Genomic DNA, 115,343 nt, shown 5'->3' with positions numbered 1-115,343 from the left:
AGCTACGGACATTGACATTTGGTTAAATGACATCGCACGCTGTAATCGTTCTGGATTAACAAGTGTGGCAATAGCAGATGAAAACGTTACACCCGAAAAGGCTGAGCAAATAGTATTAAAAACAGTAGCTATGTATATAGCATAAACGGACATTCCTACTGTTTCTGTATAAAGCAATAATCCTCCTACTGTCAAAATGGTGCCTGCCTGCGCTATTAATATCGTGCGTTTTTTTGAGAAATTATCTGCGACATAGCCTGCTAAGGGTGCCACAAGTGCGCGTGGTAATACGGAACAAATCATATTCGTCGCAAAGCTCATCGCCGACCCAGTCATCGCTAAAATATATAGGCTAAAACCGAATGCCATCACATTTGCACCCAACATGGCAATCATTTTACTCGCTGTGAACGTCCATAAATGATAGGTCGCCTTTTTTAACTTTTCCGCTTCATTCATCTAAACCCCTCCGTTTTTTTAACTAAATTAAAAAGTTTAATTAGGTTAAACAAAATATACCATAGTTCCCCCTTTTCACGCAAGCAAAAGTTTAATATAATTAAACAAAAGGAGGCGAGGCAGTGGACTCTTTAGGCACACGAATTCGCAAATTAAGGAAAGAACAAAAATTAACATTAGAGGCACTTGCCGGTGATCGTCTAACTAAAGGAATGTTAAGCCAAATAGAAAATGATAAGGCCAAGCCTTCCATGGAAAGCCTTGACTATATTGCTGAACGTTTAGGTGTAAAAGCTAGTGAATTACTGGAAGAAGTAACCCCATCCTCCATTCGCCAGCTATTAGAGCAGGTGGAAATTTTATTTGCAGAAGTAAAACGTGGTGATACAGACCATCATCAAGAAATTGTCGATTTGATTAAGCCGTCTGTGGAGGGCCTACCTCAAAGCTATGAAGCAGGTCGCTTATTATATATTTATGCAGATGCCCAATATGAAGCAGGATTATCGACATGGGAAGCCCCGCTTTTGCAGGCACGCACTATTTTTAAAGAAATTAATTTACTTAGCCATTGGTTTAAAACATTTGTCCTACAAATGGCTATTATAGCGGAAAAGCGTCAATATGAATTAGCCTTCTCCTATATGTTACAAGCAAAGGAAATCATTGAACAGGAAGACTATCAGCTTGATTCGCGTGACACCTTATTAATGGCCTATTACACAGCCACGCTACAGCTTGCTATCGGTAAACATGAGGAAGGAAAAAAGTTAATTAACGAGACGATTATCAATGCCCATAAAAATCAACTGTTCTATCAAATCGATGATATGTATCGAATTGGCGCTTATTGTGCCATGGTTGACCATGACTTTAAACAGGTTGAGTATATGCTGATGAAGCTTGATCAATACCGTGCTTTTGCTGGGCGGGATGAAGTTGATGCGTTAATTTTTGTCATACGAGCACATTATTACAATAATTACGTTCATCATTATGAGCAGGCACTTATAGAAGTAGAGCGTTTTAATCAACTTAAACATAAGGAATTTGACAAGCTAGATCCCAACTATATTTATTTTGAAAAAGGAAAATCTTTATATTTACTTGGTCGTTATGAGGAGGCAAAGGCCGCCTTTGATCACTATACAAAAATACCGATCTTTATTAGTCATCCCTATGATATCTTGAGCGTACATGAATGCTTTTCCTATAAAGCCCTTTGCTATGCACATTTTGGGGAGCTCACAACAGCCTATGAAATTGCGAAAATGGCCTACACAGATTCACTGGATTTAGTGGATTTACCCTATAAACGAAAAATTGAGGAAGTCTATCGAACAATTAAGGCACAAATTAATTCCATAACTTAATGCGTAAAGGGATTGCACGAGGCTGTGCAATCCCTTGTTTTTACTGCTGACGATCGTTCTTTATTTGTTTATGGATCTTACGTAAAGCCTTTTTCGATCCCCGTTCGATATCATGCTGAAGCTTACGTTCTTGATAGTCTACAAATAAAGTCTCTAGATCATATCCTTCAGGGTATAGCTCCGTTGCGGGTAAGTCTAGGGTAAGTCTCTTCACATTCACCTCTAGTATTTGTCCCTGATAGAATACGCTGACTTTATTGTACGGGTTCATTTCTTCGTACACCAGTCCCACATCATCATAGTCCAATAATTTAACACGATCCCCTTTTGCAAATGCATATGCCGCTGCCATGCTTTTTTTCTCTTCTTTAGGCTTTCTAATTTTACTGTCCTGAACGAGCGTCAGCTGATATTCCTTGTCATTTATATAATCCTTTGCTCTTTGTAAAACAGCTTCGCGGACATTCATTTTCTTGGAAATCCATAACGCATTGCTTTCTCCAGACGTGCCGATGAGTAATTGATACAAAGGCTCTAATGTTTCAGGATGGAAGCGCATTGCCGCATTCATAAAATCAGGATGCATCTCAGAAAATCGTTTAATTTCACCATAATGTGTAGTCGCAACAGTAATGCAGCCCATTTGATAAAATTCCTCTAATATCGCAATGGCCAGTGCGGCTCCTTCATTTGGCTCTGTTCCACTGCCAATTTCATCAAACAGCAATAGCGTATGATTATTAGCGGCTCTCATAATATCGGAAAGATTTTTCATATGCGATGAAAACGTACTTAGTGCATTTTCTATACTTTGATTGTCGCCAATATCAACAAAGATATGATCAAATACCGCCATTTCCGTTCCTTCGTCCGCTACAATATGGAAGCCCGACATCATAGCTAATGTTAAAAGGCCAATGGTTTTCAACACGACCGTTTTGCCACCAGCGTTTGGCCCTGTAATAATTAAGCTACGGTAGTCTTTCGCAATGGAAAATTGAAGGGGCACCGCATTTCCTGGTAATAATGGATGCTTGCCATTGATCAGTTGAATATAACCGTAATCATTTATACGCGGTTCCCTACCACCAATTTGTCTACTAAACTTCGCTTTCGCAAAGACCATATCATATTGGCTGATTAACTCCATGTTAATCGTGATAGCATGCAGATGTTCCATTAATAGCCCTGATAAAGTTGCTAAAATCTGATATTCCTCCACCGCTTCCTCAGCCTTTAAGGTAGCCAATTCTACATTTAATTTAGCCACCACACTCGGCTCCATAAAAACGGTTGCCCCTTTTGAGGATATTTCCACTACTGTTCCCTGTACATGATTTTTATAAGTTGCCTTAATCGGAATCGTATAGCGATCATCCTTTTGACTGATAAAGAATTCCTGAATATACGGTTTATTGGCACTGTTATTCAAAAATTTCGTTAAGCGCTCTTTCAATTTTTCCTCTGTCGTTTCCATATGATGACGAATACGCTTTAATTCACGACTAGCAGCCGAATCTACACGATTGGCTTTGATCGCAAAATTAATCTCCTCCTCCACGCTCTTCAATTCAGCCATAGAATGAGCGTAAGAAGAAAGAACGGGCGCAAAAAATTCCTTATCTAACATAAATTTTTTGATGTTGCGACAGCCTCGTAAAAAATCGGAGATACTCACTAGCTCACTGGGGTCAAGAATCATCCCCTTTTCAAGCTTCGTCATGATATGCTCAATATTCGATACCCCTAAAAACGGAACATGCCCCTCTGCATCCAAAATGGCACGAGCTTCTGTTGTTTCATTCAATCGATTTTTTACCACTGCTAAGTTTGAGCTTGGCATTAATTTATCTAAAAGTTGTTTTCCTAACCCGCTGACACAGTAGGATTTAACGATGTCCTTTAATTCATGATATTGTAATTTTTCAAGCGTAGTTTTATTCATTTGTTATGCTCCTCATTGTAATGTTTTATCATACATGAAGATACCTACCCAATATTAGATAGCAATGATGGTTTAAACAACATAAAAAAAGCTGTGAGGAATCCCCACAGCTCTATCTTTAAAAGGCGCATTTTCCCGGCATCACAAATAAAACTTCATCTAATTGAAGTTTCTATCCTGTATGCCACGCTTGATAAAGTATTGTAGGTATCTACATAGGTTATTGAAATAGGTCCATGACAAAATAAGGGGTGTCCATAACATATATCCCCGGCTGTCGTCATCGCCACTATTTCATTCAATTTTTACCTAGTTAGAACCTACCGCACTCACAAAAAAGCACCTCTCATTAATTGATCATTGTTATCTAATTATTGACATTTTACTATATGCCGGTTTGAAAGTAAAGGTGCCAATGCTTCAAAAGGTTTTCTCCTATTTTTGTCGAATCTATCAATAAGACTTTATTTGGAGGGAGTACTTAAATGCAACAAAGAATTATCCATTACCTATTCACCTTTCTTTTCTTCTTTATTTTAATAATTCCTACAGCCTCTGCCTCTGCCACTGTGATTGGTGAAAGAAATGCAATGGGCTTTCATTATGTAGTCTTACAGGAGAATGATCACTTTAAGTGGGATATTGCCCATAAAGACAGCCAAAAAGTCATTGTGGAGAGTCAAGACAATGCGGGGTTATTAGCACAATATAGAGAAGCCGTGAATGAGTTGCACTCTACACTCATTGTTAGCCTCATTATTCTCATCATCGTCTTAATTGCTGCCATTATTTGTTGGCTCTTCTTTAGAAAGCAAAAGCATGAGCTGAAAAATCCTGCGGCCATCGTATTCGTTCTACCATTCGCTCTAGCAATTTTGATGGTTTTCAAACAGTCACTCCATCTCAACCAGACAATTCAACAAGCTACCTATATTTTTCACCATATTAGTGGATGAATTTTATCGATCTATCGGAGACGATTAAACAAAATAGCAGGCAATCCAACAGCCCAATCCAATAAAAAAATAAAACATTTTTGTGTACCAATAGGGCATTCTATCAAATACTAGGGTAAATAAATCCCAAATGAAAGAGCCGCTAGAGCCCAATCCCTCATCTTTATGTACGCTCGCATTATGTCTCATCCCAAAGGCTATAAAAGCCAGCCCAAAAATGGCTAGTAAAATATGTTCCAACTTATTACACCTCTTTATTCATATCTCCATTAGAGTAGCATGCAAATCATACTAAACAAAGAGGTAAAAATTACATAAGAAAGACCTGTAGAAAAATCTACAAGTCTTTTACGAAACTGATTTATGATGGGCTTTTCTTGTCTCGATAATTTTGGAACCAGAGAATAAGAGTAATGCCGCCCAAATAATGCTGAATGCAAGGAGCTCAACTTGACTAAATGGCTCTTTGTATAACACGATACCTAAAATCAAGACAATGGTTGGCGACACATATTGGATAAACCCTAGTAAATATAAAGGAATATTTTGTGCCCCCTTCGCAAATAAAATAAGCGGGACAGCTGTTACTAAACCACTGAAGATCATTAAGATATCTGTTTTAACATCGACATGTAAAAACAAGGCTTGATGGGTAGTAAACAGATACACATAATAGCCTAATGCAAAGGGTAAAATCAATAACGTTTCAATGGCTAACCCTCTTGTAGCATCCAGTGTAATTTTCTTTTTCAGCACACCATAAATAGCGAAAGATAGCGCAATCAATAAAGCTACCCAAGGTACTGAGCCGTAATTGATTGTTAAAATAATCACCGCAATAAATGCAATTCCTGTCGCTACCCATTGTGCACGACTGAGCGATTCTTTAAAGAAAATTACCCCAAAAATAACAGACAAGAGCGGATTAATATAATAACCTAAGCTCGTTTCAATGAGATGATTATGTGTCACTGCCCAAATATACAAATACCAGTTCATTGAAATGACAAAGGACGCACCTGCAAGCTGCCAGAACTGCTTTTGATGTGACCATAAATATTTTAGATCTGCTACGAGATCCTGACGCATTCGAAATACGATAACTGCAAGTACCGTAAAGACAAAGGACCAAATGACACGGGATAATAAAATCTCCATACTTGGTACATGCTCAAGTAGTTTCCAATATAGAGGGAATGCTCCCCAAAAGGCATAGGCAAAAAAGGCAGCCAAAACCCCTTTTTTCTCATTTGACATGGACACTAACGCTCCTACTCTGATTGAAATCGATAAACGATTTCCTATAATCTTAAACTAGTTAAAGAATAGACTCATTATAGGACTTTGAGTGGCTGCTGTAAATGCCAAATTTCTAGTACCCTTTAAAAGCTGTTAACCTTTCTGTTCCGACTCTAGCTCAGAAATATACTTGCGTACAGTACTATAGCTAATCTCGGGATTGATTTGGCGCTTGATGCGAATATGGATTTCTTTAATCCCAACCCCTTGCTCACGCATATCTCGAATCATCGACTTCAAAGGCCCCGTCAGTGACTCTCTTGACATCGCTGTATATTTACTTAGTTCAATGAGAAGATCCGTATTTTGTTGGCGGAGCACCTTCATTTCCTCCACCACACAATTATATTCTGTTACCTTTTTCTGTAAAACCGTATTTTGCTGCTTGAACTTTTGCAGCTCTTCTGTTAGCTGTGCATTTTGCATTTTTAGCATTTTTCGTTCTCGTTCTAACCCATTTTGCTTGTTATCTAAATCTCTATTCATCGCATTATATAACTCTTCCGTATGCAGCAGCTCTAAATAGCGGCTTTGCGGCACAATCATTAAGCTATCTGTTGTGTATAGAGCAAGCGTTCCGTCTTTAAAAGGCTCATACGATAATGTAGAGGGCTTTATTTTATTCGCCATTTATTTTTCTCTCCTCCACGAAAAAATACATGATATCGAATTGCTTTGTTTCGCATCTTTCCGCTTCCTTTTTCATTTGATAATCATTCTCATTTAACTTTATCATAATCACTATTTTGCTTTTTGTCAAAGAACATTTCCATCTTAGCGAATATTATGGCAAACCCTTGAAAGAGCCTCTCTACCTGACTACACATTCCATATAAAAAGCCTCTTGCAACAATAGCTGCAAGAAGCTTGGGCCTTACATTTTTTTCAGTTTTTCATATTCCAATTGCAAACGTTCAATACGTTTACGACCTTCTTCACGGTTTCTTGCTGTTTCTGCTTGAATTTGCTTCGTTTCTTGAATACCAGCCATAATTGTTTGCCACGTTGTTTCAATCGTTTCGATTTTAATGCTTGGGCTACCAGCTTGACGTGCGATATTCACACTGTTCTTACTAATATTTTCAGCATTACGGACAAGCATTTCGTTCGTACGGCGGTCCAATTCCACCATAGAATCCGAAATCAGCTTTTGACGCTTCAATGTGACTGCGTGGATCAGCCCTTGCTTAAAGATCGGAATCGTTGTGACAAAGGCAGAATTAATCTTGGCAATCAAATGATTGTTCCCTTGCTGCATTAAGCGAATTTGTGGTGCTGATTGGAAGGATACTTGTTGTGCCATTTCCAAATCATAGCGACGTTGCTCTAATAATTCCACAGCGCGAAGCATTGTTTCATATTCCATGGCTGCCAGTTGATCACCTGTTTGTGCTTTTTGCTCAAGTGCAGGTAATGATGCGCGAACCTCTTCTGTTTTTACTTCAATCGCAGCAACAAATTTACTTAATGATTGGAAGTAATTTAAGTTCTGATCATACAGATTTTCAAGGTCAATGGTATTACGCTTCATTTCCCCTTCGTATTTTTGGATTTCACGGTAAATGACATCCACTTCTTTATTCATACTGTCATACTTAGATAAGAACCTTTCCAATTGCTCTTTTCCTTTGTTAAAGAGCTTGGAGATGAAACCGCCCTTTTTCTCTTCCGCAAAATCCTGTGGATCGAATTTATCCATAATTTTATTCAGGTTATTTAATAGCACACTGGATTCTTCCAGCTTACTAGCTTTCATCGTTGCGAGCATTTTATCTGAAAAGGTAGAAATGCCACTTGCTGTTTCTTTACCAAGCTCTAGCATGGCAATTTGATCTTTGACATCAATTTTTTGTGCAAGTGTATGAACCTCTGGATCTTGCTTTAGCATCAGCTGATTTTGAGCGATTTGTGATAGCTCCTGCTCAGATACAAGTACCGGCTTTTGCTCAGGCGCCTGCTGTAAAAGTGGATTTGGCTGTAATAAAGGATTTTCTGAAGCGAATGGGTCCTTGGATTTTAAAAGATCATTGTTGAATTCAGACATACGTTTTACCCCCTGCAATTTATCTCTACTAATTACTTACGATTACCATGTAAAAAAGTTTCATTTTCTATAGTATGAAAAAATATGAGTCTGCTATACGATAGCCATTTTGGTGAAGCTTATATTGCAAGTTGTATTGGCTAGGGTGAGTATTATCAACAAAAATGTCCATCTCAGTACGATGGTGGAGAATTTCTTCTATTTCATTATTCATGGGACACAACTGCTGAAGTTTTTGAAAGAACTGCGCTTTTTCCTCAGGTGTTGCTAAACGTTGATTTGGCGGGAGGGCAAGGAGCGCTTCCACCTCTGATTTAGCTAACATGGTCTCACCCCTTTGTTAAATTATAGCTTCTTTCTATGCAAAATTCGACTAATTCCGTAAATTCCTTTACATTGTTTGCTAACTGTGGCTTCTTGTGACCAAAAAAGCAGCTACATCATGATGTAGCTGCCCTAGTGTTATGTTGTTACCTTTAATACCGTTTTAATTTTTTGAATGACGCCGCCAGAGCTATATGTCAATACACTACGTTTATAGAACGATAAACTAAATAGGTATACGACAATAATCGTCGCGACTAAAATTCCTAATGAAAGTAACGGTACAATGCCACCGATATCTGTAGCGCCAATACGCATTGGCATGATCATACCAGAAGTTAGTGGGATATAAGAGAATATTTTAATGATAATTGTATCTGGATTACCCATACCTGTCAGCATAACATAGAAGCCAATCATTGTAATAATCATAGCAGGCATTAATACTTGACCCGCTTCCTCTACTTTCGAAACTAAAGAGCCAAATAATGCGCCAATGATGAGATACAAGATAACCGTTAACAGTAGGAATACGATGGCATAGATGACATAGCCAACAGACAATTCCTTGACAATACTAGCAGCCGCATCCCAAACCATTCCGCCTTTGATAAACTTCGCATAGATAAGGAACACTACTGCAATAATGCCCATCTGTGTTAAAGCGAGCAATAAAACCCCTGCAATTTTTGCTTTAAAATGTGTCGCTGGTTTGACACTTACTAAAAGCATTTCCATTGCTCGTGAGCCTTTTTCAGAGGCAATTTCAGTTGTAATCATCGATAGGAATGTAGAAATAAAGAAATAGATTAAAATCCCAACCGCATAGGAAACCACTAGCCCTGATTGCTTTTCTTCCTCACTTTTTCCACCTGCTGATTCCTCATTTAAGTTTTTCGTTGAAATCGTTGTTTGAGCCGCCATAATTTGTGCTGCTTGCTCAGACGATAACGATAGTTGCTGTACAGCATAATGCTGACCTGCATACTGTAATAAGGATGACAATGTAGATTGATCATTCAATTTTAATGGTGTGAACGTAGCAATTTCCGCATGTAACTGACCATTTTGATCGTTAATCGTCACAATAGCATCGAGCTTGCCGTCCTTCACTCTTTTTTCAAGGGCCGAAACATCTTTTTCATCCTGAATAAAGGCCATGTCTCCATTCGAGACAAAAATACCACTTAAATCGGCAGAGGTTTCATTGATAATCGCGATTTGCTGTGCTTCATCATCGCCTGTGAATAGCTCCTTAATTTCTGACCAGAAGACAGCCACAGACATGACAAGGACATATAAACATGTCATTAAAATAAAGGATTTTGATTTAATTTTAGCTTTGTATAATTGCTTCATTAGTAAACTAAACTTCGACAACATGGCCACCTACCTTATCTTTAAAGATTTCATCTAACGATAAATAATCTAAACTGAATTTTTCAATATACTTCCCATTGGACAGTTGCTCAAAAATACTTTGGGCAAAGCTTTCGTCTGCTAATGTAAGCACCGTTTGCTCCTTCTCTACGCGCACATCCTTAACACCCTCTAGTGCCAATAACTGTGTCGTCGACCAATCCGTACGAACAGCAAGCTTTGTTTTACCATATTGTTTCTTTAAATCTAGTAAGCTTCCAGAAAATAAAGAAATACCTCGTTTTAATAAGCACAAATGATCACAAAGCTCCTCGACATTGTCCATTTGGTGACTGGAGAACAAAATGGTCGTGCCCTGCTCTTTCAATAGTAGAATCGCATCCTTTAGTAAATCTTTATTGACTGGATCTAGCCCACTGAATGGTTCATCTAAAATTAAAAACGCTGGTTTATGGATGAAGCTTGCAATCAGCTGTACCTTTTGCTGATTCCCCTTTGACAGTGTTTCTGCCTTATCCTTGCGCTTTTCTTCTAATTCAAATCGTTGAATCCAAAAATCAATTTCCTTTTTCAGCTCTGCCCGTTTCATGCCACGTAGCTCGCCAAAAAAGTAAAGCTGCTCCTCCACCTTCATCGTCGGGAAAATACCACGCTCCTCAGGTAAATAACCAAGAACATCTCGGTTAATGGCATTGACTGGCTGGCCATCCCAAGTAATCGTCCCCGCCGTCGTCTCCTGTAAATCTAAAATCATTCGGAATGTCGTCGTTTTCCCTGCACCGTTTTGACCAATTAGACCAAAAATTTCACCCTTTTCAATGGTAAAATTCAAATCATCCACAGCTGTAAAATCCTTGTACTTCTTTGTAACATGCTGTAACTGTAACGTCATGTTGTCATCCTCCTTATCCTTCAAATATATGTAAGTCTTGTTTCAAGCCTTTTTTACGATTTTCATTTTTTACTATAGGAATGAATAGCAGTAAGGCTACGATCAAATTCATGCACCCTACACTCGTGTTTATAGGTCCTACAGCAGATTCTCGTAAACCTAGCGATAGATTATAAATACCCATGATTAAATTTAACAGTAACACTGTGATAAAAATGCGATTCATTGATTTAATATAGTTAATTTTCGAGGAAGCATCCGTAAATATCTCAAAAGGGCCCTCTGATTTTGGTTTTCGATAATAGGCCCATCCACCGAACTTGGACACACATTCGATATTCATAGCGTCTAGAAACTCAAAATAATCCTTCGATTTTCTATTAACAAATTCATTTCGATAAATATATTGTCCTGGTGTGCCTTGTTCAAAAACAAAGTAACCTACGACTGTTTTTTTCAGATTCCACCCCCGATCTGCCATGTCATTGACCCATCGTTCTTCCTTTTCGAAATCCATAAAAAAACGATACACTCTTTTTTTCATTTGCATCACCCCAACTATAAAGTTACGCTTCCTTTTTCATTATTTTCTGATTTCCCGGAAAATAATAGACGCTTCGTTAATCCGAAAATACATTTAATTCTCTCTTTAATCGATTACGTATACGCATAAGCTTATAGAATGGGAGGGCGAATAATACAACAACCACAAGATTCAGCGTATTTAACGCGAAACCAACCCAGTCTGTTGTTTGCTCCGAAAAATCACCAATTAAACCGATGAGACCAATGAACAAATTAAGAAGAATAAGAGAAAGCAGGATCATCATCTTTTTTGACAGGTTACCAATCTTCGTTTTTTTATCTGTATACAGCTCAAATGGACCTTCCTGTGCTGCCTTTCTAAAAAACACAAAATTGCCAGAACGATCTACTTGCTCAATGCCAGAGGATTTGAGAAATTCGAGATAATCCTCTTCATAATGCGTACCGAACCGCTCTAATTCATCATGGCGATAAATATAGCTATTTGGTTCTCCACGTTCAAACGTAAAGCGAATCCATGTGAATTTTTTCAAATGCCAGCCCTGACAAGCCATGTCATTGACCCACTTCTCTATTGCATAGGGATTAATCATCAATCGATATTTATGCATATTATTCAACTCCTCTCGTTATACGGATACCATTGTCAAAAAGTTCCCTTAATCTCAAAATTTCATATTCAACCATTGTTTTTCCAGTTTCGGTAATCATATATTCTTTCTTTCTGCCATCCTCATCGAGCGCCTCTATCCAGCCTCGTTCCAGCAATGTTTTAATTGCGCCATATATGGTACCTGCCCCTAAACGCACTCGCCCATTGCTCATTTCCTCCACCAATTGCATAATGCCATAGCCATGCCTCGCCTCATATAATGCTAATAAAATATAATAAACGCCTTCTGTTAATGGCGGATGCTCCTGTGTCATTCAAATCCTCCTCTATATCGCCTATCAATATATCGTCAGTCGATACATTTAAAATATATCAGCAGTCGATATAATTGTCAACGCTCATTTGTGATGTTGCAGTTCATCTTACACTATGCTAAGATGTAAGTAATTACTTGCATGGAAGGAAGTATATTTTTGACAACGAAAGGAACTGCACAACGAATTATCGAAGCTGCTCTACAATTGATTAGTGAAAAAGGCTATACAGCTGCAACTACCAAAACCATTGCAGAATTAGCAGGTGTCAATGAGGTCACTCTTTTCCGTCATTTTGGCAACAAACGTGGTTTATTAAAAGCCATCATTGAGCAATTTTCTTATTATCCTCTTCTACAGCAGGAGATCACTCAAAATGTAACGTGGGAATTAGAAAAGGATTTATTAAGTTTCTCATTGAAGCATTTTCATTTTTTAATGTCAATTAAAGATTTTGTCATGATTGGCTTTAAGGAATCCATTCAGTTTCCTGAAATTAGTGAGGAAATCGCCAATCTCCCACTCCTCATCAAAAAGGAGCTTATTCACTACTTTCAAGAGATGCATCAGCAAGGAAAAATAAGAGAAGTTGATTTTGAAGCAGCAGCGTTATCGCTAATTGCTTTGAACTTTGGTCATTTTATGTCACGTGCTCAACTTGGAACAATCGTGTCTGACCTACCAACTGAAGAACTTTTGCAAACTAGTGTTGCTATTTTTTCTAGGGGACTCGTTTCCTAGAAAAAATTTTTCTAATCAATGCAAGTAAGTACTTACTTAATTAGGAGGAATAAAATATGACAGGTTTACAAGCATTATTGCGAGTTCGTGAAACCTATATCGGCATTATTGCAACCATTGCCTTTCAATTAATCTTCTTTACGATTTGGATGACTGCCTATGATAGTGTCAATGAAAGAGCGGAACAGTTAAGCATTGGCCTTGTTGTGGAAGATACCGCGATGGGGCAACAGGTAGCACAGAACATCAAAGGCTCCATCCCCTTTTCAATGGAGGACTATTCATCAATGAAGGAAGCAGAGAGTGCATTAAACGAACGTCAAATTAATATGATTATGCAAATTCCCACTGATTTTACAAATCAAATACAAGCAGGGAAAGAGGCAGAAATTATTTATGCGATTAATCAAGCCAATGCAAGTGTAGCGAAAAATATGATGGAGGGCGTAGCAAAGCAATTAACAGATGAGATCAATCAAGCCCTTTATCCAATGCAACAAAATCAAGCAGTTGAGGCCTTTGCTCAACAATTTGCTCAGCTTCCCTTCGAGCAACAAATTACCACTTCTGTCAAAACGACTGTAATGAATGTCAAAGACCATGCCGTCGACGGAACCATTGTTAAAACCAATGATGTGAAAGGATTTGCCGCAAACTTTGTGCCACTTATGGTCATCATCTCCTCCTTCGTGGGCGCGATGGTCATGATTATGCAACACCAGCAAGCAGCACAGCTCGTTCAAGAAAGCCTATCAAAATGGCAATTATTCCTCGCACGACAGCTACTCAATGTGGGCGTAGCCTTTACATTGCCATTACTAACAATTGGGCTGATGCACCTTTTTGATATCGCTAGTCAAGAAAGCCTGCTGTCGATATATTTCTTTCAAGCTGTGATGTATCTCGCTTTCCTTAGCTTGGCCCAAGTATTTGTCATCGCCTTTGGGAATTTAGGGATGGTATTTAATATTTGTGCCCTTTCACTCCAATTAGTAACATCAGGCGTCCTTGTACCAAAAACCATGCTATCTGAAGGTTACAAGCAAGTCGCTGCCATGCTACCAGCCACTTATGGAGCAGATGGCTACTACACAATTATCTTTGGTGGTAGTACCGATAATCTCCTGCAAAACAGTAGCTCCTTATGCATCATCATCTTCGTGACACTAGCCATCGCTACGTTGATCGTCACATTCAAGCCTGCCCCCGTTCGATAATTTGATAGAAAAGAGAAGGTCTACAAGTTGATGTAGACCTTCTCTTTGGGTGGGTTATCCGCTACTTTTTCAGTTTTATCCTTCAATTTGCGCGTTCTATCCGCTACTTTTCCTGTTCTATCCTTCAATTCTGGCGTTCTAACCACTACTTCTCACTCTATCCTTCACTTCAAGCGTGCTATCCTCTACTTTTCCTGTTCTATCCTTCAAATCGAGCTTTCTATCCACTACTTCTTACTCTATCCTTCAAATTGTGCTTTCTAACTACTACTTCTTACTCTATCCTTCACTTCAAGCGGGCTATCCGCTACTTTTCCTGTTTTATCCTTCAAATCGAGCGTTCTAACCACTGCTTCTTACTCTATCCTTCACTTCAAGCGGGCTATCCGCTACTTTTCCTGTTCTATCCTTCACTTCAAACGTTCTATCCTCTACTTTCTCTGTTCTATCCTTCAATTCTGGCGTTCTAACCACTACTTCTTACTCTATCCTTCACTTCAAGCGGGCTATCCGCTACTTTTCCTGTTCTATCCTTCAATTTGAGCGTTCTAACCACTACTTCTTACTCTATCCTTCACTTCAAGCGTTCTATCCGCTACTTTTCCTATTCTATCCTTCAAATCGATCTTTCTATCCACCGCTTCTTACCCTATCCTTCACTTCAAGCGTGCTATCCACCACTTCTCACATTCTTCAAAATAGCTGCTAGCTGCTGATTTAACATGGTCACACTATCGCTGAAATCGCCACGATACCATTGGATGATGAGACCGATGATGGCGTTTGCTTGATAGGCGCTATAATAGTCAATCGAAATATGATCCTCCATTTGATGTATGCGATGTGTGGTAATATCTCGTTTTAGCAAGGAATAAATGCCATCAAAGAGCATGTAATAGTAGGTCAGCGGAACATTTTTAGAAAAGACAATACGGTAAAACATTTTAAAGCGTTCAATATGATGAAAAATACGGATTGTATTGGGATCTAATTGATTGGTGTCCAGGGTGGTCACGGCTCGATAGGGTTCTTCATAGGATTGATATAAATCCTCCATAATTTCCTGAAAGTATTCTTCAAAGAGCCCCTCTTTTTGCTCGTAGTGTAAATAGAATGTGCCCCGATTGACCTTTGCTTCTCTACAAATTTCTGCAATGGATATTTGCTCCAAAGGTTTTTGGCTAAGCAAGGTCAATAAGGCATCGTGGAGAGCTTGCTTCGTTTTAATAATTCGTAAATCCGTTGTACGCAATTTTTTCAGCTCCTTATTAAACAGTTTGTCCAAAGGTGTTGATTACTCAACACTTCCCGTTTTTTTGCATATTGAAATCGCTTTCAACTTTATTATATGATTTTAATGAACAGATGTTCAATAACTAATGAAATTACCATGAGGAGGTCTTTGAGATGAGATTAGAAGGTAAAGTAGCCATTGTGACAGGTGCAGCTTCAGGTATGGGGAAAGCTATTGCAGAAGGCTATGCAAAAGAAGGCGCTAAGGTTGTCGTTTCAGACTTAAATTTAGAGGGTGCTCAAGCGGTTGTGGATGGTATTCAAGCGGCTGGAGGGACAGCATTTGCCATTCAAACAAATGTCGCATCAACAGAAGACTTACAACGTTTATTTGATGAAACGAAAACGAATTATGGTCAATTAGATATTTTAGTCAACAACGCGGGTATTATGGATGGTATGGAGCCAGTTGGGGAAATTTCTGATGAACGATGGGAAAAAGTATTTGCAGTGAATACAACAGCCGTTATGCGTTCTATGCGTATGGCAACAGAAATTTTCCTTGCACAAGGACACGGTGTCTTTGTCAATAATATTTCTGCTGGTGGCTTATATGGGGCACGTGCAGGAGCGGCTTATACAGCTTCCAAACATGCAGTTGTTGGTTTAACAAAAAATACTGCGTTTATGTATGCGGATAAAAATATTCGCTGTAATGGTATTGCGCCAGGAGCAGTGATGACCAATATCGCCTCTTCTATGACAAATATGAGTCAAACGGGTGCTGCACGCCAAGCACTTGGTCTATCCATTAATCCGCGTGCTGGTCAGCCAGAAGAAATCGCTCAATTAGCTATTTTCCTAGGCTCAGACGAAGCAAGCTTTGTGAATGGACAAGTGATTGCCGTGGATGGTGGCTGGACAGCTTACTAATCCATTAAAAAACACGCACAGAGACATTTTCTGTGCGTGTTTATTCATTAGATAACTTTTCGAGAAGGCATCAGGCTTCCAATTACCGCACCAATTAGTGCAGGTAATATCCATCCTAAGCCGACATCATAAAAAGGCAGCATTGTGGAATAGTACTTCTCTACAGCGTCTAAAACACCTAACTTCGCGCCTGGCACACTTTCAACCAAGGCTTTATAGCCATCAATTAGGCTAATGAAAAATGTAAAAATCATCGCAATGGCATACACTGTTTGCTTATTCCTAAAGAAGGCTGAACTTAGAGCAAGCAAAATTAAGACGATTGCTAATGGATATAAGAACATTAAAACAGGGATCGCAAATTGGATGATATTGTTTAAGCCAAAGTTTGCAATCATAAAGGATACTGCACACAATAGGAACACAAACCATTTATAGCTGATTTTTGGAAATACTTCGTGGAAAAATTCACTACAAGACGTAATTAAACCGATACTTGTCTTTAAACAAGCCAGTACGATGATGACCGCTAATAAAATAGCTCCAAATGAGCCGAAATAATGATCGGCCACTGCGGCAAAGATTAAACCACCATTATCAAAAGTCCCGACAGCATTAATACTAGAAGCGCCCATATACGTAATGAGACCATAAATCAGCGTCATTAAAGCCATCGCAAAAATACCTGATGTCCATGTAGCCTTGGCAATTTCTCTGCGATCTGTAATCCCTGCACTTTTAATGGCATGAATGACAACAATCCCGAAGGCCAGTGATGCTAGGGCGTCCATCGTATTATAGCCCTCTTTAAAACCTGTCATAAAGGCTGCATCCCTATAATCACCGATAGGCTGCTGGAAATCGCCCATTGGCTTCGTGATGCTTGTAATAATTAAAATAAATAATACAACTAAAAATGCAGGCGTTAAATATTTGCCGATATAATCCATTATTTTCGCTGGATTTAAAGAGAAATAGTAGACAATCGCGAAAAATACAAAGCTAAATACAGCTAGTAGTAGCGTTGCATGCTGTGCTTGAATATATGGCTCAAAGCCTACTACAAAAGGTACAGTTGCTGTCCGTGGGATAGCAAAGAATGGACCGATTGTTAAGTACAATGCCAATGAAAAGATGATGCCAAATAGAGGATGAACACGATTGGCTAGATCTCGTAAACCATTACTACCTGATAAGCCAATCGCCAAAATTCCGAGGAATGGTAAGCCGATAGCAGTCACTAAAAATCCGATTAATCCAAACCAAAAATTAGTCCCAGCAAATTGACCCATTTGAATAGGAAAAATGAGGTTCCCCGCTCCAAAATACAGTCCAAATAACATTGTTCCAATGACTGCGTAAGTTGAAAAAGGTATTTTTTGTTGCATAATTGATGTGCTCCTTAGAAGTTTTAAACTATAGCAAATTATTTTAATCGAATGATTTTTCACTACAATTTCATCATGTTATCAAGCATTTATTATAATTACAATAGTTTTTTCGTTTATCCAGAGAGATTCAACAAAAAAAGAGCTGCCTGCTGACAGCCCCCTCCTTAGTTTGCAACTGACCATTCAATATGATCTAAAAATTTGTAAACATCTTCATACACTTTATCGCGTTCTTTATCTAATGTAATAATGTGACCAGAATTTTCATACCAAATGATTTCTTTGTCATCTGTTTCTACCGTATTTAAAATAAAAGGTGCGCTTTCTTGGTAGAGGTCATCATCTAATGAACCTTGTAACACAAGTGTTGGTGCTTTGATTGTTGATAATTCTTCGCGTGTTTCCGTTGTTAAACGTGTTACGCCATCCAATGAATCTTTTGGTGAAATACGTAATTCATGTAATTCTGAAATAATTTGATCTTTTGATTTATTTTCAAAGTGTTTATATAAACGAGCATAGTGGTACAGACGTGTGAATAAGCCTTTTGAATTATCACGTGTAATCGGTGCACACATCGCTACACATGCTTTTACTGGGAATGTCTCTGCCACTTTTAATGAAAAGACGCCTCCAAGTGAAATCCCAACTACAGCGATTTCTTCATAGCCTTTCTCTTGTAGGAAGTTATATCCTTCTACTACATCGTTCCACCAGTCTTCTGGTTTTGTTTCTAATAATGCTTCTGGTTCTACACCATGCCCACTATAGATAGGTGCATGCACAGTATAACCGCGTTGAGATAAAAATTCTCCTAGCTTTTTCACATCTTTTGTGCTACCTGTGAATCCATGCAGTAATAGTACGGCTTTATTGCCTCCCTCGATTGTTAGAGGTTGTGGCTTTGTTAACTTCATTTTATGATATCCCCTTCACGGAAATTGATAATTGTGTATTTTATGTGTCTATCTTATCACCCTTTATTCATAATGTACAATTTATAGTTTTTATCAAATCAATGTGTATTGTGCATGAATGATGTCAACTTAACGGCTGTACTATCACACTTTCAGCTACTTAACTTTTCCATTCTGCTAAATAATTGCAACGTCCTTTTAAAATTTTTTTGCTCCCTATACTTCCCGTCTGTTTCCCGTTATAATGCAGATAACTTAAAAATAACGAGAAAAGAGGTGAAAAAATGGAGTGGCAACAATTAGAATATTTTGTAACCGTTGCAAAGTTAGAGCATATGACACGGGCTGCCGAAGCATTAGCGATTTCACAGCCAGCACTTAGTCGTTCAATTTCAAAGCTGGAGGAAGAATTAGGTGTACCGCTTTTCGACAGACAAGGGCGCTCGATTATGCTAAACCGATATGGAGAACTGTTTTTATATCGTGTACAGCGAATGCGTAAAGAATATGAAAAGGCTGTTTTAGAATTACAGGAGCTGAATAATCCAGAGCTTGGAGAAGTATCACTCGGTTTTTTACATACACTTGGAACGAGTATTGTACCGGACTTGATTCGCGCTTTCCGTCAGAAACACCCCCATATCCGTTTTCATTTCACACAAAACTACTCCCATTCACAGCTAAAACAATTGCTGGCGGGTGAGTTAGACCTGTGCCTACTAGCTGCGATTGATACAGAGCCGCCAGTTTGCTGGAAGGAATTATGGCGAGATGAGCTCTTTATAATGGTCCCGATTGACCATCCGCTTGCCGATCGTAAAAGCATCAAAATGAAAGAATTGGAGCATGAAAGTTTTGTCTTAATGAAAAAGGGCTATGCACTACGCCGCTCTGCTGATCGCTTATTAAATGCTGCGGGCATAAAGCCTAAAATTTCTTATGAAGGTGACGAAGTATCGACCATCGCTGGATTTGTTGGTGCGGGGCTTGGCGTTTCCTTGCTACCAGATGATGAGGATTTAAACCCGAAAAAAATCGTTAAAATCCATGTTGAGGATATGGTATGTGAACGCATTATCGGCATGGCCTGGATAGAAAATCGTTATTTACCACCATCTGCACGTCAGTTTAAACAATTTGTTTTCGATTTTTATGACAATAAATAGCAAGAGCGAGTAACAACATCATCTAGATGTCCATGTTACTCGCTTTATTTTCTAAAAGGCACTGTTTCACCATACTAGGGAGGTAATAATTTGAATTTATTACTTAATACATTAGGTTTCTTTGTATTTTTATTTACCTTGATCGTATTGTTCATTTTTGTTATCAAATTAATGATTTTCTTTTTTAAACAGAAAAACTTCCCTAAAAAAACACTAACAGTACTATTGACAGGTTTAGTCCTGTTTTTGGGAATATTTATGTATATCCAATATTTTTTTACGTTTAGTACTTTAGATAAAAAAAATACGCAAAAGGTGCCCGAATCAGTGTCATCTCCTACAGGAAAATATACAGCGCACGCTTATTATGAACCATATGGTGGTGCAGGTCCAAGTGGTGGTGTTCATGTATGGGTAGAAATTTCAAATAATAAAGCTCACACAAACAAAATCGTCTATTATGCAGAGGCAAAAAGTCAATTCTCGATGAAATGGCTAGACGAAGAAAAATTATCCATTGTTAATAAAGAGCCTAATTATACCAATTCAAATAGAAGTATAGTATTAAGTATTGATAAAGAGATTTATCATGAAAATGGCTTGGCTTGTCAAAGTTTGTTGATGAAAGCTGAATATGAAAAGTGCTATCAACATGAAAACGATTAAATTAATAGCCGTACACCCCAACTTGAACCAACAGCTTCATGCATTTGGAACAATAAAAAATCAGGCTTTGTGCGCCTGATTTTTTATTGTTCATTCATTTAAATGTATTAAAGTAATTTAACCTGATAGGAAAAAATATCCGATGTATCGCCTTTCATTGCAAATACGCCTTGTTCAACGAGCGTTAGCAAGCGATACTCTACAAAGTCATTTCCTACATAATGGACAAATGTTTCAAATGTCTGTGCCAAAATATGCGTGGGCATTAGCCACTCTTCATTGTGCTGTATATGCAAATTTTTTGCACTGGCGATAATGTAGGCATCCATTGCATCTTCCTCTACATGATGCAATCGTTCATTTTTCCACAGGCGTAGTGTACCTGGCTGTTCTATGATGTGTGCCCATTCCTTAGCGAGTTGCTGACATTCTTGCACAGAGAATCGTTTGGCACTAGGGCGGAGCTTCATTAGCATTTCTGAGGAAAGTTCTCCTGTATGGCGAATGTCCATATTGGGTTGAATACTCTTCATTGCCTCTGTTGCATCAATGCCATACACCATACTGCATTTATGAATTAACTCACTCATTACATAGCGCAGTCCAATTTGTTCATGGGTGTTGTGACTATACCAAATCCATACATCCACATCGCAGGGTAAATTGGCGATTTTCTTCTTCCAGTTTTCATACATATCATCGTACAATTGCTGGTCATCTTCATCCAAAATATGCGTGGCTAACCAAGTTTTACGTTCGTCAAAGTTTTGAAGAGGTCCAATCGAGAGATCGTCATGGACACTTAGAACTGATTCATTTCGCTGCAAACGATGTTGACGAATTGCAAGTTTCATAGAACCCTGTGTTGCTAAGCTAAAGGTAATATGTAAAATAGCCATGTCCATTCCTCCCTACTGTTTGCTGATAGCAATTTGTATTCCAATAAATGTAAATAAGATACCTTGAACCGTATTCAATCGCTTAGCAATCGCAGGTTTCCCGATAATGACTTGTCTAACTTTCCCTGCAAATATACTAAACAATGAAAATAATACAAGTGCTTGTATTAAAAATACAATACCCAAAATAAGCATTTGAAACGCCACATGTCCTTGCGATGGATTGACAAACTGTGGTAACAGCGCTAGGAAAAATAACGATACTTTAGGATTTAAAATATTCATTAATATTCCTTTTTTATATAATTTAATATAAGCTTGCGTATTTTGCTGTTGCAACGTAAACGGGTCTCCCTTAGCACGAAAAGATTGCCAAGCTAAATATAATAAATACGCTGCTCCTGCAAATTTAACGATTGAAAAAATAATAGTCGATTGATAAATAATCGCAGAAATACCGAGTACTGCTGCACTAATATGAACAAGTAGGCCCGTGCATAATCCAAGTGATGTCGCAATACCCGCTTTTTTATCCTGTGTAATACTTTGGGCAAGCACAAATAAATTATCGGGCCCTGGCATAATGGTTAAAATAATCGCAGCCCCTAAAAACGCAAATAACGTTGAGATTTCCAAAACTTTCCCTTCCTTCAACTTCTTTTAAAAAACTATTTACATTATACTACATGACGTTGTTCACACTAGATGTAAGTTTATGACTTTATCCAAAACTTTTTTTGAATTTTCGTTTCACAAATTATGCTCGTTCAAGCGATACTTTTCTCCCCTAATCCATTATAATAGTAGAAACTCATGATAAAATAGATAACTTCCATAAGAGGTGATTGATAATGGCAGTAAGTGATATTGTTTCGCAATATGAGGATGAGCATGGACAGGTGTACTATAAAATGAAATCCCATGACATTGAGGTGAAGGCCACCCAGAACGCTGGTTTAGCTCCTGTCATCACGTATTGGATGGCAGACAAAGAGATTACGGATTCCATTCGAAATTTACGCTTCAGTCCACGTGCCCCATCTAGCTATATTCAAGATTATGAAGAATTTCAAGCAATGCTTTATGCGAAAGAGCAACGAGCCATTAACCAGCTTTATGAACAAATGAGCATCAAACCAAAAAATATGTCCTCTGGGAAACAAGTCATTTGGAGCTTCTTTGTCATTGTGTTGGCTATGCTTCCCCTTTTCATCGCGATTTGGTGGTTTAAATAATCGATTAGGTTGCCTCTTCATCATTTTAGTGCATCCCTTTCTTAATTTATCAAAACTTTCAAGTAATTTATCCATTCAGCTTGACAGACTAATAGAAGTAGTGCATCCTTTAGTCAATAGATGAGAAAACGAACGAAGATCAGTAGTTAGCCACTGCTTGAAAAGAGAGCGATGCCCATCGGCTGCAAGGCATTGTACAAGAAAGACTGATGAAACCTACTTCGTGAATCGTCCTAGCCAAACTAGGCGCAGTCTCTAGCGTTATGAGAAAAGTGGAATGTCGCATGATATTCAATGTAGGTGGTACCACGGAAGGCAAGTCTTTTCGTCCTAATTTTTAGGATGAGAAGGCTTTTTTTGATTCAGTAATGATGGAGGTAGTGAAATGGAGAGAAAAAGGATCGTTGTTAAAATTGGCAGTAGCTCTTTAACGAACGCAAAAGGTGAAATCGATAAAGTTCGCTTAATGGACCATGTACAGGCAATTGCCGAATTAAAAAAACTGGGACATGAAGTTTTACTTGTCTCGTCAGGTGCCGTAGCGGCGGGCTTTAAACAACTTGGCTACCCTGCTCGTCCTGTGACGGTGAAAGGAAAGCAGGCAGCTGCTGCTGTAGGACAGAGCCTACTCATTCAAACGTACAGTGCTTTATTTAGTATTTACGATATCATGCCTGCCCAGATTTTACTGACACGCACGGATTTTTCTAAAAAAGAATGCTATAAAAATGCCTATGCCACTTTCGAGGAATTATTAGAACGATCAATGCTACCGATTATTAATGAAAATGATACTGTGTCTATTAGTGAGTTAACCTTTGGTGATAATGATATGCTGTCCGCACTCGTAAGTGGGCTTGTCCATGCCGATCAGCTCATCATTTTAACTGATATCAATGGCCTTTATAATGCCAATCCCAATAAAAATCCAGAGGCAGAGCGCATTGATCGGTTAACAGCCATTACGGATGAGCTGTTAAGCTTTGCAGATGGTACAGGGTCAAAGGTTGGCACGGGTGGCATGGCCTCTAAGCTACTGGCAGCACGAACAGCGCTACGTGCAGGAGTGAAGGTATTTATTGGAACAGGTCATGGTGCACAGAAGCTCGTCGATATTTTAACAGGACATGGTGATGGCACGTATGTGGAGCATGATGAGCTTGCCGTGTTAACAAATCATAAACAGTGGATTGCACTTACGGAAGTTTCTGGTAAAATTTTTATAGATAGTGGCGCTGAACAAGCTTTAATGGACAATGGCAAAAGCCTATTACCTGCTGGCGTCTATCGTGTTGAGGGTGATTTTGTCAATGGTGATGTTGTAGAAGTCTATAGTGAGAAGGACTTATTAGGACGTGGCGAAGTGCTGTACTCCTCCCAAGAGCTTATCTCTGCCATGGGAAAACGGACAGATACATTGTCGAAATGCCCTATTGAGGTGATTCACCGAGATAAGTGGCTGAAAATTCAAACAAATTAAGGAGGAATGACAAATGACAAATGAAATTCAAGAAAAAGGACAACGCGCTAAGGCCGCAAGCTACGTGTTAAATATTAAAACGACCTGCGAAAAAAATGAAGCACTGAAAAAAATTGCTGAACAGCTATTAATCGATCAGCATGACATCATGGCTGAAAATGCCAAGGATTTGGCACAGGGTGAGCAACAAGGCATGCCTGCTTCTACGTTGGATCGCATTATGCTCAATGAAGAGCGTATAGCGGCAATGACAGATGCCATTCATTTACTCATCTCCTTAAACGATCCAGTAGGCACAATTGTTGAACGTATTGATAAAGACAACGGTCTACGCATTGAAAAAAGAATCGTGCCACTTGGTGTCATCGGTATGATCTATGAGGCTCGACCAAATGTCACAGTCGATGCAGCGACACTTTCTCTGAAAACGGGCAATGCAGTCATTTTGCGCGGAAGCTCCTCCGCTAAGTATTCAAATATCGCTCTTGTCGCAAGTATTCATCGCGCACTTGCTAAAACATCCATCCCTACCGATGCTGTGCAATTAATTGAGGATACCAGCCGCGAAACAGCTAAAGAACTATTTCATTTAAAAGAGTACTTAGATGTACTCATTCCTCGTGGTGGCAAAGCCCTGATTGATTTAGTTGTCAATGAAGCGACTGTCCCTGTACTCGAAACAGGTGCGGGCAACTGTCACATTTACGTGGATCAAATGGCGGATTACATAAAAGCAGAAAAAATCTGTCTGAATGCTAAAACACAGCGTCCTTCTGTTTGTAATGCAGCAGAAAGCTTACTCATTCACCCTGCTTGGTTTAAAGAACACGGTGGCCAGCTTTTAACGTCCCTTCACAACGCAGGCGTAACGATCATCGGTGATGACCAAGTATGTCAGCGTTTTGAAGCTGCCCTTCCAGCTACGGAGGATGATTATGCGACAGAATACCTTGACTTAAAAATAAGTGTTAAATTGGTAGAGAATGTCTATGAAGCTATTGAGCATATTCATTACTTTGGGACGAATCATTCAGAGGCCATCATTACAGAAGATCAATTAACTGCCGAGACGTTTTTAAACAATGTCGATGCAGCAGCAGTGTATCATAATGCCTCTACCCGCTTCACGGACGGCTTTGAATTTGGCTATGGAGCAGAAATCGGCATTAGTACGCAAAAGCTACATGCCCGTGGGCCAATGGGCTTGCCTGCATTAACATCAACAAAATATGTTATTCATGGCAACGGCCAAACTCGTGAATAGATGGATTACTTACTTAATAGTTTAATAAAAAATAGAAGGAAGGTTTCGTATGAACATCTCAGCAATCATTAAACTAACAGTCTCCATGGCGCTGTTTGGTTCCATCGGCTTTTTTACCGTTCATACTGGTATTCCCGCTACAGAGCTTGTCTTTGTTAGATGCATTTGCGCAACCCTCTTTCTAGGTGGCATGTGGCTCATCACGGGTGGACATAAAACAGAGGTTTGGGATAAGAAAGAAATTCTCCAAACACTTATTTGCGGTGTCTTTATTGTGTTAAACTGGGTATTTTTATTTAAAGCTTTTGAAGAAATGTCCATTTCAATTGCCATTTCCATCTATAATTTAGCCCCTATATTTGTGTTAATTTTAGGCGCTGTTTTTTTGAAGGAAAAAATGACCATTCAGGCACTTGTAGCAACAATCACTTGCTTTATCGGTAGTATTTTTATCATTGGTCTCAATAATTTTGTGTCGTTATCAGAGTTTATGCAATCGGGCTTTGTCTGGGCATTACTGTCAGCAGTATTTTATGCCCTCACCATGCTAACAAGCAAAACCATTACGAAGCTTAGCTCCTATGCGTTAACCTATATTCAAACAACGGTTGGAATCGTGATACTACTTCCTTTTATCGACTTCTCGCTGTTTGATGGATTAACGACAAGCAATTGGTTTTATATACTTGGCACAGGCTTTATTCATACAGGATTTGTTTACTATTTATTTTTTGATAGTATACGCAGTCTTTCTACCATTCTTGTATCCGTATTAGTTTTCGTCGACCCTGTTGTCGCCATTTTACTAGATATGCTACTGCTTGATTTTATGCCAAGCTTTATGCAAACGATGGGGATCCTTCTCATATTTGCTGGTATTTTTTATACGATTTATGTTCCGAAGAAAAAGCGGCTACCACAGGAGGTCTCATAATGGGCAAGCTCTTCACAATTGGGGAATTATTAATTGACTTTACACCGACACAGCAACGCGGCTCCCTTGCCAATATCGAGCATTTTACTAAACATGCAGGAGGAGCCCCTGCCAATGTAGCCGCTGTCTGTGCAAAGCTAGGTCAACAGGCAACTCTTCTCACACAAGTAGGTCAGGATGCCTTTGGTGATTTCCTGATTAAAACGTTGCAGCAAGCAGGTGTAGATACGCAGTTTATTCGTCAAACAACGGATGCCGAGACAAGTCTTGCCTTTGTTTCATTAAACGAACATGGCGATCGAGATTTTCAATTTTATCGCCGACATGCTGCAGATCTCTTGTACAAACAGGAATACCTCCCCTCACAGCTATTAACAGCGCAAGATATCGTTCACTTTTGCTCTGTTAATCTTGTGGAGAGTCCTATGAAGCAAGCACATCTTGCCTTTATTGAGCAGGCACATCGAGCAGGGAGCCTCGTATCCTTTGATCCGAATGTGCGCCTTCCTTTATGGCAGGATGAAGCTGCGTGTCGTGAAACCATTTTAGCCTTCTTACCTAAAGCCCATATTGTCAAGCTTTCAGAGGAAGAGCTATTGTTTTTAACTGCACTAGAAGATGAACAAGAAGCTGTCCAAATATTATTCCGGGAGCATGTAGCCATCATCATCATTACACATGGCGCTGCTGGGGCTACTTTATATACGAAGAAGCATCATGTGAAGGCTCCTGCTGATAAGGTACAAACCGTTGATACAACTGGGGCTGGTGATGCATTTATAGGCGCTATTTTAAGCCAATATCTTCATCATGGACTATCGGTGGATCATGTGGTGGCCTATTGCGAGCAGCATGCGATGTCACTGCTATCTTTTGCAAACCGTTATGCAGGCATTTCGACAACCAAGCATGGGGCGATTCCCTCCTATCCTGTACTATCGTTAGATCTGAATCTAGAGTAAATCGAAACTTTTTGTCCTTATTGTTCGTATGTACTAGTGACAGGTCAATTAAAGGAGGACTTATATGGAATCGATAACAAAAAAACGCACAGCAGCATTTTTAATCGATACAGCTATTTCAACGGCTGTCACGTTTGGTGTTGAACACTTCCTACGAAAAAAAGTGAAAAATGAGGCTGTTCATGCACTTGTTACGCCAACTGTCGTATTGTGGGCACTAGAATATGCACAACTTCGTAAAAATGGACAAACCATTGGCTACAAAGCAATGGGATTAACACTTGAAAATGAAGATGGTCGTCCATTATCAGAAGGGCAAATTATGAAACGCATGGCTTATCGAGACACCATCAGTACGTTTGATTATCTAAAAGATCGCCAAGCCTTTGAGCAACAGCATGGACAACGTCTTCCTCATGACAGCTTTGCTGGTACAGTTGTAAAGGAAAAATAAATGAAAGCTGCCTAATTAGATTGGGCAGCTTTCTTTAATTGGAGCATTTTGCTATAGTGTTAATCTTCCTTATCGCCTGAATCATTATAAAAAGTAGTAAGGAGTTATACTGCCTCTTTAGAGAAGTACGCTAATCTTTCGCAATAAACTGCTGTATATCATTCGATAAAATCGCTTTTTCTGAAGGAAACCAAAAATAAGTAGTGCCATCAAATTGGATGCCATATTGAAAAGCAATGGCTTCGTCTGTATAAAGGAGTACATCATAACGACTTGTATCACCATTTGGTTCAAAGGATGGGGCTAGTTTACTGTTGGCTAAAATCGACTGTATAGCTTCCATGTCAGACGGGTCTGTATAGCTAGCCGTTTTTCGATTGCCTTCTTCCAGAGAGAATGTGTAAAATTCTATTTTCTTCACTTGTGCTAATGGAACCTGATCAAAATGCCGTCGTGGCGGAGCCTCATCTCTTACCATATAAATTCGATAGCCATTAATCACCGACTGATCCTCTACCGCAATGGCATCGTCAAGACCCTTTATCGCATAAAGCTTCGTTCCTTTCTCATGAAAGGCTGCATCGCCATCCTTAAAACGATAGGAGGTCCTTTTGATCTGATCAGCCACTTTAAAATTAACTTCCCCTATTTCCTTATCAATGAATGAACGATCGGCTAACGCTACTTCATAAACAGCTTCATATTGTTTACCATCCCATTTGATTAAATCGACCCATTCGATTATGACTTGACTACCGCAAGCAGTCAGCAACAAACACATGGCACAAAGGAATATCCATTTCTTCAACAACATCCCCCCTTTTTAGCAGTAGACCCAAGCAACAATTGAAAAGTTACAAAGTATTCCGCCAATCTGGAACGTTAGTGAAAAACGGTGATTTCATCCATTACCAGTATTTTTTCATTAGAATATGGGGAATGCCACAATCCATAAATTCTTCGCCTTCACGCTGATAGCCTAATTTTTCATAAAAACCCTCCGCATAGGACTGGGCATTTAATTTTGCTTTTGTTAGTCCTTTATCTCGTGCAATTTGCTCTAGGCCCACAATAATCTCCTTGCCAAGGCCAAATTTGCGGTATTCTTCCAATATACAAATACGCTCTAATTTGCCATAGCCCTCCACAACTCGAAGTCTACCTGTTCCAACAGGTTGCTCATTGTAATACACCAAAATATGGTCGCATGGAGCATCTAGCGCATCAAATTCATCATACTCTTCTTCCTCAGGCACTTGCTGCTCTTCAATAAAAACGTTTCGTCGAAAATCGAACGCTGTTTGTAATTCCGCTTCAGTTGTTACTTTTTTTATACGCATAAACTAATCCTCCTAGTTTCTCCTGCCTTATCATCTTCCCTAGGTGCAATTTCACTTCGAAGATGATAGTATTAGTATAGAACGATTTTTATTGCAATTACAATAAAAATCTCAGGAGGATCGAACATGAAAGAAATCTTACGTGAAATAGGTGCCATTGCACGGGCATTGGACTCAATTAGCAATATTGAATTTAAGGAATTGGATTTGACGAAGGGGCAATATTTATATGTCATCCGTATTTGTGAAAATCCTGGTATTATTCAAGAAAAGGTCGCAGAGCTATTGAAGGTGGATCGTACAACGGCTTCACGGGCTATTCAAAAATTGGAGACCAAAGGCTTTATTGAAAAACGGATTGAACAAGGCAATAAGAAAAATAAATTACTCTTTCCAACAGCCAAAAGCATGGACATCTATCCTTTTTTAAAACGGGAGGGCGAATATTCCAATGCTCGTGCGCTTGAGGGATTTTCCAATGAGGAGATGGACAGCATTCACAGTCTACTAACACGTGTGTTGCATAACATTGAAATTGACTGGGAAGAGGTAAAGAAAGGGCATAAACGACAGTATTAAAGGCGATCCCATGTGGTTTATCGCACACTTGGAATCGCCTTAAGCTAGACATTGGCTGCGAATACTCTTTTTAATACAGCAACCATAAAGTCAAAGTCCTCGTCTGTACAGCAAAGCGGTGGACTTAACGTAATGATATTATTGAAACCTTCGACTGTATCACCATTTCTTCCAACAATTAAGCCATTTGCTTGACAATCAGCCATAATTTTCGCTACAAGCTCCGGCTTGGCAGGTGTTTGAGATTGTTTATCTTCGACCAGCTCGATGCCAATGAGTAACCCAAGCCCACGTATATCGCCAACGAAGGGCAGCTCTAATAAGTCTTGCAAATCATGTAGGAATTGAATTCCTAAATCTCTTGCTCGTTGCACAAGTCCTTCTTCTTCCAGGATTTTTATATTTTCTAAGGCCACTGCACAAGCTGCCGGATTGCCGCCAAATGTATTAATATGGCGGAAATGACTATAGCCGTCTGTCTCTTTAAATTTTTCATAAATGTCTTTGCGTATCGCTGTTATGGATAAAGGTAGGTAGGCACTCGTTAATCCTTTCGCCATCGTAATGACATCTGGTCGAATGTCGAAATGCTGATGGCCAAATAACTTCCCTGTCCTTCCAAAACCACATATGACTTCATCCATGATGAGTAATACCCCATGCTTTCTACAAATACGCTCCACCTCTTTGACATAAGTAGGATGTGGAATAAGCACTCCTCCACCAGTGATGAGTGGCTCCATAATCACAGCCGCAATCGTTTCTTTTTGCTCCCAAATAATCTTTTCTTCCATTTCTCGGGCAAGTGCTAAGCTGTATGCCTCAATGGACTGCCCTTTTGGACGACGATAGTGATCAGGTGGAGCAACATGTAAGAAGCCTGGTGTCAACGGCTCGTACTTAAATTTACGTAATGCCTGACCTGTAGCAGCTAAGGCCCCAAGTGAACTGCCATGATAGCCCCGATAGCGAGCAATGATTTTGTAGCGGTTCCCTTCCCCATTTTGTTGATGGTATTGACGTATTAACTTAAACGCCACCTCATTCGCATCTGAGCCACTATTGGAATAAAACATCATATAGTCATCATCTAGTAAGCTGTTAATTTTTTCAGCGAGTCTGATGGCAGGTTCATGGCTTTGTGTTAGGGGAGCATAGCAGAGCTTTTTCAGCTGCTCATACGCAACCTTAGCAAGACGCTCACGCCCATACCCTACATTCACTGCCCATAAGCCTGACATGCCATCTAAAAAGCGATTGCCTAAACTATCTGTAATCCATGCCCCTTCTCCCTGTTCAATAATGGGCGGTGCTTTGTCGTTGTGCATGGACATGTGATGCCAAACATTTTCATGATCTTTTTGTTGTAAAGTATGTGTAAACTGATCATTTCGCTCCATATCATGACCTCCAATCGTCTATCATCGGTGTCTTTTTGTCTATCACCATTTTCCCTATTAAGCTAGTTAATATTGAAATTTTCTGATTTCTCCAACATAATGAAATAGACATTGTACATTCGAAGGGCAGGTGCTAATTGATGTCGAAACATCCTCTACTCGTACGTGATGTCCTCAAGCGCAAGCATTTTGAATCGGCGAAGCTTATCGCAGGGCAGCATGGCCTTGATCGACAAGTATTGTGGACACATATATTAGAAATTAAAGATTTTGACACATTAATCAATGGTGGTGAATTAATTTTAACCACCGGTGTCGGTTTACAGCTAGAACGAGAAACACAAATCGCCTACTTACAAAACCTTATTCGTAATGAGGCAGCTGGTCTTTGTATAGAAATTGGAGACTATTTTGACCATGTTCCCGTAGAATTGATTGCCATGGCAAATGCCCATCATTTCCCTATCATTATCTTTGAAGAAATTGTACGATTTATTGATATTACGCAAGATTTGCACACGTACATAATTAATCAACACCAACAGGCACTTACACAGCTAGATACACTATCCAAAACTTTTATGGAATTATCATTAATGCCCAATGGTATTTTAAAAATATTACAAGTGCTCCACCAAGATACAGATGCGCCATTTTTATTTGTCTCAGAAGATACAAAAAGCTTTTATTATCCGATGGAAGCTAAAAAATACTTACGTGTCATGGAAGAGCATTGTCAGCAGTTAGAACTACAAGAGCCCTTGCACCTTTTGTCCTTGGATAAAGACCATTTTGTCATTATTCCTGTTAATGGGCTTGGACAAGTTTGGGGCTATTTATGTATGCATTCTGGACTGCCAAAGCCGAGTGATTACACCTTGTTAAATCTTGAACGGGCGACCATGTCGATAGCCCATATTTTAATGCGTAACCGTATGCTTCAGGAGCGACAGCAAAGCCGTGAGGATGAATTTATCCTAGCCTTAATTCAAGGTCAGCCAGTAGATATTCAATACTATCAAAGCTATTTACCAATCGAAAGTCGTAATTTATTTTACCGAGTCGTCGTGTTCAATCTACATGATGAGGCCAATACTGTGCCTGAAGAAGAATGGCAGGAAATACAGCTCCAAAATGCCATGTATGTTCGTTCGATTCTGAAAAAGCTAGGGTTTTTCCCTACTGTTTCTGTAAGACAGCATGAGATTATTATTTTAGCCTTTTACATTGCGGCAGATTATATGAAAGACAATCGCGACGCCTTTGATCAAGCGATTTCACAGATTGTTGCACGAAAAGCAGCACAATTTTTTGAGCAACTTACCCTTAGCTGTGGTATTAGCAATGTCTATCAAACGATTGAAAGTGTTCATCTGGGCTATAAGGAAGCCAAATCAGCCATCCAAATGCAGCATCATCAATTGACGAGCTCCATCTATTATAAGGATTTAGGTGTTTATCGATTGTTATTACAGCAGGATCAAACAGCTCTCCTACAATTTGTAAAAGATTACTTGCAAGAAATTTTAGTATTAGATCAAAAAAGTAGCCATGATTTATTTCAAACATTAGCTGTGTATCTGACCTGTAACGGGGCTAAAAATGATACGGCAGAACAACTGTTTATTGTCCGTCAAACACTCTATAAACGAATTGAACGGCTAGAAAGTATATTAGGTGCTGATTTTTTACAAGCTCCCCATCGCCTCAATATTGAAATGGCTGTTAAGGCATATGAACTGTTGCAAAAAACAGCACCTGATCTATTACGATTTTGAACGTGGGTCCATAAAATCTCGTAAAGCATTACTGAGCATATATAAGCCTAGAACAAGAATCGTAATGGCTCCACCAGGGGCGTACGTATACCATGGGGCACCAATTAAATAGGCTTGTGAATCTTTTAACATTCTGCCCCAGCTAGGGTTTGGTGGCTGTACCCCAAGCCCTAAATAGCTCAATGCTGCCTCGGCCAGCATAGCCGTCGCAAATGTTACGGTTGCCGCAACAATAATTTGCGATGAAATGTTCGGCAAAATATGGCGGAACATGATGCTATAAGGCTTGACCCCAATTAATTTCGCTGCCAGCACATATTCCGAGTCACGTTGTTGCACAAAGCCACTGCGGGCAATCCTGGCAATAGCAGGTATCGCGATAATGCCAAGCGCTATGGCTGTATTCGTTATTCCTGGGCCGAATACCGCTACAAGCATTAATGCTAAAATGATCCCTGGAAAGGCCATTAAAGCGTCCATCGTGCGCATAAATATTTCATCGACCCAGCCACCAACATAGCCTGCAATCCCGCCTATGAGAATGCCAAACACCGTTCCGATTGCAACCGTTAATAGACCAACGGCAAAGGCTGTTTGTGTCCCCTTCATAATGCGGCTAAAAATATCTCGCCCGAATTCATCTGTTCCAAACATATAAGCACCACCTGGACCACGCAATTTTTCCGGTATATTCATTGCGTTGACATCATGGGGTGTATAAAAAAAGCTAACAAGCATGACGAGCAGAAAGCCAACAATGACGAGGAGACCAATGACTAAATTGATTTTTTTAGTATAGCGCTGTAGTTGTTTCATGGTAGTCACCTCTTAACGTAATCGAATTCTAGGGTCCAGCACAGAATATAAAACATCGACGATAAAATTAATCATGACGACAGCTACTGTAATATACATAACGATCCCTTGTACGAGTGGAAAATCGCGATTACTGATAGCCGTAATCAATAATTGACCAATCCCTGGCAATGAAAACACTTGCTCCACAATAATCGTCCCTGCTACAACCTCCGCCATAATCAAACCAAAAACCGTCAATATCGGGATCATTGAATTTTTCAAAACATGCTTATACATCACATTTTGTTCAGACATCCCTTTACTGCGTATTGTACGGACATAATCGAGCTGGACCTGCTCCAATATAGCTGTACGGACATAACGAAAATTCACCGCAATTTGGGGAATCGCAATCGTTAAAGCTGGAAGTATGAGCGTACTGAGCGCCCCTGCTACACTTTGTGTCCAAGGAATATAGCCACTAATTTTAAAGAAGCTGAACTGTAAGCCAATGTAAAGAATAAGCATCATCCCAAGCCAAAAGGAAGGCACGGCCATACCGATTTGGGTTACAGTCGATAAGGACACATCACTTAATTTATTTTGTCTTCTTGCTGCAAACATCCCTAAAGGTAAGGAGATGATTAAGACAATGATAAGGGTGAGCCCTGCTAATGACATTGTGACAGGAAGTCGATCAAATAGTAATTCTTTTACTGGCATGGAAAATCGAATGGAATTCCCTAATTGCCCTGTCAATAAGCCCTTCATCCAATCCACATATTGTTCATAAAGAGGACGATCCAAGCCAAGCTCAGATCGTAAATTTTCAATTTGAGTGGGATCCGCTTCTGTCCCTAGCATCGTTCGAACCGGATCACCAGGTAATATTTGAAAAACACCAAATGTAATAATGGATACTAGAAGGATGGTTGTTATTAACAGGATGATTCGACGTAGGATATACATCATAAGCACTCATCCCTTTCTAGTTTGAAAACTTGACCTCTGACATATCGTGGAACCAGAATGGATAGCTCTTCAGCCCCGTCACTTGTTTATCAGAGCCCCAAACGATTTGATAATCCGCAATATATACCGCTGTCGCCTGCTCTGCTAAAATTTCCTGTGCACGATGATAGTAATCTATTTGTTTGGCTTGATCTGTTTCCTTTAAAACATCGGCCATAATTTTGTCGTACTCTTCATTTTTAAATAAGAAGAAGTTTTCACTATCATTTGTAGAAATGTAATCATTCAACACTTCAAAAGCAGATGCACGACCCGTTAAATCAATCGTTGTCATTGCATAATCACGACCAAAGTAAACGCGATCTAGCCAAATTCCCCATTCCACGACTTCAATTTCTACATCAATTCCGATTTCTTGCAAATTAGCCACGACAATCTGTGCAATGTTTGAGTAAATATCATTGTGTGAAGACACTGTAATTTTTGTTTTAAAGCCATCAGGATATCCCGCTTCCGCTAATAAGGCCTTCGCTTTTTCCACATCTCGCTCATACATGCTTTCTAAGCCCTTCTTTTGGAAATCGCCCATTGCTGGACTCATATTAGAGCCAAGTGGCACGGCATAGCCTGCAAACACAGAGTCAATAATATCAGCTTTACTAATAGCGTAATTGATTGCTTGACGAACCTTCACATTATCAAATGGTGCCTTTGTTTCGTTAAATGTCACAATAAGAGATGAGTTATTATTTTGATGTGATAAATTATAGCTTCCCTCTACCTCGCTCACACGGTGCCAAGGAACACTCGTTAAATCCACTTCATTGGCCATCAAGCTCATAATGGCTGCCTGATCATCTGATTGGAAGGCAAACGTTACTTTATTCAAATAAGGTAATCCTTCCTGCCAGTACTGCTCATTTTTCTTAAGCTCTAAATTTGTACCTGGTGCATATTTCACAAAGGCAAATGGGCCTGTACCAATTGGATTTTCATTATGCTTCCCATCATTGCTCTTCGGAATAATAGCTGATTGTCTTCCTGTTAATGAATAGAGGAAATTTGAATTTGGCTCTTTTAGCTTGATCACAAATGTACTCGCATCAGGTGCCTCTGTAGATGCCACGTTATCAAAGCTATTGGACATTTTTTCCCCACCATTTTTTCCCATTAAACGGTCAAAGGAATATTGAATATCCTCCATCGTTAAGTCATCACCATTATGAAACTTCACACCTTGGCGAATTTTAAACGTATACGTTAAGCCATCCTCAGAGATTTCATAGCTTTCAGCAAGTCCCTCTTTTAACGAGCCATCTGTTTCAGGAGCCATTAGCCCCTCAAAGATATTAAGAATCATTTGATACGAAATGGACGCTGTCGCTTTATGTGGATCTAAAAAATCTGGATCATCATTGACACGTACAACAATTTCCTGTGGAACATCTGCTGCCGTTTGACCATCCGTAGTACCTGAAGTTGTCGTATTTTTCTCTCCATCACTTGAACACGCCGCCATAACGATTGCCATTAACACTGTTATTAGTATCAATCCGCTTTTTTTCCATTGCATGGCCGTTCCCCCTTTTCCTAAGTGCTTATCTTTTGAATGCTTGTATAACTTTCAACATCCGCCAATCGATCAGCGGCTTTAATACCAGCAAGAATCGCTTCCTCCATCACCTTTGTTGCTAGTTGACCTAAATAATCAAGTGCATAGGATTGATCGCCCGTCCCGAGCACAAAAATCGTATCGCCATCCAGCATCGTATGAACAGGATAAATCGTTCGTGCTAAGGCATTTTGCGTAAGCTGCGCAATCTTTTTAGCCTCTGCCTTCGTTAGCTTAGCATTCACTGCCACAACACCAATGGTTGTATTGGTACCAGCTAATGCCTCTGATTGCGCATGCTCCTCCAGATAGGCACAGCAATCCACCCATTGACCAGAATGCGCATCTCTTGCTCCAGCTAAAATTTGCCTTGTCGAAGGGTCCTTGACATCTCCTACTGCATTGACAGCCACGATTGCACCTGCTACAAGACCACCTTTCCCCGCATAAGAAGCACTACCAAGCCCACCTTTCATCGCAAACGCTGGACCTGCTAATTTGCCTACAGTTGCTCCGTAGCCAGCGCCTACATTGCCATTTGGAAATAACCCAACTTGTGCTGCTTGTGCCGCTTCATAGCCCATTTGTGCAGTAGGTCGAGCATGCGGATCACCGATAAATAAGTCAAAGAGGACCGCACTTGGCACAATCGGTATTTTTGCCACACCTGCATCGACCCCAATCCCTTGCTCCTCTAAAAATTGCATCACACCTGTAGCAGCGTCTAATCCAAACGCACTGCCACCAGCTAAACAAATGGCATGGACTCGATCAATTTCATTGATGGGATCTAACGCGTCTGTTTCACGAGTACCTGGTGCAGAGCCCCGAACATCCACTCCACACACCGCCCCGTTTTCCACTAATAGCGCCGTGCAGCCAGTGATGCCCACCTTGTTTTCACGATGTCCTACCTTAACACCTGGCACATCTGTTATATTGCCAAACATCATCAACACCTCGATTCTTAAATAAATTTAATATTCTGATTATTTATCATACAAAAAGCAAGCTACGCGTTGATGATCATTTTCATTCTGAAGCACCGGTCTTTCCTGATGACATCTTTCCATCACAAACGGGCAACGTGTATGAAAGACACAGCCGACAGGTGGATTCATCGGACTTGGTAACTCGCCCTGTAAAAGTATTTCTTGTTTTGGCTCATCAAAATTAACCACTGGTATCGCAGATAGTAATGCTTGTGTATAGGGATGCAATGGATTGGCATATAGCTCCTTCTTTGTCCCAACTTCTACCACTCTACCTAAATACAGCACTGCCACACGGTCACTAATATGCTTCACAACGCTTAAGTCATGTGAGATAAATAAATAGGTTAATTGAAATTCATCCTGTAAATCCATCATGAGATTGAGCACTTGCGATTGCACCGACACATCCAGTGCAGATACGGGCTCATCGGCAATAATGAATTCTGGATGAATCGCTAATGCCCGTGCAATCCCAATTCGCTGTCGTTGTCCACCAGAAAATTCATGCGGAAACTTTTGCATGGCATCCTCAGGTAGCCCTACCTTTTGTAACAGCTCCTTCACACGCTCTTTTCGTTGCTCCTTCGTCAAGGTTAATTGCAGCTTCATCGGTTCTTCGATAATAGAACCGATTCGCATCCGAGGATTGAGAGAGGCGAAGGGATCCTGAAAAATCATTTGCATTTGATTGCGGTAACTTTGCAGCTTATTCCCCTTTAAATGCTGGATGGGCTGCCCTTTATACAATACTTCCCCTGCCGTTGGTTCAACGAGCTTTAAAATTGTTCGTCCAAAGGTGGATTTTCCTGAACCTGATTCGCCAACAATACCAAGTGTTTCTCCTCTATAAATCTCTATTGAAATATCGTCAACTGCCTTGATGACTTTTTTCTCTTCCTTCATCGACTTGCGCTTCACAGGAAAGTAGGCTTTTAAATGATTAATTTCCAGCAAAACTTCTTTCTTCGTCATGAGCCAGCTCTCCTTTCTCTGTGAATAAATGACAGCGCACCTTATGTGCCTCTTGAATGTAATGAACTGCGGGTTGCTCCTGATGACAATGCTGCATCGCATGTGGACAGCGAGGGGCAAAGCGACAGCCGTCAGGTAATGCATACGCTGGTGGCACAGTCCCAGGAATCGACGGCAGCCTTTTGACATCTGTTTCAAGGCTTGGCATTGTCTTTAATAGAGCCGTTGTATAAGGATGCTGTGGATTTAAAAATAGCTCTCTTACTGGCGCTTCTTCGACTATCTGCCCTGCATACATCACCATGACACGGTCAGCTGTTTCTGCGACAACACTCATATCATGGGTGATGAATAAAATGGCTGACCGATGCTCTTCCTTCATTTTCAGCATCAGCTTTAATATCTGTGCCTGTACCGTGACATCCAGCGCTGTAGTTGGCTCATCCGCAATCAATAGCTGCGGATTATTGGACATTGCGATGGCAATCATGACACGTTGCCGCATCCCGCCTGATAATTGGTGAGGATATTCAGCGATGACCTTTTCTGCATTCGCAATCCCGACTTCTTTTAAGAGCTGAAGCGCTTTATGCCACGCCTCTTTTTTGGATACCTTTTGATGTCTGCGTATGCCTTCTATCATTTGATTGCCAATCGTAAAAACGGGATCTAAAGAGGTCATGGGCTCTTGAAAAATCATACTAATTTCATTACCACGAATACGGCTCATCTCTTTATTTTTATAGCTAAGTAGATTGTTGCCGTTGAAGGTTATAGAACCTGCTGTAATTTCTCCTGGTGGTATGGGCAGCAACCGCATGATGGCTAAGGATGTAATGCTTTTGCCACTACCCGATTCACCTACTAGTGCAACGGTTTCTCCTTTGTGAATGGTAAAATTTACATCTTCAACAACTTTAGCCTCTTTACCATTTTTCAGATGGAATTTGATTGATAATTGATTGACCTCTAAAAGCACTTCTTTTTCTTTTGGCTGTTCCATATGCGTCCCTCCATCTCAGTGTTGATTAGGTGGTGCATAGCGTATAGCGATGTTTTTCATTTGCGTATAGTTTCGCAGTGCAACAAAGCCCTTCTCTCGACCAATTCCGCTTTTTTTATAGCCTCCAAACGGCATTTGAATGCCTCCAGCAGCCCCATAATTATTGACAAATACTTGGCCAGCCTGCACACGACTTGCCACATAATGAGCCGTATCAATATTTTGCGACCAAATGCCCGCCACTAAGCCATAGTCTGTGCTATTGGCTAATGCGATAGCTTCTCCTACAGTGGAAAATGTCAAGACGGTTAACACAGGGCCAAAGATTTCTTCCTGCGCTAAAGGATCTTTTGGATCAACGCCATCTAGTATAGTTGGCTGTACATAAAAGCCATTTTCATAGCCTGCCAATGTCAATGGTTCTCCACCCGTAACTACATAGCCATCTACCTTTGCTTGCTGTAATAATGCAGTGATTTTCGTATATTGTTGTTCATTTAGTAGCGACCCCATATCCATATCCGCTTCACCTGGCCCTACTTGTATCGCTTGGAATTTTTGCGCTAATTGTGCGATGAAGGACTCTTTGATACGTTCCTCAATGAGTAAACGTGCCCCTGCTGAACAAGTTTGACCAGCATTTTGGATAATCGCACGTACAACCCCCTCTAATGCCTGCTCGATGTTAGCATCCGCAAAAACAATATTAGGTGATTTCCCTCCAAGCTCTAATGTCACTGGCACAACATTTTCCGCTGCCGCCTTCATCACCGCAATCCCTGTTGGAACAGAACCTGTAAACGTAATATGATTAATATCGGGATGTGATGTTAAATAAGGGCCAACTTCTCGTCCCAATCCTGTAATATGCTGGAAAATCCCTTTTGGTAGCTTATCCGCGAACCATTGTGCAATGGCATGGGTTGTCAGCGGTGTATCCTCCGCACTTTTCACAATGACTGCATTACCAGTCGCTATAGCCGCTGCGACACTTCTTGCCGTAATTTGAATCGGATAATTCCATGGCACAATATGTACCGTAATGCCGACTGGCTCTAGCACTACCGCATTTAATAGCCCATCCTCAATCGGAATGGTATCCCCCATCACCTTATCCGCTGCACCGCCGTAAAATTCAAAATAGCGAGCCGCTGCTTCAATATCTGCTCTTGCCTGTGATAAGGGCTTTCCTACATCCCGACATTCGAGTAAACTCCATTCCTCAGCATGCTTACGAATATAATGAGCAAATTCGATCAATAACTGCCCACGTTCATAGGCTTTCCATTGACGCCAGTCCTCTCGTTCAAATGCTATACGAGCTGCACGTACTGCCTCTTCTACATGTTCTTTACTCGCGTTACTAATTTGTGCAATCACTTCACCTGTTGAGGGATTCTTAACATCTAGGTATGCCTCTGCATCACCGTGAACCCACTCGCCATCTATCAACATAGGAATTTTTTTCATCGTACCCCTCCTATAATCCGCGACCACCATCTACATGTAATGTCGTCCCTGTAACCATGCTTGCTGCGTCCGACAGTAAATAACTAACTGCCCCTGCTATATCTGATGGCTTCACCAATCGCCCAAGTGGGACAGACTGCACAAACACACTTTGCTTCGTTTGCTCTACATCAGCACCCTGTGCGGCAAATTGACCAAGCATCTGCGTGTCGGCTGGGCCTGGATGAATCGTATTAACACGAATTTGACTGGAAGCAAGCTCAATCGCAAGCCCTCTCGTAAAGCTCTCTGCTGCACCCTTCGACGCAATATAGGCTTGTAAGCCCGGTCTAGGTCGCACCGCTGAAATCGAGGCAATTGTAATAATAGAACCCCTTTGCTGTTTTTTCATAAAAGGGACCACTGCCTTTGTCGTGATAAATAAACTTTTCACATTCACATCCATTAAACGATTCCATTCATCCATCGAGACCTCTTCAATCGGTGTAGCTGCCTGGGCAATTCCCAGTGCATTCACAAGGCCATCAATTCTGCCATACTTGTCAAAAACCTGCTGGCAGATGGCTTGCACACGGTCCTCCTGTAACACATTGACTTCAAAGCATTGGAGGGCATCCTGTGCAATATCTGATAAGGCATCGATCGATAAATCAAGTCCAACAACTCGATTACCCTGCTTTAATTGCTCTTGAATAATGGCCTTGCCCATACCGCCTCCTGCACCAGTAACCACAATCACCTTTTGCTCAACTGTCATGCTAAACACCTCCTGCTGTTAACGTTCTATTAATGATTTCCTGACAAATCGCATCGCCCATTTGTGTTGTTGTCGCTTGTCCACCAATATCTGCTGTTTTCACAACGCCTTCTTGCAGCACTGCTGTAATAGCTTTGACAATGAGCTGTTCTAAATCTGGTCTACCCTGATGTCCAAGAAGCAAGGCAAGCGACCAAATTTGTGCGATTGGATTGGCAATGCCCTTGCCTGCAATATCTGGTGCTGAGCCATGAACAGGCTCAAACATCGATGGAAAATCCTTTTCTGGATTCAGATTGGCCGATGGAGACAGACCAAGTCCTCCGACAATGGCAGAGCCTAAATCAGATAAAATATCGCCAAACAAATTGGACGCCACCACCACCTCGAAATCCTGTGGTCGTTCTACAAAATAGGCAACTAATGCATCGATATAAATGGATTCGAGCTGCAGTGCTGATGAGCTTTGGGCCACCGTTTTTCTTGTATGCTCGTCCCAAAATTTCATCGAATGAATAATGGCATTCGATTTTGTCGCACTTGTTATTTTGGTTTTACCGTGTTGCTTCGCATAATCACAGGCAGCTTGAACAATCTTTTCAATCCCTATTCGCGTCATGATGGTATTTTGAATCGTCATTTCCTGTGGCTGCTGCTGGTACAATCGACCACCACTGTCCGAATATTCGCCCTCTGCATTTTCACGGAAGATCACAAAATCAATCTCTTTGCCGCTAGCCAACGGAGACACGATCCCTGGCAGTGATTTAATAGGACGGAAATTCACATATTGCTGGAAATGTTTCCGAATAGGCATAATCAATTCCCAAACGGTCACATCATCCGGCACACGTGCATCACCAATAGCACCGAATAAAATCGCATCAAATGTTTGAAGTGTTGTCAGTGCATCCTCAGGCATCATATAGCCATGCTGCACGTAGTAATCGGAGCTCCAAGGAAAAATGGTTGTTTCAATTTGTAAGGAGCTATGTTGTTCTTGCAAACAATTTAAAACTTTTAACGCTTCCTGCATAACCTCTTTCCCTATGCCATCTCCTGGTATTACCGCTATTTTGATCGCCGTCATTGTGCATCACCCGCCAAAAATTTTAATGCTGCCGAACGGTAAATTGCCGTTGTTTCTGCCAACTCTTCAATATCCACATACTCATTGATTTGATGAGGGATTTCTCGATCTCCTGCGCCAACCGTTACAATCGGAATACCATGCACATGAAGAAACGTACCATCTGTCGCACCTGGAACGCCGTTATATTTTGGTTCCTTTTCTGTTACCTCTGCCACAGCTTCATAAATAGCCTGTACAACCGGGTCTTCCTTCGCTGTTGCTGTTGCAGGTCGGTTATCAAGGACCGTTAATTCAACTTTGAAATCAGGATCATCTGCTTGTAATCGTTTAATAATCGCTTCGATTTTGCCTAGCAGTTCATCATGATCCTGCGCAGGCACCGTACGAATATCGAGCGTCGTCATACAATGATCCGGAATGACATTGATTTGTGCATCGCCTTTTACCGGCGCACGTAAAATCGTTGGTGTAATAGAAGGCCAATTCAGCATTGGATCACGCCCTAACCGTGCTTGCTCCTCTTTTTCTAATTTTTCAAGCTCTACGATGAAACGTGCCATACGCCAATTAGGATTGATACCGCTCCACGAAATGGCACCATGCGCCATTTTACCGAAAATATCTACTTGTAAACGAATAGCCCCACGCTGGGCAATACACACATTATTTTCCTGTGGCTCACAGATAATCGCCCCATCCACACCATCAGCCCAGCCATTTTTAATAAAATGTTTAATGCCAAGCATAAGCCCTTCTTCATCACAAGGAATACATAAAATAATCTTGCCCGTAAACGCCTCTTGATCTAGTAGCAAAGACTGACAAGCCGTAATCATACAAGCCAGATTCCCCTTTGTATCATTCGTTCCCCTGCCATACATACGCCCATCGACAATTTCTGCTCCAAATGGATCATAGGCCCAAGCCTCTCGATTGCCCTCTGTCACCACATCCGTATGTCCTTCGAAAAGTAATGTTTTCCCAGGCTTGCCCGAATCAATAATACCAATGACATTTGGTCGCCCTGGCACAACCTCCTCGATATGCGTCTCGATCCCAATATCTCGTAAATACGCCGCTACAAAAGTGGCCACCTCTTGCTCATTGCCCTTCGGATCGTTCTCACGGTAAACGCTTTCAATGCGTACGAGCTTCTGTGTTAAGGCAATGACCGCCTCACGATCACGCACATACGATTTCGTTGTCTTTAAACTAGTTACTGTCATGCAAAGGACCTCCTATTTTAAAAGAATATTCTGAATTTATGTTATTTTAACATTGTCCTTTCTCTATGAAACTAGACAATATGTTAATGATTCAAAGTAGGCCCTTAACTTTTTGTTTAGCAATAAATCACTAGAAAACAACATTTTTTTCTGTTTTACGCGTTTTTTCGATCAATTCATTGAATGCAGGAGATGATTGGTTTCGATTTTGGGAGTGGTTTTGGATGGTTGATAGATTTTTAGTTTGGAAGAGGGTAATACTTTTTTTGGGAGCGGGGTTTCGCTTCTTTGGAGCGGGGTTCTTAACTTTTTGAGCAGGGATTCGCTTCTTAGGAGCGGGCTTTCCCCTTTTTAGAGCGGGTTCCCACTTCTTAGGAGCGGCTTTCTTAACTTTTTGAGCAGAGATTCGCTTCTTAGGAGCGGGCTTTCCCCTTTTTAGAGCGGGTTCCCACTTCTTAGGAGCGGCTTTCTTAACTTTTTGAGCAGGGATTCGCTTCTTAGGAGCGGGCTTTCCCCTTTTTAGAGCGGGTATTCACTTCTTAGGAGCGGCTTTCTCACCTTTTAGAGCGGGCTTTCGCTTCTTAGGAGCGGCTCTCTCACCTTTTAGAGCGGGCTTTCGCTTCTTAGGAACGGTCTTACCCCTTTTTTGATCAGGTTCTCACTCTTTAGAGCGGACCCTCACTTCTTACGAGCGACTTTCCAACTTCTTGGAGCGGACCCTCACTATTCAGGATCAACTTCACCCACTGATTAGAGCAACCCCCCAACCATTACAAAACAGAAAAAAACCAGCGTCTGCTGGTTTTTCCTGATTATTGTTGACGGGATTCGGTCATTTGCTTCCAGACCGAGCCTTTTGCTTCTTCGCCCTGTTCGATACGGGCAATGGCCATTTTCACTTGTAGCTTCACTTCGAATTCTTTATCATCCTCAGCAGCTTTCAATGCTGGTAAGGATTGCTCCGTGCCGACCTCATACAAATACATCGCAGCGCGCCAGCGAACCAATTTGTTTTTATCCTGTAAGGCTTGCAGCATGGCTTCTTCAAATTCTACAAAGCCAAGGTCACTCATGCAGTCACCTGCTGTTCGACGTACTGCTGCACTTTTATCTTGTAGGGCTCTTTCTAAATAGGGTACAACAGCCACATCTTCAATCATGCCTAAGTATACCGTCGCTAGTCGACGAATGGACATTTGTTCATCCTGTAAGGCTAAATCTAATAGCGGTAGATCGTCTAGCTCAGGGTCAGCCATTTGGTCGAGTAATTGGAAGCGTTTCTCCCATTCAGGTTGCTTGAACTGCGCCACCGTCACTTTTAGTTTATCCGTTTTCAAAACTGCTTTTTCACCATCATTATTGATAGCTGCGACAATTTCTGCTAAACGGTCAGCAGAATAAGTGACATCAATCTCCTGTTGGACGGTTTCTGCAATTTCTTCCAGCTCGCCGTAGCGAACACCATAATCAATCCACTTACGTTGGAAAATATAGTTTTCATCAACTGCTGATTCAATGATTTGATTAAACGCATCGACAAAACGGTCACCACAGCTAATACGATACTCGCGTTGGTTATCAAAAACTTTTACTTGTAAAGGCACCTGCTTGTAAAACTGTACATGCACGTAAACCTCTCCATAAAATTCATTGGCTACAACGGTTTCTTCTTGTGTTTGGACATCTTCCCCTAACACTTGACGAATACTTGCTAGAATGCCTTCCCATGCATATTTGGCATTGCGCTCAACAGCAAAGAAATCGGCTACATGGTAAACGCCCTTTACTCCTTCAATCGCTAAAATAGCAGCAGCCTCGCCAGTTGCTTCGTCTTTATTATCTTTTGTAAAATTATAGCTTTTCCCGAACGGTAGCTCTGTATCAACAACAATCTTCATAGAATTGGGACTTGGCGTCGGTTCAATTGTAATAATCTTCATGTCTATCGCTCCTTATCCGTTAACTATTTCATCTAAATAAGACCATCTTTCAATCAGATGCTCATAGTGTGCATTTAGTTCATCCAACTTTGCCGTTAATTCCTGTAACTTTGTAAAATCAGAGCCTGCATTCGCGATTCCTTCTTCGGTCTCCATAATGGCCGTCTCCGTTTTTTCAATCTCGTCTGCAATCGTTTCCCATTCTTTTTGCTCTTTAAACGATAGCTTTTTCTTATCTGATTTTGGCTTTTCGGACTTGGCCTTTTCCACTTTTGGCGTTTCTACTTTGACAGTAGCAGCGTGCTCACGTTTCTCCAGGTACTCACTGTAAAGATCCAATGTTTCTTCTACCTGTCCCTGACCATCTAGTATCCATAGCTTTTTCGCAATACGGTCTAGGAAGAAACGATCATGGGAAATCGTGATAACAACGCCAGGGAAATGCTCGATGAAATCCTCTAGCACACCCAATGTTTCAATATCTAGGTCATTGGTAGGCTCGTCCAGCAACAAAACATTCGGTTGCTCCATCAATAAACGTAATAAATGAAGACGCTTGCGCTCACCGCCCGATAATTTTCCAATTGGTGTGCCGTGAGCATGCAGCGGGAATAAAAAGCGCTCCAGCATTTGAGCGGCTGAGTAACGAACACCCTCTGCATCCGTAATATCATTTGAAGCCTCACGTATATATTCAATCATGCGCTCATTTTCATTCATTTTCGGCAAAGTTTGCTTGAAATGTGCCAGCTTCACTGTTGATCCAACAAGAATTTCACCTTGATCTGGTGTCAGCTCTCCTGCTAGCATGTTCAATAAAGTTGATTTTCCTACTCCGTTCGCACCGATAATGCCAATTCGGTCACCCTGCTGTAGTAAAAATGAGAAGTTTTCAAGGATTTTTTGCTGTCCAAAGGCTTTCGAAATAGTCTCAGCCTCCAGCACTTTACGACCAAGGCGTGTTGTCGCAAGTCCCATATCCAATGAAACATCCTCTGATTTGCGTTCTAGGTTTTCTTCTAGCTTTTCAAAGCGTTGAATACGAGCCTTTTGCTTGGTTGAACGCGCCTTCGCACCGCGACGAATCCATTTTAATTCTGAACGGTAACGGTTGCGATCCTTCTGCGCAGAAGCAGCTTGCATTTCCTCACGAATAGCTCGTGCCTCTAAATAATCTCCGTAATTCCCTGTATGACGATACAAGGTTTGATTCGCTAACTCGTAAATATGTGTCGATAATTCATCTAAGAAGTAACGATCGTGGGTGATGAAAATCACTGCACCCTTTAGTCGTAATACCATCTCTTGAAGCCATTCTGTAGACTGCACATCTAAATGGTTGGTAGGCTCATCCAATAAGTAAAGATCCGCTGGTTCAATTAACACCTTCGCTAATGCAACCCGTTTTTGCTGGCCGCCTGATAGCGTTAGTACTTCTCTTTCAAATGTTTCAATCCCTAGCTTTGTTAAAGCCGTTTTCGCAAGGGCATTGACATCCCATGCCTGCTCTTCATCCATACGCTGTTGCAGGCTAAATAACGTCTTTTGTAAACTTTCGGATGTAGGGTTACTTGCTAGTGCAGCAACCGTTTCCTCATATTGACGATTAAGCTGTAAAATGGGCGAATCGCCTGCAAAGACAGCCTGTAAAACCGTTTCCCCAGCATTAAATGTCGGCTCCTGTGGTAAATAGGCGACACGGTATTTATTCGGGCGATCTACTGTCATCGTATCCGCTTCCATGTCCCCAGCTAAAATGGATAACAGGGTTGATTTTCCCGTTCCGTTTATACCGATTAAGCCTGCTCGCTCTCCCTCATAAATGGTAAATTCAATATTTTGAAAAAGCGTTTTATCGCCCACCGTTTTGGTTAAATTTTGTACGATTAAATGACTCATTCCACTATTCCATCTCTTTCATGTTAGGTATTGTCCATGCCCACACGATTTTTATGTAGACGATTATTGATATCCACTATTCATCATAACATCAAACGGCAGGTAAACAAAGAACAACAAACTATCAGCGAGCCGGTGAAATGTCCTGTAAATAGGATTCCATAAGCTGACAAAGCTTGATGATTCCTTGTGTTAAGTCATGCGGTTCAGGATAAGAATAACTAATTCTCATATGGTGATATTGAGGCTCTCCTGGATAACAAGCTGAGCTTGGTAAAAAGGTAATATGGTTTTGTTGAGCCTTCCATAACAGCTCATCCGTATTACCATTACGAGGTAAAGACACCCAAATATTAAGCCCACCCTTTGGTTCGATCCACGTAACGCCCTTTGGTGCATGCTTATTCAACAATGCAATCGTCTGATCCCTTCTTATCTCAAGTGCAATACGCAGTTTTTCTAAATGGGCATGCATTCGGTCTGAACGTAAGAATGGAATCAGCGCCTTTTGTGTTAATAAGGGGTTACCCGAATCGGCACTGGATTTGGCAGATAAAAGTCGTTGATGAACGGTACCTTTTGAAAGAATAGCGCCGATTCTACAACTTGGGGCTAACGCCTTACTAAAGCCTTTTAAATAAATAACATGACCACTTGTATCTAAAGCTTTGAGCGTTGGTGGTGGGGGGTTATCGTCAAAATAAATTTCATTCCATGAATCGTCCTCTACAATAAGAAAGCCATATTGTTGGGCAAGATCCAGCAACTCTCTCCTTCTTGCTTCACTTAGAACTGTGCCTGTAGGATTCTGAAATGTTGGATTTGTATAGATAAGCTTTGGTTGTTTGCTTAGGCATAGTGTCGCTAGAAGAGTTGTCTGCATTCCTTCCTCGTCTACTGGTATAGGAATAATGTGAGCCCCACGATTTCTAAAGACATCGATGGCTGCTGTATATGTAGGGGCTTCGGTAATAACAATATCTCCAGGGCCAATAAATGTTCTAGCCACTATATCTATCCCTTGTTGTACACCGTTTGTCACAATAATTTCTTGTGGTGTTGTGGCAATGTGATTATATTCTTGGACATAGTCTCGGATCGCCTTTCGTACTTCTTCATCACCCTGAACAGTTCCATAACGAGCCACAATCTGAGGATCTGCCTGTAATATCGCCACAATTTCATTCACCAAATAAACAGAGGGTAATAACCCTGGGTGGATGGTAGCACTTGAGAATTTCATCGCGTATTCCATTCTTTTATTTAACATTGATTGAGAACGTTGAATGTAATCAGGGATCGTTAATTGCCAATTATAATCACTGCAGCTCTCTTTTGTGCTTCTTTGTCCTTTTTTTCGAACAAATGCCCCCTTGCCATGTATCACTTCAATATAACCATTTCTTTCTAATAAGGCATACGCCTTACTGACCGTTACAGGGCTCACTTGATTTTCTTTTGAAAAGCTCCGAATAGAAGGTAATTGGCTCCCTTCCTGTAAATATTCTGACCTTATTTTTTCTGCAATGATAGTTGAAATCTGATTGATTAAAGATTGATCGGACTGACGATTCAGCTTTATTTCCATTGGACCTCCAACTGTTATAGTCTTCATTTGACTGTTATACATATCACTATATAGTGTATAGGCAGAAATAGCTAAGTTAAAATGAAGGGAAATGATGACACATGACGAGCATGAAGCAAGATCAGGAAAAAATAAAAACGCTTTTAATGGATGTAGTTGATCATGCAGCCAATTTTTTTACTAATTTGGAGCATAGAGCTGTAACGAACCATTCCTCTAGCCTTCCTACGTCAATACTTCCAGAAGTGGGTGAGGGTGCTCAGGCAACACTTCAATATTTTACAAAGCAATTTGCTGAGGGCTTAAATAGTAGTGCAGGTTCAAGATACTTGGGTTTTGTCACAGGTGGATCTACCCCTGCTTCGATTGTCGGAGATTGGTTAGTAAGTATTTATGATCAAAATTTATCCCATTCTAAGGGCTCTATTGCTGGTTCAATGGAGCTTGCGACAATTGACATGCTAAAGGAGTTATTGCTACTGAGCGATGATTATCGAGGAACATTTGTCAGTGGGGCTACGATGGCTAATTTTGTAGGACTGGCTCAAGCAAGGGAATGGATTGCACAATACTATGGAAAAAACACTGCTTTGGATGGTCTATATGGTATCCCTCCAATAAAGATTGTTAGCGGAACGCCCCACTCAAGTATTGTCAAAGCAGCTTCTATGCTTGGCATGGGTAGAAATTCTATTCATACAATCCTATGTCAGAAACAGAGGGAAGCAATTGACATCACAAAATTCCAGCAGTTTCTTGAAGAAAATCCACATGAACCTTGTATAGTTGTAGCAAATGCGGGAACTGTCAATACGGTTGACTTTGATGATTTACAAGCGATTGGCGCGCTAAAAAAGCGATATCCTTTCTGGCTTCATGTAGATGCGGCTTTTGGTGGCTTTGCAGGGTGTTCACCAAAGTATCGTCACTTTGTCGAGGGCATGAATTATGCAGATTCTATTACAATTGACGCCCATAAATGGCTGAACGTCCCTTATGATGCCGCTATGCAATTTACCCGTCATCAATCATTGCAAGCAACCGTTTTTCAAAATAATGCTGTCTATCTTGATAGTTCCCTTGAAAATCCAGATTTTTGTGATCTTACACCTGAAAATTCACGTCGATTTCGTGCGCTACCTGCTTGGTTTTCTTTACAGGCCTATGGTAAATTGGGCTACCAACAATTAATAGAAGAAAATGTATCACTCGCACAACAGCTTGGTCAAAAAATAGATGATAGTCCCTACTTTACATTGCTAGCACCTGTTCGGCTAAATATCGTGTGCTTCGCAGTCAATCATGAGGCACTGACAGCTGAAATGAACCAACAATTTTTAACGACTTTAAATCAACAAGGCAAAGTATATATGACACCAACTGTCTACAAAGGTATGCCAGCTATTCGTGCGGCTTTCAGTAATTGGCGCACTTCTCCAGCAGACCTGACAATCATTTGGGAAGCATTAACAACAGCGATTGGTAAAGAAATAACACGATGAAGGTTTCCTCACTTGTTGCTCCTCCAATCTATTATGTTAGTAAAAAGTGATTTTTAATGGCGTTAGCAGTCGTCATCAATGGATGATGCTATGCCACTTGCGATAGGAGTCGTTTTTTTGTCATATTGAAAGCACTCCTCACAATTTTAGTGCTACGAAGACCCTACCCGAATGAAGTACAAAAACCGCCCTTCTCATTGAAAAGGCGGTTTTTATCCTATATGCTACTGACCAATTTCGTGCTGGAGTTGCTTTAAAAAGCTTTCCATAAATTGATGGCGTTCAAGTGCCATTTGCTTGCCCTTTTCCGTCACCATTAAATCTTTTAGCAGTAATAATTTCTCATAAAAATGAGTGACAGACGCGGTATTTTTTTGACGATATTCTGACTCTGACATAGTTGTGCGTGCTTCTTCTTCCTTATCATAAAGCTTGCGACCTTTTGCTCCACCATAGGCAAATGTTCTGGCAATGCCAATGGCCCCAATCGCATCTAAACGATCTGCATCTCGGACGATTTTTGCTTCCAATGACGTTGCTTCTAGCTCATTTCCACCATTAAACGACACTTGCGCAATACAATCTCGAATATGCTGCTTTTTTTCCTCGCTAACAGGTAATTCCGCAATAAGCTGTTCTTCCTTGTCCTTGCTATCGGTATACTTTTTGTCACTGACATCATGTAAAAGCACCGCTATTTTCACAACTTCTTCATCTGCTGTTGGCTCGCAATGCAAGATAGCTAATGCATTTTGATAGACGCGTTCAATATGTTGAAAATCATGACTAGCATCAAATTGCTCATATATTTCACGTACTTTATTCATTAAATGATTCATAATCTATACTCATTCCTTTCCTACAAAATTATACTGTATTTTGTTACATAAGAGGTAATCCGGGAAAATAAAAAATCAAATCCATTTCAATTGACTAATTTTTCAGAATATTGTATGATAAACGTACAGAACAGCTATTTGTTCTGTACCTCATATTTTTCAGCAATGTACAACAGCTGTGTGTTTAACAGATTTAACATTAACTTCAGCGGGCTTACAATTGAATAACCTGTTTAAAAGATGACGTGCGTATTGAAAACCAATCATCTAAACAAATAAAAGTGAACACTTTCCCTTAGAAATTCTTTGTTTAACCCGCATAGCCAAATGTACATGCCGAAAATGTGAACAACAAGTTAGTTTGTTGCATGACCAAAAGGATTTCGCCAGATGTAGCAGAAGTGCATTGTTTTTTCATTAACGGTTGTTACCTTCTACTAGTCAATACCTTGAGTATGTATGAACGTAGCTCCTCCCTTTAATGAAAATCATACACGAACCTTGCTTACAGCTTGTGAACACCACGTTCGAGGAGTCGTGCAAATCAGAATTAAAATTCATTTAAGCCATCAATGTATGAAGCGAAAAAGGAAGTAGGAACGATTGTGATAAAATGTATTACCCTCCCGCTGAAGGACAAATAAAAGCTGCCCATCTTACATTCAAGTAGATGATGGCAGCTTTTACTGTTTTGTTTTCTTTCTTTATAGAACGTCTTTGATTACTTCATCGATTTCCTGTAAAAGTGCTTCGTTTTGCATTGTTGAACTTAATTTTAAGTTCGATTGGTCTACATGAATAACTGCGACATGCATCCCCTCTTGAATACTTGCACTTGGAACAGGCATCATTTTATCCGTATCGAACGTCATGATGAGGTCTGGGAATTTAGATTGTACCTGTCCTTCCTTCGATAACGTCATATATTCATTCCAGAACGTTAGATGGTAATCACCCACTGATAATTTTCCTACATCGAAGCCATTATCCTTTGTTAATGAATAATTCATGACTTCACCTGATACGATGTGTACGCCATTCAAATGCTGCAACACATTGGCTAATTTTTCTTCAAAGGTTTGTCCATTTAAGAAGCGATAGCCAAGCTCTATGGCCATTGTAATCGCATTTGGCGCTCCATGTTTTTGTAAATAGTCAATCGTCACAGGATTTCGAGTTACCCCTACTAGCCCGCCTGCTAAAATAGACGCTTGGCGTGCTGTTTTTGCGGTGTTGTGTAAATCCCCTTCCACAAAGCCTTGGACGGCGAAGTCATCTTTCCCTCCTGCATAAAATTGTACGGATTGATAATCTTGTTGTTCATGGAGATTTAAAGAACCCATGATTCCCGTTGGATGTGCTCGCCCATTACAGGGAGCATCTACAACAGGTACATTTAATAAGACCGACTGCAACCAGCCATTAATGGTCGTGATGGCACCATTTTCATTGGTAATGATGCCCTTTAGACGTTGATTGGTATGGTTGTTCATATTGCGATAGCTCCAACAAAGCTGTTCATTCGAGATATATTGATCGGCTGCTGATGGCGCTCCTACCATTGCCACACAGGCAACTAAATCTTCTTGATTTAATTCGGTAATATCCACGATTTGAGGCTCCCCTGCTGCAAAGATTTCCTCCACTAGCTTGAGTCCTTCCTCTAGGAGACCACCGCCGCCGCCACCAAGGATCGCTCCTCCATAAACGGCAGCAATCCCATCCTCATACGATAATCCTTTTGCCATTCATCATTACTCCTTTCTATTTCCCTATTTTTAGAATAGAAGAGAAGAAGCTATACAACGCATCTCCAGCGATGACACCCGCTGCAAAGACAGTCATTTCAGATTCTCTCTTACCTTTCGTCACATATGTGAAAATAACACGAAGTAAGATACCCGCTAATACAGCCCAACCAGCAATTGGATTGACAAGTAATAAACCTGTTGCAAATAAGATACCCATTTGACGTTTTGAACCACCGATCAGCTGAATTAACGCACCTGGAATCGCCCAAATCATTAATTGTTTTGCTACATCGCCCGTAACGCCCGATTGAATTGTTGCTGCATATACATGGTTAACAGGTGCTACTAAACCTTGCGCAAAATAAGATTTATAAGAAAGTAGGACAACTATTGCTGAAATGGAGAAGGCTAACATACCAGCAATCATTTGCTGTTTGCGTCCTTCTTTTTCTAAAGCAGGATCACTACCATTACCACGTAAAATAAAACCTGTTTTTAAGTCATAGCCCATATCAGCAAATGCTACACCTGTAGCGGCACTATACCCTGCTAATAATGCAAGCGCTGGTGCTGGGAAACCAATTAAAATACCAACAATCAGCGTAATAAATGCTACTGCAAATGCCGGGAACCAACCTGCATGCATCGCTGCAATACCAACAATCAGCTCATGGACAAATGCAGCAATTGTTGCAAAGATGATGAATCCTATTAACATTCCGAAAGACATATGCGTGATAATACCACCTAAAATGGCGATTAATAACGCAATGGCTAAATAGGCAATAAATCCTACACCAAAGCCTTGACGAATTTCTTTTGCATCTTTTGAATAGCTTAACTCTTCTGACTTTTTCGCAGAGCGTTTATTCAATAATGTAAACGCTACTTGGAAAAGAGCCACGATTCCTGCACCAATCATAATACCGTGTGGAATATAGTAAGCATTTAAATCAATATTAAATAATTGAACAGAATAGCCTCTTAATAAAAGACCAATTCCAAACATCGACAGCGCCCAAATATTACCGATGAACGCTACCCCAAAAGCTGACATTGGAATTTTCAAAACAGCTCCCACGATACCGATTAATACACCACCAATTAATACCTTTGCATTCTTACCGCCTTTATCGCCTGCTTTAATGGCTTCAGCAGTTGCAATCCCTGGTGGCCAAGTACCTGCTGCTGGGAAAATCTTTGTATCGAAAAATTTATATAATAATAAAGCATCGACAAACATCGCTAAAATAACACCGATAAACAATGGTAATACTAAATTTTCATAGCCTAATACATATGGAATACCAATTGGCAACATTAAGCTACTTGCTGCACTAAATGTAGCTGAAGAAATCGCCGTTTGAATAATATTTTGTCTGTGCACGGATTTAAAGGCAATGAGTTTGCCAATCGGTATTCTTCCAAGAATCATCGCAAATATTGCCCCAACGATCGATGTATTGGCAGAAATCCCTAAAGTCGTAATCAGTTGTATCCCAATAATTGCCCCCACAACAGATGTTAAGACGATCATTAGTAGAGTTACAGGCTCTAAAGCCCTTGGATGTAATACTTTATTATTCATAGTGTCAGCTCCCCTATTGTTGTTATAATTTTGAAATGTGTGATTGTATTTGCTGAGCTACTTTCACTAACTGTTCAAGCATATTTTTCTCCCTTTGATCATCTAAATCATATACTAGCCCAGAAATCGTAAGAGATGCAGTGATTTCTTTTTTATAGTTAAATAACGGTACACTGATGCCAAATGCATGTTCATTATACTCCCCAACGGTAACACACCATTTGTTTTGGCGAATTTGTTGCAGCTCTCCCTTTAATGACGCTAGGAAAGAAATATGCTCTTCTTTCGATTGTTCCTCCTGAAAGAAGGCCATTAATTCTAGCTGCCTGTCCTCGTCTAAATAAGCAAACATTACCTTACAGGAAGCACCGATGTAAAGGGGTGTCTTTGTTCCTAAAGACACCGCATACTTTACATTTTTATTGCTTTCGGCTATTTTCGTTGTGACACCGTATTCATTGTCCATATAAGTAAGAAATACTGATTCATTCATTTCACTGGCAAGATTTTGCATCAATTCATAAATGGTCGAGTGAGGGTCTTTGGAATTCGATAACACATCATAAAAAAGGTACATTTTATAACCCAGTTTATATTTTTTCGTGTGTTCATCCTGTATTAAATAACCCGCTTCTGTAAATGTATTAATGGTTCTTTGCACGACACTTGTCGGCAGTTTCATCATGCGTGAAATCTCACGAACACCCAATGCATTTTCTGTCGTGGCAAAACACTCTAGTATATCCAATGAGTTTTTTAATGTCTTGACAGTCATTTATTTCTCCCTTTAAGCGTTTTGATAACCGTATCGCTCTTTCGCTACATCTACAGAAATATATTCATTTAATAGATCACGTTCAATGGCCTCTGTGCTTCGTTCATGTGGATGTCCATAACCACCGCCAGTTGCTGTAACAAGCTCAATACGGTCGCCTTTTTGCAATTCATAATTGGCAAGTACGCCCACTGGACCAATTTTCGTTCCATCCTTTTTATGAATGATTAAATAGTTGTGAGAGCCTTCTCCACCACCATTTAAACCGAATGGCGCAAATTGATGTCTACCTAAGTTCACAGAAACCTTTTGACCGTCATGATTGACTGTATAAACGCGACGAACACCTAAGCCACCTCTAAATTGACCAGCACCAGCACCGTCACAATTCAAGCTATATTCATCAATTTGAATACCGTATTTTGTTTCAGCAATTTCAACTGGAAGATTATATGTTTCACCATCTCCCATACAGTATTGCCCACTTTGACCATCCTCATCATTCGCTGCGCCCCAGCCACCAACAGATGGCTCAACAATTAGGAATGATTCATCATTTTCAGGATTTTTCCCTGTGAGAATAAACGTACAAACAGACTGTAAATGCCCTGCTGATAATCGTTCTGGTAAATGCGGAGCAAGAGCTTTCCAAATTAGATCAGCTGCCCCAATACGTGCCTCAAAGTTCATCGATACAGGATGTGGACGTTTAGCGGAAACAATGGAATTGTCATCTGTGATAATCGTTAAGCGTTTAAAAACACCCTCGTTAATTACGTCAATATCGCCAAGTAATGCTAGGAACATAACGCGCACACTTGCCATTAAACCAAATTGCGAACAGTTCATTGGTACATTGACCGCCGGATGTGAGCCTCTGAAGTCACAAATAAATTCCTCATCACTGATTGTGACTTTCACTTTAATTGGATAAGGTCCACCTTTTAATGGGTCCCCTTCAATAAAGTCCTCCGCATAAAATTCACCTTTAGGTAGGTGTTGAAGCTCATGCTCTACAATTTTCTCACCCTTGTCCAATAATTTTTGAATGGACAATTTCACCGATTCCGCACCAAACTTCTGACAAAGCTCTGCGATTCGTTTTTCACCTGTTTTTAAGGCGGCTACTTGTGCAAACATATCACCGATTGAAAGCTCTGGTAAACGAACATTCGTAGAAATGATTTCATAGACTGCATCGTTCAGCTCACCTTGATGATAAAGTTTGACACCTGGTAGCTGTAAACCTTCCTGATAGATTTCATTAGAATTACTTGTAAACGAACCAGGATCCATGCCCCCTACCTCTGTCCAGTGTGCTTTATTGGCAGAGTACGCAATAATTTCACCGTTATAGAAAATAGGTAGAACTAAGCCCACATCCGATAAATGCGATCCACCTCCAACATAGGGGTCATTGATAATAATGACATCACCTTCATGTAGTTTTTTCCCATTATCAAATTTTTCAATAACACGCTGTACCATTGGACTTAACATCCCAATAAAGCTCGTTACACCGTTCCCTTGACTAATTAAATTACCCTTGGCATCTGTTAAACCACAAGCGTAGTCTAATACTTCATAGATAACTGGGCTCATAGAAGAGCGTGCTAGGGCCACAAACATTTCATCTCCTATGGCTAGCAATGAATCTTGAATAATTTCTACTGCAAAAACATCTTTTTTCATGTTTTATTTCCCCTCCATCTCTACAATCAAGTTGCCGTATTTATCAATTTCAATCGATTGTTTGTCATTGATTACGACCGTAGATGTTGGATTTTCCACAATAGCAGGACCTGTAATGACATAACCAGGTACTAATTTTTGTTGGTCATAGACATTGACCTCTACCCAACCCGTTCCCTTCACATATAAATTGCGTTGTGCCTTGACACATGTGGAACCATCGATAGATGAGAAGTCTAGCTCTTTAAATTGAACCGCCTCATCTTTACCGTAGATTGTAAGATGTAAGTTGACTAGCTCAATTGGTGTAGCTGGTAAATCAAAAGAAAACTCTTGTTTATGTTTGATGTGGAAGGCTTCAGCTAATTCTAGTAGCCCCTCTTCATCAAGCGTAATAGTTGATGCATTTAATTTAACGGCATGCTCTTGACCTTTATAGCGTAAATCATAATTAATTTCAAAATAATAATGATCCTTTGATAATGGTGCATCTGCATAGGCATTGGCAATCACTTGATCAATATTTTCTTGAATCGCCGCTAGATGATGATGATCGAACCCCATTAAACTTGTTTGAATATAATCTTGTCGGTATTCAGTCATCATCATTCCTAATGCTGAGAAGACGGATGAACCATAAGGAATAATGACTTTTTTCATGCCTAGTTCTTCTGCTAGGTTAATCGCATGTAGTGGGCCACCACCACCAAATGCCACCATTGTAAAGTCTTCAGGGTCATAGCCTTTACGAATAGAGATCAGCTTCAGTGCGTTTAACATATTGGAGTTTGCAATATCTAAAATACCTTGTGCTGCTTCTTCTGCTGACACATGAAATGGTTTCGCAATTGCTTCAACAAGAGCCTCCTCCACTTTGTCAATAGATACTGGGTTATCAAAGTTTTCTAAGGATAATCTTCCTAAATAAACATTGGCATCTGTAATTGTTGGCTGTGTATTCCCTAAGCCATATGCTACAGGTCCTGGATTTGCCCCCGCAGAATCTGGTCCAACCTTTAATGAGCCAAACTGATCTACACGTGCGATGGAGCCACCACCATTGCCGATTTCAACAATATCCACTACAGGTGTTTTAATCGGATAACCTGCAAATTTTTCATTTTTTTCAATATAATAATCTGTTGTGACATTGACTTTGCCATCTGTAATAAGCGAGCATTTTGCTGTCGTCCCACCCACATCAAAGGCGATAATATTGGATTCATTGAGAAGTTGGCCTAATTTTGCTGCTCCAAACATACCTGCTACTGGACCAGATTCTACAAGGTTGATTGGCAGCTCCATCGCTTTATCAAAGCTTGTTGTTCCGCCATTCGATTGCATAATTTTTAAATGGTCTGTAATGCCAATTGTGCTTAATTTCTCTTTTAAGCTTTTTAAGTAGGCATGTGCAATGGGCTTTACATAAGAATTAAGGACTGTTGTGTTTGTTCTTTCATACTCTCGGTATTCTTTAATCGTTTCACTTGAAAGTGTGATATACACTTCAGGCCAAATTTTCAAAATGGCTTCTTTTAACTGTTGTTCATGAATTGGATTTTTATAGCCATGTATTAAGGAAATGGCTATCGCCTCAACACCCAATTCCTTAAATTTATGAACGATATCGCCAACTTCCTTGGTATTAAGCGCTTTCATAATATTTCCTTTAAAATCGATTCGCTCATCAATTTCTTGTCGTAAATAACGCTCTACAAATGGTTCTGGCTTTTTATATTTAAAGTTATATAAGTCTGGTCGATTTCCACGAGCAATTTCTATGATGTCACGGAAGCCTTTTGTTGTAATTAACCCGACTACGCCCCCTTTTCTTTCCGTTAATGTATTGATGATAACCGTCGATCCATGAATAAATGATTCAATTAAAGAATCTTCTGTTACATGTCGTCCTAATACATTTAATATGCCATCCTCAAAATGACCAGGTGTCGTATGGCCCTTATCAAAATGAAGATTTCCTTTTTCATCTGTGAAAACTAGGTCGGTAAAAGTACCGCCAATATCTGTTGCGATTTTCAAGACTTCATCCCTCCGTGTTCCTATTATCGGTACAGTGTTCCGAATTAGAATTAAATAAATTATATTTAAAAGAAAAAGAAAATTCAATGTATTTTTTAAATAAAAATTCATTTGACAATTGTCCTTCGTTGTAAAAATCCGCTCTTTCTTTCCAAAATCAGAGAACTATTAATAAAAAATACCAAACACATTTATATAAGGAAAGTTCTCGTATTTTTTCTACAACATAAAAAAGATCCTAGTTTTCACTAGAATCTTAAAATCTTTTAAAAAAAATTAATTTTTATGAATTTTTACTCATGTAGCGGGTGAAGGAATCAACTAAAATTTCACATTTATCCCATGTTTGCATTGTAGATAGACGATGAGTTAGGTCACTTCCAGACAATGCAGCGAGCATCTAGGAACCAGGTTTCTCCATTATCGATAAAAAAAGCTGCCCATTTAACTTGGGCAGCTTTCAACATACATTTAGAACAATCCTACCGCATGTCCTTCATTATCGACATTCATACGTAGGGCAGCAGGTGCTTTTGGAAGTCCTGGCATTGTCATAATATCGCCAGTTAGGCACACTAAGAAGCCTGCACCAAGCTTTGGAATAACTTCACGAATTGTGATGGTAAAGCCTTCTGGACGACCAAGTAAACTTGGTTGATCTGATAAAGAGTACTGTGTTTTCGCCATACAAACCGGAAGAGAGTCCCAGCCGAATTTTTCGATTTGGGCAATTTGTTTTTTAGCTTGGTCTGTAAATTGTACATCTTTCCCGCCATATACCTTTTGCACAATCGTACGTACTTTTTCTTCAATCGATTCTGTTACGTCGTATAAAGGAGAGAAGTTGTTTTCTTCCTCTAGCACAGCTAGTACTTGCTCAGCTAGGGCTAGACCACCTTTACCGCCTTCTTCCCAGACATTTGTACGAGCAATACGAACATGATTTTCCTGACACCAGTTCAGAACAGCTTCTAGCTCAGCCTCTGTGTCCGTGATAAAACGATTTAAGGCAATAATTGGTTCAACGCCAAATGTACGAACTGTATCAACATGTTTAGCTAAGTTTTCAATTCCTTGTAGAAGTGCTTCCACATTTTCACCTACAAGCGCTGTTTTCGGTACACCACCATGCATTTTTAATGCACGAATTGTCGCTACGATAACTACCGCACTTGGTTTAAAGCCAGCTTTACGTGCTTTAATGTTCATGAATTTTTCAGCACCTAAATCAGAGCCGAAGCCCGCTTCTGTCACCACAATATCAGCTAGCTTACGAGCTGTTTGTGTCGCCATAATGGAGTTACAGCCATGGGCAATATTCGCAAATGGACCACCATGGATAATGGCAGGTGTTCCCTCTAATGTTTGAACTAAGTTTGGCTTAAAGGCATCTTTTAATAATAGTGTTAAGGCACCCTCTACCTGTAAATCACGCACAAAGACAGGCTCACGCTCAAAAGTATAGCCAATCACGATACTTGCAATGCGCTCGCGTAAATCCTCAATACTTGTTGCTAAACAGAATACCGCCATAATTTCAGAGGCAACCGTAATATCAAAGCCGTCCTCGCGCGGCATGCCTTGAACAGGACCACCTAATCCCACCACTACCTTACGAAGGGCACGATCATTTAAGTCCATTACACGCTTCCAAATAATACGGCGTGGATCAATGTTTAATGCATTCCCTTGATGGATATGATTATCAATGAATGCAGATAAAGCATTGTTAGCTGTTGTAATCGCATGAAGGTCACCAGTGAAATGTAAATTGATATCCTCCATCGGTACTACCTGTGCGTAGCCACCGCCAGTTGCTCCACCTTTTACGCCCATTACGGGACCCAATGATGGTTCACGTAAAGCAACCATCACTTTCTTATCTAATTTATGAAGGGCATCTGCCAGTCCTACCGTTACCGTCGACTTCCCTTCACCTGCTGGGGTTGGACTAATGGCTGAGACTAATACAACCTTTGCATCCTCGCCCTGAGCTGTAATTTTTAATGGATCGATCTTTGCTTTGTAGCGTCCATACTGCTCAAGGGCATCGTCTGGAATACCCGCAGCATTGGCAATTTCCGTAATAGGTTTGATCACTGCTTGACTAGCGATTTCTAAATCTGATAATGGTTGATTTTTCGTTGTCATTTGGCATCCTACTTTCTATGTTGTTCATTTCCATTATAGTCTTAATTGTGAAAAAAAAGAAAGCCAGATATACGAGCATTTCGACAATCGATTGACAACTTTGTTCAATTCCTGTATGTTCTAAGAGAAAATGCAATTTTTTCACATTTTCTCAATATAGCACGACTTAGTTAACTTTATTTTACATTCAAGCGCATTGGAGGCGAATGCTTATGCAACAGGGGATCGTAAAGTGGTTCAATAATGAAAAGGGTTATGGCTTTATTGAATGTGATGATGGCGAAGATGTATTTGTTCATTTTACGGGCATCCAGGAGGAAGGCTTCCGTACACTTGAAGAAGGTCAAAAGGTTTCATTTGATGTTGTGGAAGGCAATCGTGGACCCCAAGCATCAAATGTTGTAAAACTATAAGCAGAATGGGGCTATCCGTGTAGTTCCAGATTAGCAGCGGATTAGGAAAAGGATCGTTTCCTTCATCCGCTTTTTGTGTTGTTATAAAAGCTTAGTGACCCTTCCATGTTATAATAGAAGTAACAATAAGTAAGGAGGGATTTCGATGCAAAAACAAAATAAACCAATGACAGAAGTTATTTTGAAGCATAAAGAACGACAAAGTGTAGCAGAATTTGCGGCAACACTAGAAACGATTGCAAAGAAGCTTAAAGAAAATGGTGAATTCACTTTTGTTCAAGGCACAGAGCCAACTGTTGTTAGCCCTAGTGAGCAGCTCAAAATCGAATACTCCTATACAAAAAAGGGCGACAAGCATTCATTTGAAATTGAATTTGATTGGTATACAGGTACAGAATTACCGAAAAAAATGACGATAGAATAATAATAGGCAACGAAAATCCACTTCTCTGTTGAAGTGGATTTTTCTATCGAATAGGAAGGTGAAAATAGAATTCCGTTGCAGGCTACTTGCTTGACGCCGACTCTCCGTGTATGGTTTCGCCGGTTTTACTAATCAAAAAGCCTTCCACTCTAATCCACAAAAGGGTTATCGTTTTAGTAAAGGTATTTACAAATACAAATGAAGGGTTTTCACTTATTAGTGGTTGTCGTGACTAATTACTTTACACTATGGAAATGATGAAAGATTAATAAAGTCAACTTTTGTAGCAAGTTGATTGGAGTGGAGCCAGCGTCACTCCTAGGGGATTTAGCGTCACAGAAGAGACCCTGGAGCGAACGGAAGTGAGTGAAGCGGCTCATCGGACGCCCCCTGGAAAGGACGCTGGCGGAACGGAAATCAACCTCTCGCCTTATGAAAAAGTCTTTTTCTTCTAGTTCAGCAACATGTAAAAACCCACTTCTCTGTTGAAGTGGATTTTTCTCATTATCGATTTATCCAATAAAAAGCGCCTGGGCAAACTAACGTTTCCTTTGTACGTTTTGGATCTTTTAATGTCACGCCAAATGGCCCTTCTTTGACATGACCGAGTGTCATGGCTACTGCGCTCTCTTCCTTATAGAAATCTAAACGCATATTCGGTAGCTGTAGTGACATATACTGCTCATATTGCACAGGCTCTGGTAGCTGCAACGCCTCTTGCCACAGCTGAACGGTTGCCTGCATGTCCTTGACATAGAATTGGATGGATTCCATCGTTATAGCCTGTTTTACATCAATGGCACCACTTGCCTTTAGTTGAGCCAAACGCTCTTCATCTTCCTCCGCCCATTCAATCAAAAATGGAAAATCGATTGGAAGATCTGGCTTGCCAAAATGCAGTAGCTTCCATTCTACAACAGTGCCATCTGGTCTTGTTCGGCTACATGCATCTGGCCCATATACTTCATAGCCTAATGCTCGCAAGCGCCGACCCTCTTCCTCAATATTTTTTGTGCGCAGGGCAATTCGAGAAAATCCCTGGCGCTCTTGATCACGTTTAAACGTATAATGTAGGGAATATGGGTATTGTGCCGCTTGCTCAAATAAATCACGATCATAGATAGCAATTTGTTCAATATAGCTTAAGCCAAAGTAGCTTAACGTATTATAAGTCCCCCACATCGTGTGCTGCCCACCATTCACTGTATGGACATTTCGTTTATTGAAGAAAACCTTTATATTTTCTGGTGATTCCACTTGATGAACCAGATGATCAAAATATAAAGTCATGGCCATTCCCCTTTCTTTCCCCATTACCTTTACCTGTATGTTTGATTGGTTTAAAATTTACTCAAGAAAAGGAGTTACTAGTAGGATATGAAAAAAAGTTTCGTTTACCTACAAACTCCGTTCACTAATTTCATAAAGAGGTGATTTGAATGACAGATTTAGTAGCTGCTTTTAAATTAGCATTAGGTAATTATCCTACAGGCGTAACAGTTGTCACGACATGTCATGACACAAAACCTATTGGCTTAACCGTCAATTCCTTTGCATCTGTTTCAATCGACCCGCTCCTTATTTTGTGGTCACTCGATAAAAAATCTCAGCTCCATCCTTATTTTACGGCTGCGCCAAATTTTGCGGTCAATATTTTAGCGAGTGATCAAGAACATTTATGTACACTATTTGCAAGTAAAATCCCTGATCGCTTTGCACAAGCACAGTGGTCAACTTCCTCTTTTGGACTACCGATTTTACATGATACAGCAGCTAATTTACAATGTAAAACGTTTCAGCAAATTGATGCTGGCGACCATACCATTTTTATTGGGCAGGTAATAGACATTACAAATGCTCAAAAAGAGCCTTTACTTTATCATCGCCGTCATATCGGTCCTATACCAAAAAGCTTTTATAGCTAGCCTTTACACAAAAAAAGGGCCACTTGTAAGCAAAGGAAATCCTTCATGCTTATAGGTGGCCGTTTGACATAAGTTCTACTGAAATCATTGTTATTTTTTCTGCGGAAATCTCTGCTTTTCAAGCCTATTAATTTGCACAATCACACCATCTTGAATCGTAATATGCACTTCACCAAATTCAAGATTTTGAATCGCCTTCGCAATTGCCTCTAATTTCTTATCATCTACTTTTACCGACTGAGCCATACGATACACCCCTTCTTTTTTATCCTTATTGATCATAAAGAGGCCAACGCATCAAACTGATTGATAGCCCCTCCTATCTCTCAGACACCATCTGTTGGATTTGGCACCTGTTTTTCGGTTGCCGAGGCTTCATTGGGCCAAGTCCCTCCACCTCTCTTGATAAGAGTACTGCGTTTCTTGAAAATAATTCTATAATTCTGCTATAGGAATGTCAATACAAAATATTAGAAAACCTAGTTGAATACTATGCAATGTGAGAATTTTATAGACTATTCACACATAATCCTACCGTATTGTATGCTATGTCAGTATATCTAACCACAGAAGCAAAGAAAAAAACTGCACAGAAATATAGCCTCTGCACAGTTCTTGATTTTATTGTTCTTGTAAACAGGCCATTAAAGCTTGTGCGGTCTGTTGCTTCCCCATCACCTTGATTGGTTGGCCTTCAGCAGGCACGATCCAATGAGGCTCGTCCCCTCCGTATAAAGACTGGGAGCTATTTGCTACCATAAATTGAGCATTGGCTGTTTCCATACGCAGTCTTGCGCGAGCTAGCAAGAACTCCTCATCATCCGTCGCTTCGAGCTTAAAGCCTACTAATGTTACCTTTGGTTGCCAGCCCTTGATTTGTCCTAACACTTTTGGCGCCTTTTTAAAATGAATAATAGGTGGTTCGTCGGAAGGCATTTTCCCCGCCTCCTCCATTAAATTACCTGATTGATCATACACCTTGTCAATGACCCAATCAGAGCCAGCAGCAGCCATAATGACGATATCGACTTGTTGTTGGACAGCATGACACACCTTTTGTCCTAAATCCTCTATGCCTTCAAATTTTATCAATGTCATTTTGTTGTGGTTTTCTGGGAGCTGTGCAAAGTAACCATGCATATATACTACGTTAGCGCCAGCAGCCAGCGCCGCCTCTGCTAAATAACAGCCCATTGTGCCTTTTGATAAATTCGTATGCCCTCGTACACGATCCCATTTTTCAAGTGTTCCCCCACTTGTAATGAGTACGGTTTTGCCTTGTAATGTCCCCATACACTCACCTATTTTCTGAAATATATACAAATACTATTTTAACGTAATGTAAGGATATGCTTCAATAGCGACTATCGTAGGGAGCTGTTTTGTTCATTTAACCAAGCGCTTAAAATCTCTGCAAATTTCTTTGTAACGGGTGAAGCATGGTGTTTCATAGCAATCCCAATGGTGCGGTAGCCACCTTGCTTTAATGGAATCGCTTTCAATGTTGGTGGTAAATTTTGAATAACCAATTGGGGTAAAATACTAATCCCTAAATGATGTGAAATCATAGAAAGAATCCCTACCTCCTCAGAAAGCTCAAAGCGAATATTCGGCTTTATATGATATTGCTCTAATAGCACCTTGACATCATTTGTCCCTTTATAGGAAGTCATAATAAATGGCATATCCTCTAGGTCTACGATATCAATTTCTGTCTTATCAAATAAGGGACTTTTATCCGAAACAATACATAATAATGGGTCTTGTTGTAACTCAGTAAATTGATATTGCTCTGACTTTTGACCATTCAAGAACCCGACTTCTACTTCACCACTTAAAAGCCATTGTTCAATTTCATAGTAATCTCCCTCTCGTAACTCCACCTGTATTCCTGGAAATTGATTATCCATAATCCGAACAATTTCTGGCATCCAATTCGAAGAAATACTTGAAATTACACCAATTCGAACCTTACCACGTGTCACGCCAAGAATATGAGCTGCTTCCTGCTGTAATAATTCCTGCGCATCCAAAACCTGACGCATTGCCCTTAGCATCGTTTGTCCCTCACTTGTTAATGTTACACCTACACGACTTCGATGAATGAGAGCAAAGCCAAATTCTTTTTCTAAACTTGACACGGCATGACTCACAGCAGACTGTGTTAACCCTAGTGCATCAGCTGCTTTTGTAAAGCTTGCCACCTCTGCCACCTTTGTTAAAATCTCGTATTTAACTAAGCTCATCCGCAATCCCTCTATATACATGAATTTTTTTAATCCTATTCATTATAAACATTCGTTTTACTAATCACAATACAAGATATATAGTAATTTTTAGTATAAAAACTGTTTTAGTACACAGATGGTAGGTGAACATAATGAGTATCCAAGGAAAAGCAAATGTATTGATGGTTATTGTCACAATGTTTTGGGGGCTCTCTTATACCTTTATGGTCATGGGGCTAGAAACATTGGCAGTTTATAATGTGGTGGCATTGCGTTGTATCATCGCATTTTTCGTAGCAGGACTTATTTTTTACAAACGGATGATCAAAGTAAATGGTAAAACATTAAAATATGCGGCTATTCAAGGATTTTTATTATTCATTGTGTTCGCGTTAAGTTTATTTGGTTTACAGTCTACTTCTGCTTCAAATGCTGGCTTCATCTTGAGCCTAACAGTCGTGTTAGTGCCGATTTTCAGCAGCTTTATTGAAAAAAAATTACCTTCTCGAGCAGTTAGCTTTGCGATCATTTGTACGATGATTGGTATTACCGTCTTAACAGCACATGGCTCATTCACTTTCCATACAGGTGATTTATTAGTAGCAATTGCTGCGGTATGTTATTCAATTTATTTACTTTTAAACAGCTCATTCACACGAAATGTAGAATCCATTTCATACGGAATTTATCAGCTTGGCTTTGCTGGTATTTATGCGCTTGGCTTAACATTTCTATTCGAAACACCGACATTGCCAAATTCCACAACATCTTGGATTGCTATTTTAGGGCTTGGCATCATCTGTAGTGCGTTTTGCTTTGTTGGTCAAACTGTTGCACAACAGTATACTTCTGCTACACATACAGGTCTAATATTCTCCTTAGAGCCTATTTTTGCCGCTATGTTTGCCATGATGTTTATCGGAGAAGGCTTAACTATGAAATTAGCGATTGGTGGTAGCTTCATTCTTATTGGGAATTTAGTGGCTCAATTAGAGCACTTCCATGCCCTACGCTTTATCAAGAAAGACGCACAAGAAAAAGTCATACAATAAAACAGAGTGATCACTGGGATCACTCTGTTTTTCTCTTTATAAAAATCTTCTATATTGCTCTGCCTCTGCCATACGCTGTTGATTTCTTAAACGCTCCTCTTGCTCTTCCGCTGTCTCTGGATAGGTTTGAAGCGTATCAACATCATCCTCATGTTCTGCATATAGGACAATACTTCCTTGTTCTACAAGATGTGCATAGTAAGCGATTTGTCCCTCTGACAGATTAAATCGTTTTAAGCCCTCTGTAACAGCTGAGTCGCCTGTAAACCAAGATTTGAATTGGTCTACCCAATTTCCAGCCTCATGTGTTTGCACATCGGCATCCCATTTTACATCCTCAAACTGTTGGGGATCTCTCGCAATAATATGGATATCGTCTTGGTGATAACCTTCCATTCGCATATGCTCTAAAATGTGAAGCATTTCATCCCTTGTATGGGCCACCTCAATTTTTGGATTTTGTTCATTCATCATGTTCAATTCCTCCTAAGTTGTATGGCTTACTAGAAAATTACCCTCACGGCACACAAGCAAACCCGTTTTATGAAACTGTAATAATTGTTATGATGCCTTAAACTATGTTGCTGATTTGACATAAAGCGTTCAGGGCAGAAAAAAACATGCTAGAGAGGCTTTCTTCTCCAGCATGCTGAACGTTTCATTTTTACTTGTCAAGAAAGGCTTTTAACATCCATGTATGCTTTTCAAGAGACTGATACATCGCATTGAGTAAATCCTCTGTACGGTCGTCCCCTTCTTCTGCGGCTAGCTCCATTGTAGAATTCAAAGCTTTCATCAGCTTTTGGAAATCTGAAATTGTCGTTGCAACCATGTCCTCTGTCGTTTCATCACCTGTTGCTTCCTCTACATAGGATAGCTCTAGATGCTCTTTTAATGTCGCCACTGGCTTGCCATCCTTTGATAAAATACGCTCTGCTATTTCATCTAAATTCAGCGTTGTTTCATTATACAGCTCTTCAAATTTTGCATGCAGTGTAAAGAAGGCTGGCCCTGTGACATACCAATGATAGTTGTGTAGCTTTGTGTAAAGCACAGACCATGTGGCCACTAGCTTATTTAATTGTTTGTTTAAGTTTTGTGTCATAATCCATTTCTCCTCCAATATGTCTTGTTCTAGCCATTAGTATGAGTAATAAAAGATGTTGGCTATACACACATTGTTCCCGACCGACAATATTTCAAACATACTTCATGCGAAACGACCTTCAGTAAGAATATTGCAACTATTCTATGAAATTATTTCACTTTCCGAAATAGTTTCGTTATAATGAAATCACTTACATGTAAAGGGGTGTCCATAAATGAAAGTTTTACCATTACGAAAAGATGTTGCAGTAGAAGAAACTTGGGATTTAACAGATTTATTGAGCAATGAGGCTGATTTTGAACCGACCTTAGCACAATTAGTAGAAGATGCACTTAGCTTCGAGCAACAATACAAAGGAACAATTACCGATGCGCAAAAAGTAATCGACGTGTTAACAGCCTTTGAGGAGCTACAAAAAAGATTTGTTCCGATTGGCACATATGCAAGCTTAAATCTCGAAACAGATCGCACAAATGATGTAGCACAAATGCGTGCCGCAAAATTTGGTACAGCTATCGGAAAAGTCAGCAGTGCTCTATCCTTCGTACGCAGTGAGTTACTGGCATTGGATGAAGCTGTTTTACAAGAAGCAGCAACATCAAGCCCTCTTTACAAACGATATCTAGAGGAATTATTAAAACGAAAACCACACCAGCTACACCCTGAAGTGGAAAAAGCGCTAGCAGCATTCAGCCCTACATTTGACGCGCCCTATAAAACGTATAATACGACGAAATTAGTGGACATGGATTTTGGCGAGTTTGAAGCCAATGGTGAAAAGCATCCCCTTAGCTTCGTCCTGTACGAAAATGACTGGGAGTTTGAAGCAAATACAGATGTACGTCGTGCTGCCTTTGAAGCATTTTCAAGCAAGCTACGTGATTACCAGCATACAACGGCTCAAGTATATAACACACATATTCAACAAGAAAAAACAATGGCTGACCTAAGAGGCTTTAACTCTGTTATTGATTATTTACTATTTGATCAAGATGTCGATCGTTCTCTCTATAATCGTCAAATTGATTTAATTACAAAAGAGCTTGCCCCGCATATGCGTCGCTATGCAACGTTAATTCAAAAAGCCAACGGTATCGACCAAATGACATTTGCAGATTTAAAAATTGCGCTGGACTCTGATTATGATCCTAGACTATCGATGGCTGAGGCAAAAGAATATGTTGAAAAGGCATTAGCCGTTATGGGTGAAGACTATAATCAGTTAATGGATAGAGCCTTCAATGAACGCTGGATTGACTATGCACCAAACAAAGGAAAATCTACAGGGGCATTTTGTTCAAGTCCGTATGGTAGCCATCCTTATATTTTAATGTCATGGAATGAACAAATGAATGAAGTCTTTACACTTATTCACGAGCTTGGTCATGCGGGGCATTTTGCAAATACGTATGAACATCAATCTTATCTGAATAGTCGACCATCTTTGTACTTTATTGAAGCGCCATCAACAATGAATGAAATGCTGTTAGCGAATTATTTACTAACACATAATGATGATCTACGCTTTAAACGTTGGGTAATTTCCAATATTGTAGCGAAAACATATTATCATAACTTTGTTACACATTTACTAGAAGCTGCCTATCAACGTAAAGTATATGAATTAATTGATGCTGGAGAGGCAGTTAACGCAACCATCCTCAACCAATTAAAACGCTCTGTGCTGGAAGATTTCTGGGGTGATACAGTGGCTATCTCTGAAGGTGCTGAACTTACATGGATGCGTCAGCCACACTATTATATGGGCCTTTACCCATACACATATAGTGCAGGGTTAACCATCTCAACACAAGTGTCTCAACGTATTTTAAAAGAGGGCGCTCCAGCTGTTGAAGATTGGCTAGCAGTGCTACAGGCTGGCGGCACAAAATCACCAGTGGAGTTAGCACAAATGGCAGGTGTTGATATCACGACTGACCAACCGCTTCGTGATACAATTGCCTACATTGGCCATTTAATTGATGAGCTTGAACGTCTGACAGTGGAAATCGAAGCCGTTCAGCAATAATTTAACTAGAAACGGTCCTGCCTATTTAAGGTGGAGACCGTTTTCTTTTTTTTAGTTCTAAGTAGAAAAATACGTACATATACTAGAATCAGGGCGTCCCTCTATATTTTTTAGATATTTCAAAATAGACAATTATTTTTCTTCATACAAAAGTACCGTTATTATTAAGAGTACGCAAATTATTTAGCAATATACGATTAACAATGATTAAAGGAAGTGTTCTAATTATGGTAAAACGTAATGATCCATGCCCATGCGGTAGCGGCAAAAAATATAAAAAATGTTGTGAAGGCAAACAGCAAGTAACAGTGGAAGCAGTACAAATCGAAGAATTAGAGCGTGTGCTACAAACATTTTACTTAGAATATCCTGAACGCAAAGATGTTCGTGCCTATATCGAGCATGTGGGCACATGGCAGCCTAAATTAGAGAGCGTTCTACAGCGTGAGCTAATCGAAGCCATCGCTTTAGACGACTTTTTCTTCCATCAAGAGCCATCTATCTGGAAAAATTATCTAAAGAAAACGAAGAAAAAGGCGGTAAGACCTTCTACAGTCAAAGTACTTGAAGATTGGTCTCAGCCGACTTTATTTATTGGTACGGTGTCTGTTGTTGAGGAAAAATATTTCAAGGCTAATCATTTACTTACAAATGAAGAGCTTTATATTCGTCGTGAAAATAACAAACCGATTCCTGAAGGTATGCATGTATTTGCCTTTATCTTACCAGACGGAACGAAGAAATCGGCTCATTATTTAGCTGTGTCCACACTGATTTTCTTCCCAGAGGATCATGCAAAAGTCTTTGAAGATTTCAAGAAGAACTTTGAGGCATCCGAGAAGAAGGTTGGCTCATTCTTAAAAGAAGAGCACCTAGCATTCTGGGAGTTATTAGTATCGAATGGCTATAAAGGTGAGGAATTCTCAAACTTTGAGAGCAATGTCCTGACACAAGTAAAGGACTTCCTAGAGCAAAATGAGCGTGAAACAGCACCGATGCTTGAGCTATTAGAGGACTATTTAATTGAAGGACAACCGACTGCGCGCAAAGAAGCAGCCATTGCAGCTGGTGCGATTCGTTATGGTCAGGAAAAGGAGCTGTTCGAGTCTCTATCTATGACGGTGAAAGAAATCGCTGCGACATTCGATATTTCAGCTTCCTCTCTTACAAAGTATTATCAAGACCTAAGCAGCTATGCTGATACGAAATAATTGTGACAATTAAAGAAGCTACATTTATTAGCATTGTTGCTAATAGATGTAGCTTTTCTTCATGTGTTCATTTACTATAAACTTTTAAAAGCTCTTCCCCTAAGAACTGTAGCTTTTCTCCAACTGAACAGGCTTCAATACAGAAACGATGAGCCCCTGGTTTACCACGGTCTTTACGTAATTGCTTAATCACCAAGCAATCCGCACAATACGTATCATGCAGTTCGTCAATATCCTTCATAACCGTCACTTTCTCCATGTTGAACTCTCGCTCCTTTCACGTCCAAAATTCACTTCCTACTATTATGAAGCGTTCAATTTCAACAAGCAACTATTTTGTTTACTTCCTACGTATTTTTTTCAAACACGAATTGCTCCACAAGGATGCTTTGCGCCATAGCCTTGTTGTACAATTATAGGGAAGTCAAAACGCAAAGTAGGGATGATATGTTAGAAGTTTATATAGATGCTGCCAGTGCAGGAAATCCTGGGCCAAGTGGGATTGGGTTATTTATTAAAGGTGAAGGCCACCATATCCAAATCAGTGAGTATATTGGCGAAACAAACAACCATATTGCTGAATTCACGGCATTAGTTCGTGGCCTTGAAGAAGCACAAAAGTTAGGCTCCCCTCTTGTCTCAGTACGTTCGGATTCCAAAATCGTTGTCGCTTCTATGGAAAAAGAATATGTCAAAAACGAGGAATTTAAACCTTATTTAGAAAAAGCTTTAGCACTTGCTACTAGCTTTGATTTATTTTTTATCAAATGGGTGCCTGACGCACAAAACAAAGCGGCTGATGCCTTGGCACGCAAAGCAATCCACAGCAAAAATAGCTAACATCATTTCACTGGACTGTTCTTTAAGTGCAGTCCCTTTTTCTTTTCCTATTCTTCAGTTACTTACTATCCCCCAATTTCATTATTTTATGCTATTCAAAAAAATGCTAGAAAACACCGCTCTTTTTCTGATTAATCCAAAACGATATTGACATTGTTAGAGTACGATGTTATCCTTTAACACATTAGTAGTTTAGCAAGCGAAAGTGATAGATTATAGGGGGAAACAAAAATGAAACGTGTATTGACTTTATTTATGATGCTGACAGCTGTCATCGTTTTAGCAGCGTGTGGTTCATCAAAAGAAAAGACAGCAGAAAAAAACGAAACAGCAGCAGATCAAGAAAAAGTGATTATTGGGATCGACGATAAATTTGCACCAATGGGCTTCCGCGATGATAAAAATGACATCGTTGGATTCGATATTGATTTAGCTCGTGCAGCAGCCGAGCATATGGGCGTTGAAGCAGAATTCCAACCAATCGATTGGAAAACAAAAGAGGCAGAATTACTGAGCGGACGTATTGATTTAATTTGGAACGGTTATACGATTACAGATGAACGTAAGGAAAAAGTTCTATTTACAAAGCCTTATCTTGAAAACTCTCAAGTTGTGCTAACAAAGGCAGATTCAAAGATTACAAAACTAAGTGATTTAGCTGGACAAGAAGTAGGTATTCAATCTCTTTCTTCTGCGGCAGATGCATTAAACGGGAACCCGATTCACAAAGAAGTGAAAAAAATTACAGAATTCACGGATAATGTATTAGCATTATCAGACTTAAAAACAGGCCGTGTTAATGCAGTGGTCATTGATGCGGTCGTTGCAGAATATTACATGACACAAGAGCCGGATACATTCAAATTATTAGAGGAATCACTTGCACCTGAACAGTATGGTATTGGTGTAAAACCAGGCAATGAAGCATTATTAGAAAAACTACAAGCCGCGTTAGACAAAATGAATGAAGATGGTACAGCGTCTGAAATTTCTACAAAATGGTTCGGTGAAGATAAAGTATTAAAGTAAGGACAGGATACATCAACTGTAAGAGTTTCCTTAGTGGAACTCTTACTCTTTTTGGAGGGACATCGTTATGGCGGATTACTGGCAAACTATGATATTACCGATGCTAGAAGGGGCAAAAATGACAGTTTTACTGTTTTTCATCGCCATTCTAGTATCGATTCCATTCGGCTTTTTACTAACACTCGCCGTAAAAAGTCGCATAAAACCACTCGCTTGGCTTGCACATACGTATATTTATATCATGCGTGGTACACCACTATTACTACAATTATTATTAATTTGCTTCGGTTTACCTATGCTGCCAGTAATCGGTGAATATTTAGTACTCGATCGTTTTGTGGCCGCTTGCCTTGGTTTTATTTTAAATTATGCTGCCTACTTTGCAGAAATATTCCGTGGTGGTCTTCTTGCCATCGATAAAGGACAATATGAGGCAGCCCAGGTGCTCGGCTTATCCAAGTGGCAAACGACGACACGTGTTATTTTGCCACAAATGTTTCGTGTCGCCTTACCAGCATTATCAAATGAATCCGTTACACTGATTAAGGATACAGCCCTACTTTATGCAGTTGCTGTTCCAGAATTACTCCATTTTGCGCAAACAGCTGTCAATCGTGACTTCACGATTACACCGTTCTTTATTGCTGGTGCAATTTACTTAGTCATGACCCTTGTCTTGACGGTGTTCTTTAAATGGCTAGAAAGACGCTTTAAATTTGAATAGAGGTGACACATATGGCATTGATGGAAGTAACAAACTTGAAGAAATCTTTCGATCAGGTGGAGGTTCTGAAACAAATTACATTTTCGGTAGAGAAGAACGATGTCATTGCAGTTATCGGTCCCTCTGGATCTGGGAAAAGTACAATGCTTCGAAGCTTAATACATTTAGAAGAAATTGATGGTGGCAGTATTGTCGTAGATGGCGATTATCTTGTGCAAGATGGTCAATATACAAAGCCACAGGCCATCAAAGCAATTACAGCAAAAATGGGAATGGTCTTTCAACACTTTAACCTGTTCCCCCACTTAACCGTTCAACAAAACCTCGAAATGGCACCAAGCTTATTAAAAACCGAATCAGCAGAGGCCATTACGAGACGCTGTCAAGATTTACTACAAAAAATTGGTCTTGCCGACAAGGCCAAGGCTTATCCTGCCAATCTTTCTGGTGGCCAAAAACAGCGTGTAGCAATCGCTCGTGCCCTGATGATGAATCCTCAAATTTTATTATTTGATGAACCTACCTCTGCCTTAGATCCTGAGCTAACAGGCGAAGTATTAAAGGTCATGAAAAGCCTAGCAGAGGATCAGATGACGATGATTGTTGTAACACACGAAATGGGCTTTGCACGAGAGGTAGCAAATAAGGTAGTCTTTATGGATGGTGGTCAAATTATCGAATCCGACCATCCAGACAACTTCTTTACAAACCCTCAAAACGACCGTACACGAGCGTTTTTACAAAAGAATCTTAACTAATTTGAAGGAGAGCTGGCTCATGTCGCTCTCTTTTTTATACAGGTCTTTTCTAGTGTTGAAAAACAAAACAATCAATAGAATTTTTGTGAAAAGTGAAAATGAATTTCCGTTGCAGGCTACTTGCTTTCCTGTGGGCGAGCGCCGAATCGCTTCCTCCGCTACCGCTCCGTTTAGTGGTTCGCCTGTCTCGCTATCCCACGGGAGTCAAGTAGCCTTCCACTCCAACCTACAAAATGTTAACTTTTTAGCAAAGGTTTTCAGATAAAGTGAAGGTGTTCACTACTCTTTAGGAAGAGATGTTGTCACGCATTACTTCTCCAATAAGAGTTTATCCCCTCTAAGAATACAAATAATGGACGATTTAATCGCTATGCTACTATGAAAAAAGTAAAGACACTTTGCAGAATGGTTGATTGAAGTGGAGCCAGCGTCACTCTTAGGGGATTTAGCGTCACAGAGGAGACCCTGGAGCGAACGTAAGTGAGTGAAGCGGCTCCTCGGACGCCCCCTGGAAAGGATGCTGGCGGAACGGAAATCAACCCCCTCACCTTGCTAAAAAGTCTTTTTCTAGTGACATGATCTTTTTTCAACAACAGAAAAGGAATAGGACACGCATGTATCCTATTCCTTTATTACATTATTCATTTGGGAATTTCGGTAGATAAATCATGACCTTAAATAAATCGCCATCTACTTGCACTAAGAACTTGCCGTGCTGGATGTGAATAAGGCTTTCAGCAATCGACAACCCTAATCCGCTACCTTGACTTGATCTTGATTCATCTCCGCGTTTAAAGCGTTCCATTAGCTCCTCAGCTGAAATATTCAATTCATATGCTGAAATATTTTTAAATGTTACAAGTAGTTCATTCCCTACATCTTCAACATCAATATACACCCTTGATGCCGGCTGTGCGTATTTAAAAATATTCGAGAATAAATTTTCGATGGAACGCCATAGGAGTTTACCATCAGCCTTCACATACACTTTTTCTGTTGGATGAGCTAGCTTAAAATCTAAGGACGAGGCTTCAATTTTTTCATCCATTTCTCCGATCCCTTGCGTTAGTAATGATACGATATCAATCCGTTCTAACTGGACAGGTATACTACCACTTGATGCTTTAGCCGCTTCAAATAAATCATCGGTTAAGTGCTGAAGTCTTTTCGATTTTTGATCTAACACGTCCACATATTCAGCAATCATTTCAGGATCGTTTTCTAATTTTAATAAATCGACATACGTAATAATTGATGTTAAAGGCGTTCTGATATCATGCGAAACATTCGTAATAAGCTCTGTTTTTAAACGCTCACTCTTGATTTCACTATCCACTGCCTTTTTCAACCCATCTGTAATCCGATTTATATTTTCTGCAAGTTGACTAAACTCCCCTTTTCCATCAACTTCAATTCGATGATGAAGATCCCCATTTTTAATTTGCTCTACACCCTCTTTAATGCGGTTAAACGACTTCACCTTTCTCAGCGCCAACCAGGCAGCTATCCCCATCGTAATGGGAAACATGAAAAATGTTGCCGCCACAACTAATGGATAGCCAATGACTAGCAGCACAATTTTCACGCCTGTACTACCACTGTCAAAAACATGTTTCACCAAAATAAATAGCTTTTTGAAAATTTGATAGAGGAGTGTATGCTGCAATAACGATCTATTTTTAATATGCTTTACGAGCGATAAAATCAATAGTAAGGCAATGATAAAAATAGGCACGCTGAAGAACATGTACATATCATGGAATACTTCAACAATCATGGCGATCCACATCGCTGTTAAACATCCGATTAGCACAATATTGAGATCATTATAAAGTTTGTCAATGAAATGGAAATGAATTTCTTTATCTTTAAATGACGTTCTTCCAATAACTATGATTAAATACACAAAAGATAAAATAAACCCTGCTAGAAATACCATAAATTCATTCAGAAAGCTTTGGGCAGTCGCTTTATCTTTTTCCCATTCCGACATTTTTTGTTGTAAGTAAGAATCTTTAAACGCTACATACATAACATCTGTCTGTGGGTTCAACATGTCAACTTCATGTGTAAAGTAATCCAAGTATTGACTTTCTTTCACTTCATTCGGATGAAGCTTTTGTTGATAATTTTCAAATAACATATAGGCATCAAAGGATTCAAATTGCTCTTTCTTATTGAGATCACTATTGGAGAACTCATGCTCACCGTCACTCGCATAAAACACAATTCCTTCATAGGCTTCTAACGTACTGCGTAATCGATAAAAATTTCTTACCTGTTCATTCATACTTTTATCTTTTATTCTAGCAATGTCATTTGCATATATTTCTTGATAGTTATCCTTATTTTCCTCTTCACTCAAATTCGAATTATATCTATAAGAATTACGGAAATCATAATATAACTCTTCTTCGATTCTTCTATTATCCTCTTCTACTAGTGTCTTATCACTTAAAATATATTCTTCACTTTTGTATTTTCCGATTAATTGCGCTAAAGGAGCAATAATGCTGTAACTTTCATCAGCGAATGCTCGGCTTTCAAAATAATGATCTTGATTTATACTACTAAGATGAATCTCATTAAATTCCATGTTGATCATTACCCTCGCGATACCAGTTAAACAAGCGATGGCAATTAGGAACACAACCACTTTCGTAATGAGTGCATGACTAATACTTCTCAACTTTCTCAACCTTATACCCAACTCCCCATACAACTTTTAAATACTTCGGCTCTTTTGGATTAATTTCAATTTTTTCTCGAATCTTTCGAATATGAACCGAAACCGTATTTTCAGGATTAATAGCCCTGACATTCCATACCTTTTCATAAATCTCTTCAATCGTGAACACCCTACCAGCATTGGCTGTCAGAAGCTTTAAGATTTTATATTGCACTGGTGTCAAATGAACCTCTTGTTTATCAACAGTAATGACTTTTTGTTCATCATCAATCACAAGCCCGCCCGTTTGAAATACAGCACTACTCATCTCGAGACTCCCAAACGTCGTATACCTTCTTAGCTGGGATTTCACTCTAGCCACAAGTTCTAATGGATTAAACGGCTTGGACATATAATCATCTGCTCCGATATTTAATCCGAGTATTTTGTCATAATCCTCCGACTTAGCAGAAAGCATAATTAACGGAATCATATTATCTTGCCGAATCTTCATCGTCGCCGTAATCCCATCCATTTTTGGCATCATAATATCCATAATAATGAGGTGAATAACGTGATCCCGAATAAGATCGATTGCCTCTATACCATTGTAAGCTTTGAATACTTGATAGCCCTCATTTTCTAAATAAATGCTAATCGCTCTAACAATTTCTTTATCATCATCACAAATCAAAATGTTCAACTACATTCACTCCTCCACCACTTTAGGTTCATGTCATCACCCCTATAGGATTCGTATAAGGATATAATACTAATTAAATCTTAACAAACTCAGACACTAATTCTTAAGATTTTCTTAGTGTTTTCCTTTATGTCAAATACAAATTCGAAAAATTCGAGGAATACAATAAAAAATAGAGAGCAGGCTTGAGCGGCTCTCCTTTAATCATCTAATATACAATTCGGAATTATGCAGCTTGAGGTATTAATCAAAATAGGCAGGTTCTTGTGGGTACCTTAAATGACGAAAAGCTAGTTTTATTTGTGACGCTGTATTTCTGGCTATTGATAGAGAGGGCAATTCATTTTCAGCAAAGAATGCAACGGCATTAGTTTCCATGCCCTCTTCTGCCTGTCCCCCAATGATTTCACATTGAATAAACATTTTATAGACATAGTAGAGAGATGGTGGATGAGGGTGGCATTTCTTATCAAGTACACTTATGAGTTTGATTGCTTTTACATCAAATCCCGATTCTTCTTTCGTTTCTTTGATGGCTGCTTCACTAGGCGTAAGTCCGATGTCACCCCAGCCACCTGGTAATGACCAATCCCCATCCATCTTTTCTCTCACCATTAATATTTTATTGTCCCTAAAAACAACCGCCCTAATATCTATTTTTGGTGTCGCATAACCCGTCTCATTAGCAAATAAATCACGTATAACCGTCTTATCCATCTCCGTATGGTGTGCTATGATGTCCACGCTTATTTCTCTTAATGATTCAAACCTTTCTAAGTCATAAATATCCTTCGAATAAGTTAGTCCTGCCTGTGCAATTGATTGTAGTTCCTTTGCCCACTCAAGCCATTTAGGTTCCATTTATTATCACATCCTATTTTATGATTTCATCCTACCAACTGATTCCCCAAAAATCATTTGTAGTCCATAACAATTAATTTTACATTATTTGAAAAAAAACATTTATCCATGTTATAATTCTTAGTGAAGATGTATATAAGTAAATAAGACCATTGGTGCTGGAACACCAATGGTCCTAGTAACAAGACGAATCGCTTCAAAGGCGATTTGCAAAGTGATGAAAGTAAACCATCTCACATGCTGGCGAGGCAGGGGCGGTTTACTTTTTTTGTGTAAAAGTAAATGACAATGCAAGTACAGAAACAATAAGTGTTGAAAGACTTATCGCAACCATCATTGCTTCAAAAATAGTCAATGGCATCAACTCCTTTCTCTTCAATAAGCTGAATGAGATAGGTTAAAATTGTGCCAACCGCCCATGAAACCTCTATCTAGTTACGCTCTTATTATACCATATTTTGGTCAATAACGACCGCGCTGCATGACTGAATTTTCATAGCCTATGATCGCTTCTAATAATAAAAACAGTTGGGACAGATCCAACTGTTTTACTATATATTCACTACTTTTTTCGGTTTCATCTTTGCAAGGCGTACGAGATAAATAATAAAGACAACCCCTAGTAAACCTGCACCTGACAAGTAGACTGAAGCATAACCTGCCTGTACGGCCACCATTCCTAAAATATAGGAACCTAGTGCGATTCCAAGGTCAAACATCGTAAAATAGGTTGCAGTTGCGTAGCCACTTCGCTGGATGGCTGTGGATTGAACAGCTAATGCTTGCAAGCTTGTCGTCACAGCTCCATAGCCGAAGCCTACAAAAATAGCAGCACTTAAAAATAACACGGGTCCTTCTACAAAAGCGAGCATAACGAGTCCGATGGCGAAGGAGATAATGCCAGGAATAATAACAAATTGCGGTCCCTTCGTATCATAAAGTTTACCTGTATACGGACGCGTAATTAACATGGATGCAGCAAACACTGCATAAAAAAGACTGGCCACTGCCATTAAATCTTTTTGCTGTGCATAGACCGATAAAAAGGATAAAACACTGGCATATGAAAAGGCTACTAAACTAGCAATCGCAGCAACAGGTAATGCTTTTCGCTCAAATAAATCATCGAATTTAAAGGTTAGTTTTCCTTCATGGGCAGGTTTCGGTAAATCATCGGTATTGACCGTTAACGCTAAAATTCCTCCTGCTAAAACGCAAATACTCATAACAATGAACAATACGTTAAAGGTACTATATTGAATTAATAATAAGCCGATAAATGGCCCGATGACAACTGCTAGATTCGTAGACATCGTAAAATAGCCTAGCCCTGCCCCTTTTCGTTTAGCAGGAACAATATCTGCGGCTAAAGAACCCGCGGCTGTTGTGATAATGCTAAAGAAAATCCCTTGAATAAAACGAAGACCAAGTAAAAGTCCAAATGGATGAATAAATAAATATAAGACGGTACAAATAAAATAGCCCACTATAGAGAGGACTAACAGTTTTTTCTTACCAAATACATCCAACAGTTTTCCTGAAAACGGGCGCACAATGATAGCTGACAATAAAAAGCCAGACAATAGAAGCCCTGCCTCCTTATCTGTCTGATGTAGCTCCCCTATTGCATAAAGAGGCAAAGTCGTTACAAGTCCATAAAATACAAAAAAGACTGAGATATTCGTTAAAAATAGACTAATGAAACGCTTCGTCCATATCTGTGTATTCTCTTCTTGCTGCATGTCCATCAACCTTTCATTTTTTCCAATAGCTTTAGAAATTGCTGCTGTTCTTCAGCAGTTAATGACCCTACCATTTCTTCTTCAAATGCTAGAATAGTTGCTGTAATGGCTGGTAGGCGCTCCTCTGCTTGTGCAGATAAAGTCACAATCTTTTCTCGTTTATCCTCACCATCTAATCGTTGTACCCAGCCCAATGACTCAAGCCTTGTAATCGCTCTTGTAATACTTGGCGCTTCCACATTTAAATACTTCCAAATTTGCGTTAATGTCATCGGCCCATTTTTATGTAAGCAATATAAAATGGTCCATTGAGAACTATATAAATGATGCTGCTTCAGCACTTCATTTAAGCAATTAGTTAAATAGCGATTTTTTTGGAATAAAGCATGGAAAATTGGATTCATCGCTGTCTACCTCCTGAAAAATTTATTTACCTAGCTAAATAAATACTATACGCTTCATTTTTTTCTTTGTAAAGGAAGTAATTTGGAAAGATGGCTCGATCATCAGCAGGAAATTTTTTGCATGTGTCGAATAAAACTTAGTAGATTCACAATGTAAAGGAGATGGAATCATGGGGAAAAAGGTTTTAATACTTGCAGGAGATGCAGTAGAAGCTTTAGAGATTTTTTATCCTTATTATCGTTGTCTTGAGGCAGGCTATGATGTCACTATTGCAGCGCCATCAGCTAAGAAATTACAGACCGTATTACACGATTTTGTAGATGGCGTCGATACATACATCGAGCGACCTGCCTATGGTTTAGAAGCACATGCTTCTTTTGCTGATGTTGATCCAACCGATTTCGATGGATTGATTATTCCTGGTGGTCGTGCGCCAGAATACATTCGTTTAAATGAGCATGTTCCACCACTCGTGTCCCATTTTTTCGAAACCAATAAACCGATTGCAGCCGTTTGTCACGCAGCACAAATTTTCGCGACTATTCCTGAAGTGCTAAAAGGACGTGAGCTAACAGCCTATATTGCCTGCAAGCCAGAGGTGCAGGTGGCGGGCGCTACTTATATTGACGCCAATCTTCATACAGATGGCAATTTAGTAAGTGGGCATGCATGGCCTGATTTACCAGGCTTGATGCGCGCATTTATTGAAAAGCTAGAAGGTTAAAGTACAAGGATGCCCTATTTTAGGCATCCTTGTTTTATGAAGTACTTTCTTGAAATTCAATTTTTTCTACTTCTTGCGTTGTGGTTTGATAGCTGATTCTGACATAAACACCAAATTCCTTATCAGGCTGCTTAAGCCAAAGCTTAAACTTCTCAATGGTTGATGTTCCATGTACTTCCTTGCCTTCATGCAAATAATCCACAATCTTGGCAGTAGGATATTTTGCCTTTACCTCTTTGATAGCCATCTGTCCCCATTTTGCATAAGCGGGTGTTTCTTGTTGTGCATTTGCAACAACTGGTAGATGTATAAACACAGCAAGACAAACAAAAAGAAGTCCAAGTAAATAAAATTTTCTCACTTGAATCACTCCCTTTTTGACTGTATAAAGAAGCACATACGGTAAAAAATAAGAGCTCCAAAAAGTTTTGGAGCAGCTTGTCTTTATTGCTTTGGCTGTTGAGGATTATTATGAATGACTTGGTTAAACTCCGCTGAGTACTCCTCACGATCATTCTTTTTATGTGTATCTTCCTTCTTTTTCTTTTTAAAGCTTGTTTTCCTCTTTTTCGCCATGATTTGTACCTCCACTATTTCGTTTTATTAGACTGCTGGTTTTTATCATGATTTGTTTTATTATTTTTATTTTTAGCTTTCGCATCAAATTCTGCTGCGAACTCTTCGTTCAAGTTGTCATTCGGGTTGTTATTATTGCTATTACTTCGATCAAGATCTTTGCTTTTGTAAGTACCAAAAGGATTATGTGTTCGCATATTCATGGTTTTACTGTTGTTCCGATTATTACGTTTGCCCACGTAACTTCACCTCCTGCACATAATTTGTTCAAGTAGAGGCGTTACTATGTAGGTAATTTTCTTCGCTATTTGTAAAAAAAATGAACATGACTAATCTGCATTAGTCATGTTCATTCTTATCTGTCTCTAGACAATTGTATATTCTGTAATGTTGAGCAATGCTCCGACAGCGCCTGAAAAGCCATGATCGTTTATAAAGACAGGTGTATGCTTCTTCGTGCGTGTATAATTTGCAATTACACGGGCAAGATGAGCATTATTGCTGAGGGTTGATCCAATATAGACAATATGCTGAGCCTTTTTTTCTTCCGCATATTGAATGCTAAGTGTTGTGATGACTTCGCCTACTAGTCCCTGAACCGTTGCAATAATATCCTCGGCCGGATGTTTGATGGACTTTGTAATGCCTACTTTCCCAAAATTACTCGCAGTTAAATGACCATCAATTGGTGTATCCATGCCCTGGTAAATGTCCTTAACCAATAAATCAATACTCTCACGATGGCCATTGTCAGCCAATTCTCGTAGCTCATTGTAATCGGTAATACCTGTTGTAAGCGCTGACAATCCAATTAATGTCCCACCACCAACGCCTGTTCCGCCAACACGAATATGGGTATTGCCCTCCATATAATGAATGGAAGTGCCTGTCCCAATATTGGTGATCATACTACGCTCAAAAAAGTAACCTTCTTTATTTAATAAAAATCGGACACCCTTTAATGTTGCTTCAAATTCCACTATATAATGAATCGATTTCATTGTTTTAATGACATCAAGTAATTGCTCTGTACGTCCCCCCGTAACACCAATATCCTCAATATCTGGATGGTCAATAATCCATTTTTTTACAGATTGCAAATCATTAGACGGAAAGGTTGTTAAAATAAGCTCATTGTGTTGATCTAAATAAGCAACCTTTGTCAATGTGCCGCCTGCATCAATACCTATAGCCTTTGGCATACAATTCTCCTTTGTTTTTATTACGTAACTTCCTCATACAATGATTGCAGTTTACGCGATGATTAAGGCAACTAATAAAGTACATGCCCTCTTTGGTACTAAGGATTTTGCAAGGAGTTTTGTGTGCCAAAATCCTGACCAATTAATTTGTTCGTACGAAAGCTAAACGCTCAGTACAATCCCCCAAATTGTGTAATGACATTTTCGCCCTTTCTAAACTTTAACGCTGTTGAAATGATTGTGCAATAACTTCGTAAACTTTCATGAAAAAATCACGAAAAATATCAAATTTTTTCTAATCGATAGCTGAATTTTAATGCATTTCGAAAGCTTTATCATCATTTTACTAAAAAAACAAAAAAAGTGAAAATGCACTGCTTGAACAGGCATTTTCACTTTCCTATAGCGATTAATTAGCGTGCTGAATAGCCACCGTCAATGACAAGCTCAGCACCTGTAATATAAGAAGCTTCATCTGATGCTAAAAATAAAATAGCATTTGCTACTTCCTCTGGTTGGCCAAGGCGACCCATTGGTGTTGCTCTTACTAACATATCCATTGCTTCTTTTGCTTCAGATAATTTAGCTGTCATGGGTGTTTCAATGACACCAGGGAATACTGTATTAACACGAACATTGAAAGCACCAAGCTCTGATGCCGCTGCTCGAGCAATCGCACGTAAAGACCCTTTAGAGGCTGTATAAGCATTAAAGCCTGCGCCAATAATCGCTGTGTAAGAGGATGTATTAACAATAGAGCCTTTCCCAGCTTCTTTCATATAGTTAGACACATGTTTAATGCCTAGGAATGGACCAAAAGCATTGATATTATGCATGATTGACCAGTCCGCTTGTGTAATTTGATCTGGTCCTTTTTCGGATGAAATACCAGCATTATTAATTAAAATATCAATGCGACCATATTTCTCGACAATGGCTTTCGTCACTTCTGCCCAGTTTTCGTCTGAGGAAACATCTAATTTCATGCCCGCTACATTGGCTAGCTCGGAGATTTTTGCTAGGTTCTCTTCATTAATATCAGCCGCAATTACCGTAGCTCCCTCTTGCGCAAACAATTTCGCCATTGCTGCACCCATACCAGATGCGCCACCAGTAATCATCGCAATTTTATTATCTAAACGTCCCATTTTCTAAACTTCCTCTCTTCTGAAATGTGGTTTAACCTATACTTTTGTCCACAATAAAAGTATAGGTTTAAATAGTTTACTATTAAACTATATCATTCTCAGGAAACGTTTTCAAAGAATATCTCTCTAAATATGAACAATCTGTTTTATCTTTCCCTATTTTTACGATACGATATACTATAGATGTGGAACCATTTGAACGGAGGAATACAAGTGAACGAGCAAAAAAGACTTTACAAAGAAGCGATGCAGGTTTTGAAAGATACAAGCCGCACGTTTTATATACCGATTACTTTTTTAAAAAATGATTTAAAGGTGTCGGTGGCTGCTGCGTATTTAGCTATGCGTGCCATTGATGAAATTGAAGACCATGAAGAGCTTTCTAATGATGTGAAATTTGATTTGCTGTCAGCAACGAGCGAATTATTAAAGGACACTTTTAATGAAGAAGCCTATCAAGCATTACTCGCACCTTATGCAGACCAATTACCTGAAGTATCTCTTCGTTTAGCAGATTGGCTGACATTTTGCCCTGAGGAATCCAGAAAAATTGTGCAGGCTTCCACAAGTGAAATGGCTTTGGGTATGGCAAAATGGGCAAAAGCCAATTGGCAGGTCCACACACGTGAGGATTTAGATGATTATACATACTACGTGGCTGGGCTTGTTGGGACGATGCTGTCTGAGCTTTGGGCATGGGGTGCAGGCGTTCAAACCGATCGCGAGCTAGCAATTGGCTACGGTCGCGGATTACAGGCTGTCAACATCTTACGAAATCAGCATGAGGATTTAGATGAACGTGGTGTAAGTTTCGTACCTGACGGGTGGACACGCGAGGATTTATTTGCTTATGCAGAAGAAAATTTAGCTAAAGCAGATCTGTATATGAAGGATATCAATAAACGTACTATTCTGCTGTTCTGCCGCCTACCACTTGCCTTAGCCCACAAAACACTAAAGGCAATGCAGGAAGGACGAGAAAAAATGACTCGTGCCGAGGTTGAGCAGACTGTTGAAGAGGTACAGGCCGACTGATAGGTGCATTACATTTCTCGAATGACCCTTTAAGATGAAGTTGCAAAATCAATAAAACCCCTGCATGAGAATTTTCTCGTACAGGGGTTACTTTTTTGAGCAACCTTCACTCTATTTTGAATAAACTAGATTAAAATGGCGTGAATGTATTTCATGAATTACAATTTTCGGACAGGAACTTGGATTTCAAAGGTGATCTCATTCGGTTTATCCGTAATCGTAATATCAAGATGCATAATTTGTAATGCATCACCAGTAATCTGATAACTGTTTTTGTTAAGATAATGAAGTATTTTTCTTAAACTTTTGCTACGACTTGACAATAATTCTCCATTGTAACGGATACACGCAAATAATCCCCCCGGAATCGTCAATTGATATGTATTCGGAATCTCTTCCTTATCTTTTGCTACAATAAAAATAGTAGAAGGATCTTCAAAACGTCCTGATTTTAGATTCGTTTCTTCGATAATAATGCCCAGTCTGTTTGTAGCAAGGATGGGTGTCTTCTCCATAAGCATATTCTCAAGATTCAAGACACCGTAGCAAAGTTCGAAGTTATTATTAATTTTTTCCTGCAAGGTAAGTAATTGCCTACTTTTCATTTCACGGAATATGACTTTATGAAGTTCATCTTCTATTGCCACCTGTTCCAAATAGGCAATCTTCTCTCTAATATTTTCCTCCAACTCGTTCAATTCTTTCAGATTGGAAACAAGTTCTTCGTGTTTTGTTTTCATAATCTCTAATGATTTACTAAAATTGCGCTCATTTAGATAATCCTTGATCTCATCTGTAGTCATCCTAAGTTGCCTTAGTTCTTTAATGGTACCTAGAATTTCATACTGAAAAATGGAGTAGTAGCGATACCCTGAATGAGGATCGATAAATTGTGGCTTGAACAAGTCGATCCGGTCATAGTGGCGTAATGTCTCCGATGTTAACCCTCGCAGCTTTGCCATTTCACCGATTGTCAGTTTTTCTTTCAATCAGCTTACCCCCATATGGACTGCTAAAATTTTTATCGTGGTGATAATAGGAAAACTTACCAAACCCGAAAAATTTCGAGTTTGATTAGTTTCACACACTCAGCAAATTTTTTAAAATAAGTGTATCTCACCTACTTTATTTTCTCCAAAAATCAATTAGTGTACCTTTGACGTTTCAACGAACACCTAATTCAAACTATGCATTCTTTTCTGACTATTTGTCAAGTGCTATTCTGAACGATTTACTTCAGTTCAAGCTAGCCTACTATTCTCTTTCTCTTTTAAGACATAGCTGAGTAAATCCAGCATGATGCGAGCCGCTACTTGCCCGGTCATGCCAGTAGGATCATAGGGGGGCGCGACTTCAACTAAATCGAATCCGATCACATCTCCCCTTTTAGCAATCCCTTCTAATAATTCGTTTACTTCATCGTAAAGAAGGCCACCTGGGGAAGGTGTTCCCGTCCCAGGAGCGATTGATGGATCCAATCCATCGATATCAATTGTCACATAATATCTTTCTCCCGCTGGTATTTGTTTCAGCACCTCTTCAATCCCCATTTTTCTCATTTGGCGTGGAGATAGAATTACGCTACCGTAATCTCTTGCAGCCTCAACATCTTCTTTTTTACTGCTGCTAATTCCACGAATACCTAATTGGAATATTCTCTGTACATGATCCAGCTCTGATAAACGGCGAATACAGTTTCCATGGCCGTAACGCATTCCCGAGCGGTGATCCGCCCAATCTAGATGGGCATCAATTTGAATGACATGAAAAGGACCTAATTCTTTCAGTCCTTTTCCGACTGCAGCTGTGATAGAGTGGTCTCCCCCTAATACTACAGGCAAAGCTCCTTTCGAAACAATTTTGCGTATCGCTTCTTCTGTATTCTCGTGACATTGCATAAGATCACCATGTACCATATCAACATCCCCGCAATCCACCACTTTCCAATCTGGCCCTAGATACATAATATCATTTTCGATATCATAGGCACCTTCTAAACCAAAACTATATAACGTCGATCCTTCCCTAATTCCACGTGGTCCCATTCTAGCACCTGATTTCCATTGGGTACCCATATCATTTGGTACCCCTATGACCGCTACATCAGCATCCAGCTGGTCTAGATCTGTGCAAATTGGATATTTTCCAAACGTACATATCCCTGTAAATGGCAAATTTAAAAATTGTTTTTCATCGTGATTAACCATCATTATCCCTCTACTCTCTACAAATCTTACGTTTTAGCCTAGCTTATCGTGAGGTTATTGACATAACTGATTCATTTCATAAGTTCTATGGAACAATTTCAAGTAGTCATCCTTTGATAATTTACGAGAATTTGTTAGTGTACATAGATGATTGAATGCACCTTCAGCAAGAAATTCGAAATCATCAGTGTTAACATTATCTAAGTCTCGGAATGGAGGAATGCCAATTTTACTTGCGAGTTCATGCAACAATACGACACCTTCTTGAGCAATTTCCTCCAAGGTCTTCCCTTCCGTGGTTGCTCCAAGTTTCAACGCAACAGTCGCATGTTTTTCCAGATTGGACGGAATATTATACTCAAATACATGAGGTAGGAAAATTGAGTTAGCCACTCCATGTGGTGTGTCATACAGCCCTCCAAGTGGCTCTGCCATTGCATGCACCGCACCTAGATCGGCGTGTGTAAACGCCATACCTGCAATCAAGCTTCCAACAAGCATGTTTTGTCTTGCTTCTAAATTGTTGCCGTTTTCTACAGCAAGTGGGAGATACCTTGCAATTATTTCAATTGCATATAGACTGAGTGCATCAGAAATAGGTTCAGCAATATTGCTCGTATAAGCTTCGATTGCATGTGTCAATGCATCCATTCCAGTAGCAGCGGTAATGGATTTAGGCAAAGAAAGTGTCAATTCAGGGTCTACAATCGCCAGTTTTGGGGCTAATTTTATATCGAGTATAGCTTCTTTCTGCTTCGTGACCGTATCTGTGATAACAGATCCTGTGGTCACCTCACTACCAGTACCCGAAGTTGTAGGGATACAAATTAGAGGTGTAATATCGCGCTCCAATAGATTGAAACCGTAGCGATCTTTTAGCGCCCCTTCATGTGTGAGAAGTACCCCAATTGCTTTGGCAGTATCCATCGAACTTCCACCACCAAGACCCAACAACAAATCGATATTTTCGTCCTTGAATTGCTCATAGGCTTTTACGCAATCCACGTCTTTCGGATTCGGTGTAATTTCATCATAGACAAGAAAATGAATCCCTTCCTGTTCCAATGAATCTGTTACCTTTTTTAAAATCCCGGTTTGTGCAAGCCCTTTATCAGTAATGATTAGCGCTTTTTTACTATCCAGCTCTTTCGCTCTTTTCCCTACATTGTTAACTGTCCCGTTACCAAATTCAATAGAAGTCGGTAAATTAAAATGAAAATCCCATACCATCCATCATTTCTCCTTCCAATTTTTCATATGACAAACGAATTACTTTTACGAGATGCTCGTTGTTTGGTCAACCTTCAAACCAATTTGTCGGACTGACTTCTAAATTGATATTTATTTGCCTCACTTCCGAAAATTCATCCAAACCGAAAGTTCCTAATCCACGACCGAGTCCGCTCTGTTTATATCCTCCCCATGGTGCTTCGTTGTAAGCAAGATTGTATACATTAATGGAAGTAATACCTGCTCTAATTTTTTTTATAACGCGTAAAGCCTTAGCCCCATCTTGAGAGAACACCCCAGCTGCAAGACCGTACGGCGTATCATTTGCGAGCTCGATAGCCTCGGCTTCATCTTTGAACTTTTGGACAACTAGCACAGGGCCGAATATTTCTTCTTGGACAATTCTCATATCAGGCGTTGTATCTACAAAGATTGTCGGTTCAACAAAACAGCCATGCTCAAGCCCACCACTTGTAATACGTTTACCGCCACAAACTAATTTCGCTCCTTCATCGATGCCGATTTGAATATAATTTAGTACTGAATTCATATGATCTTCACCGACAAGAGCACCCATTTGAGTCGATGGATCATCACCTCGACCGACACGAATCTTTTTCGCTTTACTAATTAGGCTTTCAACGAACTTGTCATGGATGCTTTCTTCAAGAAGCAATCGAGAGCCTGAATTACATACTTGTCCTGCGTTTACAAATATTCCATAAAGCGCATAATCGACTGCTGTTTCAAAATCTGCGTCAGCGAAGACGATATTCGGCGATTTACCACCTAATTCGAGTGCCACTTTCTTAATATTTCCTGAAGCTGCTTTCATGATGGATCTACCTACCGTTGTACTGCCAGTAAAGGAAACCATATCGACTTTTTCACTTTCAGCCAATTCATTTCCGACAGTCGAACCTCCTCCAGTAACCAAATTCGCAACGCCCGTTGGAATCCCTACTTCTTCAAGAATTTCGAAAAGCTTGAATGTGGTAATTGGCGTCAACTCCGCTGGCTTGAACACAATCGTATTTCCTGCTGCAAGAGCAGGCGCAATTTTCCAAGCTCCTGTCAATAATGGGAAATTCCAAGGCGCAATCAGACCACATACGCCTACAGGCTCACGTACAACAAGTGCCTGTACTGGATCAGCAACTGAATACGTTTGACCATGGGGTTTTGTGACAAGACCGCCATAATAACGGAAGCAATTCACAGCATCCCCAATATCAAACTCTGCTTCTTTTAGAGGCTTACCTGTATTTAACATTTCAAGCTCGCTCAGCTCTGATGCATATTCTTCTAGTTTGTCGGCAATTTTGAATAAATAGGCTGCTCTTTCGGAAGCCGGTAAGTTTGACCAAATACCTGAATCAAATGCATTACGTGCTGCATCAATCGCATCCCTCGTTTCTTCAACACTTGCTCTCGGAGCCTCTGCAATCACTTCGTTATTCGCTGGATTGATAATATTGCGTTTTTCCTTATTCACAGAATCCGCCCATTTACCATTAATAAACATTTTTAAATCTAGCATTTTCAAGTTTAGCATTCAAAAAACCCCCTGTTTATTATCCATATTTTATTAAATTTATATTTAACCTCTCCTATAATCGGGAGGAGTTGCTTGATGTCTCTATTTCGAGCAACTGGCAAAGTACTACATACCTTAAATAATCGTTTCTTCATATCATTTTCCAAGTTTTCTATCTTTCTTTTTTCCAAAAAAGCTGTACTTATTTTCGAAATTCAGCCTTTTCGAATCGCCTCACCCCCTTTCATTTGGCGAACCTACTCACAAATGGCAAGAGAATTTTCCCCTGAAGTCCATTACATTTCATTACGCTTCTTCCATAAGAACTTGATCAGGAATAATCTCCTTATCGAAATGGAATTCTGGCAATCCCTGTCTGAAAAATTTTGTCATATAAATTAGATACCCCAATCCAATTGCCATCCAGATACCTCCAAGAATCAATGCATCAAACTCTAAGTGAGACCATAGCCATAGCGTAAACCCTGCTCCAAGTAGAGGCGTAAATAGATACCGCATGTATTCGGTGAAAGTAGAGCGCTTACGATGACGAATAAAATAATGAGCAATGACAGACAAATTCACTGACGCGAACGCAATTAACGCTCCGAAATTAATAAACTTAATGACTTGATCGAGTGTCAGAACAATACCAAGCAATGAAATGATACCGATTACAATAATTCCTGTTGAGGGTGTTTTATAACGTGAATGGATATGCCCAAATACCTTTTTAGGCAGTACAGAATCTCTCCCCATTGCATACAGTACACGGGATGCACTTGTAGTCGAAGCCACACCGGACGAGAAATTCCCTAAAATGACAGCAGTTACAAATAAAGATTTGAACAAATTACCGCCGACTAAATATACAACTTCCATAGCTGCAGAATCAGTGCTTTCAAATGAAAAGCCAGGGTGAACTAATTGTGCCAAATAGGCTGATCCGATATAGATGACACCAATTATCAGTAACATGATGATAATCGCTCTTGGTATTGTTTTTTCCGGATTAATGGTTTCTTCAGACAACGTAGTAAGGGAGTCAAAGCCAAGGAAACTAAAACAAAGAATGGACGCTCCAGCCAGAATCACAGGTAAATCAATTTCTGTATTGAACAAAGGTTGAATAGAGAAAAGTGTACCTGCCCCTTCACCTGCCAATAAACTTTTGATGGTCAAAATCCAGAAGATACAAACAAAAACGACTTGAGCAACAACAAAAATCTTACCCGTAGACGCGGTGAACTTAACACCCAAGATGCTAGGTATTACAATGGTTGCAGTTAATAGAATAATCCACAGGGCGTGAGGGACTCCCGGAAAGACAGCATTTAAAAAAACAGTAGACATTAAACAAGTGACCATTGGTGTCAACATATAATCCAACATGATTGTCCAACCGATCAGAAACCCAAGTTGTGGATTAATTGATTTTTGTGTAAATGTATAAGCCGAGCCAGCGATTGGAAATGCTTTAGCCATCTTTCCATAGCTAAATGCGGTAAACAGGATCGCAAGGAATGCAATGATATACGCCCCCATGATGACACCTTGGGAAGTGACAGTAGCGATTCCATAAGTATTAAAGAATACCATTGGGTTATTCCATGCAATACCTAAAAATACAACTTGAGACAAAGTCAGTGTTCGCATTAATGTTTGTCGTTTCATAAAAGCTCCCCCATCTGCCTATAAAATTATAATTTTCTGAAAATTCTTTTTTGTTAATATTGACTATAAAGGTTTTTGTTACACAAAGGTCAACAGCTAGATTAAGATTTTCTATAAGAAAAAAACATCCATAGAAATATCTTAAAATGCTTCATTTTGGATGCTGTAAGTAAATAAAGCTACATATACGACGTTATAAGCATCCCTGTTGATAGTAAAAAATTATTAAAAAAATTCTTCATAAATCCTCTCTTTTAAGCTTCACTTTCACTACATATAAAGAATTAATAATTTAAAAAATGCTCCCCTTAGATAAACAGATTTTTTCATCTGCCTACCTAATGGGGAGCATCTCACACTCTTAGTGAATTTCTTTGCTTAAATGGTATCAATAAGCTTAACTATAATTTCATAGCTAAAAAAGACTGAAAGCATCGTTAACAACATAAACACTACTTTTTCAACTTTACTACCTGTTTTTGTAGTAAGTGGTAGACGCACCGCAATGGATACGGGGAAAAATAGCTTAACACCCTTTTTCGTCCCCATATCAAGAAAAACATGGCTTGCCATCCCTAATAAAATACCTAGTGTAATGGATTTGTAAGGTATAAATGTATGTAGTAGCATCCCAACCAAAAATAAAAACAACAAACTATGTGTAAAGGAACGATGTCCAAATATCGTATTCACTAGCTTTGCGATGAGGGGAAATGTACGACCTATTTTACTGCCTCTATGACAAATATCTGGAAGTAATGCACCGATAACCCCTGCACCTACTAGGACAAGTGGGTTATCATTTGAAAACTGTGCAAAGGCAAGACTTGCTGTAATGCCCCCAACAATATGGGTATTCCCTTGCATAAATTACTTCCACTCCTTCTCTCTCTTATATTTTCTTTCTTAATGTAACATAATTCGACACGAAAGGGAACATACATTCCGAACGTACGCTCGAAACTTTTTATTCTATATTTGTATAGCTAAAGAAAATATGGATAAACATAGAGGTGGAGGTTATATATGAGCGCTTATAAAGGAATACTTTTTATTTTATTCATTATGTGCGGCAGTGCTTTGCTTTGGTATTTTGCCAAACCTATGGCTCCCATCCATCCGTTGAACACACTAAGTCATGTCATTGGAGGCTTAGCCATGACTAGTTTATTCCTTGTATTCTTATTAGCTACAAGAAGTAAAATTTTGGAGCGTTGGTTCTATGGTCTTGAGCGAGTCTATTTTTATCATAAATTACTAGCTATCCTTTCACTTGGATTGATTCTTATCCACGGGCAATTACAAAAAATGGTTCCTGATGAGGAGCTAACACATCGAACGTCACTCAATGAATTCGCTAAAGGACTTGGCGAGCTTGCCCAATACGGCTTTATCATCCTAATTGTTCTTGCCTTTATTGCAAAATTCCTGAAGTATGAGCATTGGCGTTGGCTCCATCGCTTATTACTTGTGCCCTATGCATTCGGTATTTATCATGCTTATTTTTCTAGCCACTATGATTTATTACAGCCCTCAGCTTTAGGTATTTTTACAGCACTCACAACTACAATTGGATGTATGTCTGCCCTTTATATGCTGACAATGTATCAGGATATGTTCTTTCCCTATAAAGGTCATATTTCATCCATTCAAAAGTTGAGTCCCAATGTAATGGAAGTTGAGCTGACGCTGGCGAAAAGGCTTGATTATCGCCCAGGACAATTTCTCTTTCTGAAAATCTTTCAAGAAGGCATCGAAAAAGCACCGCATCCCTTCTCTATTTCTGGGGGGCATGGACAACAAATCAATATTAAGATGAAAGCTGTTGGAGATTATACAAAACAGGTTTACAACCTTATTCAAAATCATACAGAGGTGGCTGTAGATGGTCCATATGGTCATTTTGATTTCGATAAAGGGCATGAGCAGCAGCTTTGGATTGCTGGTGGTATGGGCATCACACCTTTTCTTGCCTATTTACACACGAAGCCTAATAAGAAAATTGACTTATATTATTCCTTTCACGGGCAAGACAATGCCATCTACAAAGATTTTTTACAGGATTATGCGCAAGCAAACGACCATTTTACAGTCACGTTGATCGATACAACGCAGCAGGATAGGCTCTCTGTTGATGCGTTATCCATCCCTGCACAAACAAGTATTTTTATTTGTGGCCCCAAAAAAATGATCAAGCATTTCAAATCGACTGCACCTAAGAAAAATGTACAGTGGGAAGCCTTTTCTTTTAAAACCTAAAAAGGTGTACACCTCCATATAGATGTACACCTTAGCATTAAATAGTGAACTTAGTTGCTTCTTCTTGCAGATTTTGAGCAAGTTGTGCTAACTGCTCAGAGGCTATGGACATTTCATTCATGGTAGATGCCTGCTCCTCCGTGATGGCCGATACATTTAATGTATGATCATTCGTTGCAAGTGCTTGTTTGCTAATTGCTTGTACTTTTACGGTCACTTCATGCAGATTTTCAAAGGCATTCGATGTCGTTTTACTTGTCTTTTGCATCGTGTTTTGGAGTCCTTCAATTGCGCTGGCAATCGTATCGAAGGTCATGCCTGCTTGCTTGACAGAACCAATACCTTGATGGGCAATTTTTCTACTTTGCTCCATCATCACTACCGCTTCATTCATTTGTTCCTGAATCGTCTGCACGACCTTTGCAATATCTAACGAGGCACGGCTAGTTTGTTCAGCAAGTGCTTTGACCTCGCCTGCTACAACAGCAAATCCTTTCCCTGCTTCGCCTGCTCGTGCCGCCTCAATGGCAGCATTAAGTGATAGTAAATTGGTTTGGTCGGTAATAGCCGAAATGAGCTGACTCATTTGCTCTATTTGAGTCGAATGCTCCTTCAAGCCATTCACTAGATTGGCACTGCTGTCTACCTGTGCATGAAGATGGACAATATCATCCACGAAAGCTTGTATTTTTTGTGAGCCTCCTGTAGCCAGTTCAGAAGTTGTTTGCGATTGTTGGACCGCTTCATGTAAATCGTCCATGGCGGTCTTCATATCCCCACCTAATTGTGTTGTTACACCTTCTAACTCCCCGCTCACCTGTTGTTGTGAACTCGTATTTTCTGCCACCTCTTGCATAGAAATAGCTACTTCTGTGACAGTTTTATTGACCTCTTGCACACTTGCTGTTAATTCCTCCGCAGTAGAAGCAACTGTCTCCGTTTCAGCAACAATGCGCTGCATCATCGAACCTAATGCTTCCACAGAGTCATTATAATACTGCGCCATTTCACCAAATTCATCCTTTGTATGAACGGCCATTTGTTGCGTTAAATCACCTGTAGCAAGATAGCCTAAATGCGTATTCATCGTTTTCACTTCTCCACGGATATAACGAGCAAGGAAATAAATACTAATCGCAATAAGTACAATCAGAACGACACTGATCACGATTTGCTGCTGGAGCATGGCCTCTATTTCGCCGTAAAGCTCATTGGTTGGAACAAGTAATATCAACTTCCATGGCATATCCTGTAGTTGCTTAAATTGCAAGGTAAAATCTTTACCTTCACTCCCTGTATGTATCAGCTTTTGTTGCTCAGATAACTGTTCAACAGGTATGTTCAAATACTGCTGAATCGTTTCATTATTTACTTTTTTGACATCAGGATGCGTTAAAATTTTTCCATTTTCATCAATTAAAAATGCATAACCGCTCTCTCGAATTTTCACATCAGAAACGATGGTTTGAATTGAATCTAATACATAGTCTCCTGTAATGACGCCAATGGGAGTAGAATCTTTCACAATTTGTGTACCAAATGAAATAAACATTTCTCCTAAAGCTTCATCAAAATAAGGTGCTGTATGAACTACCTTATTAGATTGGATACTGTTACGATACCAATCTTGCTCATGAAAATGATAGGTAGGATCTTCATAAGCATCCGTAGAGACAATTTTTTCTTCTTCCTTATAGGCATACGGTCCAAAAATTTCACCCTTTGCCGCATCTTCCTCTAGCCATAATCCCATACCATACGTTTCCTTATTGAACGGCAATAGCTGTTGTACGTAGCGAATAAATTGTTCTCTGGTCATCATACTGTCAGCCGATTCTATTGTTGTCTTTGCACTATTTATAAGCTGAATGTGCGCATGCAGTTTGCTCTCAACGGAGCCTGCAACGTCATCCGCTAGTATAGACATTTCATTTTCAATAGAGCTTTCAAGTTCGTTGGATACGTTCAAATAGTTAAGGAAGGACATACCACCTAAAAAAACAGTGATGACAGGAATAAGCATTCCGATTTTTGCCATAATATTTAAATTTCCTAATAGCTTTTTCATTCACCTTCACTCCATATCTATTATTATTGCTCTATTTATTCTCTAGTATAAATGGATTACACCTACAAAAATATGTTTTTTTTGTAACTTTTAAATCCTATATTCAAGACTCTTTAATTCGAGCAATTTACTTGGAAAATGAATTCATTTATCGTATAGTAAAAATCGCATCATACCATGAAGGAGACAAAATAATGACAGTGACAAAAAGTTCTTTAAATAAAATTATGCATGAGCGTAAATCCGTTCGTAAATACGATGAAAACTATAAAATTCCGCAACAACAATTAGAAGAATTACTTGTAGAAGCAACATCTGCTCCATCATCTAGTAACCTACAACCTTGGCGCTTTTTAGTGATTCAAGATGAGGCGGTCAAAAAAGAGCTACGTGCTATTGCCAATAATCAAGAACAAGTAGAAACTTCCTCAGCGATTATTGCTGTCCTAGGCGATACAAAAATGTACGAAAATGCGGAAGCTGTCTTTACAAAGAACTTCGATCTTGGCTATATTAATGAGGCAACAAAAGATTTAATGATTAACAACTCGGTCAATCTATATTCTCAACTTCCACAAGAAGTATTAAAAAATATCGTTACATTTGACGCTGGGCTAATTTCCATGCAAATCATGCTGCTAGCAAAAGACATGGGCTACGATACAGTGCCAATGGGTGGATTTAATAAAGAAGCTTTCGCTCAACGCTTTGAATTAGCTGATCATATCGTCCCAGTTATTTTAATTGCGATTGGTAAAGCTGCAGCACCTGCTTACAATTCTTCCCGTATTGAACTAGAGCATATTGCCAAATTCATTTAATACACGTGAAAATAGTCATCTTACGAAGTAGTTAAGATGGCTATTTTTATTTTTTGTGGCATGTCTTGCGCATCTATCATCATAGGATAGTAATGGTTTGCAAGTAGCAACTATCGAAATGAATAAAACGCAAAATGATTCTCGAAAACTAGCATAATAATGTTCCCAAGGATATTTTTTGCATTTTTATCATAAGCTACGCAAAAAATCATCATTAAAGACTTAAACAACCGACTTTATTCTAGTACATTTGTGTGATTTCTACTAAATATTACATATAAATCGTTGTAGCTTAAACACTTGAGGATTGGTATGATTAGGAGGTATTTTCATATGAAGGGAGGTTTTTCTGATGAATTATGACTATAATGATTCTTATTATTACTCAGATTTAGATGCAGCCATGGGTGGTTTATTTTTTATCTTTATACTAGCCGCTCTTGCTATTGGTTTAATTGCCTACATTATTAGTGCACTTATTTATTTTATGACATCTAAAACAAATGGTTTTGGAGATGTAGCTTATATCGCTTGGATTCCCATTATTAATGTATACAGTCTCTTCTTGCTGACAGCTGGTGGGGATACTCGAGAAACAGTACGTGCAACAGCTTTAAAAAATACGCTTATTTATGCGGGCTTGATCATCGTTTCGTTTATCCCATTTATCGGTATTCTCGCTTCTTTAGGAGCGGCAGGCTTTACACTCTATTTCACGTATCGCCTATTCTACCGCTGGTGTGGCGAAACAGGTAAGGCTGTACTATACACAATCTTAATGGTTATAACAGGTGGATTGTTCTTTGCTATCTACGGCTTAATGCGTATGAACAGACCTTTCGTAGCTTAATTCCCTATTTTAAAACCTCTTTACGCCCTCAGGCTAAAGAGGTTTTTTGACGTATTTTCACAGAGTAATGGTGCATTGATTTAGGAATTCCTTTTAACTCAAAGACCCCGCTATATACTAAATAGCGAATTCTATATTCTAAAAAGAAGATATTTGGAGGAGCATCCATTCTTGTTAATAGCGCTGAAATGAATGTTCCAGTGTGAATAAAGTCGGTATCCCCTTGCTCCTCATGAAGTTGTCTGAGCGTTGACACAATCAATTTATCATAATAATGCTCTGGCACTGCTTGAATTTGCTGATGTAGCCATAGACGGCAAACATCCTTTGTCTGTGCTAAACTTTCCCACTGCTGTTGAAAAATCAGACGCTCTTTCGCAGACAGCTTCTTTTTTGCATACAGTTCTATATCCCAATGACGATTTATAGCATCTTGTTTGCGCGTATCAATCAGAACAACTTCATTTGTTTTATCACATAATAGATAGAGGAAAAATCGTAGTCCACACTGCTCTTCTGCATTATGCCCATACCAAATGTAAATCGGCAGGTTGCTTGGAATATCCTGTATCTCTCTGATTGTGTTCATCAATTTGTTTAGATTTACAAAATCGTCCATTCCATCATTAATATTTTCCCTTAGCCACTTATCACGGAATGCCTGTCCCCTTTTTTCATCTAATTTCCATAATGGCCCGATCGACAAATCCTCAGGAAACCCGATAACATATTTCGGTGGAGCAAGTGCCACTCGTAAAGAGCCTGCTGCAGATTCCGAGCAAACGATATGTACCATTTGTGCTGAAGTCGTGGTCATGACCTGTTGTATATAATCATTAATAATCACTACCAAATGATGGAGCTGTTCCTGCGCCACAAAAAAAGACCATCCCTGCTGAGGTGTGCTTTGCTCATGATGAAACGCCGTAAATGATTCAGATGGCTGAAGCTCATACCCCTGCCATTCCCCCTTCCTCATCACATCTGTGATTGTGATATACTCTAGCGCTTGAATTTTATATACCAGCACTTGGTTTGTGTCGTATAAGAAATAGATAAATGGATAATGCATGGATGTTTCCATTCCCACAACCTCCTTTTTAAAAATTGTACCACAATGACAATCTCTTCCATCATTAAAAAAGTAGTTAGCTAGCACAATAAATATGCTATTATTATAGTTAGAAAATTTTGAATTTCTAACAAAGGGGATTGATGAATATGTATGAAAATATTTTAAGACATCCAGGGCCAACGCCGATTCCAAAAAAGGTTCAGCTTGCGATGAATCGGGATATTTTTAGTCATCGTAGTCAGGAATTTGTAGAATTATACCGAGAAACCATTGAATTAGTAAAGCCTGTTTTTGGTACCACACAAGATATCTTACTTTTACCATCTGGTGGGACAGCTGCGCTTGAGGCTGCGGCAGTTAATACCGTTTCTGCTGGTGAAGAGGTTGTCGTCATCACGGTTGGAGCCTTTGGTGACTATTTCGTCTCCATCTGTGAGCAATATGGCTTCCATGTACATAAGCTGGAAAAGGAATGGGGACAAGCTTGCACAGCCGAAGAACTACGAGCTTTTTTACAGCCATTACAAAATATTAAAGCCGTTTTTGTTACGTACAATGAAACATCTACAGGCATTTTAAACCCAGTCGCTGAACTAGCACAGGTCATCCAAGAGGAAACAGATGCCCTCGTTATTGTAGATGGCGTAAGCTGTATTGGTGGCGCTCCTGCTGAAATGGATGCTTGGGGTATTGATATTCTTGTGACGGGCTCTCAAAAAGCAATGATGCTTCCACCTGGACTCTCCCTCGTCAGCGTTAGCGAAAGAGCTTGGAAAGTTATTGAAGAAAATCAAACACCTGCTTATTATTTAAATCTAAAAAGCTATCGTAGCTGGGCGGAAAAGGGCATGACGCCTAATACCCCAGCAATCACACTGATTTATGGATTGCACGAAGTATGCAAGCTTATTGAACAAGAAGGTGGCTTTACTCAGACAGTTGCCCGCCATGAACTCATGAAAAACATGGTGCGCAATGCAATGAAAGCATTACACATTGAGCTATTAACTGAAGATCAATACGCTTCTCCAACTATCACAGCAATTAAAACACCTCAGGGAATAGATCTTGGCGAATTTTTGACACACCTCAAGCAACACTATCATTTAGATTTTGCAGGCGGACTTGGTCATCTACAGGGTAAAATTTTCAGATTCGGCCATATGGGCTATTGCTTCCCAAGTGACATTTTACAAGCCGTTTCCCTATTGGAGGCTGCTCTACAAGACTTCTCCTATGATTTTGAGCCAGGAGCAGGCATCCTTGCCGCACAAGAAGTATACTTAGCAGCACACCGCAAAGCACTACAACGTTAAAACAGCAAAAACAGGCGGAGAATTTTCTCTGCCTGTTTTTAAAATGGATTTTAGCTATCTTGAAGTTGCGGTGAGCGTTTGTAGACGCTATCTGAGCGGGGGGACTCACTTTTTGAGCGCTTTTGACTCCTGTCTGAGCGGAGTGACTCACTTTTTGAGCGCTTTTGTCCCCTACTTGAGCGGGCTGACCCACTTTTTGAGCGCTTCTGTCACCTATTTGAGCGGGTCACACCACTTTTTGAGCGCTTCTGTCACCTACTTGAGCGGGTCACACCACTTTTTGAGCGCTTCTGTCACCTACTTGAGCGGGTCATCTCACTTTGTGAGCGCTTGAGACTCCTACTTGAGCAGGTCACCCTACTTCGCGAGCACTTTCCACCCCTGCTAAAGCAGAATAAAAACAACTCAGGTCACGCCGCCATCCAAACAAAGCATCCTACCGTCTTTAATTAAATTCCTTGGCCTTCGCTAAATAAGCAGCTCGCATTGTTGGAGGGACCATACTGCCGCCAGTTGCCCATACGAGATGTGTGGCTTGCGGTAGATGGTTTACTAATGCGTGCTTTTCTAGATAGGATTGACCTTGCTGCAGTAAGCGCATGGCTCCAAACATCCCTGCGTGTGCAGATGGTTCTAAAAATAATTCTTCACTTTCCATGGCTAACCCTAGGGATGTAAATAATTCTTCATCTGTCACCGTATAGCAACCACTTATATACGTCTCCATCACTTTTCCTACAAATTTGGAGGCGCGACCGACCGCTAGCCCATCCGCTTCTGTTTTATTATCAAGGCCAATATCCTCTACACTGATTGCATCATGTAAGCCTGTCATCAGCCCAATGATCATACAAGGAGAGGCGACAGGTTCTGCAAAGAAAATATGCACATGTTCACCGTAAATTTCTTTTAATCCATAGGCAACACCACCTGGTCCGCCACCTACACCACATGGTAAATACACGAACAATGGATGTGCTTCATCCACTTTAATATTCGTCCTTTCTAGCTGCCCTTTTAAGCGCTTTGCAGCTACAGCATAGCCAGCAAATAAGTCCTTTGAATTTTCATCATCAATAAAATGACACTTTGAATCTTGCTCAGCTTCTTGTCGTCCCTGTTCAACGGCTACACTGTAATCGGCTTCGTATTCAATCACTGTGGCTCCTTTTTCTCGCAATAAGGCTTTTTTCCACTCCTTGGCATCACTCGACATATGTACGACGACATTAAAGCCGAGCTTCTTGCCCATAATGCCGATACTTAAACCTAGATTTCCTGTAGAGCCTACAGCAATCGTATATTGCTGGAAAAACAACTGCCACTCCTCTGTTGCTAAAAGCGCATAATCATCCTCTTCTTTGAACCTTCCACTTGCCAGAGCTAGCCTTTCTGCGTGTTTTAATACCTCGTAAATCCCCCCACGTGCCTTGATGGAACCAGAGATGGGTAGAGCATGATCGCATTTTAAAAGCAATTGGCCAGGTATCGCCACACCATATGCTTGTTCAATAGCACCTTTCATTGCAGGAATCTCTTTGATGGTGGACTCAATCAAACCATCACTTTCTAAAAGCTCAGGAAATGCTACTTTTAAATAAGAAGAAAAACGTTGCAATGTTGCTTCTGCATCCTCCACTTCAGGCATAGTAAAGAGCGTTGTTTCCGGATTTTTTACCCAATTTGTATTTTCCCACAATACAGCATCCTTATTTGCTAGATCTTTCAACTGCGGATATTGTTCAAATAGTTCGTGTTTCTGTTCATTTTTCACCTGTAGATTCCTCCATTTTATGGGCTAAAATTGCTCGTTCACAAATTTGTCGAAATTTCATTTCAAACGAAATATTGTTTTCTTGTGTTCTTTTTTTAGGTCCCTTTGTTCGTCCTCCTGCCCTTCTAATTTTTTGACCAACATGACGCATATCGAGCAAACGTTCGATATTTTCATCAGACATTTCTCGTCCATTTTGATCAATCGGATACCCCCCTCGTGCTAAAACCATGGCAGCTAATCCGTAATCCTGTGTAATGACAATATCGTGTTTTGAAAGCGCGTTCACTAGCGTAAAATCAACCGAATCTGGACCTTTGGGTACAATAATTGTTATTACATTATCACGTTCAACACGGTGGGATGTATCGCAAAACAAGATAGTTTCTATCTCAAACTCAGATGATATAGATAGCGCTAAATCCACGACTGGACAGGCATCAGCGTCTATTAGAACCTTCACAATAAGGCATCATTCCTTTCTCTTAATTAGATGAATAACTCAACCTTAAATTATTTCAATATAACATTCACACAGCCTCTCTTGCTCAATTTTTCACAAACTCTTAAAGTATTTTATTGAATAGTTTGAAAAATAGATATACGATACACCTATCAACTAAATGGGGGTTTTATTTATGACAATCACAACTGTTAGCAATGAACAATTAGCAAAAGAATACGTAGATGGCGTATTTGAGCAACTTAAACAACAGAACTGTCATCAAGCGGAATTTTTACAAGCAGCTGAAGAAATTTTTATCTCATTAGTACCTGTATTCGCTCAGCATCCTGAATATATTAAGGCCAATATTTTATCTCGTATTGTGGAGCCCGATCGCATTATTTCTTTCCGTGTAGCTTGGCAAGATGATAACAATCAAGTACAAGTGAATCGTGGCTATCGTGTGCAATACAGCAATGTCATGGGCCCTTACAAAGGCGGTCTTCGCTTCCACCCTTCCGTAAACGAATCCATCATTAAGTTCCTAGGCTTTGAGCAAATCTTTAAAAATGCTTTAACAGGGCAACCAATCGGTGGTGGTAAAGGTGGTTCAAACTTCGATCCAAAAGGTAAATCAGACTCAGAAATTATGCGTTTCTGCCAAGCATTCATGACTGAATTATACCGTCATATTGGTCCTGATGTCGATGTTCCTGCTGGTGATATTGGTGTAGGTGCTCGTGAAGTGGGTTATTTATGGGGTCAATATAAACGTTTAACAAAAGCAAATGAATCAGGCGTATTAACTGGTAAGACTCCTGGCTATGGCGGCTCTTTAGCACGTAAGGAAGCAACTGGTTACGGTACTGTTTACTTTGTTAAAGAAATGCTAAAAGACGTAAACGATTCATTCGAAGGAAAGACAGTGGTCGTTTCTGGTTCTGGGAATGTATCGACGTATGCCATTGAAAAAGCGCAACAGTATGGTGCAAAAGTGGTTGCTTGCTCAGACTCTTCAGGCTATATCTATGACCCAGAGGGCTTAGATTTAGATGCCATCAAAGAAATTAAAGAAGTAAAAGGTGACCGTATCTCAACTTACGTTAATTACCGACCAAATGCTACTTTTACAGAAGGTTGTACAGGTATTTGGACAATTCCTTGTGACATTGCCCTACCATGTGCTACGCAAAATGAAATTAACGGTGAGTCAGCTCGTACATTAATTTCGAATGGGGTGAAAGCAATCGGTGAAGGTGCGAATATGCCATCAGACCTTGAAGCAATTAATGAATTCCTAGATGCAGGCGTATTATTTGGTCCAGCAAAAGCCGCGAATGCTGGTGGAGTTGCTGTATCTGCTCTTGAAATGGCACAAGATTCTAGCCGCGTATTTTGGTCATTTGAAGAAGTAGATGCGAAACTTCATCAAATTATGAAAAATATTTATACAGACAGCAAAGCAGCAGCAGAAAAATATGGCTTCCCAGGAAACCTAGTAGTTGGTGCAAACATCGCTGGCTTTATCAAAGTAGCAGATGGAATGCTTACTGAAGGTGTCTATTAATAACATTCTATTTTCATTGTTTCCCAGGATTTGAATTCGGAATATTCTTAATTTCAATTAAGGTGGTAACGAACATTCGTTATCACCTTATTTTTTATTTATAATTTCGTTATAAAACATATAAATAAACGCTTAAAACGAACATTTTTATTATTAAATATTTAAAACATTCGTGTTATAATTTTAGAGTACTATGAAATATTGGAGGTTTTTTTGTGGAATTATTGTATACAGGTAAAACAAAAAATGTGTTCAAATTAGAAGACGGCCATTATTTATTAAAATTTAAAGACGATGTTACGGGAGAAAACGGCGTGTTTGACCCAGGTGCAAATACTGTTGGTTTAACGATCGATGGTGCTGGCTTAGCTGGTTTACGCTTAACTTCTTATTTTTACGCAAAATTAAACGAACAAGGTGTTCCTACACACTTTGTAGATGCTAACTTTGAAGATGCAACGATGACAGTAAAACCGGCAACAGTTTTCGGGAAAGGCTTAGAGGTTATTTGCCGCTTCAAGGCAGTTGGTTCATTCTTACGCCGCTATGGTGCCTATGTAAAGGAAGGACAAGACTTAGACTCCTTTGTAGAAGTAACAATTAAAGATGATGATCGTTTAGATCCTCCAATTTCTGAAGATGCTTTAGCGATGTTAAACCTGTTAACTCATGAAGAATATGCCATTTTAAAACAACGTACAATTGAAATTTCCAAATTCGTAGCGGCAGAGCTGGCTAAAAAGGGCTTAACGCTTTATGACATTAAATTAGAATTCGGCCGTGATGCGAAAACGAATGAAATTTTATTAATCGATGAAATTTCAGGCGGTAATATGCGTGCTTACAAAGGTGAGCAATATATCGAACCGTTAGAACTTGAAAAAATTATGTTAGCTGAATAATAGAATTATTCTTAAAAAGAGTCGACAATTACGACTCTTTTTTTATGTGCGAGCTTATTTTTATTTTCCACGAAACTTTTCCTTCCTTCACTCGTATATTAACTATATGTAACAAGCAATTATTCTATTATTTTGGAGGTAGTTTGATGGAAAACTTGAATGAGACATCGAAAGAAGAGAGGTCAAAACTAAATCCATTTTTATCGGTTTGGCTGCATCCAAAGCAAACGACTCGTTATATGATTGATGAAAAATCTATTGGCTTTGCTATTTTGGTTTTATCTATTGGTTATATTGGCTCCCTTATGTCTGGGTTAATTGATTCGGAATTATTTCCTGATTTTTCTCCATGGCTTTTAGTCTTATTATGTGTCGTTTTTGCTCCTATCGCAGGTATGATTGGAACAGCTATTTCTGCACTCATCTCATGGCTATTTGGGAAATTATTTAAAGGTACTGGAACATACTCGGACTTATTTAAAGGATTAACCTTAACAGCCGTTCCATATATTGTACTGGTTCCTCTTTATATTATTTGGTTAATGACTGCACCAGATTCATTATTGGATCCGAATTTCATGGGTACGTTGCCGTGGATTTTTTGGCTAACTATTTTAGTTAACATCGTTATTACAATCTGGTCTTTTGTTATTTCCGTTGGTGTAGTTGCTGAAGCACACCAGATTTCGAACTGGATGGCTTTCTTCACCATCTTTATTCCAGCCATTATTATATTCATCGTCTTATTTGTTCTTTTCTTTGTCATACTCATCGGTATTATTGGTGTTGGCATGGTCTAAAAAATCTCCCCTCTGAAATGAACTACACCCTCAATTATCTATCTGATCATTGAGGGTGTAGTATATCAAAGAGCGGGAGATTTTTTCTACAGTTTAAATTGGGCTATTAACCCTTTCAATTGTAAAGCTAATTCGGATAATTGCGCAGATTGTCCTGCCATATCCTCCATAGAGCTACTTGTCTCTTCCGTAGTAGCCGTTGTCTGCTCAACACCAGCAGCAGATTCCTCCGCTACAGCAGCAATTTCTTGAATAGAATTGTTCATTTTATTGCCATCCTCTGTTACCTTTGATAAATTTATTGAAATTAATTTAACACTTTCCACTACATCATTGACGGAATGACTAATCGTATTAAACGTTTCGCTAGTAGCTTTTATTTGATTTGTTCCTTCTTTGACCTCTTGATAACCATCCTCTAAAGAAGTTGTTACGACAGCAAAATCTTGCTGAATGTTTGTCACAATCGATGTAATGTCGTTAACTGAAAATGCCACTTGTTCTGCCAGCTTGCGCACTTCATCTGCTACCACTGCAAATCCTTTACCCTGCTCACCAGCTCTAGCCGCTTCAATTGCAGCATTCAAAGCTAGCAGGTTAGTTTGATCTGCTATATCTTTAATGACAACAACCAATTTTGAAATTTCCTGTGCTTGGGCGTCTAAATTTTTCACTTTCTGTACTGCATTTTGCACCATGCTATCAATCTTCACCATTTGAGAATTGGAGGATGTCATTAATTGATCGCCTTCTTTTGTTAACGTTAATACTTCCAAAGAAGATTGATGAATATGCGCACCATGTTGATTCGTTTCTTGCAAATCAACAGTAAAGCGTTCCATTAGAGACGTTAATTCATTCGAATGATGGGCTTGTCCTTCTGCACCTGATGCTAATTCATGCATCGTAATCGCCACTTGCTCCGCTCCCTTGTTTACTTCATTGGCAGATTGTGTCAGTTCTTTACTAGAAGTATTAATCCGATCAGAAGCTTGTGCAATATTATGAATCATATCCTTTAATTTCAATTGCATTTGATTCATCGCATTTGCCAGCTTGCCTATTTCATCTTTCGATCGGATGGATATGCTTTCTTGAGATAAATCCCCTTGTGCAAAAAGCTCCATAGCATGAGCCACACGGTTAATCGGTTTCGCCATACTACTTGCATATTGCCAAATCACAAATATCCCCACAATAACGGCAATAGCAATCACAAGGATTGTTAATTTTAAAATACTTTCTGCTGGTTTATTGAAATCAATTAAATAGGTACTTGCGCCAATGACCCAGCCCCAATAAGGATCCGTTTCGGTATACACACCCTTTTCTTCTAGTTGGTTTGAATTGGGTAACGCCCATTTATAGCTTACAAAACCACCGCCGTCATTCCCAACAGCAATGATTTCCTGCATATATTTAAATCCACTGTCATCTTGTTCATCCCAGACATTAGAGCCTTCGATGTTAGGGTGTGCAATGGAGTTCCCTTTTTGGTCAACAACAAATATATAGCCGTTATCACCAAGCTTAATGTCCTTATTAATTGGTCGCTTCCCTTCGCTATCCTTCTCACCTAAAATCGCAATCTTTACTTTTTCTTGCGCTTCCTCTAAGGATAGATTACCTGCCTCTACCTGTTGATTGAATTGTTCAATCATGGCAATGGTCATTTCAACACTGTTTCGTAAATTTTCTTTTCCTACTGTCTCTAAATTTGCTTTACTTTGTTGATAGCTTGAAAACCCAAGTATTATAAGGGGAATCAACAAAAGTAGCAAAGAGAAAGCAATCAGTTTCGCCTTAATGGATCGAAATTGAAATAATGATTTCATGTGCTCAACACCTCTTTTTATATAAACTTTAGGCCTGAGCTTTGCAATAAAAAGACAAAAATCAGGATTAATTATTCCAAATTTAAAATATCAAACATTACATAATTCCTATTAATCTTATTACATAAAAATACAAACAACAACAACTTTCGAACAAATTCGCCATAAAAAAAAGACAAATCGAGAAAAGCCTATAACTTTTCTCGATCTGCTTTACTTTCAAGGAGGTATTATTTTTTAGACAGATAGTGCTGTACTTTGCTGGAATAGCTCGGATACGCCAGATTCTACAGCTGCCCCACTTACTGCGCGTGAGACGATTGCCACAACGCGCTCATCTAAAGATTTAGGCACAATATATTCTTCCTTTAGTTCCTTGTCACTCACCAGAGAGGCAATCGCTTCAACAGCGGCTAGCTTCATCGATTCATTGATATCCGTAGCACGCACATCTAACGCTCCACGGAAAATACCAGGGAATGCGAGAACATTATTAATCTGATTTGGATAATCTGAACGGCCCGTTCCCATAACACGTACACCCCATGCTTTGGCATTTTCATACGTAATTTCAGGATTTGGATTGGCTAAGGCAAAAACAACTGGATTTTCATTCATGGATGCAATATGTGCCTCTGTTAATAGGTTGGCAACAGAAACACCAATAAAGACATCCGCACCTGTTAGTGCATCCTCCAGCGTACCATGAAGCTTCTCTGGATTTGTCAAATGAGCAACCGCTTCTTTAATCGGATTCATCCCCTCTGTACGTCCCTCATAAATGATACCTTTTGTATCGCACATATAAATATTTTTATAGCCCATTTGCACAAGAATGCGTAAAATCGCAATACCTGCAGCACCAGCACCGTTAATCACAACCTTCATTGTTGCTACATCCTTTTGCACAATACGATTGGCATTAATCATCGCTGCGCCTACAACAATCGCTGTTCCATGTTGATCGTCATGAAAAACTGGAATATCACATTCTTGACGTAGGCGATCTTCAATTTCAAAGCATCTTGGTGCTGAAATATCCTCTAAGTTTACCGCACCAAATGTCGGGGCAAGCGCCTTCACAATGCTGACGATTTCATCCGTATTTTTCGTATCTAAGCATATTGGAAAAGCATCAACATTGGCAAAACGCTTTAGTAAAATCGCCTTCCCTTCCATTACAGGTAATGCCGCTTTCGGTCCGATATCTCCTAACCCTAAAACCGCTGTCCCATCCGACACAACAGCTACCATATTGCCCTTCATTGTATAGTCATAGACAAGCGAAGGATTTTTCTCAATTTCCACACATGGCGCTGCTACCCCAGGCGAATACGCCAAACTAAGATCATATGAATCTTGTACCGGTACCTTTGAGCTCACCTCAAGTTTTCCGCTATAGTGTGCATGCATTTCTAATGCCTTTTTCATTACGTCCATTCTATCCCATCCTTTTCCCTTTTTTTATTGTATTTCAGAATCATAATACTTTGTGAAAATATAGTCAACGAATTTTCTGTCAATTTATTTTCATCTTCAAAAATTCAATGTTTATTGACTTTCAATACATTTTTCTGTCAAATTAAATATTTCACAATCAATTATTTTGAGATAGTTAATACAATTCTTGACACATTGTAAAATGTACAAATAGAGCCATTTTGCCTGTTCAACTTTTCACATAGTATTTTTCTTATGTAAATGAGAATTTTTTCACAAACTTATGTAAGCGCATCCATTGTCCTGACTGACTTTGTCACAATTTATCCACATTTTTTCACAAAGTTTTTTGTTATGCACATAAAAGTATTTGTGAAACTCTTAACAAACAAAAAAAAGAGCCCTTATATAAAGGACTCTTGGGTAAAATGATTAATAAAAGCCGTGATAATATGCTTGGAAGACCATTGTTCTCCTGAAACTTTTGTAATCGGATAATCACGAGGAAAAATTGTTTTGGTGATTTCTTCAACAGAATAACCTTGCATAAACAATTGCTTCACTTTTCCCTCCATATCTTCCAAATAAGCAATTTTTTCTTGTATTTTCGTTCGACCATCCTCTATAAAGCCTGCATGACAGCAATAGACGACATCGAAATCATAGTGGACTATTTTCCTCAAAGACGCCAAGGTATGGACAATATTTTCTTCATCAAGCACAACCTTCGTCTTTGGCTGGATAAACAAATCTCCTGTAAACATAGCGCCTGTTTCTCGATTATAAAAAGAAAGATGATCTGCAGTATGTCCAGGTGTTTCAATAACATCCCATATGGCTGAATTCGTTTGTAACGTATCACCAAATGGTTGGGCAACAAACGCTGGTCGTTCCCCCCACAATGCCTGACGATAAAGTGGATAGTCCCCATCTTCAGCACAGAGATTGACTGAATCACGATGAATATAAATCGGTACATTCTTATGACGTTGAATCCACGCTGCATTTCCTGCATGATCCTCATGACAATGCGTTAATGCCAATTGCGCTATCGGTATATCGTTAAAAAAGGATTGAAATTCCTGCGACAGTGAGTAGGAGCCTGTATCAATCAGTAACCCATCCACAAAAAAGCTGTACACACTCATGCCAATCCCCTGAACCGCAACTTTCCCATGCGCACATTGTACACCCCGATGCTGCAGAATCTCTATACTTTTCTCTCGTTTAAACATCCTTCTCCCCCTTTGCCCCTTGTACAAAAAGTGTAGCATAAAATGAATGGTGAGTCATTTTTGCAAGTAGGTAACAACAAAGGATTTGCTCTTTACATGTTTACGAAGTGCTAACACATGAAAAAACAAACGTATATTTACGGCCAATAAAAGCAATGCGCCTAGGAAAAATAATCCCATCTGCCAATCACCTGTAACATTCATTAACAGCGTCCAACTAATAATGACTGCAAAGGCAACCGCTATATATTTCTTCATCACTCTTGTAGTTGGACCCTGTGCATGATGTTTTTGTTCAATGCTCAATAAAATTTTTCCAAATTCCATTATGATCAGCAAATCAAGTCCTTGAATTAAAACCGTACTCCAATAGAAGAAAAGATGTGAAAAAATGAAAGTACTCATTAAGGTAAGAATCATAGCGCAAGCCATATATGTTTTGATTGGTGTTTTTTCTTTATAAAATGAGAGACTTTTTAAATAGGCCCCATAAACAAGGATATCTTGTAGAAGATTAGCGTATTGAAAAATATTTAAATAAATAAATTGAAAGAAGAGCGCCACTGCAAGCCATTGTAGAAGTTTTATCTGCTGTTTAGATTCACTCATTGTTTTCACGCACCTTTTTCACCAAATTCGTCGTAAAATACGTTTGCGAATATAATCTCATAGTTAAATAACCATCTGGGCCACTGAAACCGATGGACGTATTGATGTCTAAAGGTGCTTCCTTAAATTGAATTGTCATCTCCAAGCGTTGACCTTTCGTCACTGAAAAAGGAAAATCACTTGCTGTGTAGCGCTGATCATTTAATCTCCATTCCTTCAATAGTATTTTATCCTCTAATGTAGGTGGAACATAAAATGCATCAAAAACAGCATCCTGTTGAAGGGTAAATGAAATGATTTGCTCAGCATCATGTTGGGACTGACTAAAACTATTATTCATGACCTGATTTTCATAAATGGATGGTTCCCTCGTAAAACGAATTGGAGCAGGCAATTTCATCCCGTCACTTAATACAAGATAAACATTTTTGCTTGCCATCACTTTTTCCAGAGTGCTTAAATCAAGTTGAAAAAAAGCTAAACGAATATTTTGATAGCGTAAATCTTGAGACGTATCCAATGGATAATAAAAGCCATTCACTAGGTTTTCTTGCTCCGTTTGGTAATATACAATTGGTAATTGCACATCTTCTGCCTGCAAGTATTCCACATATCGACGGTCATCTTTATTCGTAATATACCGTATCTCTAAAGCATTCTGTAAGTTATTCGTACCCTCGATTACAGTAGGTACCACTATTGGTTTTATTAATTGATGTTGTAAAAAAAGCGTACTATTACCGATCATTAGAATCAAAACGACAGCAACACCAATCGTCTTTTTCTGATCAGCGCCAACCTGAAGCTTTTTCCTAGAGATGTATAGTGTGATAAATATGCATAAAATAGCAAATATCCAGTACATAGGAGGGGATAAATTTTCTACTTGTGACATTAGCGCACTTGCCCGATCATTATCTAGGTGGTGTTCACCCACCATTAATGCCACAAATCCACCTGCTGCAAGTGTTACAGCAGCAGTCAAAATTTTGGGCACCCAGCTCTTAGACTTGCGCTGCTCTTTTTTTGCTTGTTCAATACCTTGTAGACTACGCTGATGCAACGATTTTGGAATGTCTATTTGATCCATCTGCTTTTTTAGATCGTTCACCCTTGCCCCTCCTGTTCCAGTGCCTGCTTTAATTTTTTTAATGCACGATACAAAATGGTTTTCGTCGTCCCTAATTTCAGCTGCAATACCTGAGCCACTTGAGGCAATGTATAATCCTGATAGAATCTCAGCAAAATAACATCCTTTTCCGCCTTTGTGAGCCGTGTCATCACATCTTCCAGCGCCCACCTCTCAGGAAGCTCCTCATGCGGCTCTTCCCCTAGTTCTGACTCCGGTTCATAATCGACAAGCGGTTCACGCTTTTTTAGCAAATTTGTTGCACAGTTTATGACAATCCTTACTAACCATGTTTTCAAATAGGATGAATTTTGAAGAGAATGTATGTATTTAAAGCTACGGTAAGCGACTTCCTGTACGACATCGAGTGCATCTGCCTCATTGCCCACATAGATAAAAGCCATTTTATATAGATCCATTTCATACTGTGAAAACAACTGTGCGAACGCCTCCGCATCACCCTTTTTAGCTCGTTCAACAAGCATTTCCTGCACCCGCTCACCTCCCTTTACCTATTAGACGCTAAAACTACGCCATTTAGCTTTACTAATCAAAAATTTCCTAATACTATGTATCACTACCCTCGATTTGAGTATGCTCTGTCTCCACTTTGATGGATTCTGTCCTATTCTTTGAGCGGGTTATCCGTTTCTATGAATCTATCATCCTCTTTGTGCGGGCTATCCTCCACTTTTTCATTTTTATCCGTCACTCTAAGCGTTTTATCCTCTACTTTTCACGCTCTATCCACTACAATGCATCCTATCCGCTACTTTAAACGGGCTATCCTTCACTTTTTCATTTCTATCCGCCACTCTAAACGTTCTATCCTACACTTTCCACACACTATCCACCACTCCACGCAGGCTTCCACTACTAAATTCTATCCTTTACTTTGAGCGGCGTACCCTTCACTTTTTCATTTCTATCCGTCACTCTAAGCATTCTATCCTCTACTTTTCACACTCTATCCACCACACTACATAAAAAAACGCCCACCGAAGTGAGCGTTTCTTTTTATTCGTTTGTGCCTTTTTCCACGTCATATGCTGTAATCCAATCGCTGAAGCTGCCTACATATAATTGAATGTTTTCATAGCCTTCATCTGCTAACACAGCATAAAGTGGAGAGGCGGTTACGCCGCTTCCACAGTAAACTACAACTGGTTCAGTAGGTGCCACTTTTTGACGTAATGCATCGTTTGCCTTTAGTTGACCATCTGTCTTTAGTTGCTCCCAGTCAAAGTTTTTCGCAGTTGGAATATGGCCTGCTACCTTATCCAATGGCTCTACTTCTCCTCGGTACCTTTCAGCAGCACGTGCATCGAGTAAAGTGGCTTTCACTTCTCCATCTACAATGGCTTTTACAGCTTGGCGTGGGGCATAAAGCTCATCCTTCCAAGCAAACTCAATGATGGTTGGTGGATATTTAATAATATCCTTGGTAAACGGCATTTTCGCCTCTAGTGCGGGTGCACCTCCGTTGACAATCACTACATTTGGGAAACCAGCATATGTCAGCATCCACCAGGCGCGTGGAGCAAATGGCGCTGCTCCTTGGTCGTAGACAACAATTTGATCTTCATAGCGTAATCCTAATTCTTGAAAAACAGAAGTCAATTTTTCTTTGCTTGGCATCGGGTGACGACCGTCTTTGCTGTCCATATCTGATAACTGTTGTTCTAAATCAATATAAGCAGCACCAGTTGCGTGGCCTTCCTCGAATGCTTTTTTACCTGCTTCTTTGTCCTGAAGATCGAAACGAGCATCGATGAAACGGACGCCTTCAAATTGAATTTCATCCACTGATTTGAATACTTTTCCCATAGGAATCACCTCATGCGTATTGTAATTGTGCGTAAATCGCTTTCCAAGAAGCTAAACGGCTCTCTTCTTGTAATGCTAATCTTTCTGTGTCAATTTGCTCAAGCGCTTGATGATAAATATACAAACGTAATTTTTCGGCTTCCTCTGCAATAAACGTAATCGCCCATGTCATAACGGAAACTTTTTGTGCATCTAAATAATCTTGTGCATCTGGCTTTGTGACAGCTTCTAATGCCTCACTCAGCTTCACTTTTTCATTCTTTTCAAAGAAAGCTTTTTGATTGCGGAAATGAGATTTTACGCTAGCATATTTGGAAATATCCACAAATGGTCCTTCAAAATCCAATAAATTTGGCTCAGAAGATTCAAAGGCTAGGAATGAGAAGCTTCGATTTAACTCTTTCAATTCGCGTACTTCATCTTTAAAACGTTGCTGCATCTTCTTGCTAATGAACTGCGATAAACGGAAGTTTGTTACACGCATTTCTTGTGTAAAATCAAAACGTAAGCTTTGCATCACTTCTTTTAATGCATGCTCCAA

General features: G+C 39.6%; 111 protein-coding genes and 1 riboswitch (2 of these 112 cut by a window edge). Of the genes, 35 read left to right on the top strand and 76 right to left on the bottom strand.

The window, feature by feature from the left end:
* A protein-coding gene (locus tag MHB40_RS08990; RefSeq protein ID WP_342534342.1) for an MFS transporter crosses the window boundary here: on the bottom strand, positions 1 to 459 show its beginning. Its footprint begins 837 nt before the window's first position; the window shows 459 of its 1,296 coding nt (coding positions 1-459); it begins with the start codon at positions 457 to 459; its stop codon lies beyond the left edge, outside the window.
* Positions 460 to 581: 122 nt separating this feature from the next.
* Between MHB40_RS08990 and MHB40_RS08985 the strand changes: the two genes are divergently transcribed.
* Positions 582 to 1,832, top strand: coding sequence for a helix-turn-helix domain-containing protein (locus MHB40_RS08985; RefSeq protein WP_342534341.1), 1,251 nt, complete (start codon positions 582 to 584; stop codon positions 1,830 to 1,832).
* 40 nt (positions 1,833 to 1,872) lie between these two features.
* Here MHB40_RS08985 and MHB40_RS08980 read toward each other — a convergent pair whose 3' ends face one another.
* Positions 1,873 to 3,777 carry an endonuclease MutS2 gene (locus MHB40_RS08980; protein ID WP_342443200.1) on the bottom strand — a complete coding sequence of 635 codons (1,905 nt, stop codon included), beginning with the start codon at positions 3,775 to 3,777 and terminating at the stop codon, positions 1,873 to 1,875.
* 485 nt (positions 3,778 to 4,262) lie between these two features.
* On the opposite strand from MHB40_RS08980, the gene MHB40_RS08975 reads away from it, so the two are divergent.
* The gene (locus tag MHB40_RS08975) at positions 4,263 to 4,733 is read left to right on the top strand and encodes a hypothetical protein (protein ID WP_342443199.1); all 471 of its coding nucleotides are present in this window, start codon (positions 4,263 to 4,265) and stop codon (positions 4,731 to 4,733) included.
* Positions 4,734 to 4,757: 24 nt separating this feature from the next.
* On the opposite strand, the gene MHB40_RS08970 is transcribed toward MHB40_RS08975, so the two are convergent.
* From MHB40_RS08970 to MHB40_RS08925, 10 genes are all read right to left on the bottom strand, one after another.
* Positions 4,758 to 4,973 carry a hypothetical protein gene (locus MHB40_RS08970; RefSeq protein WP_342443198.1) on the bottom strand — a complete coding sequence of 72 codons (216 nt, stop codon included), beginning with the start codon at positions 4,971 to 4,973 and terminating at the stop codon, positions 4,758 to 4,760.
* A 108-nt stretch (positions 4,974 to 5,081) separates the two neighbouring features.
* The gene (gene rarD, locus MHB40_RS08965) at positions 5,082 to 5,990 is read right to left on the bottom strand and encodes an EamA family transporter RarD (RefSeq protein WP_205442663.1); all 909 of its coding nucleotides are present in this window, start codon (positions 5,988 to 5,990) and stop codon (positions 5,082 to 5,084) included.
* Positions 5,991 to 6,125: 135 nt separating this feature from the next.
* Positions 6,126 to 6,662 (bottom strand): hypothetical protein, encoded by a 537-nt coding sequence (locus tag MHB40_RS08960; RefSeq protein WP_205442660.1) that lies wholly within the window; start codon positions 6,660 to 6,662, stop codon positions 6,126 to 6,128.
* A 244-nt stretch (positions 6,663 to 6,906) separates the two neighbouring features.
* Positions 6,907 to 8,076 carry a toxic anion resistance protein gene (locus MHB40_RS08955; protein ID WP_004229508.1) on the bottom strand — a complete coding sequence of 390 codons (1,170 nt, stop codon included), beginning with the start codon at positions 8,074 to 8,076 and terminating at the stop codon, positions 6,907 to 6,909.
* Between the two features lie 67 nt (positions 8,077 to 8,143).
* Complete coding sequence (locus MHB40_RS08950) at positions 8,144 to 8,401, bottom strand: hypothetical protein (protein ID WP_342534340.1); 258 nt, start codon at positions 8,399 to 8,401, stop codon at positions 8,144 to 8,146.
* 137 nt (positions 8,402 to 8,538) lie between these two features.
* A complete protein-coding gene (locus MHB40_RS08945) occupies positions 8,539 to 9,783 on the bottom strand; it encodes an ABC transporter permease (protein WP_342443196.1) in 1,245 nt (414 codons plus the stop codon).
* Positions 9,767 to 10,672: an ABC transporter ATP-binding protein gene (locus MHB40_RS08940; protein ID WP_342534339.1), complete on the bottom strand. Its 906-nt coding sequence runs from the start codon at positions 10,670 to 10,672 to the stop codon at positions 9,767 to 9,769. Before MHB40_RS08940 ends, MHB40_RS08945 begins: the two co-directional genes overlap by 17 nt.
* Positions 10,673 to 10,685: 13 nt before the next feature.
* On the bottom strand, positions 10,686 to 11,216 hold the full coding sequence (locus MHB40_RS08935) for a DUF2812 domain-containing protein (protein WP_205442655.1): 531 nt from the start codon (positions 11,214 to 11,216) through the stop codon (positions 10,686 to 10,688).
* A 76-nt stretch (positions 11,217 to 11,292) separates the two neighbouring features.
* A complete protein-coding gene (locus tag MHB40_RS08930; protein ID WP_342443194.1) occupies positions 11,293 to 11,829 on the bottom strand; it encodes a DUF2812 domain-containing protein in 537 nt (178 codons plus the stop codon).
* A gap of 1 nt (position 11,830) precedes the next feature.
* A complete protein-coding gene (locus tag MHB40_RS08925) occupies positions 11,831 to 12,145 on the bottom strand; it encodes a helix-turn-helix transcriptional regulator (RefSeq protein ID WP_205442652.1) in 315 nt (104 codons plus the stop codon).
* Positions 12,146 to 12,286: 141 nt separating this feature from the next.
* On the opposite strand from MHB40_RS08925, the gene MHB40_RS08920 reads away from it, so the two are divergent.
* Positions 12,287 to 12,886 (top strand): TetR/AcrR family transcriptional regulator, encoded by a 600-nt coding sequence (locus tag MHB40_RS08920; RefSeq protein WP_342443193.1) that lies wholly within the window; start codon positions 12,287 to 12,289, stop codon positions 12,884 to 12,886.
* 56 nt (positions 12,887 to 12,942) lie between these two features.
* Complete coding sequence (locus MHB40_RS08915; RefSeq protein WP_342443192.1) at positions 12,943 to 14,103, top strand: ABC transporter permease; 1,161 nt, start codon at positions 12,943 to 12,945, stop codon at positions 14,101 to 14,103.
* Positions 14,104 to 14,445: 342 nt separating this feature from the next.
* On the opposite strand, the gene MHB40_RS08910 is transcribed toward MHB40_RS08915, so the two are convergent.
* Positions 14,446 to 14,577 (bottom strand): hypothetical protein, encoded by a 132-nt coding sequence (locus MHB40_RS08910; RefSeq protein ID WP_342443191.1) that lies wholly within the window; start codon positions 14,575 to 14,577, stop codon positions 14,446 to 14,448.
* 196 nt (positions 14,578 to 14,773) lie between these two features.
* Complete coding sequence (locus MHB40_RS08905) at positions 14,774 to 15,355, bottom strand: TetR/AcrR family transcriptional regulator (RefSeq protein ID WP_342443190.1); 582 nt, start codon at positions 15,353 to 15,355, stop codon at positions 14,774 to 14,776.
* A 155-nt stretch (positions 15,356 to 15,510) separates the two neighbouring features.
* Here MHB40_RS08905 and MHB40_RS08900 point away from each other — a divergent pair, with 155 nt between their 5' ends.
* Positions 15,511 to 16,269, top strand: a complete 759-nt coding sequence (locus tag MHB40_RS08900) for an SDR family oxidoreductase (protein ID WP_342443189.1) — start codon at positions 15,511 to 15,513, stop codon at positions 16,267 to 16,269.
* 47 nt (positions 16,270 to 16,316) lie between these two features.
* On the opposite strand, the gene brnQ is transcribed toward MHB40_RS08900, so the two are convergent.
* A complete protein-coding gene (gene brnQ / locus MHB40_RS08895) occupies positions 16,317 to 17,657 on the bottom strand; it encodes a branched-chain amino acid transport system II carrier protein (RefSeq protein WP_342443188.1) in 1,341 nt (446 codons plus the stop codon).
* A gap of 167 nt (positions 17,658 to 17,824) precedes the next feature.
* Positions 17,825 to 18,577, bottom strand: a complete 753-nt coding sequence (locus MHB40_RS08890; RefSeq protein ID WP_004229542.1) for an alpha/beta fold hydrolase — start codon at positions 18,575 to 18,577, stop codon at positions 17,825 to 17,827.
* A 284-nt stretch (positions 18,578 to 18,861) separates the two neighbouring features.
* Here MHB40_RS08890 and MHB40_RS08885 point away from each other — a divergent pair, with 284 nt between their 5' ends.
* A complete protein-coding gene (locus tag MHB40_RS08885) occupies positions 18,862 to 19,743 on the top strand; it encodes a LysR family transcriptional regulator (RefSeq protein ID WP_205442642.1) in 882 nt (293 codons plus the stop codon).
* Between the two features lie 90 nt (positions 19,744 to 19,833).
* Positions 19,834 to 20,409: a DUF5412 family protein gene (locus MHB40_RS08880; protein ID WP_342443187.1), complete on the top strand. Its 576-nt coding sequence runs from the start codon at positions 19,834 to 19,836 to the stop codon at positions 20,407 to 20,409.
* 107 nt (positions 20,410 to 20,516) lie between these two features.
* Here MHB40_RS08880 and MHB40_RS08875 read toward each other — a convergent pair whose 3' ends face one another.
* Together MHB40_RS08875 and MHB40_RS08870 are read right to left on the bottom strand one after the other, a co-directional pair.
* Positions 20,517 to 21,308 carry a DUF1835 domain-containing protein gene (locus MHB40_RS08875; protein ID WP_205442640.1) on the bottom strand — a complete coding sequence of 264 codons (792 nt, stop codon included), beginning with the start codon at positions 21,306 to 21,308 and terminating at the stop codon, positions 20,517 to 20,519.
* Positions 21,309 to 21,320: 12 nt separating this feature from the next.
* Positions 21,321 to 21,944 carry a LysE family translocator gene (locus MHB40_RS08870; RefSeq protein WP_205442639.1) on the bottom strand — a complete coding sequence of 208 codons (624 nt, stop codon included), beginning with the start codon at positions 21,942 to 21,944 and terminating at the stop codon, positions 21,321 to 21,323.
* Positions 21,945 to 22,159: 215 nt separating this feature from the next.
* On the opposite strand from MHB40_RS08870, the gene MHB40_RS08865 reads away from it, so the two are divergent.
* From MHB40_RS08865 to MHB40_RS08840, 6 genes are all read left to right on the top strand, one after another.
* Entirely contained in the window at positions 22,160 to 22,543 is a 384-nt protein-coding gene (locus MHB40_RS08865) for a sodium:proton antiporter (protein WP_205442637.1), read from the top strand.
* Positions 22,544 to 22,928: 385 nt separating this feature from the next.
* Positions 22,929 to 24,023, top strand: a complete 1,095-nt coding sequence (gene proB, locus MHB40_RS08860; RefSeq protein WP_205442636.1) for a glutamate 5-kinase — start codon at positions 22,929 to 22,931, stop codon at positions 24,021 to 24,023.
* A 13-nt stretch (positions 24,024 to 24,036) separates the two neighbouring features.
* A complete protein-coding gene (locus MHB40_RS08855; protein ID WP_342443186.1) occupies positions 24,037 to 25,287 on the top strand; it encodes a glutamate-5-semialdehyde dehydrogenase in 1,251 nt (416 codons plus the stop codon).
* 49 nt (positions 25,288 to 25,336) lie between these two features.
* Positions 25,337 to 26,221 (top strand): DMT family transporter, encoded by an 885-nt coding sequence (locus MHB40_RS08850; protein WP_342443185.1) that lies wholly within the window; start codon positions 25,337 to 25,339, stop codon positions 26,219 to 26,221.
* Positions 26,221 to 27,183: a carbohydrate kinase gene (locus MHB40_RS08845; RefSeq protein WP_342443184.1), complete on the top strand. Its 963-nt coding sequence runs from the start codon at positions 26,221 to 26,223 to the stop codon at positions 27,181 to 27,183. The genes MHB40_RS08850 and MHB40_RS08845 overlap by 1 nt, the downstream gene beginning before the upstream one ends.
* A 64-nt stretch (positions 27,184 to 27,247) precedes the next feature.
* Complete coding sequence (locus MHB40_RS08840) at positions 27,248 to 27,637, top strand: RDD family protein (RefSeq protein ID WP_342443183.1); 390 nt, start codon at positions 27,248 to 27,250, stop codon at positions 27,635 to 27,637.
* Positions 27,638 to 27,767: 130 nt separating this feature from the next.
* Here MHB40_RS08840 and MHB40_RS08835 read toward each other — a convergent pair whose 3' ends face one another.
* Both MHB40_RS08835 and MHB40_RS08830 read right to left on the bottom strand, forming a co-directional pair.
* Positions 27,768 to 28,451 carry a hypothetical protein gene (locus MHB40_RS08835; RefSeq protein WP_342443182.1) on the bottom strand — a complete coding sequence of 228 codons (684 nt, stop codon included), beginning with the start codon at positions 28,449 to 28,451 and terminating at the stop codon, positions 27,768 to 27,770.
* 94 nt (positions 28,452 to 28,545) lie between these two features.
* Entirely contained in the window at positions 28,546 to 28,977 is a 432-nt protein-coding gene (locus MHB40_RS08830; protein ID WP_342443181.1) for a GNAT family N-acetyltransferase, read from the bottom strand.
* A 126-nt stretch (positions 28,978 to 29,103) separates the two neighbouring features.
* Here MHB40_RS08830 and MHB40_RS08825 point away from each other — a divergent pair, with 126 nt between their 5' ends.
* The gene (locus MHB40_RS08825) at positions 29,104 to 29,556 is read left to right on the top strand and encodes a MarR family transcriptional regulator (protein ID WP_205442628.1); all 453 of its coding nucleotides are present in this window, start codon (positions 29,104 to 29,106) and stop codon (positions 29,554 to 29,556) included.
* 44 nt (positions 29,557 to 29,600) lie between these two features.
* On the opposite strand, the gene MHB40_RS08820 is transcribed toward MHB40_RS08825, so the two are convergent.
* The gene (locus MHB40_RS08820; RefSeq protein WP_342443180.1) at positions 29,601 to 30,956 is read right to left on the bottom strand and encodes an aspartate aminotransferase family protein; all 1,356 of its coding nucleotides are present in this window, start codon (positions 30,954 to 30,956) and stop codon (positions 29,601 to 29,603) included.
* Between the two features lie 140 nt (positions 30,957 to 31,096).
* Between MHB40_RS08820 and MHB40_RS08815 the strand changes: the two genes are divergently transcribed.
* Positions 31,097 to 32,734: a PucR family transcriptional regulator ligand-binding domain-containing protein gene (locus tag MHB40_RS08815; protein ID WP_342443179.1), complete on the top strand. Its 1,638-nt coding sequence runs from the start codon at positions 31,097 to 31,099 to the stop codon at positions 32,732 to 32,734.
* On the opposite strand, the gene MHB40_RS08810 is transcribed toward MHB40_RS08815, so the two are convergent.
* The 13 genes from MHB40_RS08810 to MHB40_RS08750 form a co-directional block, all read right to left on the bottom strand.
* Positions 32,723 to 33,550, bottom strand: a complete 828-nt coding sequence (locus tag MHB40_RS08810) for an ABC transporter permease (protein WP_205442624.1) — start codon at positions 33,548 to 33,550, stop codon at positions 32,723 to 32,725. The two genes, MHB40_RS08815 and MHB40_RS08810, sit on opposite strands and share 12 nt — an antisense overlap.
* A gap of 12 nt (positions 33,551 to 33,562) precedes the next feature.
* Positions 33,563 to 34,504, bottom strand: a complete 942-nt coding sequence (locus MHB40_RS08805; RefSeq protein ID WP_009374228.1) for an ABC transporter permease — start codon at positions 34,502 to 34,504, stop codon at positions 33,563 to 33,565.
* 16 nt (positions 34,505 to 34,520) lie between these two features.
* Positions 34,521 to 36,077 (bottom strand): ABC transporter substrate-binding protein, encoded by a 1,557-nt coding sequence (locus MHB40_RS08800; RefSeq protein WP_342534338.1) that lies wholly within the window; start codon positions 36,075 to 36,077, stop codon positions 34,521 to 34,523.
* Positions 36,078 to 36,094: 17 nt separating this feature from the next.
* Positions 36,095 to 37,066 (bottom strand): P1 family peptidase, encoded by a 972-nt coding sequence (locus MHB40_RS08795; protein WP_342534759.1) that lies wholly within the window; start codon positions 37,064 to 37,066, stop codon positions 36,095 to 36,097.
* Between the two features lie 39 nt (positions 37,067 to 37,105).
* The gene (locus MHB40_RS08790) at positions 37,106 to 38,083 is read right to left on the bottom strand and encodes a dipeptide ABC transporter ATP-binding protein (RefSeq protein ID WP_342534337.1); all 978 of its coding nucleotides are present in this window, start codon (positions 38,081 to 38,083) and stop codon (positions 37,106 to 37,108) included.
* Positions 38,052 to 39,086: an ABC transporter ATP-binding protein gene (locus MHB40_RS08785; protein WP_342534336.1), complete on the bottom strand. Its 1,035-nt coding sequence runs from the start codon at positions 39,084 to 39,086 to the stop codon at positions 38,052 to 38,054. Before MHB40_RS08785 ends, MHB40_RS08790 begins: the two co-directional genes overlap by 32 nt.
* Positions 39,087 to 39,101: 15 nt before the next feature.
* Entirely contained in the window at positions 39,102 to 40,556 is a 1,455-nt protein-coding gene (locus tag MHB40_RS08780; protein ID WP_342534335.1) for an aldehyde dehydrogenase family protein, read from the bottom strand.
* A 10-nt stretch (positions 40,557 to 40,566) separates the two neighbouring features.
* On the bottom strand, positions 40,567 to 41,313 hold the full coding sequence (locus tag MHB40_RS08775) for a glucose 1-dehydrogenase (RefSeq protein ID WP_342534334.1): 747 nt from the start codon (positions 41,311 to 41,313) through the stop codon (positions 40,567 to 40,569).
* 1 nt (position 41,314) lies between these two features.
* The gene (locus MHB40_RS08770) at positions 41,315 to 42,403 is read right to left on the bottom strand and encodes a tartrate dehydrogenase (protein ID WP_342534333.1); all 1,089 of its coding nucleotides are present in this window, start codon (positions 42,401 to 42,403) and stop codon (positions 41,315 to 41,317) included.
* On the bottom strand, positions 42,400 to 43,632 hold the full coding sequence (locus tag MHB40_RS08765) for a M20 family metallopeptidase (RefSeq protein ID WP_342443172.1): 1,233 nt from the start codon (positions 43,630 to 43,632) through the stop codon (positions 42,400 to 42,402). The genes MHB40_RS08770 and MHB40_RS08765 overlap by 4 nt, the downstream gene beginning before the upstream one ends.
* Positions 43,633 to 44,444: 812 nt before the next feature.
* The gene (locus MHB40_RS08760; RefSeq protein WP_342443171.1) at positions 44,445 to 45,572 is read right to left on the bottom strand and encodes a virulence factor; all 1,128 of its coding nucleotides are present in this window, start codon (positions 45,570 to 45,572) and stop codon (positions 44,445 to 44,447) included.
* 12 nt (positions 45,573 to 45,584) lie between these two features.
* Positions 45,585 to 47,471, bottom strand: a complete 1,887-nt coding sequence (locus tag MHB40_RS08755) for an ABC-F family ATP-binding cassette domain-containing protein (RefSeq protein WP_342534332.1) — start codon at positions 47,469 to 47,471, stop codon at positions 45,585 to 45,587.
* A gap of 124 nt (positions 47,472 to 47,595) precedes the next feature.
* Positions 47,596 to 49,059 (bottom strand): PLP-dependent aminotransferase family protein, encoded by a 1,464-nt coding sequence (locus MHB40_RS08750; RefSeq protein WP_342534331.1) that lies wholly within the window; start codon positions 49,057 to 49,059, stop codon positions 47,596 to 47,598.
* 110 nt (positions 49,060 to 49,169) lie between these two features.
* Between MHB40_RS08750 and MHB40_RS08745 the strand changes: the two genes are divergently transcribed.
* Positions 49,170 to 50,561 (top strand): pyridoxal-dependent decarboxylase, encoded by a 1,392-nt coding sequence (locus tag MHB40_RS08745; protein ID WP_342534330.1) that lies wholly within the window; start codon positions 49,170 to 49,172, stop codon positions 50,559 to 50,561.
* Positions 50,562 to 50,785: 224 nt separating this feature from the next.
* Here MHB40_RS08745 and MHB40_RS08740 read toward each other — a convergent pair whose 3' ends face one another.
* The 7 genes from MHB40_RS08740 to MHB40_RS08710 form a co-directional block, all read right to left on the bottom strand.
* Positions 50,786 to 51,400: an HD domain-containing protein gene (locus tag MHB40_RS08740; protein ID WP_342534329.1), complete on the bottom strand. Its 615-nt coding sequence runs from the start codon at positions 51,398 to 51,400 to the stop codon at positions 50,786 to 50,788.
* A 704-nt stretch (positions 51,401 to 52,104) separates the two neighbouring features.
* Entirely contained in the window at positions 52,105 to 53,148 is a 1,044-nt protein-coding gene (locus MHB40_RS08735; protein ID WP_342534328.1) for a DUF917 family protein, read from the bottom strand.
* 16 nt (positions 53,149 to 53,164) lie between these two features.
* Entirely contained in the window at positions 53,165 to 54,739 is a 1,575-nt protein-coding gene (locus MHB40_RS08730) for an OPT/YSL family transporter (RefSeq protein WP_342534327.1), read from the bottom strand.
* A 22-nt stretch (positions 54,740 to 54,761) separates the two neighbouring features.
* Complete coding sequence (locus MHB40_RS08725; protein WP_342534326.1) at positions 54,762 to 55,514, bottom strand: IclR family transcriptional regulator; 753 nt, start codon at positions 55,512 to 55,514, stop codon at positions 54,762 to 54,764.
* A gap of 12 nt (positions 55,515 to 55,526) precedes the next feature.
* Positions 55,527 to 57,206: a hydantoinase B/oxoprolinase family protein gene (locus tag MHB40_RS08720; protein ID WP_342534325.1), complete on the bottom strand. Its 1,680-nt coding sequence runs from the start codon at positions 57,204 to 57,206 to the stop codon at positions 55,527 to 55,529.
* A 3-nt stretch (positions 57,207 to 57,209) separates the two neighbouring features.
* The gene (locus MHB40_RS08715) at positions 57,210 to 59,246 is read right to left on the bottom strand and encodes a hydantoinase/oxoprolinase family protein (protein WP_342534324.1); all 2,037 of its coding nucleotides are present in this window, start codon (positions 59,244 to 59,246) and stop codon (positions 57,210 to 57,212) included.
* 471 nt (positions 59,247 to 59,717) lie between these two features.
* Positions 59,718 to 61,397 carry a formate--tetrahydrofolate ligase gene (locus MHB40_RS08710; protein ID WP_342534323.1) on the bottom strand — a complete coding sequence of 560 codons (1,680 nt, stop codon included), beginning with the start codon at positions 61,395 to 61,397 and terminating at the stop codon, positions 59,718 to 59,720.
* 212 nt (positions 61,398 to 61,609) lie between these two features.
* Between MHB40_RS08710 and MHB40_RS08705 the strand changes: the two genes are divergently transcribed.
* On the top strand, positions 61,610 to 61,810 hold the full coding sequence (locus MHB40_RS08705; RefSeq protein ID WP_004269397.1) for a cold-shock protein: 201 nt from the start codon (positions 61,610 to 61,612) through the stop codon (positions 61,808 to 61,810).
* 145 nt (positions 61,811 to 61,955) lie between these two features.
* On the top strand, positions 61,956 to 62,234 hold the full coding sequence (locus tag MHB40_RS08700) for an amphi-Trp domain-containing protein (RefSeq protein WP_342534322.1): 279 nt from the start codon (positions 61,956 to 61,958) through the stop codon (positions 62,232 to 62,234).
* Positions 62,235 to 62,738: 504 nt separating this feature from the next.
* Here the strand turns inward: MHB40_RS08700 and MHB40_RS08695 are convergent.
* On the bottom strand, positions 62,739 to 63,524 hold the full coding sequence (locus MHB40_RS08695; RefSeq protein WP_342534321.1) for a VOC family protein: 786 nt from the start codon (positions 63,522 to 63,524) through the stop codon (positions 62,739 to 62,741).
* Positions 63,525 to 63,673: 149 nt separating this feature from the next.
* Here MHB40_RS08695 and MHB40_RS08690 point away from each other — a divergent pair, with 149 nt between their 5' ends.
* A complete protein-coding gene (locus MHB40_RS08690) occupies positions 63,674 to 64,159 on the top strand; it encodes a flavin reductase family protein (protein WP_342443160.1) in 486 nt (161 codons plus the stop codon).
* Positions 64,160 to 64,249: 90 nt separating this feature from the next.
* Here MHB40_RS08690 and MHB40_RS08685 read toward each other — a convergent pair whose 3' ends face one another.
* From MHB40_RS08685 to MHB40_RS08675, 3 genes are all read right to left on the bottom strand, one after another.
* On the bottom strand, positions 64,250 to 64,441 hold the full coding sequence (locus MHB40_RS08685; protein ID WP_342534320.1) for a YezD family protein: 192 nt from the start codon (positions 64,439 to 64,441) through the stop codon (positions 64,250 to 64,252).
* 34 nt (positions 64,442 to 64,475) lie between these two features.
* Positions 64,476 to 64,571, bottom strand: a riboswitch (SAM riboswitch).
* A gap of 209 nt (positions 64,572 to 64,780) precedes the next feature.
* Positions 64,781 to 65,452 (bottom strand): phosphopantothenoylcysteine decarboxylase, encoded by a 672-nt coding sequence (locus MHB40_RS08680; protein WP_205442592.1) that lies wholly within the window; start codon positions 65,450 to 65,452, stop codon positions 64,781 to 64,783.
* A gap of 71 nt (positions 65,453 to 65,523) precedes the next feature.
* Complete coding sequence (locus MHB40_RS08675; RefSeq protein WP_342443159.1) at positions 65,524 to 66,405, bottom strand: LysR family transcriptional regulator; 882 nt, start codon at positions 66,403 to 66,405, stop codon at positions 65,524 to 65,526.
* A 134-nt stretch (positions 66,406 to 66,539) separates the two neighbouring features.
* Between MHB40_RS08675 and MHB40_RS08670 the strand changes: the two genes are divergently transcribed.
* Complete coding sequence (locus tag MHB40_RS08670) at positions 66,540 to 67,439, top strand: DMT family transporter (protein WP_205442590.1); 900 nt, start codon at positions 66,540 to 66,542, stop codon at positions 67,437 to 67,439.
* Positions 67,440 to 67,475: 36 nt separating this feature from the next.
* On the opposite strand, the gene MHB40_RS08665 is transcribed toward MHB40_RS08670, so the two are convergent.
* Positions 67,476 to 67,913: a general stress protein gene (locus MHB40_RS08665; protein ID WP_205442588.1), complete on the bottom strand. Its 438-nt coding sequence runs from the start codon at positions 67,911 to 67,913 to the stop codon at positions 67,476 to 67,478.
* Positions 67,914 to 68,103: 190 nt separating this feature from the next.
* Entirely contained in the window at positions 68,104 to 68,544 is a 441-nt protein-coding gene (locus MHB40_RS08660; RefSeq protein ID WP_205442587.1) for a DNA starvation/stationary phase protection protein, read from the bottom strand.
* Positions 68,545 to 68,761: 217 nt separating this feature from the next.
* Here MHB40_RS08660 and pepF point away from each other — a divergent pair, with 217 nt between their 5' ends.
* Complete coding sequence (gene pepF, locus MHB40_RS08655; RefSeq protein WP_342443158.1) at positions 68,762 to 70,576, top strand: oligoendopeptidase F; 1,815 nt, start codon at positions 68,762 to 68,764, stop codon at positions 70,574 to 70,576.
* A 227-nt stretch (positions 70,577 to 70,803) separates the two neighbouring features.
* Complete coding sequence (locus MHB40_RS08650) at positions 70,804 to 71,787, top strand: SEC-C metal-binding domain-containing protein (RefSeq protein WP_205442585.1); 984 nt, start codon at positions 70,804 to 70,806, stop codon at positions 71,785 to 71,787.
* 67 nt (positions 71,788 to 71,854) lie between these two features.
* Here the strand turns inward: MHB40_RS08650 and MHB40_RS08645 are convergent, their stop codons facing one another.
* Entirely contained in the window at positions 71,855 to 72,046 is a 192-nt protein-coding gene (locus tag MHB40_RS08645; RefSeq protein ID WP_205442584.1) for a zinc-finger domain-containing protein, read from the bottom strand.
* Between the two features lie 188 nt (positions 72,047 to 72,234).
* Here MHB40_RS08645 and MHB40_RS08640 point away from each other — a divergent pair, with 188 nt between their 5' ends.
* The 4 genes from MHB40_RS08640 (at position 72,235) to MHB40_RS08625 (ending at position 75,138) form a co-directional block, all read left to right on the top strand.
* On the top strand, positions 72,235 to 72,627 hold the full coding sequence (locus MHB40_RS08640; protein ID WP_205442583.1) for a ribonuclease HI family protein: 393 nt from the start codon (positions 72,235 to 72,237) through the stop codon (positions 72,625 to 72,627).
* Between the two features lie 231 nt (positions 72,628 to 72,858).
* Positions 72,859 to 73,656: an amino acid ABC transporter substrate-binding protein gene (locus tag MHB40_RS08635; RefSeq protein WP_342443157.1), complete on the top strand. Its 798-nt coding sequence runs from the start codon at positions 72,859 to 72,861 to the stop codon at positions 73,654 to 73,656.
* Positions 73,657 to 73,723: 67 nt separating this feature from the next.
* Positions 73,724 to 74,380 (top strand): amino acid ABC transporter permease, encoded by a 657-nt coding sequence (locus tag MHB40_RS08630; protein ID WP_342443156.1) that lies wholly within the window; start codon positions 73,724 to 73,726, stop codon positions 74,378 to 74,380.
* Positions 74,381 to 74,391: 11 nt separating this feature from the next.
* Positions 74,392 to 75,138 (top strand): amino acid ABC transporter ATP-binding protein, encoded by a 747-nt coding sequence (locus MHB40_RS08625; RefSeq protein WP_342443155.1) that lies wholly within the window; start codon positions 74,392 to 74,394, stop codon positions 75,136 to 75,138.
* A gap of 637 nt (positions 75,139 to 75,775) precedes the next feature.
* Here the strand turns inward: MHB40_RS08625 and MHB40_RS08620 are convergent.
* The 5 genes from MHB40_RS08620 to MHB40_RS08600 form a co-directional block, all read right to left on the bottom strand.
* Positions 75,776 to 77,836, bottom strand: a complete 2,061-nt coding sequence (locus MHB40_RS08620) for a HAMP domain-containing sensor histidine kinase (protein ID WP_342443154.1) — start codon at positions 77,834 to 77,836, stop codon at positions 75,776 to 75,778.
* Positions 77,814 to 78,509 carry a response regulator transcription factor gene (locus tag MHB40_RS08615; RefSeq protein WP_342443153.1) on the bottom strand — a complete coding sequence of 232 codons (696 nt, stop codon included), beginning with the start codon at positions 78,507 to 78,509 and terminating at the stop codon, positions 77,814 to 77,816. Before MHB40_RS08615 ends, MHB40_RS08620 begins: the two co-directional genes overlap by 23 nt.
* Before the next feature lie 243 nt (positions 78,510 to 78,752).
* Positions 78,753 to 79,370, bottom strand: a complete 618-nt coding sequence (locus tag MHB40_RS08610; RefSeq protein WP_342534319.1) for an NUDIX hydrolase — start codon at positions 79,368 to 79,370, stop codon at positions 78,753 to 78,755.
* 551 nt (positions 79,371 to 79,921) lie between these two features.
* Complete coding sequence (locus MHB40_RS08605) at positions 79,922 to 81,118, bottom strand: MFS transporter (protein ID WP_205442575.1); 1,197 nt, start codon at positions 81,116 to 81,118, stop codon at positions 79,922 to 79,924.
* Positions 81,118 to 81,516 (bottom strand): MarR family transcriptional regulator, encoded by a 399-nt coding sequence (locus tag MHB40_RS08600; RefSeq protein WP_205442574.1) that lies wholly within the window; start codon positions 81,514 to 81,516, stop codon positions 81,118 to 81,120. The genes MHB40_RS08605 and MHB40_RS08600 overlap by 1 nt, the downstream gene beginning before the upstream one ends.
* Before the next feature lie 170 nt (positions 81,517 to 81,686).
* On the opposite strand from MHB40_RS08600, the gene MHB40_RS08595 reads away from it, so the two are divergent.
* Complete coding sequence (locus tag MHB40_RS08595) at positions 81,687 to 82,241, top strand: DJ-1/PfpI family protein (protein ID WP_342534318.1); 555 nt, start codon at positions 81,687 to 81,689, stop codon at positions 82,239 to 82,241.
* A gap of 34 nt (positions 82,242 to 82,275) precedes the next feature.
* Here the strand turns inward: MHB40_RS08595 and MHB40_RS08590 are convergent, their stop codons facing one another.
* From MHB40_RS08590 to MHB40_RS08570, 5 genes are all read right to left on the bottom strand, one after another.
* A complete protein-coding gene (locus MHB40_RS08590; protein ID WP_342534317.1) occupies positions 82,276 to 82,602 on the bottom strand; it encodes a DUF3889 domain-containing protein in 327 nt (108 codons plus the stop codon).
* Positions 82,603 to 82,685: 83 nt separating this feature from the next.
* A complete protein-coding gene (locus MHB40_RS08585) occupies positions 82,686 to 82,817 on the bottom strand; it encodes a hypothetical protein (protein ID WP_004269370.1) in 132 nt (43 codons plus the stop codon).
* Between the two features lie 14 nt (positions 82,818 to 82,831).
* Positions 82,832 to 83,056 carry a hypothetical protein gene (locus tag MHB40_RS08580; protein WP_004269369.1) on the bottom strand — a complete coding sequence of 75 codons (225 nt, stop codon included), beginning with the start codon at positions 83,054 to 83,056 and terminating at the stop codon, positions 82,832 to 82,834.
* Positions 83,057 to 83,182: 126 nt separating this feature from the next.
* Positions 83,183 to 84,019, bottom strand: coding sequence for a type II pantothenate kinase (gene coaW / locus MHB40_RS08575; protein ID WP_342534316.1), 837 nt, complete (start codon positions 84,017 to 84,019; stop codon positions 83,183 to 83,185).
* Positions 84,020 to 84,432: 413 nt separating this feature from the next.
* A complete protein-coding gene (locus MHB40_RS08570; RefSeq protein WP_342534315.1) occupies positions 84,433 to 85,167 on the bottom strand; it encodes an SDR family oxidoreductase in 735 nt (244 codons plus the stop codon).
* 213 nt (positions 85,168 to 85,380) lie between these two features.
* Here MHB40_RS08570 and MHB40_RS08565 point away from each other — a divergent pair, with 213 nt between their 5' ends.
* Positions 85,381 to 86,202: a squalene/phytoene synthase family protein gene (locus MHB40_RS08565; protein WP_342534314.1), complete on the top strand. Its 822-nt coding sequence runs from the start codon at positions 85,381 to 85,383 to the stop codon at positions 86,200 to 86,202.
* Positions 86,203 to 86,360: 158 nt separating this feature from the next.
* On the opposite strand, the gene MHB40_RS08560 is transcribed toward MHB40_RS08565, so the two are convergent.
* The 6 genes from MHB40_RS08560 to MHB40_RS08535 form a co-directional block, all read right to left on the bottom strand.
* Entirely contained in the window at positions 86,361 to 87,191 is an 831-nt protein-coding gene (locus MHB40_RS08560) for a MerR family transcriptional regulator (RefSeq protein WP_342534313.1), read from the bottom strand.
* A gap of 252 nt (positions 87,192 to 87,443) precedes the next feature.
* Positions 87,444 to 88,409, bottom strand: coding sequence for an agmatinase (gene speB, locus MHB40_RS08555; RefSeq protein ID WP_342534758.1), 966 nt, complete (start codon positions 88,407 to 88,409; stop codon positions 87,444 to 87,446).
* A 54-nt stretch (positions 88,410 to 88,463) separates the two neighbouring features.
* The gene (locus tag MHB40_RS08550; RefSeq protein ID WP_342534312.1) at positions 88,464 to 89,639 is read right to left on the bottom strand and encodes an iron-containing alcohol dehydrogenase; all 1,176 of its coding nucleotides are present in this window, start codon (positions 89,637 to 89,639) and stop codon (positions 88,464 to 88,466) included.
* A 67-nt stretch (positions 89,640 to 89,706) separates the two neighbouring features.
* Positions 89,707 to 91,179, bottom strand: coding sequence for an aldehyde dehydrogenase family protein (locus tag MHB40_RS08545; RefSeq protein ID WP_342534757.1), 1,473 nt, complete (start codon positions 91,177 to 91,179; stop codon positions 89,707 to 89,709).
* Between the two features lie 303 nt (positions 91,180 to 91,482).
* Positions 91,483 to 92,850 (bottom strand): APC family permease, encoded by a 1,368-nt coding sequence (locus MHB40_RS08540; RefSeq protein ID WP_342534311.1) that lies wholly within the window; start codon positions 92,848 to 92,850, stop codon positions 91,483 to 91,485.
* A gap of 378 nt (positions 92,851 to 93,228) precedes the next feature.
* Positions 93,229 to 93,717 carry a metal-dependent hydrolase gene (locus tag MHB40_RS08535; protein WP_342534310.1) on the bottom strand — a complete coding sequence of 163 codons (489 nt, stop codon included), beginning with the start codon at positions 93,715 to 93,717 and terminating at the stop codon, positions 93,229 to 93,231.
* A 159-nt stretch (positions 93,718 to 93,876) separates the two neighbouring features.
* Here MHB40_RS08535 and MHB40_RS08530 point away from each other — a divergent pair, with 159 nt between their 5' ends.
* Entirely contained in the window at positions 93,877 to 95,109 is a 1,233-nt protein-coding gene (locus MHB40_RS08530; protein ID WP_342534309.1) for a ferric reductase-like transmembrane domain-containing protein, read from the top strand.
* A 37-nt stretch (positions 95,110 to 95,146) separates the two neighbouring features.
* Here MHB40_RS08530 and MHB40_RS08525 read toward each other — a convergent pair whose 3' ends face one another.
* A complete protein-coding gene (locus MHB40_RS08525) occupies positions 95,147 to 97,177 on the bottom strand; it encodes a methyl-accepting chemotaxis protein (RefSeq protein ID WP_342534308.1) in 2,031 nt (676 codons plus the stop codon).
* Positions 97,178 to 97,371: 194 nt separating this feature from the next.
* Here MHB40_RS08525 and MHB40_RS08520 point away from each other — a divergent pair, with 194 nt between their 5' ends.
* Positions 97,372 to 97,998: a nitroreductase family protein gene (locus tag MHB40_RS08520; protein ID WP_342443144.1), complete on the top strand. Its 627-nt coding sequence runs from the start codon at positions 97,372 to 97,374 to the stop codon at positions 97,996 to 97,998.
* A 352-nt stretch (positions 97,999 to 98,350) separates the two neighbouring features.
* Complete coding sequence (locus MHB40_RS08515; RefSeq protein WP_205442560.1) at positions 98,351 to 98,848, top strand: hypothetical protein; 498 nt, start codon at positions 98,351 to 98,353, stop codon at positions 98,846 to 98,848.
* Positions 98,849 to 98,876: 28 nt separating this feature from the next.
* Here the strand turns inward: MHB40_RS08515 and MHB40_RS08510 are convergent, their stop codons facing one another.
* Positions 98,877 to 99,932 (bottom strand): DUF1835 domain-containing protein, encoded by a 1,056-nt coding sequence (locus MHB40_RS08510; protein WP_342534307.1) that lies wholly within the window; start codon positions 99,930 to 99,932, stop codon positions 98,877 to 98,879.
* A gap of 137 nt (positions 99,933 to 100,069) precedes the next feature.
* Between MHB40_RS08510 and MHB40_RS08505 the strand changes: the two genes are divergently transcribed.
* Positions 100,070 to 101,239, top strand: a complete 1,170-nt coding sequence (locus MHB40_RS08505) for an alanine--glyoxylate aminotransferase family protein (protein ID WP_342443142.1) — start codon at positions 100,070 to 100,072, stop codon at positions 101,237 to 101,239.
* 445 nt (positions 101,240 to 101,684) lie between these two features.
* On the opposite strand, the gene MHB40_RS08500 is transcribed toward MHB40_RS08505, so the two are convergent.
* Both MHB40_RS08500 and MHB40_RS08495 read right to left on the bottom strand, forming a co-directional pair.
* Positions 101,685 to 103,013, bottom strand: coding sequence for a D-serine ammonia-lyase (locus MHB40_RS08500; protein ID WP_342534306.1), 1,329 nt, complete (start codon positions 103,011 to 103,013; stop codon positions 101,685 to 101,687).
* Positions 103,003 to 103,476, bottom strand: coding sequence for a YaiI/YqxD family protein (locus MHB40_RS08495; RefSeq protein ID WP_089935008.1), 474 nt, complete (start codon positions 103,474 to 103,476; stop codon positions 103,003 to 103,005). Before MHB40_RS08495 ends, MHB40_RS08500 begins: the two co-directional genes overlap by 11 nt.
* Positions 103,477 to 103,651: 175 nt before the next feature.
* Here MHB40_RS08495 and gdhA point away from each other — a divergent pair, with 175 nt between their 5' ends.
* The 3 genes from gdhA to MHB40_RS08480 all read left to right on the top strand — a co-directional run bounded on the left by gdhA (position 103,652) and on the right by MHB40_RS08480 (position 106,727).
* Positions 103,652 to 105,025, top strand: coding sequence for an NADP-specific glutamate dehydrogenase (gene gdhA, locus MHB40_RS08490; RefSeq protein WP_342534305.1), 1,374 nt, complete (start codon positions 103,652 to 103,654; stop codon positions 105,023 to 105,025).
* Positions 105,026 to 105,240: 215 nt separating this feature from the next.
* The gene (locus MHB40_RS08485; protein WP_205442554.1) at positions 105,241 to 105,927 is read left to right on the top strand and encodes a phosphoribosylaminoimidazolesuccinocarboxamide synthase; all 687 of its coding nucleotides are present in this window, start codon (positions 105,241 to 105,243) and stop codon (positions 105,925 to 105,927) included.
* 146 nt (positions 105,928 to 106,073) lie between these two features.
* Complete coding sequence (locus tag MHB40_RS08480; protein ID WP_205442553.1) at positions 106,074 to 106,727, top strand: Yip1 family protein; 654 nt, start codon at positions 106,074 to 106,076, stop codon at positions 106,725 to 106,727.
* 86 nt (positions 106,728 to 106,813) lie between these two features.
* Here MHB40_RS08480 and MHB40_RS08475 read toward each other — a convergent pair whose 3' ends face one another.
* The 8 genes from MHB40_RS08475 to MHB40_RS08440 form a co-directional block, all read right to left on the bottom strand.
* On the bottom strand, positions 106,814 to 108,562 hold the full coding sequence (locus MHB40_RS08475; RefSeq protein ID WP_342534304.1) for a methyl-accepting chemotaxis protein: 1,749 nt from the start codon (positions 108,560 to 108,562) through the stop codon (positions 106,814 to 106,816).
* A gap of 237 nt (positions 108,563 to 108,799) precedes the next feature.
* Positions 108,800 to 110,002, bottom strand: coding sequence for a malic enzyme-like NAD(P)-binding protein (locus MHB40_RS08470; protein WP_205442551.1), 1,203 nt, complete (start codon positions 110,000 to 110,002; stop codon positions 108,800 to 108,802).
* Between the two features lie 404 nt (positions 110,003 to 110,406).
* On the bottom strand, positions 110,407 to 111,237 hold the full coding sequence (locus MHB40_RS08465) for an MBL fold metallo-hydrolase (protein ID WP_342534303.1): 831 nt from the start codon (positions 111,235 to 111,237) through the stop codon (positions 110,407 to 110,409).
* A 54-nt stretch (positions 111,238 to 111,291) separates the two neighbouring features.
* Positions 111,292 to 111,846 carry a hypothetical protein gene (locus tag MHB40_RS08460; protein ID WP_342534302.1) on the bottom strand — a complete coding sequence of 185 codons (555 nt, stop codon included), beginning with the start codon at positions 111,844 to 111,846 and terminating at the stop codon, positions 111,292 to 111,294.
* Entirely contained in the window at positions 111,839 to 112,957 is a 1,119-nt protein-coding gene (locus MHB40_RS08455) for a hypothetical protein (RefSeq protein WP_342534301.1), read from the bottom strand. The genes MHB40_RS08460 and MHB40_RS08455 overlap by 8 nt, the downstream gene beginning before the upstream one ends.
* Positions 112,954 to 113,460, bottom strand: a complete 507-nt coding sequence (locus MHB40_RS08450; RefSeq protein ID WP_205447376.1) for a sigma-70 family RNA polymerase sigma factor — start codon at positions 113,458 to 113,460, stop codon at positions 112,954 to 112,956. Before MHB40_RS08450 ends, MHB40_RS08455 begins: the two co-directional genes overlap by 4 nt.
* A gap of 532 nt (positions 113,461 to 113,992) precedes the next feature.
* Positions 113,993 to 114,802 carry a sulfurtransferase gene (locus MHB40_RS08445; RefSeq protein WP_342443134.1) on the bottom strand — a complete coding sequence of 270 codons (810 nt, stop codon included), beginning with the start codon at positions 114,800 to 114,802 and terminating at the stop codon, positions 113,993 to 113,995.
* Positions 114,803 to 114,812: 10 nt separating this feature from the next.
* Positions 114,813 to 115,343: the 3' portion of a dynamin family protein gene (locus MHB40_RS08440; protein WP_342443133.1), read on the bottom strand. Its footprint extends 3,081 nt past the window's final position; the window shows 531 of its 3,612 coding nt (coding positions 3,082-3,612); its start codon lies off the right edge, out of view — the gene reads right to left on this strand; the stop codon is at positions 114,813 to 114,815.

Origin of the sequence: Lysinibacillus sp. FSL K6-0057, from assembly GCF_038630885.1 — a bacterium.
GTDB classification, from domain to species: domain Bacteria; phylum Bacillota; class Bacilli; order Bacillales_A; family Planococcaceae; genus Lysinibacillus; species Lysinibacillus fusiformis_F.
The sequence above is the reverse complement of the archived record's forward strand: the minus strand, read 5'-3'. Positions and strand labels throughout refer to the sequence as shown.

Coding starts and splice junctions, on each gene's coding strand:
- MHB40_RS08885 (WP_205442642.1), top strand. CDS start 18,862: ATGGAGTGGCAACAATTAGAATATTTTGTAACCGTTGCAAAGTTAGAG.
- MHB40_RS08915 (WP_342443192.1), top strand. CDS start 12,943: ATGACAGGTTTACAAGCATTATTGCGAGTTCGTGAAACCTATATCGGC.
- MHB40_RS08595 (WP_342534318.1), top strand. CDS start 81,687: ATGGGGAAAAAGGTTTTAATACTTGCAGGAGATGCAGTAGAAGCTTTA.
- MHB40_RS08470 (WP_205442551.1), bottom strand. CDS start 110,002: ATGGACGTAATGAAAAAGGCATTAGAAATGCATGCACACTATAGCGGA.
- MHB40_RS08940 (WP_342534339.1), bottom strand. CDS start 10,672: ATGACGTTACAGTTACAGCATGTTACAAAGAAGTACAAGGATTTTACA.
- MHB40_RS08480 (WP_205442553.1), top strand. CDS start 106,074: ATGGAAAACTTGAATGAGACATCGAAAGAAGAGAGGTCAAAACTAAAT.
- rarD (WP_205442663.1), bottom strand. CDS start 5,990: ATGTCAAATGAGAAAAAAGGGGTTTTGGCTGCCTTTTTTGCCTATGCC.
- MHB40_RS08570 (WP_342534315.1), bottom strand. CDS start 85,167: ATGGGACGTTTAGATAATAAAATTGCGATGATTACTGGTGGCGCATCT.
- MHB40_RS08810 (WP_205442624.1), bottom strand. CDS start 33,550: ATGAAACAACTACAGCGCTATACTAAAAAAATCAATTTAGTCATTGGT.
- MHB40_RS08460 (WP_342534302.1), bottom strand. CDS start 111,846: ATGAGTGAATCTAAACAGCAGATAAAACTTCTACAATGGCTTGCAGTG.
- MHB40_RS08635 (WP_342443157.1), top strand. CDS start 72,859: ATGAAACGTGTATTGACTTTATTTATGATGCTGACAGCTGTCATCGTT.
- MHB40_RS08610 (WP_342534319.1), bottom strand. CDS start 79,370: ATGGAACCTAAATGGCTTGAGTGGGCAAAGGAACTACAATCAATTGCA.
- MHB40_RS08605 (WP_205442575.1), bottom strand. CDS start 81,118: ATGGACATGCAGCAAGAAGAGAATACACAGATATGGACGAAGCGTTTC.
- speB (WP_342534758.1), bottom strand. CDS start 88,409: ATGGTTAATCACGATGAAAAACAATTTTTAAATTTGCCATTTACAGGG.
- MHB40_RS08955 (WP_004229508.1), bottom strand. CDS start 8,076: ATGTCTGAATTCAACAATGATCTTTTAAAATCCAAGGACCCATTCGCT.
- MHB40_RS08670 (WP_205442590.1), top strand. CDS start 66,540: ATGAGTATCCAAGGAAAAGCAAATGTATTGATGGTTATTGTCACAATG.
- MHB40_RS08630 (WP_342443156.1), top strand. CDS start 73,724: ATGGCGGATTACTGGCAAACTATGATATTACCGATGCTAGAAGGGGCA.
- MHB40_RS08765 (WP_342443172.1), bottom strand. CDS start 43,632: ATGACAGTAACTAGTTTAAAGACAACGAAATCGTATGTGCGTGATCGT.
- MHB40_RS08835 (WP_342443182.1), bottom strand. CDS start 28,451: ATGTTGTTGAAGAAATGGATATTCCTTTGTGCCATGTGTTTGTTGCTG.
- MHB40_RS08760 (WP_342443171.1), bottom strand. CDS start 45,572: ATGAAGATTATTACAATTGAACCGACGCCAAGTCCCAATTCTATGAAG.
- MHB40_RS08585 (WP_004269370.1), bottom strand. CDS start 82,817: ATGGCGAAAAAGAGGAAAACAAGCTTTAAAAAGAAAAAGAAGGAAGAT.
- MHB40_RS08770 (WP_342534333.1), bottom strand. CDS start 42,403: ATGACGGCGATCAAAATAGCGGTAATACCAGGAGATGGCATAGGGAAA.
- MHB40_RS08800 (WP_342534338.1), bottom strand. CDS start 36,077: ATGCAATGGAAAAAAAGCGGATTGATACTAATAACAGTGTTAATGGCA.
- MHB40_RS08545 (WP_342534757.1), bottom strand. CDS start 91,179: ATGCTAGATTTAAAAATGTTTATTAATGGTAAATGGGCGGATTCTGTG.
- MHB40_RS08790 (WP_342534337.1), bottom strand. CDS start 38,083: ATGACGAAGAAAGAAGTTTTGCTGGAAATTAATCATTTAAAAGCCTAC.
- MHB40_RS08980 (WP_342443200.1), bottom strand. CDS start 3,777: ATGAATAAAACTACGCTTGAAAAATTACAATATCATGAATTAAAGGAC.
- MHB40_RS08805 (WP_009374228.1), bottom strand. CDS start 34,504: ATGATGTATATCCTACGTCGAATCATCCTGTTAATAACAACCATCCTT.
- MHB40_RS08840 (WP_342443183.1), top strand. CDS start 27,248: ATGGAATCGATAACAAAAAAACGCACAGCAGCATTTTTAATCGATACA.
- pepF (WP_342443158.1), top strand. CDS start 68,762: ATGAAAGTTTTACCATTACGAAAAGATGTTGCAGTAGAAGAAACTTGG.
- MHB40_RS08645 (WP_205442584.1), bottom strand. CDS start 72,046: ATGGAGAAAGTGACGGTTATGAAGGATATTGACGAACTGCATGATACG.
- MHB40_RS08525 (WP_342534308.1), bottom strand. CDS start 97,177: ATGAAAAAGCTATTAGGAAATTTAAATATTATGGCAAAAATCGGAATG.
- MHB40_RS08695 (WP_342534321.1), bottom strand. CDS start 63,524: ATGACTTTATATTTTGATCATCTGGTTCATCAAGTGGAATCACCAGAA.
- MHB40_RS08930 (WP_342443194.1), bottom strand. CDS start 11,829: ATGCATAAATATCGATTGATGATTAATCCCTATGCAATAGAGAAGTGG.
- MHB40_RS08745 (WP_342534330.1), top strand. CDS start 49,170: ATGAAGCAAGATCAGGAAAAAATAAAAACGCTTTTAATGGATGTAGTT.
- MHB40_RS08815 (WP_342443179.1), top strand. CDS start 31,097: ATGTCGAAACATCCTCTACTCGTACGTGATGTCCTCAAGCGCAAGCAT.
- MHB40_RS08535 (WP_342534310.1), bottom strand. CDS start 93,717: ATGCAAGGGAATACCCATATTGTTGGGGGCATTACAGCAAGTCTTGCC.
- MHB40_RS08845 (WP_342443184.1), top strand. CDS start 26,221: ATGGGCAAGCTCTTCACAATTGGGGAATTATTAATTGACTTTACACCG.
- MHB40_RS08945 (WP_342443196.1), bottom strand. CDS start 9,783: ATGTTGTCGAAGTTTAGTTTACTAATGAAGCAATTATACAAAGCTAAA.
- MHB40_RS08735 (WP_342534328.1), bottom strand. CDS start 53,148: ATGGCAAAAGGATTATCGTATGAGGATGGGATTGCTGCCGTTTATGGA.
- MHB40_RS08890 (WP_004229542.1), bottom strand. CDS start 18,577: ATGAAGTTAACAAAGCCACAACCTCTAACAATCGAGGGAGGCAATAAA.
- MHB40_RS08540 (WP_342534311.1), bottom strand. CDS start 92,850: ATGAAACGACAAACATTAATGCGAACACTGACTTTGTCTCAAGTTGTA.
- MHB40_RS08450 (WP_205447376.1), bottom strand. CDS start 113,460: ATGCTTGTTGAACGAGCTAAAAAGGGTGATGCGGAGGCGTTCGCACAG.
- MHB40_RS08680 (WP_205442592.1), bottom strand. CDS start 65,452: ATGGGGACATTACAAGGCAAAACCGTACTCATTACAAGTGGGGGAACA.
- MHB40_RS08705 (WP_004269397.1), top strand. CDS start 61,610: ATGCAACAGGGGATCGTAAAGTGGTTCAATAATGAAAAGGGTTATGGC.
- MHB40_RS08925 (WP_205442652.1), bottom strand. CDS start 12,145: ATGACACAGGAGCATCCGCCATTAACAGAAGGCGTTTATTATATTTTA.
- MHB40_RS08785 (WP_342534336.1), bottom strand. CDS start 39,086: ATGGAACAGCCAAAAGAAAAAGAAGTGCTTTTAGAGGTCAATCAATTA.
- MHB40_RS08825 (WP_205442628.1), top strand. CDS start 29,104: ATGAAAGAAATCTTACGTGAAATAGGTGCCATTGCACGGGCATTGGAC.
- MHB40_RS08850 (WP_342443185.1), top strand. CDS start 25,337: ATGAACATCTCAGCAATCATTAAACTAACAGTCTCCATGGCGCTGTTT.
- MHB40_RS08950 (WP_342534340.1), bottom strand. CDS start 8,401: ATGTTAGCTAAATCAGAGGTGGAAGCGCTCCTTGCCCTCCCGCCAAAT.
- MHB40_RS08685 (WP_342534320.1), bottom strand. CDS start 64,441: ATGATCAATAAGGATAAAAAAGAAGGGGTGTATCGTATGGCTCAGTCG.
- MHB40_RS08650 (WP_205442585.1), top strand. CDS start 70,804: ATGGTAAAACGTAATGATCCATGCCCATGCGGTAGCGGCAAAAAATAT.
- MHB40_RS08755 (WP_342534332.1), bottom strand. CDS start 47,471: ATGAGTCATTTAATCGTACAAAATTTAACCAAAACGGTGGGCGATAAA.
- MHB40_RS08750 (WP_342534331.1), bottom strand. CDS start 49,059: ATGGAAATAAAGCTGAATCGTCAGTCCGATCAATCTTTAATCAATCAG.
- MHB40_RS08690 (WP_342443160.1), top strand. CDS start 63,674: ATGACAGATTTAGTAGCTGCTTTTAAATTAGCATTAGGTAATTATCCT.
- MHB40_RS08700 (WP_342534322.1), top strand. CDS start 61,956: ATGCAAAAACAAAATAAACCAATGACAGAAGTTATTTTGAAGCATAAA.
- MHB40_RS08780 (WP_342534335.1), bottom strand. CDS start 40,556: ATGAAAAAAATTCCTATGTTGATAGATGGCGAGTGGGTTCACGGTGAT.
- MHB40_RS08600 (WP_205442574.1), bottom strand. CDS start 81,516: ATGAATCCAATTTTCCATGCTTTATTCCAAAAAAATCGCTATTTAACT.
- coaW (WP_342534316.1), bottom strand. CDS start 84,019: ATGCCAAAGGCTATAGGTATTGATGCAGGCGGCACATTGACAAAGGTT.
- MHB40_RS08865 (WP_205442637.1), top strand. CDS start 22,160: ATGGCAGTAAGTGATATTGTTTCGCAATATGAGGATGAGCATGGACAG.
- MHB40_RS08820 (WP_342443180.1), bottom strand. CDS start 30,956: ATGGAGCGAAATGATCAGTTTACACATACTTTACAACAAAAAGATCAT.
- MHB40_RS08660 (WP_205442587.1), bottom strand. CDS start 68,544: ATGACACAAAACTTAAACAAACAATTAAATAAGCTAGTGGCCACATGG.
- MHB40_RS08900 (WP_342443189.1), top strand. CDS start 15,511: ATGAGATTAGAAGGTAAAGTAGCCATTGTGACAGGTGCAGCTTCAGGT.
- MHB40_RS08775 (WP_342534334.1), bottom strand. CDS start 41,313: ATGACAGTTGAGCAAAAGGTGATTGTGGTTACTGGTGCAGGAGGCGGT.
- MHB40_RS08515 (WP_205442560.1), top strand. CDS start 98,351: ATGAATTATGACTATAATGATTCTTATTATTACTCAGATTTAGATGCA.
- MHB40_RS08720 (WP_342534325.1), bottom strand. CDS start 57,206: ATGAAAAAAGATGTTTTTGCAGTAGAAATTATTCAAGATTCATTGCTA.
- MHB40_RS08960 (WP_205442660.1), bottom strand. CDS start 6,662: ATGGCGAATAAAATAAAGCCCTCTACATTATCGTATGAGCCTTTTAAA.
- MHB40_RS08675 (WP_342443159.1), bottom strand. CDS start 66,405: ATGAGCTTAGTTAAATACGAGATTTTAACAAAGGTGGCAGAGGTGGCA.
- MHB40_RS08465 (WP_342534303.1), bottom strand. CDS start 111,237: ATGTTTAAACGAGAGAAAAGTATAGAGATTCTGCAGCATCGGGGTGTA.
- MHB40_RS08550 (WP_342534312.1), bottom strand. CDS start 89,639: ATGGTATGGGATTTTCATTTTAATTTACCGACTTCTATTGAATTTGGT.
- MHB40_RS08640 (WP_205442583.1), top strand. CDS start 72,235: ATGTTAGAAGTTTATATAGATGCTGCCAGTGCAGGAAATCCTGGGCCA.
- gdhA (WP_342534305.1), top strand. CDS start 103,652: ATGACAATCACAACTGTTAGCAATGAACAATTAGCAAAAGAATACGTA.
- MHB40_RS08730 (WP_342534327.1), bottom strand. CDS start 54,739: ATGAATAATAAAGTATTACATCCAAGGGCTTTAGAGCCTGTAACTCTA.
- MHB40_RS08795 (WP_342534759.1), bottom strand. CDS start 37,066: ATGTTTGGCAATATAACAGATGTGCCAGGTGTTAAGGTAGGACATCGT.
- MHB40_RS08625 (WP_342443155.1), top strand. CDS start 74,392: ATGGCATTGATGGAAGTAACAAACTTGAAGAAATCTTTCGATCAGGTG.
- proB (WP_205442636.1), top strand. CDS start 22,929: ATGGAGAGAAAAAGGATCGTTGTTAAAATTGGCAGTAGCTCTTTAACG.
- MHB40_RS08710 (WP_342534323.1), bottom strand. CDS start 61,397: ATGACAACGAAAAATCAACCATTATCAGATTTAGAAATCGCTAGTCAA.
- MHB40_RS08875 (WP_205442640.1), bottom strand. CDS start 21,308: ATGGCTATTTTACATATTACCTTTAGCTTAGCAACACAGGGTTCTATG.
- MHB40_RS08665 (WP_205442588.1), bottom strand. CDS start 67,913: ATGATGAATGAACAAAATCCAAAAATTGAGGTGGCCCATACAAGGGAT.
- MHB40_RS08725 (WP_342534326.1), bottom strand. CDS start 55,514: ATGACTGTCAAGACATTAAAAAACTCATTGGATATACTAGAGTGTTTT.
- MHB40_RS08505 (WP_342443142.1), top strand. CDS start 100,070: ATGTATGAAAATATTTTAAGACATCCAGGGCCAACGCCGATTCCAAAA.
- MHB40_RS08920 (WP_342443193.1), top strand. CDS start 12,287: ATGGAAGGAAGTATATTTTTGACAACGAAAGGAACTGCACAACGAATT.
- MHB40_RS08475 (WP_342534304.1), bottom strand. CDS start 108,562: ATGAAATCATTATTTCAATTTCGATCCATTAAGGCGAAACTGATTGCT.
- MHB40_RS08520 (WP_342443144.1), top strand. CDS start 97,372: ATGACAGTGACAAAAAGTTCTTTAAATAAAATTATGCATGAGCGTAAA.
- MHB40_RS08445 (WP_342443134.1), bottom strand. CDS start 114,802: ATGGGAAAAGTATTCAAATCAGTGGATGAAATTCAATTTGAAGGCGTC.
- MHB40_RS08530 (WP_342534309.1), top strand. CDS start 93,877: ATGAGCGCTTATAAAGGAATACTTTTTATTTTATTCATTATGTGCGGC.
- brnQ (WP_342443188.1), bottom strand. CDS start 17,657: ATGCAACAAAAAATACCTTTTTCAACTTACGCAGTCATTGGAACAATG.
- MHB40_RS08855 (WP_342443186.1), top strand. CDS start 24,037: ATGACAAATGAAATTCAAGAAAAAGGACAACGCGCTAAGGCCGCAAGC.
- MHB40_RS08935 (WP_205442655.1), bottom strand. CDS start 11,216: ATGAAAAAAAGAGTGTATCGTTTTTTTATGGATTTCGAAAAGGAAGAA.
- MHB40_RS08510 (WP_342534307.1), bottom strand. CDS start 99,932: ATGGAAACATCCATGCATTATCCATTTATCTATTTCTTATACGACACA.
- MHB40_RS08740 (WP_342534329.1), bottom strand. CDS start 51,400: ATGAATCATTTAATGAATAAAGTACGTGAAATATATGAGCAATTTGAT.
- MHB40_RS08975 (WP_342443199.1), top strand. CDS start 4,263: ATGCAACAAAGAATTATCCATTACCTATTCACCTTTCTTTTCTTCTTT.
- MHB40_RS08830 (WP_342443181.1), bottom strand. CDS start 28,977: ATGCGTATAAAAAAAGTAACAACTGAAGCGGAATTACAAACAGCGTTC.